This window comes from Amycolatopsis sp. cmx-4-83, from assembly GCF_046548815.1.
Lineage (GTDB): Bacteria > Actinomycetota > Actinomycetes > Mycobacteriales > Pseudonocardiaceae > Amycolatopsis > Amycolatopsis pretoriensis_A.
In genome coordinates, this window is record NZ_JAEBEF010000023.1 from 55,706 (window position 1) to 145,673 (window position 89,968).

Annotated in this window: 81 protein-coding genes and 3 pseudogenes (1 of these 84 only partly in view); 41 read left to right on the forward strand and 43 right to left on the reverse strand. The window is 72.1% G+C overall.

The window, feature by feature from the left end; all coding sequences use genetic code 11:
* The 7 genes in view from ACLJQM_RS46680 to ACLJQM_RS46710 are tightly spaced (each overlapping or abutting the next) and all read left to right on the forward strand, a layout consistent with a single transcriptional unit that may run on beyond the window.
* Positions 1-343: the end of a hypothetical protein gene (locus ACLJQM_RS46680; RefSeq protein WP_410636483.1), read on the forward strand. The gene continues 854 nt to the left of window position 1, outside the view; the window shows 343 of its 1,197 coding nt (coding positions 855-1,197); its start codon lies off the left edge, out of view; it ends in the stop codon at positions 341-343.
* The gene (locus ACLJQM_RS46685) at positions 340-2,364 is read left to right on the forward strand and encodes a hypothetical protein (protein ID WP_410636484.1); all 2,025 of its coding nucleotides are present in this window, start codon (positions 340-342) and stop codon (positions 2,362-2,364) included. Before ACLJQM_RS46680 ends, ACLJQM_RS46685 begins: the two co-directional genes overlap by 4 nt.
* Entirely contained in the window at positions 2,361-3,494 is a 1,134-nt protein-coding gene (locus ACLJQM_RS46690) for a hypothetical protein (RefSeq protein ID WP_410636485.1), read from the forward strand. Before ACLJQM_RS46685 ends, ACLJQM_RS46690 begins: the two co-directional genes overlap by 4 nt.
* Entirely contained in the window at positions 3,491-4,012 is a 522-nt protein-coding gene (locus tag ACLJQM_RS46695; RefSeq protein WP_410636486.1) for a hypothetical protein, read from the forward strand. The genes ACLJQM_RS46690 and ACLJQM_RS46695 overlap by 4 nt, the downstream gene beginning before the upstream one ends.
* Complete coding sequence (locus ACLJQM_RS46700; RefSeq protein ID WP_410636487.1) at positions 4,009-5,742, forward strand: hypothetical protein; 1,734 nt, start codon at positions 4,009-4,011, stop codon at positions 5,740-5,742. Before ACLJQM_RS46695 ends, ACLJQM_RS46700 begins: the two co-directional genes overlap by 4 nt.
* The gene (locus tag ACLJQM_RS46705; RefSeq protein WP_410636488.1) at positions 5,735-7,822 is read left to right on the forward strand and encodes an ATP-binding protein; all 2,088 of its coding nucleotides are present in this window, start codon (positions 5,735-5,737) and stop codon (positions 7,820-7,822) included. Before ACLJQM_RS46700 ends, ACLJQM_RS46705 begins: the two co-directional genes overlap by 8 nt.
* Positions 7,815-8,111, forward strand: a complete 297-nt coding sequence (locus tag ACLJQM_RS46710; RefSeq protein WP_410636489.1) for a hypothetical protein — start codon at positions 7,815-7,817, stop codon at positions 8,109-8,111. The genes ACLJQM_RS46705 and ACLJQM_RS46710 overlap by 8 nt, the downstream gene beginning before the upstream one ends.
* A gap of 1 nt (position 8,112) precedes the next feature.
* Here ACLJQM_RS46710 and ACLJQM_RS46715 read toward each other — a convergent pair whose 3' ends face one another.
* The 3 genes from ACLJQM_RS46715 to ACLJQM_RS46725 form a co-directional block, all read right to left on the reverse strand.
* Positions 8,113-8,760, reverse strand: coding sequence for a hypothetical protein (locus tag ACLJQM_RS46715; RefSeq protein WP_410636490.1), 648 nt, complete (start codon positions 8,758-8,760; stop codon positions 8,113-8,115).
* Complete coding sequence (locus tag ACLJQM_RS46720; RefSeq protein ID WP_410636491.1) at positions 8,757-13,289, reverse strand: hypothetical protein; 4,533 nt, start codon at positions 13,287-13,289, stop codon at positions 8,757-8,759. Before ACLJQM_RS46720 ends, ACLJQM_RS46715 begins: the two co-directional genes overlap by 4 nt.
* Before the next feature lie 772 nt (positions 13,290-14,061).
* A complete protein-coding gene (locus ACLJQM_RS46725) occupies positions 14,062-14,973 on the reverse strand; it encodes a LysR family transcriptional regulator (RefSeq protein ID WP_410636492.1) in 912 nt (303 codons plus the stop codon).
* 70 nt (positions 14,974-15,043) lie between these two features.
* On the opposite strand from ACLJQM_RS46725, the gene ACLJQM_RS46730 reads away from it, so the two are divergent.
* The gene (locus ACLJQM_RS46730) at positions 15,044-15,889 is read left to right on the forward strand and encodes an SDR family NAD(P)-dependent oxidoreductase (protein WP_410636493.1); all 846 of its coding nucleotides are present in this window, start codon (positions 15,044-15,046) and stop codon (positions 15,887-15,889) included.
* Between the two features lie 15 nt (positions 15,890-15,904).
* Here ACLJQM_RS46730 and ACLJQM_RS46735 read toward each other — a convergent pair whose 3' ends face one another.
* Positions 15,905-17,119, reverse strand: a complete 1,215-nt coding sequence (locus ACLJQM_RS46735; protein ID WP_410636494.1) for a GNAT family N-acetyltransferase — start codon at positions 17,117-17,119, stop codon at positions 15,905-15,907.
* A 40-nt stretch (positions 17,120-17,159) separates the two neighbouring features.
* Positions 17,160-18,074, reverse strand: coding sequence for a TerC family protein (locus ACLJQM_RS46740; protein WP_360781744.1), 915 nt, complete (start codon positions 18,072-18,074; stop codon positions 17,160-17,162).
* A 184-nt stretch (positions 18,075-18,258) separates the two neighbouring features.
* On the opposite strand from ACLJQM_RS46740, the gene ACLJQM_RS46745 reads away from it, so the two are divergent.
* Positions 18,259-18,546: a helix-turn-helix transcriptional regulator gene (locus ACLJQM_RS46745; RefSeq protein WP_360781746.1), complete on the forward strand. Its 288-nt coding sequence runs from the start codon at positions 18,259-18,261 to the stop codon at positions 18,544-18,546.
* A 3-nt stretch (positions 18,547-18,549) separates the two neighbouring features.
* On the opposite strand, the gene ACLJQM_RS46750 is transcribed toward ACLJQM_RS46745, so the two are convergent.
* Positions 18,550-19,536: a LacI family DNA-binding transcriptional regulator gene (locus ACLJQM_RS46750; RefSeq protein ID WP_410636495.1), complete on the reverse strand. Its 987-nt coding sequence runs from the start codon at positions 19,534-19,536 to the stop codon at positions 18,550-18,552.
* Positions 19,537-19,751: 215 nt separating this feature from the next.
* Between ACLJQM_RS46750 and ACLJQM_RS46755 the strand changes: the two genes are divergently transcribed.
* Complete coding sequence (locus ACLJQM_RS46755) at positions 19,752-19,898, forward strand: hypothetical protein (protein WP_360781749.1); 147 nt, start codon at positions 19,752-19,754, stop codon at positions 19,896-19,898.
* 9 nt (positions 19,899-19,907) lie between these two features.
* Here ACLJQM_RS46755 and nrfD read toward each other — a convergent pair whose 3' ends face one another.
* The 6 genes from nrfD to ACLJQM_RS46785 all read right to left on the reverse strand — a co-directional run bounded on the left by nrfD (position 19,908) and on the right by ACLJQM_RS46785 (position 29,079).
* Complete coding sequence (nrfD, locus tag ACLJQM_RS46760; RefSeq protein WP_360781751.1) at positions 19,908-20,867, reverse strand: NrfD/PsrC family molybdoenzyme membrane anchor subunit; 960 nt, start codon at positions 20,865-20,867, stop codon at positions 19,908-19,910.
* A complete protein-coding gene (locus ACLJQM_RS46765; RefSeq protein WP_410636496.1) occupies positions 20,864-21,778 on the reverse strand; it encodes a 4Fe-4S dicluster domain-containing protein in 915 nt (304 codons plus the stop codon). Before ACLJQM_RS46765 ends, nrfD begins: the two co-directional genes overlap by 4 nt.
* Entirely contained in the window at positions 21,775-25,050 is a 3,276-nt protein-coding gene (gene fdh / locus ACLJQM_RS46770) for a formate dehydrogenase (protein WP_410636497.1), read from the reverse strand. Before fdh ends, ACLJQM_RS46765 begins: the two co-directional genes overlap by 4 nt.
* A gap of 612 nt (positions 25,051-25,662) precedes the next feature.
* Entirely contained in the window at positions 25,663-27,165 is a 1,503-nt protein-coding gene (locus ACLJQM_RS46775; RefSeq protein ID WP_410636498.1) for an MFS transporter, read from the reverse strand.
* A 67-nt stretch (positions 27,166-27,232) separates the two neighbouring features.
* Positions 27,233-28,339 (reverse strand): acyl-CoA dehydrogenase family protein, encoded by a 1,107-nt coding sequence (locus ACLJQM_RS46780; protein WP_410636499.1) that lies wholly within the window; start codon positions 28,337-28,339, stop codon positions 27,233-27,235.
* Positions 28,340-28,407: 68 nt separating this feature from the next.
* Positions 28,408-29,079 carry a TetR/AcrR family transcriptional regulator gene (locus ACLJQM_RS46785; RefSeq protein ID WP_360781760.1) on the reverse strand — a complete coding sequence of 224 codons (672 nt, stop codon included), beginning with the start codon at positions 29,077-29,079 and terminating at the stop codon, positions 28,408-28,410.
* Positions 29,080-29,192: 113 nt separating this feature from the next.
* On the opposite strand from ACLJQM_RS46785, the gene ACLJQM_RS46790 reads away from it, so the two are divergent.
* The gene (locus ACLJQM_RS46790; protein ID WP_410636500.1) at positions 29,193-30,410 is read left to right on the forward strand and encodes an oxygenase MpaB family protein; all 1,218 of its coding nucleotides are present in this window, start codon (positions 29,193-29,195) and stop codon (positions 30,408-30,410) included.
* 3 nt (positions 30,411-30,413) lie between these two features.
* Here ACLJQM_RS46790 and ACLJQM_RS46795 read toward each other — a convergent pair whose 3' ends face one another.
* Together ACLJQM_RS46795 and ACLJQM_RS46800 are read right to left on the reverse strand one after the other, a co-directional pair.
* Positions 30,414-30,974: a class F sortase gene (locus ACLJQM_RS46795; RefSeq protein WP_360781763.1), complete on the reverse strand. Its 561-nt coding sequence runs from the start codon at positions 30,972-30,974 to the stop codon at positions 30,414-30,416.
* A gap of 4 nt (positions 30,975-30,978) precedes the next feature.
* A complete protein-coding gene (locus ACLJQM_RS46800) occupies positions 30,979-31,737 on the reverse strand; it encodes a choice-of-anchor P family protein (protein ID WP_360781765.1) in 759 nt (252 codons plus the stop codon).
* A gap of 384 nt (positions 31,738-32,121) precedes the next feature.
* On the opposite strand from ACLJQM_RS46800, the pseudogene ACLJQM_RS46805 reads away from it, so the two are divergent.
* Both ACLJQM_RS46805 and ACLJQM_RS46810 read left to right on the forward strand, forming a co-directional pair.
* A pseudogene (locus tag ACLJQM_RS46805) lies at positions 32,122-32,166 on the forward strand (hypothetical protein); the annotation flags it as partial.
* Between the two features lie 143 nt (positions 32,167-32,309).
* Positions 32,310-32,702: a LysR substrate-binding domain-containing protein gene (locus ACLJQM_RS46810; protein WP_410636501.1), complete on the forward strand. Its 393-nt coding sequence runs from the start codon at positions 32,310-32,312 to the stop codon at positions 32,700-32,702.
* Between the two features lie 154 nt (positions 32,703-32,856).
* Here ACLJQM_RS46810 and ACLJQM_RS46815 read toward each other — a convergent pair whose 3' ends face one another.
* The 3 genes from ACLJQM_RS46815 to ACLJQM_RS46825 are packed head-to-tail and all read right to left on the reverse strand — an operon-like array spanning position 32,857 to position 36,166.
* The gene (locus ACLJQM_RS46815) at positions 32,857-33,612 is read right to left on the reverse strand and encodes an SDR family NAD(P)-dependent oxidoreductase (protein ID WP_410636502.1); all 756 of its coding nucleotides are present in this window, start codon (positions 33,610-33,612) and stop codon (positions 32,857-32,859) included.
* A gap of 11 nt (positions 33,613-33,623) precedes the next feature.
* Positions 33,624-34,616, reverse strand: coding sequence for an LLM class flavin-dependent oxidoreductase (locus tag ACLJQM_RS46820; protein ID WP_247024433.1), 993 nt, complete (start codon positions 34,614-34,616; stop codon positions 33,624-33,626).
* Complete coding sequence (locus ACLJQM_RS46825; RefSeq protein ID WP_410636503.1) at positions 34,613-36,166, reverse strand: AMP-binding protein; 1,554 nt, start codon at positions 36,164-36,166, stop codon at positions 34,613-34,615. Before ACLJQM_RS46825 ends, ACLJQM_RS46820 begins: the two co-directional genes overlap by 4 nt.
* Before the next feature lie 116 nt (positions 36,167-36,282).
* Between ACLJQM_RS46825 and ACLJQM_RS46830 the strand changes: the two genes are divergently transcribed.
* The 3 genes from ACLJQM_RS46830 to ACLJQM_RS46840 all read left to right on the forward strand — a co-directional run bounded on the left by ACLJQM_RS46830 (position 36,283) and on the right by ACLJQM_RS46840 (position 39,691).
* Entirely contained in the window at positions 36,283-36,900 is a 618-nt protein-coding gene (locus ACLJQM_RS46830; RefSeq protein ID WP_410636504.1) for a TetR family transcriptional regulator, read from the forward strand.
* Positions 36,901-37,042: 142 nt separating this feature from the next.
* Positions 37,043-38,434: an RNA polymerase sigma factor gene (locus tag ACLJQM_RS46835; protein WP_410636505.1), complete on the forward strand. Its 1,392-nt coding sequence runs from the start codon at positions 37,043-37,045 to the stop codon at positions 38,432-38,434.
* 156 nt (positions 38,435-38,590) lie between these two features.
* Positions 38,591-39,691 (forward strand): ThiF family adenylyltransferase, encoded by a 1,101-nt coding sequence (locus ACLJQM_RS46840; RefSeq protein ID WP_410636506.1) that lies wholly within the window; start codon positions 38,591-38,593, stop codon positions 39,689-39,691.
* On the opposite strand, the gene ACLJQM_RS46845 is transcribed toward ACLJQM_RS46840, so the two are convergent.
* The gene (locus tag ACLJQM_RS46845; protein WP_410636507.1) at positions 39,621-41,714 is read right to left on the reverse strand and encodes an ATP-binding protein; all 2,094 of its coding nucleotides are present in this window, start codon (positions 41,712-41,714) and stop codon (positions 39,621-39,623) included. The two genes, ACLJQM_RS46840 and ACLJQM_RS46845, sit on opposite strands and share 71 nt — an antisense overlap.
* Positions 41,715-41,773: 59 nt before the next feature.
* Here ACLJQM_RS46845 and ACLJQM_RS46850 point away from each other — a divergent pair, with 59 nt between their 5' ends.
* Both ACLJQM_RS46850 and ACLJQM_RS46855 read left to right on the forward strand, forming a co-directional pair.
* Complete coding sequence (locus tag ACLJQM_RS46850) at positions 41,774-42,622, forward strand: LLM class F420-dependent oxidoreductase (protein ID WP_410636508.1); 849 nt, start codon at positions 41,774-41,776, stop codon at positions 42,620-42,622.
* A gap of 60 nt (positions 42,623-42,682) precedes the next feature.
* Positions 42,683-43,906, forward strand: coding sequence for a DUF222 domain-containing protein (locus ACLJQM_RS46855; RefSeq protein WP_410636509.1), 1,224 nt, complete (start codon positions 42,683-42,685; stop codon positions 43,904-43,906).
* Between the two features lie 46 nt (positions 43,907-43,952).
* On the opposite strand, the gene ACLJQM_RS46860 is transcribed toward ACLJQM_RS46855, so the two are convergent.
* Positions 43,953-44,915 carry a zinc-binding dehydrogenase gene (locus ACLJQM_RS46860; protein ID WP_410636510.1) on the reverse strand — a complete coding sequence of 321 codons (963 nt, stop codon included), beginning with the start codon at positions 44,913-44,915 and terminating at the stop codon, positions 43,953-43,955.
* Positions 44,916-44,970: 55 nt separating this feature from the next.
* Between ACLJQM_RS46860 and ACLJQM_RS46865 the strand changes: the two genes are divergently transcribed.
* Positions 44,971-45,732 carry an AraC family transcriptional regulator gene (locus tag ACLJQM_RS46865; protein WP_410636511.1) on the forward strand — a complete coding sequence of 254 codons (762 nt, stop codon included), beginning with the start codon at positions 44,971-44,973 and terminating at the stop codon, positions 45,730-45,732.
* Between the two features lie 12 nt (positions 45,733-45,744).
* Here the strand turns inward: ACLJQM_RS46865 and ACLJQM_RS46870 are convergent, their stop codons facing one another.
* A complete protein-coding gene (locus ACLJQM_RS46870; protein ID WP_247025176.1) occupies positions 45,745-46,668 on the reverse strand; it encodes a LysR family transcriptional regulator in 924 nt (307 codons plus the stop codon).
* 82 nt (positions 46,669-46,750) lie between these two features.
* On the opposite strand from ACLJQM_RS46870, the gene ACLJQM_RS46875 reads away from it, so the two are divergent.
* The 3 genes from ACLJQM_RS46875 to ACLJQM_RS46885 are packed head-to-tail and all read left to right on the forward strand — an operon-like array spanning position 46,751 to position 50,114.
* Positions 46,751-47,449 (forward strand): succinate dehydrogenase cytochrome b subunit, encoded by a 699-nt coding sequence (locus ACLJQM_RS46875; protein ID WP_410636512.1) that lies wholly within the window; start codon positions 46,751-46,753, stop codon positions 47,447-47,449.
* The gene (locus ACLJQM_RS46880; RefSeq protein ID WP_410636513.1) at positions 47,449-49,371 is read left to right on the forward strand and encodes a fumarate reductase/succinate dehydrogenase flavoprotein subunit; all 1,923 of its coding nucleotides are present in this window, start codon (positions 47,449-47,451) and stop codon (positions 49,369-49,371) included. Before ACLJQM_RS46875 ends, ACLJQM_RS46880 begins: the two co-directional genes overlap by 1 nt.
* The gene (locus ACLJQM_RS46885; RefSeq protein ID WP_360781788.1) at positions 49,368-50,114 is read left to right on the forward strand and encodes a succinate dehydrogenase/fumarate reductase iron-sulfur subunit; all 747 of its coding nucleotides are present in this window, start codon (positions 49,368-49,370) and stop codon (positions 50,112-50,114) included. Before ACLJQM_RS46880 ends, ACLJQM_RS46885 begins: the two co-directional genes overlap by 4 nt.
* Here the strand turns inward: ACLJQM_RS46885 and ACLJQM_RS46890 are convergent.
* Both ACLJQM_RS46890 and ACLJQM_RS46895 read right to left on the reverse strand, forming a co-directional pair.
* Positions 50,071-50,895, reverse strand: coding sequence for an SGNH/GDSL hydrolase family protein (locus ACLJQM_RS46890; RefSeq protein ID WP_360781789.1), 825 nt, complete (start codon positions 50,893-50,895; stop codon positions 50,071-50,073). The genes ACLJQM_RS46885 and ACLJQM_RS46890 overlap by 44 nt on opposite strands.
* Positions 50,892-52,226, reverse strand: coding sequence for an MFS transporter (locus ACLJQM_RS46895; protein WP_360781791.1), 1,335 nt, complete (start codon positions 52,224-52,226; stop codon positions 50,892-50,894). Before ACLJQM_RS46895 ends, ACLJQM_RS46890 begins: the two co-directional genes overlap by 4 nt.
* A gap of 153 nt (positions 52,227-52,379) precedes the next feature.
* Between ACLJQM_RS46895 and ACLJQM_RS46900 the strand changes: the two genes are divergently transcribed.
* Both ACLJQM_RS46900 and ACLJQM_RS46905 read left to right on the forward strand, forming a co-directional pair.
* A complete protein-coding gene (locus ACLJQM_RS46900) occupies positions 52,380-53,003 on the forward strand; it encodes a TetR family transcriptional regulator (RefSeq protein ID WP_247024421.1) in 624 nt (207 codons plus the stop codon).
* A gap of 438 nt (positions 53,004-53,441) precedes the next feature.
* Positions 53,442-53,987, forward strand: coding sequence for an endo-1,4-beta-xylanase (locus ACLJQM_RS46905; RefSeq protein WP_410636536.1), 546 nt, complete (start codon positions 53,442-53,444; stop codon positions 53,985-53,987).
* A 52-nt stretch (positions 53,988-54,039) separates the two neighbouring features.
* Here ACLJQM_RS46905 and ACLJQM_RS46910 read toward each other — a convergent pair whose 3' ends face one another.
* Entirely contained in the window at positions 54,040-54,786 is a 747-nt protein-coding gene (locus tag ACLJQM_RS46910) for a GH12 family glycosyl hydrolase domain-containing protein (RefSeq protein WP_360781795.1), read from the reverse strand.
* Positions 54,787-55,044: 258 nt separating this feature from the next.
* Here ACLJQM_RS46910 and ACLJQM_RS46915 point away from each other — a divergent pair, with 258 nt between their 5' ends.
* Complete coding sequence (locus ACLJQM_RS46915; RefSeq protein ID WP_410636514.1) at positions 55,045-57,888, forward strand: glycoside hydrolase family 9 protein; 2,844 nt, start codon at positions 55,045-55,047, stop codon at positions 57,886-57,888.
* Here the strand turns inward: ACLJQM_RS46915 and ACLJQM_RS46920 are convergent.
* From ACLJQM_RS46920 to ACLJQM_RS46930, 3 genes and pseudogenes are all read right to left on the reverse strand, one after another.
* Positions 57,828-58,214 carry a DUF1062 domain-containing protein gene (locus tag ACLJQM_RS46920; RefSeq protein ID WP_410636515.1) on the reverse strand — a complete coding sequence of 129 codons (387 nt, stop codon included), beginning with the start codon at positions 58,212-58,214 and terminating at the stop codon, positions 57,828-57,830. The genes ACLJQM_RS46915 and ACLJQM_RS46920 overlap by 61 nt on opposite strands.
* A gap of 22 nt (positions 58,215-58,236) precedes the next feature.
* Positions 58,237-58,506, reverse strand: a pseudogene (locus ACLJQM_RS46925) (DUF1062 domain-containing protein); the annotation flags it as partial.
* A 42-nt stretch (positions 58,507-58,548) separates the two neighbouring features.
* Positions 58,549-59,463 carry a LysR family transcriptional regulator gene (locus tag ACLJQM_RS46930; RefSeq protein ID WP_410636516.1) on the reverse strand — a complete coding sequence of 305 codons (915 nt, stop codon included), beginning with the start codon at positions 59,461-59,463 and terminating at the stop codon, positions 58,549-58,551.
* A 123-nt stretch (positions 59,464-59,586) separates the two neighbouring features.
* Here ACLJQM_RS46930 and ACLJQM_RS46935 point away from each other — a divergent pair, with 123 nt between their 5' ends.
* Together ACLJQM_RS46935 and ACLJQM_RS46940 are read left to right on the forward strand one after the other, a co-directional pair.
* Complete coding sequence (locus tag ACLJQM_RS46935) at positions 59,587-60,294, forward strand: SDR family NAD(P)-dependent oxidoreductase (RefSeq protein ID WP_410636517.1); 708 nt, start codon at positions 59,587-59,589, stop codon at positions 60,292-60,294.
* On the forward strand, positions 60,294-60,653 hold the full coding sequence (locus ACLJQM_RS46940) for an SgcJ/EcaC family oxidoreductase (protein ID WP_410636518.1): 360 nt from the start codon (positions 60,294-60,296) through the stop codon (positions 60,651-60,653). Before ACLJQM_RS46935 ends, ACLJQM_RS46940 begins: the two co-directional genes overlap by 1 nt.
* On the opposite strand, the gene ACLJQM_RS46945 is transcribed toward ACLJQM_RS46940, so the two are convergent.
* Genes ACLJQM_RS46945 through ACLJQM_RS46975 form a run of 7 tightly spaced genes read right to left on the reverse strand, consistent with a single transcriptional unit; the run spans position 60,622 to position 67,043 of the window.
* Positions 60,622-62,175, reverse strand: coding sequence for an FAD-dependent oxidoreductase (locus tag ACLJQM_RS46945; RefSeq protein ID WP_410636519.1), 1,554 nt, complete (start codon positions 62,173-62,175; stop codon positions 60,622-60,624). The two genes, ACLJQM_RS46940 and ACLJQM_RS46945, sit on opposite strands and share 32 nt — an antisense overlap.
* Positions 62,172-62,876 carry a methyltransferase domain-containing protein gene (locus tag ACLJQM_RS46950; protein ID WP_247024414.1) on the reverse strand — a complete coding sequence of 235 codons (705 nt, stop codon included), beginning with the start codon at positions 62,874-62,876 and terminating at the stop codon, positions 62,172-62,174. The genes ACLJQM_RS46945 and ACLJQM_RS46950 overlap by 4 nt, the downstream gene beginning before the upstream one ends.
* Entirely contained in the window at positions 62,873-63,190 is a 318-nt protein-coding gene (locus ACLJQM_RS46955) for a lycopene cyclase domain-containing protein (protein WP_396126821.1), read from the reverse strand. Before ACLJQM_RS46955 ends, ACLJQM_RS46950 begins: the two co-directional genes overlap by 4 nt.
* Positions 63,190-63,546, reverse strand: a complete 357-nt coding sequence (locus ACLJQM_RS46960; protein ID WP_360781806.1) for a lycopene cyclase domain-containing protein — start codon at positions 63,544-63,546, stop codon at positions 63,190-63,192. The genes ACLJQM_RS46955 and ACLJQM_RS46960 overlap by 1 nt, the downstream gene beginning before the upstream one ends.
* A gap of 1 nt (position 63,547) precedes the next feature.
* Positions 63,548-64,489, reverse strand: a complete 942-nt coding sequence (locus tag ACLJQM_RS46965) for a phytoene/squalene synthase family protein (protein ID WP_410636520.1) — start codon at positions 64,487-64,489, stop codon at positions 63,548-63,550.
* Entirely contained in the window at positions 64,486-65,958 is a 1,473-nt protein-coding gene (gene crtI, locus ACLJQM_RS46970; protein ID WP_410636521.1) for a phytoene desaturase family protein, read from the reverse strand. Before crtI ends, ACLJQM_RS46965 begins: the two co-directional genes overlap by 4 nt.
* Positions 65,955-67,043: a polyprenyl synthetase family protein gene (locus ACLJQM_RS46975; RefSeq protein WP_410636522.1), complete on the reverse strand. Its 1,089-nt coding sequence runs from the start codon at positions 67,041-67,043 to the stop codon at positions 65,955-65,957. Before ACLJQM_RS46975 ends, crtI begins: the two co-directional genes overlap by 4 nt.
* Positions 67,044-67,174: 131 nt before the next feature.
* Here ACLJQM_RS46975 and ACLJQM_RS46980 point away from each other — a divergent pair, with 131 nt between their 5' ends.
* Positions 67,175-68,149, forward strand: coding sequence for a DUF5914 domain-containing protein (locus ACLJQM_RS46980; RefSeq protein ID WP_410636523.1), 975 nt, complete (start codon positions 67,175-67,177; stop codon positions 68,147-68,149).
* Positions 68,150-68,209: 60 nt separating this feature from the next.
* On the opposite strand, the gene ACLJQM_RS46985 is transcribed toward ACLJQM_RS46980, so the two are convergent.
* Both ACLJQM_RS46985 and ACLJQM_RS46990 read right to left on the reverse strand, forming a co-directional pair.
* Positions 68,210-68,608, reverse strand: coding sequence for a hypothetical protein (locus ACLJQM_RS46985; protein WP_247024408.1), 399 nt, complete (start codon positions 68,606-68,608; stop codon positions 68,210-68,212).
* A complete protein-coding gene (locus ACLJQM_RS46990) occupies positions 68,605-69,153 on the reverse strand; it encodes a MarR family winged helix-turn-helix transcriptional regulator (RefSeq protein WP_410636524.1) in 549 nt (182 codons plus the stop codon). Before ACLJQM_RS46990 ends, ACLJQM_RS46985 begins: the two co-directional genes overlap by 4 nt.
* Before the next feature lie 152 nt (positions 69,154-69,305).
* On the opposite strand from ACLJQM_RS46990, the gene ACLJQM_RS46995 reads away from it, so the two are divergent.
* The 3 genes from ACLJQM_RS46995 (at position 69,306) to ACLJQM_RS47005 (ending at position 73,341) form a co-directional block, all read left to right on the forward strand.
* Positions 69,306-71,318, forward strand: a complete 2,013-nt coding sequence (locus ACLJQM_RS46995) for a phosphocholine-specific phospholipase C (protein ID WP_410636525.1) — start codon at positions 69,306-69,308, stop codon at positions 71,316-71,318.
* 301 nt (positions 71,319-71,619) lie between these two features.
* Positions 71,620-72,957, forward strand: coding sequence for an MFS transporter (locus ACLJQM_RS47000; protein WP_410636526.1), 1,338 nt, complete (start codon positions 71,620-71,622; stop codon positions 72,955-72,957).
* 87 nt (positions 72,958-73,044) lie between these two features.
* On the forward strand, positions 73,045-73,341 hold the full coding sequence (locus ACLJQM_RS47005; RefSeq protein WP_410636527.1) for a DUF1540 domain-containing protein: 297 nt from the start codon (positions 73,045-73,047) through the stop codon (positions 73,339-73,341).
* On the opposite strand, the gene ACLJQM_RS47010 is transcribed toward ACLJQM_RS47005, so the two are convergent.
* Together ACLJQM_RS47010 and ACLJQM_RS47015 are read right to left on the reverse strand one after the other, a co-directional pair.
* Positions 73,329-74,327, reverse strand: a complete 999-nt coding sequence (locus ACLJQM_RS47010; RefSeq protein WP_410636537.1) for a methyltransferase — start codon at positions 74,325-74,327, stop codon at positions 73,329-73,331. The genes ACLJQM_RS47005 and ACLJQM_RS47010 overlap by 13 nt on opposite strands.
* Before the next feature lie 51 nt (positions 74,328-74,378).
* Positions 74,379-74,621 (reverse strand): hypothetical protein, encoded by a 243-nt coding sequence (locus ACLJQM_RS47015; protein WP_360781821.1) that lies wholly within the window; start codon positions 74,619-74,621, stop codon positions 74,379-74,381.
* Positions 74,622-74,774: 153 nt separating this feature from the next.
* Between ACLJQM_RS47015 and ACLJQM_RS47020 the strand changes: the two genes are divergently transcribed.
* The 6 genes from ACLJQM_RS47020 to ACLJQM_RS47045 all read left to right on the forward strand — a co-directional run bounded on the left by ACLJQM_RS47020 (position 74,775) and on the right by ACLJQM_RS47045 (position 80,091).
* Entirely contained in the window at positions 74,775-75,344 is a 570-nt protein-coding gene (locus ACLJQM_RS47020; RefSeq protein WP_247024402.1) for a helix-turn-helix domain-containing protein, read from the forward strand.
* Positions 75,345-75,404: 60 nt separating this feature from the next.
* Complete coding sequence (locus ACLJQM_RS47025) at positions 75,405-76,571, forward strand: NAD(P)/FAD-dependent oxidoreductase (RefSeq protein WP_410636528.1); 1,167 nt, start codon at positions 75,405-75,407, stop codon at positions 76,569-76,571.
* Between the two features lie 2 nt (positions 76,572-76,573).
* A complete protein-coding gene (locus ACLJQM_RS47030) occupies positions 76,574-76,822 on the forward strand; it encodes a (2Fe-2S)-binding protein (protein ID WP_247025173.1) in 249 nt (82 codons plus the stop codon).
* Positions 76,819-78,105: an NAD(P)/FAD-dependent oxidoreductase gene (locus ACLJQM_RS47035; RefSeq protein WP_410636529.1), complete on the forward strand. Its 1,287-nt coding sequence runs from the start codon at positions 76,819-76,821 to the stop codon at positions 78,103-78,105. The genes ACLJQM_RS47030 and ACLJQM_RS47035 overlap by 4 nt, the downstream gene beginning before the upstream one ends.
* A gap of 73 nt (positions 78,106-78,178) precedes the next feature.
* On the forward strand, positions 78,179-79,090 hold the full coding sequence (locus tag ACLJQM_RS47040) for a dihydrodipicolinate synthase family protein (RefSeq protein WP_410636530.1): 912 nt from the start codon (positions 78,179-78,181) through the stop codon (positions 79,088-79,090).
* Positions 79,090-80,091, forward strand: coding sequence for a proline racemase family protein (locus ACLJQM_RS47045; RefSeq protein ID WP_410636531.1), 1,002 nt, complete (start codon positions 79,090-79,092; stop codon positions 80,089-80,091). The genes ACLJQM_RS47040 and ACLJQM_RS47045 overlap by 1 nt, the downstream gene beginning before the upstream one ends.
* Here ACLJQM_RS47045 and ACLJQM_RS47050 read toward each other — a convergent pair.
* A complete protein-coding gene (locus tag ACLJQM_RS47050; RefSeq protein ID WP_247024397.1) occupies positions 80,088-81,443 on the reverse strand; it encodes an FAD-dependent oxidoreductase in 1,356 nt (451 codons plus the stop codon). The genes ACLJQM_RS47045 and ACLJQM_RS47050 overlap by 4 nt on opposite strands.
* A 25-nt stretch (positions 81,444-81,468) precedes the next feature.
* Entirely contained in the window at positions 81,469-82,827 is a 1,359-nt protein-coding gene (locus tag ACLJQM_RS47055; protein ID WP_360781833.1) for a nucleotide disphospho-sugar-binding domain-containing protein, read from the reverse strand.
* Between the two features lie 209 nt (positions 82,828-83,036).
* On the opposite strand from ACLJQM_RS47055, the gene ACLJQM_RS47060 reads away from it, so the two are divergent.
* Both ACLJQM_RS47060 and ACLJQM_RS47065 read left to right on the forward strand, forming a co-directional pair.
* Positions 83,037-83,558: a pyridoxamine 5'-phosphate oxidase family protein gene (locus tag ACLJQM_RS47060; protein WP_360781835.1), complete on the forward strand. Its 522-nt coding sequence runs from the start codon at positions 83,037-83,039 to the stop codon at positions 83,556-83,558.
* Positions 83,555-84,334, forward strand: a complete 780-nt coding sequence (locus ACLJQM_RS47065; protein WP_360781837.1) for a class I SAM-dependent methyltransferase — start codon at positions 83,555-83,557, stop codon at positions 84,332-84,334. Before ACLJQM_RS47060 ends, ACLJQM_RS47065 begins: the two co-directional genes overlap by 4 nt.
* A gap of 49 nt (positions 84,335-84,383) precedes the next feature.
* Here ACLJQM_RS47065 and ACLJQM_RS47070 read toward each other — a convergent pair whose 3' ends face one another.
* Positions 84,384-85,547: an aminotransferase class I/II-fold pyridoxal phosphate-dependent enzyme gene (locus tag ACLJQM_RS47070; protein ID WP_410636532.1), complete on the reverse strand. Its 1,164-nt coding sequence runs from the start codon at positions 85,545-85,547 to the stop codon at positions 84,384-84,386.
* A gap of 237 nt (positions 85,548-85,784) precedes the next feature.
* On the opposite strand from ACLJQM_RS47070, the gene ACLJQM_RS47075 reads away from it, so the two are divergent.
* Both ACLJQM_RS47075 and ACLJQM_RS47080 read left to right on the forward strand, forming a co-directional pair.
* On the forward strand, positions 85,785-86,417 hold the full coding sequence (locus tag ACLJQM_RS47075) for a dTDP-4-dehydrorhamnose 3,5-epimerase family protein (protein WP_410636533.1): 633 nt from the start codon (positions 85,785-85,787) through the stop codon (positions 86,415-86,417).
* Between the two features lie 128 nt (positions 86,418-86,545).
* Entirely contained in the window at positions 86,546-88,138 is a 1,593-nt protein-coding gene (locus ACLJQM_RS47080; RefSeq protein ID WP_247024392.1) for an MFS transporter, read from the forward strand.
* Positions 88,139-88,185: 47 nt separating this feature from the next.
* On the opposite strand, the gene ACLJQM_RS47085 is transcribed toward ACLJQM_RS47080, so the two are convergent.
* The 3 genes and pseudogenes from ACLJQM_RS47085 to ACLJQM_RS47095 all read right to left on the reverse strand — a co-directional run.
* Positions 88,186-88,542, reverse strand: a complete 357-nt coding sequence (locus ACLJQM_RS47085; protein WP_360781842.1) for a darcynin family protein — start codon at positions 88,540-88,542, stop codon at positions 88,186-88,188.
* 11 nt (positions 88,543-88,553) lie between these two features.
* Positions 88,554-89,444 carry an SDR family oxidoreductase gene (locus ACLJQM_RS47090; protein ID WP_410636534.1) on the reverse strand — a complete coding sequence of 297 codons (891 nt, stop codon included), beginning with the start codon at positions 89,442-89,444 and terminating at the stop codon, positions 88,554-88,556.
* A gap of 105 nt (positions 89,445-89,549) precedes the next feature.
* A pseudogene (locus tag ACLJQM_RS47095) lies at positions 89,550-89,968 on the reverse strand (Crp/Fnr family transcriptional regulator); the annotation flags it as partial.

Here is an 89,968-nt window from a genome sequence, read left to right on the forward strand (position 1 = left end):
CCCGAAGGACGGCGAGTTCACCGACCACTTCCGCTACCGGCAGACGACCCGCGAGACCCTGCAGGACGGCGATCGCGTGCTGATCACCGTCCGCGCCGCGTTCATCCTCGACCACTGCTGCCGCCCGGTCGACGGCACCAACGTCGGCGGCCGGGTCCCCTTCACCGGCCACGCGGACACCGACGTCGAGATCGAGACCGGCCACGGCCACGACCCCAAGCCCGAGCCGGACCCGACCGGGTGCCTCGTCCCGCCGACGGGCATCGGGCCGTGGACGTCGGGCACCGGCGCCGGCGGCGACGTCTTCGAGAGCTGGTTCTTCATCACCGAGGAGCGTTCATGAGCACGTCTGGGTGCGGGTGCGGGTGCGGCGGGGCGCCGGCCTTCCCCGCCGCGTTCGTCCGGCCGCGGTTCTTCTCGGGGCAGCTGCTCACCGAGGACGACCTCACGCTGCTGACCGACTACGTGGCCGGGAAGGACCGGCTGCACAACCGGATGCTGTCGGGCCCCGGCGTCGTGTGCGGGCTCGAGGTCACCTGCGGTTCGTGCACGGGCGGGACGGTGCTCGTGCACCCCGGGCACGCGCTGGACTGCTGCGGCAACGACATCGTGCTGTCCTGCAAGGAGAAGGTCGACGTGCAGGCGCTCGTGCGCGAGCTGCGGGTGTCCTCGCCGGGCGTCGGCTGCGGCGACCCGTGCGACGACGACCAGCGCCACTTCGGGCTCTTCGTGCGGTACGAGGAGAGCATGACCGGCGCGGTCACGCCGTTCGCCACCGAGGAGCCGTGCCCGTCGCCGGGGTGCGTGCCGTCCCGCGTCGAGGAGGGCTTCCGGTTCGTCGTCAAGTGCGACACGACCGACGACCACCGGTACAACCCCGCCACCAAGCTGCTCGCGCAGATCGGGGACAAGGACGCCTGCGAGCACATCCGCCTGCTGAGCGCGCGGCTCGGGCGCTACCTGGACCCGATGGCGGTGGCCGGCGGCTCCTCGACCCGGCCGATCCGGTTCGACGACGCCGACCTGGTCCGGTACCGCGACAACCTCGCCCTGCTGCAGGCCGCCGGGGACACCCCGCAGCCACCGGAGGCGCGGCAGCAGACCGAGTACGTGCGGGCGCTGGCCGCTTCCGTCGCCCGGTACGACACCTACGACGAGGCGGGACAGCAGGAACTGCGGACCCAGCATGAGGAACTCGGCTCGATCGACACCGCCCGGGAGGTGCTCGGCGCGGCGTGCGCCCGGCTGGCCGAGACCGACCCGCGGGAGGTCTGGCCGGAGCTGGCGCACCGGCAGATCGCGCTGGCCCTCCTGGCGGAGGTGAAGAACCGGGTGGTCACCCTCGATCCGGACGCCCCCATCGAGCTGCGCCTGCTGGCGCAGGGCACGCCGCTGGACAACGTGCTGGAGGCCGAGTTCCGGGCCGATCTCGTGCGGATCCGGGAGTGGCTGCTCGGCCGGCTGGACCGGGTGGCCGGCGTCGCGGACTGCAAGCTGCACGACGAGGTGCGCACGGTCGCCATTCCGCAGCCGCTGCCCATCCCGGAGCCGGACCGGATGCAGCGGCTGACCGTCGCCGACCTGGGCCTGCTTACGGACGCGGCGGGGAAGCTGACGACGTACGTGCTCCGGTTCGTCACCGACGCGGCCTGCTCGACGCTGAACCCGCCGTGCGCCGACTGCGCCGACAACGACGTGCTGCTCGCGCACCTGGAGCTGGACGGCTGCGACGTCGTGCGCGTCTGCTCGGCGACCCGGGAGCAGGTGCTGCCGGGTGGTTCGGCCTACGGCGAGTGGCTGCCGAAGCTGTACCAGCTGCGTCACTTCGCCGAGCAGATCTGCTGTCAGCCGACGCCGGTGCACCGGCCGCCGTCCGTGCCGGCCACCGGGCCGATCCCGCGGCCGTACGTGCCGCGGCTGCTCGAAAAATGGCGGTCGCGGAGCCCGCTGGAGCGGATGTGGGAGCTCCTGGTGACCCCGGCTCCGGGGGAGACCGTGCCGAAGCCGGTGCGGGAGCAGGTGTACACCGTGCCGGCCGAGGTGACCGACAGCCTGCAGGAGATGAACGCGCTGCGGGGCCAGGTGAGCGACCTGGTCGCGACTGTGGAGGCGTTGCGCGGACAGCTGGACGCCGCGCGGGAGCAGGTCACGCAGGTGCGGGACGAGCTGCCGGACCGGCTGTCCGACCGGCTCTCGGAGCTGGAGAACGCCCCGGAACCGGAAACCGAGGCCGGTGCTGCCGATTCCGCTGATTCTGCCGAGGAGCAGGCCGAGAAGCCGAAGCCGCCGCCGCGGCGGGGCCGGTCCTCCTCGGCCCGCGGCGGCGGTTCCGCTCGCAAGCCGCGGTCGGGTGAGACGTCGTGACCGGTCCACTGCGCCCGGAGTTCCACGAGGGGCAGGTGCTCGCCGCCGCGGACCTCGCGGCGACCGTCGCCCACGCCCGTTCGGCGGCCGTCCGGCACGCGCGCCTTTCGCACGACTGGGGCATCGCCGACGGGCTCGGCCTGACGACCGAGAACCGGACCGATCCGGTGTCGGGCGACCGGTTCGTCGAGGTGAGCGTGCAAGCCGGGCTCGCGGTCGACGGGACCGGCCGGGAGATCGTGGTGCCGGCGCCGGTCGTGCTGTCGGAGGCGGACTTCGAGGCCGTCAACGGCGCCGACGGGAAGACGACCGACCCGTACCCGGTGTTCCTCACCGCCGCCGACCGGACCCAGCCGCCGACAGGCCCGGCCTCGTGCGCCGGCTCCGGCGGGCCGACCCGGGTCGAGGAGTCCTACCAGATCCTCTTCCGGCGGCTCGGCGACGAGCGGCTGGTGGCCGACCAGCAGCCGCCCGCGGTGGCCGCCGCCCCGGCGGCCCCGCCCGTGCAGTGGCTGGTCCTGCTGGGCTTCGTCCAGTGGAACGGCGCGCACTTCACCGCGGTGGTCCCGGCGGCGCGCGGGGTCGGGCCGCGGTACGTCGGGGTGCGCGCGGACACCGTGTCGGCCCGGTCGGGTTCGCTGGCGCTGCGCACCCTGCCCGAGGTCCAGGAGGGCAAGCCGGCGCTGGTGCTGTCCGCCGCGCCCGCGCCGACCCTGGTCTACGGGCTGTACAAGGGATCCGGCGACGTCGACCCGCTGCTGACGGTGGAGGCCAACGGGAACCTGACCATCGCGGGCAGCTTCTCCGGCCAGACCTCGGCGGGCAGCGTGCTGGCGACGTCCGGCTGCGCGACCGACGGCATGGTGCTGCCGCTGCCGTCCGGGGTCACGGCGGCGGAGATCGCCGACGGCCGGGTGTCCTTGCACGTCTACGTGACGCCGCGGATCCCGCCGTCGGAAGCGGGGCTGACCGTCCCGGTGGAGGCCACTGTGGACGGTGACCGGCGGGTCCGGTGCCGGCTGCGGTCCTACGACCCCGGCGTGGGTCCCGCGGTCACCGAAGCGTCGGGCTCGGTCGACTTCCTGGTCCTGGCAACGGTCGCGGCGACGAGCGGGGGTGGCCGAGGGTGAGCGTTTTCGCGGTGTACGAGTCGAGCACCGGCATCGTGGTCGGTGCGGTCAAGGCGATCGGCACGCCGGTGCCGGCGGCGGACGTCCTGGTCGGCGCCGCGCTGCCGGTGCGGCTCTCGCTCAAGGCCGGTGACCTGGTGACCCTGTCGCTGGGGGGCCGGGAACTGGCCGTGCACGAGGCCGACGACCAGCCGGCGGTGTTCCTCGATCCGCTGGCCTACGGCGTCACGCGGGTGTCCGGCCAGCCGGCGAAGCCCGCGCTGAAGGAACTGGCGGAACTGAAGGTCCCGGTCGAGTTCGACCCCACCGGGCTGCTCGTCAAGCTGCCGGGCGTCGCGGACGCGGACACCGCCGTGTTCGCGCTGGTCTCCGAGGGGCCCGACACGCTGCCGGTCGCCGGGGTCGTCAAGAAGGACGACGACCACGTGTCGCTGCCGCTGACGGTGAGCACGGGCGCGCACGCCGTGCTGGTGCTGGTGGCGGGCTGGGCGGGCCGCCTGGTGGAGGTCGCCAAGTGAGCGCACCCACCGGCGGCGAGGTCACCGTGCGCCGGTGCGTGGTGCGGGTGGTCCGGCGCGGTGGGTGGAGCTGGGGGCCCGACCCCCGCGGCCTCGTCCAGCGGGCCCTCGACGCCCTGCCGGAACTGCTGGCCGAGCGGTTCGACGACCTGCTCGACGGCGACGGCCCGGACGTGGAGATCACCGAGCCGGTGCGGCTGTCGGTCCGGCTGTCCGCGGCCGGGCGCGGCGGAAGCGGGCTGGTGCCCTCGGGCCTGGTCCTCGAAACCGTCGCGGCGGGTGGCGGGACGCCGTCCGAGTCGATCCCGCTGCCGGTGCCGGTGGTGCTCCCGGCCCGGTCGTCCCCATCGGACGGAGGTGGCGAGGTGCCGGAGTTCGGTCCGGGCACGCCGGAAAGCCCGCCGTCGCCGACGGTGGCGGCGTTGTTCGAGGAGCTCGCCGCGCGGGAAGAACTGGTCGCGCTGCTCGCGTTGCTGCCCGAGGAGACGGTGCGGCGGTACCTGTCCGCGCTGCTCGCCGAGTCCGCCGCCGAACGCGCTGGTCCTATGGCCGGCGAGCCCGGGGGTTCGTTCGTGGCCGAAGAACTGCCCGGACCGGCCGTCGTGCTGGCGGCGGAGCTGGCCCGGCGGCGGTCCCTCGCGTGGCCGCCCGCGACCCGTGCGGACTTCGCCGGGCTGCTGCTGGGTTCGCCGGGCGGGCCGGCCGGTGCGGAGACCGCGCCGATCGCCGCGACGGCGTCCGTGACCGAGTCTTCGAGGCCGGCGGGGGAGACGCGGGTCGGCTCGGTGCTGCCGTTCCTGCTGGCCGGCCCGCTGGCCAGGACCGGCTACCTGGACGCGATCGGCCCGGCACTGTCCGGAGTGGACCTGGCCGCCGCGACTCCGCTGTTCGCCGCGGCACTGGCGTACAAGGTCCTCGGCGCACCGCAGCGGGGCTGGCGGCGGACCCCCGCGGACGACCTCGCGGCGGCGACGTTCGCCGGCCTGGAGTCGGTCCCGGACCTGACCGCGTTCGCCGGGGAAGCCGGCCCGGCGCTGCCGGTGCTGGACGGCGTGCTGGCGCTCTCGCTGTGCCGCGGCCACGACCGGGCCGACCCGCTGCTGATCACGGGCGTCGACGACGGCCTGCTGCTGGTCGACGCGCAGGGCCTGTTCCCGATCGCGTGGACGTCCACAGTGGACGAACTGGTGCCGCACTGGGCGGCCTGCGGCCGGCCGCCGGTGCTGGTGCGCGACAGCCCGCTCCCGGCGTCGGGCCTGCGCGACCTGGCGGCGGCGGGCGTCCGGTTCATCACCGACGCGCGCCCGCTGCGCGACGACCCGCTGACCCGCCTGCGCTGGCCCACCCCGCTGTGGACGACCGGTGGCGTGGAACCCCGGCTGGCCACGAGTCTTTCCGCCGAGCGCCTGGACGAACTGGCCCGGACGCTGTTCGTCGAGCACCGGGCCGTGCCGCTGGCGGCGGACCGCGCGCTGGAGCACAGCGTCTCGCTGGCGGCGGCGCTGGCGCTGGGCATGATCGCCTGGCAGCTGTGGGAGGGCGACTCCCCGGTCCGGGCCCTGACGACGTTCGCCGACCTGGAAGCCACCGTCCGGTTCACCCGCGACGCGGTGCGCGTGAAGATCCCGCTGGGCCGCCGCCACACGGACCTGTGGCGGGGCGGCGCCCTCACCGACGTACCCGACGTGGTCTGGCTGGACGGCCGGACCCTGACCTTCTCCGGTGGCTGACGTGAGCGGGCCGGCGGCCGAGCACCTCCGGGTGCGCCTGGCGGAACTGCACCAGGCGCTGCGCGGCGCCGTCGCCCGGCAGGCCGAGGCCGCGGCGGTGCTGACGCGCCCGGACCTGACGCCGTTCTGCGTCACCGACGAGCAGGTGGACGCGCTGCTCGACCGCGTCGACGCCTTCGCCGAAGGGATGACCGAGCCCGCGTCGCCGGCCCGGCCGGACCCGGAGTCCGAGCAGCACCTCCGGCGGCTGGCCGCCGCGCGCGGGCTGACGCTCCCGCTGGACGCGCTCGCGACCCGCTACGGCCTGTCCCGGGACGAGCAGGACGCGCTGCTGCTGGTGGCCGCGCCGGAGCTGGACCCCGGCTACGAGCGCGTCTACGCCTACGTCGTGGACAACCTCAACCGGCGGGCGCCGTGCGTGGAGCTGCTGGTCGCGGTGATCGCCCAGACCCCGGCCGACCGCCTGGCCCTGCGCCGCGCGCTGGGGTCCGCGGGCCGGCTGCGCCGCTACGGCCTGGTGAAGGCGTACGGCGAGGCGCCGACCGAGCTCGCCCAGGAGCTGACCCTCGGCGGCGGCGTGTTCGAGTACCTGATGGGCTGGGGCGGCGACGTCGGCGTCCTCGGCCACGACCCCGGCGAAGTCACCCGCTCGCCGCGCCAGGTGGCGTCCCCGTACCTGGAGTCGGAGCGGCTCACCACGCTCGGCCGCGCGCTGGCCGGCGGCGACGTCGACGTGGTCGGCCTGTGGGGCTGCCCGGCCGACAGCCAGCTCGACGTCGCGCAGGCGCTGGCGGCCGCGGCCGGGCGTCCCCTGCGCCGCGTGACCGCGGACGCGGCGGCCGACCTGCGGACCGCCGCCGCGCTGGAGGCGATCCTGTGGCTCCCGACGGACGGCCGCGACCCCCAGGCAGACGAACCGTGGGTGAATTCGGGCGTGCCGCTGTGCCTGACCGGCGCGACCCCGTGGCGCCCGCCCCGGCTGCTGGCCGCCCGCACCTACGCGGAGGTGACGATCCCGCCGCCGGGCTTCCCGGAACGCCGGGCGATGTGGTCGTCGGCGTTCCCGGTGCTGGGCGACGACGTCCTGGCCGACCTGGCCGCCCGCTACCGGATGAGCGGCGGCGAACTCAGCGCGGTGGCCGCGGTCGCCGACACCGGCGCGCGCCTGTCGGGCAACGGCCACCGGCTCACCGACCACGTCGAGCCCGCGATCGCCACGGTGACTCGCGGGCGCACCAGCGGCGCGGTGCAGTCGATCATCCCGCGCCGGGGTCTGGCGGACCTGGTCCTGCCGGCCGCGCAGATGGCCCAGATCGGGGAGATCGCGTCGGCGTTCCGCGCGTGGCCCCGCATCGCGGAGACGTGGGGCTTCGCCCGCAAGACGACGACGGGCGGCGTCAAGGCGATGTTCACCGGCGAGCCGGGCACGGGCAAGACGATGTCGGCGGAGGTCGTCTCCGGCATCCTGGGCCTGGAGCTGCTGAAGGTGGACCTGGCGCAGGTGGTGTCGAAGTGGGTGGGGGAGACGGAGAAGAACATGGAGGTGGTGTTCCGCCAGGCGGAGGACAGCCACGCGGTCCTGCTCTTCGACGAGGCGGACGCGCTGTTCGGCAAGCGCGGCGAGGTCAAGCAGGGCACCGACCGCTACGCCAACCTGGAGGTCGGCTACCTGCTGCAGCGCCTGGAAGCGAGCGACGGCCTGATCATCCTGACGAGCAACCTGAAGGAGAACATCGACCCGGCCTTCACCCGCCGGTTCCACTTCGTGGTCCACTTCCCCCGCCCGGGCGTGGCGGAGCGCCGCCGCCTGTGGCACCTGGCGTTCCCCCCGGAGGCCCCGCTGGCCCCGGACGTCGACGTGGACGCGTTGTGCCGCCTGGACATGACGGGCGCGGGCATCACGTCGGCGGCCCGCACGGCAGCACTGGCCGCGGCCGACACGGGCAGCGACGCGATCGCCATGCGCCACGTGGTCCGCGGCGTGTCCCGCCAGTTCCAGCGCGAGGCCCGGTTGTTCCGCCCGGCGGAGCTGGGCCGGTATGCTGGACTCTTGACCGACAACGGGAGTGCGCATGCCTGAACTGATGCCCCCGCAGACAAAACCGGCGATCCCGGTGACAGCCCAGGAACTCCGGACGGCGGCCGCGTCCGACCGGGGAAAGCAGAAGGTCGTCCTGGTCCCGGCGGTGATCGGCAACGCTCAGGCAGCGAAGACGGCGATGGACGGGAGTTCGAAGACGGTGCCGTCGCATTTGGCGTCGACGTTGGCGGCGGGGCAGGACCGGGTGGGGAACGCGGCAATGGCCGGCGCGGCGATGAGGGTGGTGCCGATGGTGGTCCCGAAGAAGGAAGCCTTTTCCGGCTGCTGAGTCATGGCCCGATCCGGCCGACCTCGCGTTGCAGGCCCTCGATCCCTTCGACCAGCGACCGGATCCCGTCGACGGATTCCCGGTCGACCGCGCCGAACCCCCAGTTGCCCGGTGAGCGCCGGATCCGTTCCTCCGCCCGGAGGTACTCGAGGTGGTGCGTGTGAAGGAACCCGAGCAGGGATTCGCCGCAGCGTTCGATCTCTTCCTCAGAGGCGGCGGGTACCCGGCAGCGGAAAACCGCGGTTCCGCCCGCGCGCAGATCCGTGATCCGGTAGCCGATGACCGCGTTCTCCCGCGTTTCCCGCGGGGCGAGGAGCTGCACGAGCGGAGCCAGGTCGGGGTCTCGCGCGAATACGTCCCGTTCCGCTTCTCCCGTCAGTGCGCTCGGCGCCATCGGGGGACCGCCCTCGGCCGGTGACGTGCACAGCCGCCACGGCAGGCCGGTCAGATCCACCATCAGCCGCGGTTTCGTCAGCCGATCCGCGGCGAGGACGAAGAATTCGTCCGGGAAGCCGGTTCCGTAACACTCCGAAAGGACTTCCGCAGTGGTCAGGCCCTGACCGTACAACGCTTTCGCCAAGCGGGCCATCGACACGTAGTCCCCGCGCGATGCTTGCGCGCGCAGCTCCTCGACCGGGTGTTCCGTCATCGTGGACCGCCCTGGCTCGGCGGCGCGTCACGCATGATGTCGCCGAGCAGCGCGCTCAGCTGACGCCAGTGCTTCTTGAGGTCTTCGGCCGTCATGGTGGTGATCATCTCCCGTGTGACCAGCTTGGCCGCCTTGATGGTGTCGGCGTCCCGCCGGTTCCCGCCCGTCTCCGCCAGCAATGCTTCGACGTCCGCGTCGAGCTCGGCGAGACGGTTCACGATAGCCTGGCTGTGCGCGGTCAGGCCCGGGTTGTCGGCCATCATCCTGGCGACCGCTTCGGCGTGGGTGAAGACCCGCGTTTCCAGCCGTCGTCGTGCGGCGTCGTCGAGCGGGTGGGTCTGGGCGAACGCCTTTGCGAGCCGGCGGGCGATGAGCACCGTCTGCGACTGCATTATGGCGCCGTACACCGGGTGCCGGGGCATGGTCGGGTGGTCGGGGTGCCCCTCGGGAGACGCGAAGATGCGGACGTCCTCGGGAGTCATCGTCAGGCCGCGGGTCGGGACTTCGGGCAACGGGCTGGTGGTGAGGGCGGCGGCCGGCACGTGGAGCACCGAGACGCCGTGCCGTTCTCTCAGGACTTCCCCGATGTGCCGCCCCTCGCCCGCGCCGATGCCCCACAGCATGCCCTGGTTTTCCGCGGCCCGGAGCACAGCCAGGTGCCGCGTGTCCTGGAAGAGGAGCTTGATTTGCCGCGAGGTGTCCCGTTCCCACACCTTGATCAGCATGTTCGGCTCCGCGGGGTACAGCAGCTGCGGGTACACCTTGCCGATGGCGATCTTCATCGCGTGGTCGATCCGGTTCGCCAGCACGGTGAGTTGCGCCGTGCGCGAACCGGCCAGCGAACGCCAGTCGAAGCCCTCGAAGTGGTAGCCGCCGATGACGAGGATGGGGTCGTTCGCCGCATCCCGGAGCACCTGGTCGTACACGCGCAGGAAACCCATGCCTTCGTGCGTGACGACGTCGGTGTCCGGATCTTGCGAAACCGCGTACACCTGCTGGTTGACCTTGCCGAGGAGTTCCACGGCCCGCTGGGTGAAGCCGGACAGGAACCCCACCTCGTGGAAGACACCGTAAGGCAGTTTGTGGTCTTCCTGCCAGCGTGTTTCGTTGCGGGCGACGGCTTGTTCCTTCTCGTCCTTCGTCAGGCCCGCATACGCTTGGCGCACTTCGGACATCGGGGCCCGCCGCTTCTCCTTCACGTGCCGCCACGCCGGTGTCCACACGAAGCCGAACGCGGCGGCGAGGAGTTCCTTCGGCACCCTGATCTTCCGCACGGCCGCACCGACCTGGTTCCGCCCGTCCGCGGCCTTCGTCGGGTCGAGCCGCTCGAGGGTGTTGACCCCGATGATGACGGCGGTACGGGCCGCGGCCAGGTTGTCCCCGCCGGGACCCTGCCACGCATCGACCAGGTACCGAGCCGCGATGTTGGGCTGCACCTCGCCCGGGGTCGCCGACATGGTGACGACGAAGCCGGTCACCGGATCGCGGCCCCGCATCGGGATCAGGATCCGGTGAAGCGTGTCGATCACCGGCGGCACGCGGTCGATGTCGATGGGGCGCTCGGCTTCGCCGATCTTGTAGGGGAACTTCTTCGCGTACTCCTCCTCGGTGAACTTCTTCGGCTTGGTGCGTTTGCGGGGATTGATGGCCAGCTCGACGAAGTAGCTCTTCTCCGGCCCGTGCGCCAGCCGGATGCTGGTCAGACCGTGCCGTTTCTTGATCGGCGGCAGCCCTCGCCGCACACTCTCCACCGTCGCCGACTTCGCGTCGAGCAGCGCGGTGGCCTCCAGCAGCGCGGCGTCCAGCGCGCGTTGCAGGTCCTGGGGTGAACGCTTGTCGCGGCGAGGCTTCTTCTTCCTCTTGAACTTGTCCTTGATCCGCCTGGCGGCGCCCTTGACCTTGTCCCTGACCTTCTTACCGGCCCGCTTCAGCTTGTCCTTCAGCTTCTTGCCGGCGGCCTTCAGCTTGGCCTGCCCCTTCTTCGCCGCCGACTTCAGTTTGTCCGTGAGCTTCTTGGTCAGCGCCTTGACCTTCGCCCAGACCTTCTTCGCCAGGCCCACGATCTTGTCGATCACCCAGTCGATCGCCTTGTTCACCGGGCGGGCCAGTTTCTGGAAGATCTCCTTGATCTTCCCCGCGATCCCGCCGATCCCCAGCAACGCCGCCAGTGCGCCGATCAGCACCGGGATCGAGCGGGCCAGTGCCTTCTCCACCAAGCCCGAAACCCCGCCCGTGCCGCCCTTGGCGATCGCGATCACCGCGTCCAGGACCGTGTTGACGAACTCGATGATCCGGCGGCCGTTCGTCACGATGAACTTGATGATGTCAATGATCATCTTGCAGGCGCGGATGAACGCCGACGCCGGGTTGAACAGCGAGACGATCCACGTGATGCCCGCCATGACGATCGTCGGCAGCAGGTACGACACCAGGTTGTCGATCAGGTTCTTCTTCAGGTCGCCGACCTTGGCCTTGAGGTCGTCCCACAGGGCCCGCACCCCGCGTTTGCGGACCTCCATGACGATCGGGAGCGCGTGTTCGCCTGCCTCGATGGCGGACATGGCCTCCTTCGGGACCTTCTTCGCGATGCGGGCGCGGATGTTGGGCCACGTCAAGCCGATCAGGCTCGCGATCAGCAGCAGGATGCTCACGATGTCGAAGCTCTTCGGCAGCTCGATCCCGGCCGTCGCGGCCGTGCCCAGCAGCCACGACAGGACGCCCTGCTGCAGGTGCGTCTTCGCGTTGCCCATGAACTGCTTGAGGCCGCCGCCGACCGCGGAAACCAGGTTGCCGAGGAAGCCGATCGGGTCCTTGAGGATGGCCATCACCGCTTGCGCGGCCTTCGCGAGCGCCCCGAGCAGCATGTCCTTCAGCTCGAGGATCGTCTTGATGACGCCCTTGATGCCGTCGAGGGCCTTGTCGACCAGGCCCTTGTTCTTCTCCTTCTCCGCGGCGATCTCGTCGTCCACCGCCTTGACGGCGTCGGTGTACTTCGTGGCCAGGGTGTCGACCAGCTCCGTGCTCTTGTCGTCCACCGACTGAGTGAGCTCGTCGAACTTGTCGGCGAACCCGGCGGCCGCCTCCTTGCCGAGCGCCTGAAGGTCCTTCGGCAGCGCCTTGACCTCGGCCTGCAGCTCGTCGCGGCCCTTCGCGATGCGCTGCTTCGCCCGGGTCAGCTCGCGGCCGATCGTGTCCGCGACGGCGGAGATGACTTCGCGCATCTGCTTGACGTAGTTGTCGCGCGCCTCGACGAAGATCTGGTTCGCTTCGTCGGGCAGGCCGAACAGCTTGTCGTGGCCCCACTTGATCAGGCCCCACGTGCCGCCGTACCGCTTGGCCTTGTAGTCGTCCATCCTGCGGCGGTGCTCGGCGGTGAACGCGTCGCGAGCGTCCTTCTCGCCGCGGGTGAACTGGTCGTCGACGAGCTTGTCGAGACCGGTGAGGATGCCTTCCACCTCGGTCTTCATGGTGTCGAAGACCTTTTGCAGGCGGGCCGTGACCTCCGCCCGCTTGTCCTGGTCGCTGGTTTTGGTCGCGTTCTTCCCGCCGCCGACCTGCTTGCCGGTGCGCCGTCGGCGTTCGGCGATCGTGCCCATGGCGGCGGCGCCGAACCCCTTGGCCTGCGCGGTGGTCTGGCGCAGCTGCTTGGTCTCGTCCTTGCGGAGCTCCGGCGGGGTCGCCTCGGAGTGCTTTTCCGCGGTCTTCTTGTCCTGCAACGCCGGTGTGAAAGCCGGATCCGTCGTCAGCTGCTTGTCGGTGACGTGGTTGTCGGCCATCACCTGATCGACCTTGGCCGGGCCGGCGGAGAGGTCCGTGGCCGACGGCGGCAGCTTGTCGGGCGTCGCCTTCGCCGGGTCGGGGGTGGCGGGGGTGCCGGGCGGGCGATCGGCTGCCATCGGCACGACCTGCTTGGTCTCCGCCGCGGACGTGTCCGGGGGAGCGGCGGTGGTGTCGGCGATCTGCGCGGCCGAGTCCGACTTGCCCTCGCCGACCTTGCCCTGCACCTCCGCCTTGATCTCGGCGGGCTTGCCGGAGTCGGCGAATTCGTCGGCCTGCTCCAGGTTCTGCGGCGCTTTTTCGGCGATGGCCTTCTCGACGGCCTTGACGAACGCGTCCTTGTCGAAGTCCTTCGGCTTGGCCTCGTTCATCTTCTCGGCGTTGGCCGTCTTGCCCTGCGCGACCTCGTCGTCCTTGGGCGGCACCGAGGCGGCCTGCGCCGAGCCGGCTTCCTTGCTCGCCGGCGGGTGCGAGCGGGCGACCGTGTGCTTCTTGTGCGCGATGTCCTTCTTCAGCACCGCGAACTTCGGATCTGCACCCGGGCCGCGCGCGAGACTCGCGGCGACCGCACCGTTGCCGACCTTGTCCTGCGACTCCTTACGCGAGGGATCGGCCAGCTCTTTCTTGTCCCCGGCCCGCAAGGCGGCCAGCGCGGCGGCGTTCGACGGCGGCAGCGGAACGCTCTTGCGCCGCGGCGGCCGCTCTTTCACCGTGACCGGGGTGGGCGCGGCCGCCTGAGCGGTGGTGGTCACCGAAGGGACCTTCACGAGAGCCTTCGGCGGCGGTGGCATGGGACGGCTCTCCTCCCGCTCCGGGAGACCCCAGCCTGGCAGCAGGCCGTCACCGAGGCGTCGCGGGAACGTTTACGCCCTCGGCCTCCACGGCGGCGGCGAGCCGGGCCGCGGGTTCGGGCAGGTGCCGAGAAGTACGCGGCGCCGCTGGCCGCGGACGGGGGAGCATGCGGACCGCCGGTGCCGAGCGCGCGCTGAGCACGGTCGTGATCCGGCAGCCGGGCCGCGGGTTCCGGTAGTTCCCGCGGCAGGACGCGGCGCCGCTCTCCGGGTCCGCCGCGGATGGGGCACGCGAACGTCGGGCGGCATCACCGGCTCAAGCGCGCCCGGCACCGATCCCACGGCCGACGGGGTTCGTCTACGTCTCAGCCTCTACGGCGGCGGCGCGCAAGGCGGCTGCCAGCCGGGCCGTGGGTTCCGGTAGTTCCCGCGGCAGGACGTGGCGCCGCTCTCCGGGTCCGCCGCGGATCGGGAGCACGCGAACGCCGCCCGGCATCACCGGCTCAAGCGTGCCCGGCACCGATCCCACAGCCGACCAGGTTCGTCTACGCCTCGGTCTCCACGGCGGCCGCGCGCAGGGCGGCTGCCAGCCGGGTCGCGGGTTCCGGCATTTCCCGCGGCAGGACGCGGCGCCGCTCCCCGGGTCCGCCGCGGACTGGGAGCACCCGAACGCCGCCCGGCATCACCGGCTCAAGCGCGCCCGGCACCGATCCCGCAGCCGACGGGGGTTCGTCTACGTCTCAGCCTCCACGGCGGCCGCGCGCAAGGCGGCTGCCAGACGGGTCGCGGGTTCCGGCAGCTCCCTCGGCAGGTGTGCGAGCAGCACCCGGCGCCGCTCTCCGGGGCCGCCGCGGACCGGGAGCACCCGAACCCCGGGTGGCACTGCCGGTCCCAGCGCGCCCGGTACCGTCGTGATTCCGCAGCCGGCCGCCACCAGGTGCAGCTTGGCCAGCCAGTCGCGCGCGGTGTGGGCGATCTCCGGTCGCTCGTCCAGGCCCGGCCACACGCCCAGCACCCGGTCGTCGCCCGAACCCGCGATCCAGCGGCGGCCGCGCAGGTCGGCCACGTCGACGTAGCCGCGGCGGGCGAGCGGGTCGTCGGCGGGCACCGCGACGCGCAGGCTGCGCTCGGCGAGCGTGCGCACCGTCAGCGCCGGCGTTTCGGTGTCCGGTGGCCGGAACGGCGGTGCCGAGGCCAGCAGGGCGACGTCCAGCGTGCCGGCGCGCAGGGCGCGGACCAATGCCGGCGTGCCGCCCTCGCGGCTGAGCACCGTGATCGCCGGGTCGGTGCGCCGCAGGGCCGCGAGCGCGCGGGGGAGCAGGTCGGCGCCGGCGGTCGGAAACCAGCCGAGGCGGACCGTGCCCCGTTCGGCGGGCAGCCCGGCCAGCTCGCGCGCGGTCGCGTCGAGCTGGTCGACGACCCCGGTGGCGCGGCGCAGCACGATCTGCCCGGCCGCGGTGAGCCGCACGCCGTCGGGTCGGCGTTCCAGCAGCGGCGCCCCCGCCGCACGTTCCAGTGACGCGATCTGCCGCGACACCGCGGACTGCGTGTAGCCGAGCGCCACGGCCGCGGCCGTGAGCGTGCCCCGCTCGGCGACCTCGCGGAACACCCGCAGCGCGGTCAGGGAAGCGTCGGAGAAGGCCATGCCGTCTACGCATACCAGGTCTGCCGTACTTTCGCTTTTCGCATGCTCGCGGCCGTCCTAGCTTGGAGTCATGAACGCGAAAGCCGCCCTCGTCACCGGCGCCACCCAGGGCCTCGGGCTCGCCCTCGTCGAAGGGCTCGCCCAGCGGTTGTCCCCCGCGGACACCGTCTACCTCACCGGCCGCGACGCCGCGCGCGTCGGCCAAGCCGTCGAAGCCATGCCCGCCGGCGGTGCCGAAATCCGCGGCGAAGTCCTCGACGTCGCCGACCCCGAAGCGGCCGCGCGGCTCGCCCGGTGGCTGCGGGAGCGCCACGGCGGCGTCGACGTCGTGATCGGCAACGCCGTCATGCGCGTCGGCCCGGACGACGACCCGCGCGAGGTCGTCGGGGAATACGCCGAGGTCAACAACTTCGGCACCACCCGGCTGCTGCGGGCCTTCGCGCCGCTGCTGCGCGACGACGGCCGGTTCCTCGTCGTGGCCAGCTCGTTCGGCACGCTGAACCACCTCGCGCCCGCGCTGCACCCGCGGTTCACCGGACTGTCCTCTTTGGACGAATTGGACAAGCAGGTCGCCGCGTGGCGTGACGCGGTCGCCGACGGCAGCGCCCGCGGCGGCGACTGGCCGGGCTTCGTCAACATCCCGTCCAAGATCGGCCAGGTCGCGGCCGTGCGCACGCTGGCCGCGCACCGGCGGGCGGCCGACCTGGACCGCGGGATCCTGCTCGCCGCCGTCTGCCCCGGGATGATGAACACCCCGACCTCCGCCCTGTGGTGGGACGTGCGGGACGCGCCCAGCCCCGCGCAGGCCGCGGCCGGGCTCCTCGACCTCGTGTTCCGGCCCGTCGATCCCGCCCACTACGGCGAGCTGGTCCGCCACGGCGAGGTCCTGCCCTGGTCACCCGTCCCGGCGGGCTGACCAGGGCGGGTGCCGCTAGAACCAGTGCAGGCAGTGCGGCGCGCGCTCGGTGCGGAAGAGGGCGTCGGCGGCCCCGGCCGCCGCCGGGTGGTGGGCCTCGACGTGGCCGGCGCGGACCAGCGTGCCGGGGGCCGTGCCGCCGAGGTAGATCGAGCCCAGGTCGCTCACGTCCAGGGAGAGGTCGGGGTCGCGGCCGGTCGTCGCGCACTCGGCCCTGCCGTCGCGGACGGTCAGCAGGTAGCGGTTCCGCTCGGCGAGGAACGGGTCGGTGACGTCGAGGACCAGCTCGCCGTCGGCGGACCAGCCGCGGGCGGTCAGCGCGCGGGGGACGTCCAGCAGCCGGACCCAGAGCCAGTCCGTGTCGTCGCCGACCTGGCCCGCGCGGAAGTCGGTGAGCTGCCAGCGCAGCGGGTGCCCGGGCGGGACGTGCTTGAGCACGACGTCGGACACCAGGTCGTGCTCGAGCAGGAAGCGGGCGAGCGCGGTGAAGACGGCGTCGTCGGCGGTGATGATCTCGTCGACGGTCAAGGTGCGGGGCCCGCCGATCGCGTAGCTGGCGTAGCCGTCCGCGACCCCGCCGGCGTCGCGGTGGACGGCCACGTACCGCGGCGCCGGGGCGATCGGGGGTTTCCCCGCGCCCGAGCTCCACCAGCGCGGCGGCCGCGACAGCGCACCGGGCTGGGCGCGGCGGTAGGCGTCGTAGACCCCTTCCATCGTCTCGACGCAGTCCGCGCGCGCCAGCACCTCCACCGAGCCGGGCGCCGCCGCCGCGGTGCGGGCCCGGGGGAGGGCCAGCCCGGCCTGGTGGCGCGGCACGGTCAGCCGCTGGGTGTAGGTCGCCGGCCCGTAGCCGAACCGGCGGTAGATCACGGCTTCGGAAGCCAGCAGCACGGCGAGGAATTCCCCACGCTCCCGCAGCTCGGCGAGCTGGTGGCGCATCATCGCGCTGAGCACGCCCCGTCGCCGGTGCGTGGGCAGCACCCCGACGGCGGTCACCCCGGCCGCGGGGGCGAGGCCGCCGCCGGGCAGGGTGAGCTCGAAGGAGTACGCGCCGGCGGTGCCGACCGGCCGTCCCTCCGGGGTGACGGCCAGCAGGTTGCGGTCCATTTCGAGCGCCGACCACCAGACCCCGCCGGCCGCGCCGGGGGTTTCCGGGAAGTTCCCCAGCGCGGTGTGGAACGTGGTGACGAAGGCGTCGAGGTCCTGGCCGGTGGTCGAGCGGATCTTCATCGGGACAGTCCATCGCCGGGCCCGGGAGGGGGCAAGCGAATTACGCCGAAGAGCGGGTCCGCAGCAGGCTGGCGCCCACCGCCGTCGCGAGGATCGCGGCCACCACGCCCAGCGAAAGCGCCGTCGGGATCTTCCAGACGTCCAGCAGCAGCATCTTCACGCCCACCCAGACCAGCACCAGCGCCAGCCCGATCTTGAGGTACACGAACCGGTGCATGACGTCGGCCAGCAGGAAGTACATCGCCCGCAGGCCGAGCACCGCGAAGGCGTTCGACGTGAACACGAGGAACGGCTCCTGCGTCACCGCGAAGATCGCCGGGATCGAGTCGACCGCGAAGACGACGTCGACGACCTCGATCAGGACCAGGACGGCGAGCAGCGGCGTCGCCACCCAGCGGCCGCCTTCGCGCACCAGGAACCGGGCGCCGTGCCGCCGGTCCGTGGTGGGGACGATCCGGCGGAACGCGCGCAGCACGATGTTGCGTTCGTAGTCGACCTCCTGCTCGCGGTGCAGCGCCATCCGCACGCCGGTGACCACCAGGAAAGCGCCGAAGACGTACAGGATCCACGCGAAGCTCGCGATCAGCGCCGAGCCCGCCGCGATGAACACCGCGCGGAACACCAGCGCGCCGAGCACGCCGTAGAACAGGATGCGGTGCTGGTGCTCGCGCGGGACGGCGAAGTACCCGAAGATGATCGCGAACACGAAGACGTTGTCGACCGCCAGCGACTTTTCGATGACGTAGCCGGCGAAGTACTGGCCCGCGAACTCCGCGCCCCAGGCCCACCAGACGACGGCGCCGAACGCCAGCCCCAGCGTGACCCAGACACCGGACCAGGCGAGGGCTTCGCGGACGCCGACCACGTGCGCGCGGCGGTGGGCGGCCAGGTCGACGGCGAGCATCGCCAGGATGACGCCGAGCACGGCGAGCCAGGCCCAGAAGGGGACGGTCATGCACACTCCTCCGGTTCGGTGACGAACCAGAGGTCTCCCCGGTCACACGTGGTGTGACGCCGGCACCGGACTGCGCACGGGCAGCCGGACTGACGATGCCGGACCGGGCGGGTACTCCCCTCCGTGCCTCCAGAATGACGAACTGCACTTCGTCTGTCAAGTTCGGACGTCTACTGTGGCCGGTATGGCTTCGTGGACGTTCCTGAGCAACCACGCGCACGTGCTGCTGTGCGTGGCCGCGGATCCCGACCGGACGCTGCACGACATCGCCACCCGGGTGGGCATCACGGAACGCGGGGTGCAGCTCATCCTCCGCGACCTGATCGAGGAGGGCTACCTCGAGCGCGAGCGGGTCGGCCGGCGCAACCACTACAAGATCCACCCGGAAGGCCGGCTGCGTCACCCGCTGGAAGCCCACCACCGGGTGGCCGACCTGGTCGCGGCGCTCGGCCTCGACGAGCCGGCCCGCTGAACCTCACCCCCCGGGCGGGCCGGTGGTCTCACCGAGCACGAGCGGGGGAGTCACCGGCTCCGGCTCGGCCGTGGGCACGCCGTCCAGCCGGCACACGGCCAGTTCCACCGCGAGCACGCCGAGTTCGCGGGCCGGGACCACCACCGCCGTGGGCCGGATCCACCCGTGGTTCGCCGTCGTGGCCGAGCAGACCGCCACGACCGACACGTCTTCCGGCACCCGCAGCCCGCGCCGCCGGAGCTCGGCCAGCAGCGGCGGGAGCACGGCTTCGTCGTGGACGACCAGTGCGGTCGGGCCGCGGCGGGTGCGCAGCTCGTCCAGGCAGCGGGGGACCTCTTCGGGTGCGCACGGCCGAGAAAGCGCTTCCAGTCGACGGTGGGCGGCGGCCTCGAGGAAGCCCGTCAGGTAGCCGATCCGGCGCGGGGGAGCGGGGGTGAGGTGGGCGATCGAGCGGTGGCCGAGGCCCGCGAGGTGGGCGGCGCAGGCGCGGCCGGCCGGCGCGAAGTCCAGGGGGACGGCGGCCGGGCCGCGCTGCCGGCCGACCAGCACCGCCGGGCGGCCCGAGGCGAGCAGGACGGGCACGCGCGGGTCGTCGTCGCCCGCGTCCAGCACGAGCACCGCGTCGGCCAGCGCGGCCGACGTCACCCGGTGCAGGCCCGCCGTGCCCGTGTCGTCGGTGACCAGGAGCAGGTCGAAGCCGTGCGCGCGGGCGGCACCGGCGGCCGCGGCGAAGAACTCCATCGCGACGCCGAGGTGGCCCTCGCCCGGCAGCGGGACCGCGACCGCGAGCACGCCGGCCCGGGCCGGGACCGGGGCGGGGGAGCCGGTGCGGCGCCGGTAGCCGAGGGTCCGGATGGTCTCCTCGACCCGCCGCCGGGTCGCCGGGGAGATCGTCCGCTTGCCGGTGATCACGTACGACACCGTGCTCGCCGAGACCCCGGCCGCGTTCGCGACGTCGGTGATCGTCACCGCACCGCGGGGATTCGTCATCGTCGGTGACCTTCTCGGCTCGCATGAGTTAGCGCTAACATTGATGGGGGACGCCGACCATAATCGCGGGGTGGACCGCCGGTCAAGCGGCGTTCGCCGGAAGGTCCCAGGCATGCACGCTGCAACGTGGCGGCCATGCTCCACTGTGGACTGTTGACCTCAAGTTGCCGCCGAAGCGCACGCCCAGCTGCTGGTGCCGGTGCTCGCCGACCGTGATGACCACGGCGACCGCCCTGCTCGCCGACCACCACCCGGCCGCCGGCCACGGCCGCGTACTGGGGCTGGAAGGCGCCGCGATGGGCTTGATCGCCGCCGCCGGCTCGCGCGGACGTTGGGCTACGCCGGGATCCTCGCCGCCGTGATCGCGGGCGTCATGGCCGGGACGAGGCTGCTTCGGCGCGCCGGCGCTGGGGCACGACCACGTACTTGGGGTCCTTCGTGGACTCGACGCCCGCCTCGAACACCCCGAACCGCTGCAGCGCGCTCCCCGCGAACAGCGCCGCGCCGGCGGCCACCGACACCGCGCGGCTGCGGTGGCCGACGAGCGTGCCCAGCAGGCCCGCCGCGGTCAGCCGCTCGGACCACTTCCGCAGCCGGTGCGCCTTGCCCGTGGTGTACGCCTCCGCCGTCGGGCCGAGGCGCTGTTCCAGCACCTTCGACGCCACCAGCTCGGTCACCGCGCCCATCGCGGCCAGCGCCCGGGCCGGCCCCGCTTCCTCGACCGGGACCAGCACCATCGCGAAGCCGCCGGAGCTCGCGGCCGCCGAGCCGGTGAAGACGAACGGCAGCTGCGGGTGGGCTTCGTGCCAGGCCGGGACCGCCGTCTGGGACAGCAGCACCGCCGTGTAGGACGCGACGGCGGGGGCGATGACCGCCGACGCGAGCCCGGCCGGGCGGGCCACCGCGCTCGCGAGCTTGCCCGGCCACCGCCCGGCGGGCAGCACCTCGGCGGCCGCCGCGATCCCCATCCCGGGCCCGAACGCGCTGAGGATCCACGTGCCCACGCTCATCGGGGACGTCGGTTTCGCGACGCGCAGCATGTGGTGGAACCGCTCGGGCCGGCCGAGGTCGGCGACCAGCAGGTAGACGCTGGCCAGCAGCGCCGCCATCGACCCGGTGCGGCCCACCCGGCGCAGCCGCGGCCGCCCGGTCAGGTCGGCGCCGGCGGCCAGCAGCGACGTGCCCGCCGCGAGCCCGCCGGTGAACAGGTACGCCGGCACCTTCCACTCCCACACCGGCGGCTTGAGCACCGGCCGCCCGTAGTAGGACCGGAACTCGGCGTCGGGCACCATCAGCTCTTCGCGGGAGCGGCGGGACTTGCGGGGACTCATCGGCGGCGTCCTCCGAAGGCGGCGACGGCGGCGGCGAGCAGGGCCGAGGCCGCCACCCCGGCGTACTTCCACATCGCGGGCAGTTCCCGGGTCGGCACCACGGGGTCCGGCGGCAAGCCGTAGACCTCGGGTTCGTCCAGCAGCAGGAAGAACGCGCCGGCACCGCCGACCCCGTCGGCCGGGTCGTGCCCGTAGAGCCGGGCTTCGGTGACCCCGCGTTCGTGCAGCTGCTCGACGCGGTGGGCGGCCCGCTCGCGCAGCTCGTCGAGCTCGCCGAACTGGATGGAGTCGGTCGGGCACGCCTTGGCGCACGCCGGTTCGAGGCCGTCGTGCAGCCGGTCGTAGCAGAGCGTGCACTTCTGCGCGCGCCCGTCGTCGGGCCGCCGGTCGATCACGCCGTACGGGCAGCCGGAAACGCAGTAGCCGCAGCCGTTGCAGATGTCCTGCTGCACCACGACCGTGCCGAACTCGGTGCGGAACAGCGCGCCGGTCGGGCAGACGTCGAGGCAGCCGGCGTGGGTGCAGTGCTTGCACACGTCCGACGACATCAGCCAGCGGAAGTCGGTCCGGCCGTCGGCGCCGGTCTCCGCGCCCGGCAGGTCGAACGCCGGCATGCCGAGGTCCTCGGGGGCGTTCGACGGGGGAGCGCCGGGCGGACTCGGCTGCTCGACGAAAGCCACGTGCCGCCACGTGTTCGCGCCGAGCGCGCCGGTGTTGTCGAACGACATCCCGAGCAGGTCGAGCCCGTCTTCGGGGACGGCGTTCCACTCCTTGCACGCCACTTCGCAGGCCTTGCAGCCGATGCACACCGACGTGTCGGTGAAGAACCCGACGCGCGGCGGGTGCCCGGTGTGCCCGGCTTCCCCGGCGACGTCCGGCAGCGGGCCGGACAACCGGTCCTCGATGCTCATGTCGCGTCCTCCTCGTGGCCGGGTTCGACGTGCCGGGTCTCGTGCGCCGTCGACACCCGGGTACCCGTTTCCGGCGTGATCCCGGCGCGCTCCCGGTACTCGGCGAGGTACGCGGTGAGCGCGGCGCCGCGCGGCCGCTTGCCGGGCCGGACGTCGCAGGTGGCGACCTTGCTCTCCTGGATGAACACGTTCGGGTCCAGCACGACGCCGAACAGGTCGTTCACGACGTCGCCGGGCACCAGGCCGGAGCCGCCCCAGTGGTAGGGCATCCACACCTGGTGCACGACCCGGTCCTGCACCCGCAGCGGCCGCAGCCGGTCGGTCACGAACACGCGCGCCTCGACGGCCGCCCGCGAGGTGACGACGTGCGCCCAGCCCAGGTGCACCAGCCCGCGCAGCTCCGCCAGCTCGGGGGAGACCTCGACGAACAGGTCCGGCTGCAGCTCCGACAGGTACGGCAGGGTCCGGCTCATCCCGCCCGCGGTGTGGTGCTCGGTCAGCCGCGCGGCGGTGAAGACGAACGGGAACACCTCGCCGTGCGCCTCGGGCGGCGACGGGTTCGACGGGTTGTCGCCGCGGCCGTAGACCTTCCGCGCCGGGTTGCCCTGCTGGGCGTAGAAGGGGTTGCGGAACGGCGACTCGTGCGGCTCGTAGTGCGTCGGCAGCGGGCCGTCGGCCAGCCCGGACGGCGCGAACAGCCACGCCTTCCCGTCGGCCTGCATGATGAACGGGTCGTCGCCGCGCAGCGCGGCCGGGCCCACCGCGCCGGCCGGTGGGACGTGGCCGGGCGGCTTGGTCTTCTCGAAGTCGGGGACGTCGTGCCCGGTCCATTCGCCGGCCTCGGCGTCCCACCACACCAGCGCCTTGCGCTCGCTCCACGGCCGGCCCTGCGGGTCCGCCGACGCGCGGTTGTAGAGCACCCGCCGGTTCAGCGGCCAGACCCAGCCCCATTCGAGCGCGGTGTGGTCCTGCTCGAACCGGGACTTGCGGCGCGCGGCCTGGTTGACGCCGTCGGCGTAGACCCCGCAGTAGATCCAGCAGCCGCTGGAGGTGGTGCCGTCGGCCTTGAGCTCGAGGTAGCCGCCGAGTTCCTCGCCGGTGGTCAGGTCCTGGCCGTTGATCCGCCGCAGCACGTCCTCGGCCGACGGCTCGTCGCCGTGCACCGCGTAGTCCCAGGCGAGGTCGAGCAGCGGCCGGTCGCGCTCGTCGGCGGACCCGGCCAGCCGTTCCCGCAGCTTGCGGCCCAGGTGGTAGAAGAACCACAGTTCCGAACGCTGGTCACCGGCCGGTTCGACGGCTTTTTCGCGCCACTGCAGCATGCGCTGGGTCTGGGTGAAGGTCCCTTCCTTCTCGACGTGCGAGGCGGCGGGGAAGAAGAACACCTCGGTGCGGCACGTCTCCGGCGTGATCTCGCCGGTCTCGATCTCCGGCGCGTCCTTCCAGAAGGTGGCGCTCTCGATCATCGTCAGGTCGCGCACGACCAGCCAGTCGAGGTTGGCCATGCCGAGCCGCTGCAGCCGGCCGTGCGCGGACCCCACGGCCGGGTTCTGCCCGAGCAGGAAGTAGCCGGACACCTTGCCGTCGACCATGTCCATGACCGTGCGGTAGGTGCCGTGGTCGCCGTTGATCCGCGGCAGGTAGCCGTAGCAGAAGTCGTTGTCCGCGGTGGCTTTTTCGCCCCAGTACTCCTTGAGCAGCGACACGGTGTAGGCGTCGGCGTTGCGCCAGAAGCCCTTCTGCTTGTCCCCGGTGACGCTCTCGAGGTAGTCGTCGAGCGTGCGCTGTTCGGGCGTGGGCATCGGCAGGTAGCCGGGCAGCAGGTTGAACAGCGTCGGGATGTCGGTCGAGCCCTGGATGCTGGCGTGCCCGCGCAGCGCGAACACGCCGCCGCCGGGCCGCCCGATGTTGCCCAGCAGCAGCTGGATGATCGAGCCCGCGCGGATGTACTGCGCGCCGACGCTGTGCTGGGTCCAGCCGACGCTGTAGACGAGCGCGGCGGTGCGTTCGCGGCCGGAGTTGCTCGTCCAGGCGTCGCAGACCCGCCGGAAGAGCTCCTTCGGCGTCCCGCAGGTCGCTTCGACCATTTCCGGGGTGTAGCGGGCGAAGTGGCGCTTGAGGATCTGGAAGACGCACCGCGGGTGCTGCAACGTCGGATCGGCGGCGATCTCCTCGCTGCCGCCTTCGAGCACCGGCCCGCCCGAGCCGTGCTGGTCCGCGGGCGAGGTTTCCTTGCCGTGCCCGGTGTCCCGCGGCCGGACGTCCTCGTAGTGCCAGGTCGCCGGGTCGTAGGCGGCTTTGGCTTCGTCGTAGCCGCTGAAGAGGCCGTCGAGGTCCTCGGTGTCGCGGTAGTCCTCGTGCACCAGGAAGGAGGCGTTGGTGTAGGCGACGACGTACTCGCGGAAGTCCAGGTCGTTGCTCAGGATGTGGTTGATGACGCCGCCGAGGAAGGCGATGTCCGTCCCCGCCCGCAACGGCACGTGGGCGTCGGCGAGCGCGCTCGTCCGCGTGAAGCGCGGATCGATGTGCAGCACCTGCGCGCCGCGGGCCTTCGCCTCCATCACCCACTGGAACCCGACCGGGTGTGCCTCGGCCATGTTGGAGCCCATGATGACGACGCAGTCGGCGTTCTGCAGGTTCTGCTGGTAGTCCGTCGCGCCACCGCGACCGAAGGAAGTCCCCAGACCGGGAACGGTGGCGGAGTGTCAAATACGCGCCTGGTTTTCGATCTGGATCGCGCCCAGCGCGGTGAAGAGCTTCTTGATCAGGTAGTTCTCTTCGTTGTCCAGGGTGGCCCCGCCGAGACTGGCGATGCCCATGGTCCGCCGCAGCGGCGCCCCGTGGTCATCGGTGTCCTGCCAGCCCTTGCGCCGGGCGTCGAGCACCCGGTCGGCGACCATGTCGAGCGCGGTGTCGAGGTCGAGGTCGGTCCACTCGGTGGCGTAGGGCGCGCGGTACCGGACCTTCTGTTCCCGCTGCGGCCCGGTGACCAGCTGCTTGCTGGCCGACCCCTTCGGGCAGAGCCGCCCCCGCGAGATGGGGCTGTCGGGGTCGCCTTCGATCTGGACGACTTTTTCGTCCTTGACGAAGACCTGTTGCCCGCACCCGACGGCGCAGTACGGACAGACGGACTTGGCCACCCGATCGGCGTTCGCGGTGCGCGGGGCGAGCGCTTCGGACCGCGCGGACTCGGCGGCCTTGCCCCGGCCGAGCGGATCGGTGCCGGTGAGCTGGCGGTACACGGGCCAGGATTCGAGCCATCGCCGTGGTCCCATGTCACCTCCCTGGCCGTGCGCTGCGCGCGGTTTACCCGGCGCCTGCCGAGCGTAAACCGGCTCGGCCGGGTCGGCGACCGGACTGACGTCGCGAATGACTCATTCGGGACGTCGGTGGTCCCGAATGAGTCATTCGCGATGTTTGTTCGTGCCGGGAACGCCGCTTCCACGCGGATTGCGGGGGCGGGCTCGACGGCCGCGGAGCCCGTGTGGGTGGGCACTCGCTCAGGTCCGGATCGGCGAGGCCGCGACCGGCCGCCGCGTGAATTGCTCGCGACGGTTCGGCTGGCGTGGGCGACACGCTTCGCCGAGGCCGGATGTCGGGGGCGGCCGCCGCGTGAATTGCTCGCGATGGGCAATGCGCCTCGCTCAGGTCGAGAACCGCTACACACCGACTGCGGCCGGCCCTGCGCGGATTGCTCGCGTTGTAGACGCACCTCGCGCAGGTCGGGATCGGCGACGACACACGCATCAAGGGGTCGCGGACCGCGGCCGCGACGGTTTGGCTGGCGTGGGCAAGACGCCTTGCCGAGTTCAGGATCGGCGAGGGCCGGGGGCGTGCGACCGCAGCCGATCGCCGCGCGAACACCTCGCGCTCCCCACACACCTCACTCAAGTCGAGAACGGCGACGAGGCCCCCTCCGCCCGGGTCCGTCCCCGCCGTCCAGCCACGGCCAGCGGCTGTGCGACGTCCTCCAGCGACTTGCCCTCCGCATCCACCGCCAGGAACCGCGCGATCACCCCGCCGGCCACCATCACCGCGGCGCCCAGCAGGTACCCGATGAACAACCGGACCGGATGGTCGCCGGCACCGATGAGGGCGCCGTAAATAACCGGGCCCAGAGCGCCGAAGCACTGAGCGATCGCGAAGAACACCGCGATCGCCTTCGCACGGACCTCCAGGGGAAAGATCTCGCTCACCGTCAAATACCCCGCGCTCGCGCCGGCCGAGGCGAAGAAGAAGATCACGCACCACGCGATCGTCTGCGTGATCGCGTTCAACGCCCCCGCGTAGAACAGCACCGCCGTCACGGCCAGCAGTACGCCCGACACGACGTACGTCCCCGAGATCATCCGGCGCCGGCCGAGGGTGTCGAACAGGTGGCCGATCGTGAACGGGCCGACCAGGTTGCCCACCGCGAACGCGATCAGGTAGATCGGCGTGGCCGCCGAGGACACGCCGTAGAACTTGCCCAGCACCAGGGTGTAGGTGAAGAAGATCGCGTTGTACAGGAACGACTGGCTGATCATCAGCGACGCGCCCAGCACCGCCCGGGACGGGTACTCGCGGAACAGCACCCTGGCCAGCGCCACGTAGCCGATCTGCTCGGCCGGCGTCACCTCGATCGCCTTCTTCTCGTCGACCGGCGGCAGGTCCTTGCCCGCGTGCTCGACCTCGTGCTCGATCTGCGCGATCGACTCCTCCGCGGCCTCGGCCCGGCCGTGCATGATCTGCCAGCGCGGGCTTTCCGGCAGGTGGCGGCGCACCAGCAGGATCACCAGCCCGAGGACCGGGCCGATCAGGAAGCCGAGCCGCCAGCCGAGGGACAGGTCCACCTGGTTGAGCAGGATGTACGTGCCGACCGTCCCGAGCACGGCGCCGGCCCAGTACGTCCCGTTGACGGCGATGTCGACCCGGCCCCGGTAGCGGGCCGGGATCAGTTCGTCGATGGCGGAGTTGATCGCCGCGTACTCGCCGCCGATCCCCATGCCGGCGACGAACCGGGTGGCGTACAGGAAGACCACCCAGCCCGCGCCGTTGCCGAGGGTCAGCGCGGTCAGGCCGCTGCCGACCAGGTAGACGGCGAGGGTGAGCATGAACAGGTTCCGGCGGCCCAGCTTGTCGGAAAGACTGCCGAAGAACAGCGCCCCGACCACCTCGCCGGCCAGGTAGATCGTCGCCAGGAGCCCGACCGCCGTCGACGACATGTGCAGCGTCTCGGGACTCGTCAGCGTGTCGGCGACCGCGCTGGCCACCGTGATCTCGAGGCCGTCGAGGATCCACGCCACCCCGAGCGCGACGACCATCCGGGTGTGGAACCGCGACCAGGGCAGCCGGTCGATCCGCGCCGGGATCAACGTCCGCACCCCGGACGACGTCGGTGTTGCCGCCATGACGACCTCCTCGAGAGCCGGCCCCCGGCAGGTCTTCCCCGGGCCGGCCCCACCGAAACACGGTGTCTCAGAGGCCGTACGTCTTCCCGATGACGTCCCGCTGGATCTCGCTCGTCCCGCCGTACACCGTGGACACGACGGTGGACCGGACCAGGCGTTCCATCCCGTACTCCGTGGCGTAGCCGTAGCCGCCGAGCATCTGCATGCCGTCGAGGGCCATCGCCTTCGCGAACTCCGTCGCCTTGAGCTTCGCCATCGACGCCTCCCGCGGCAGCGGCTCCCCGCCCGAGGCGTCGATCTTGCGGGCGACGTCGTGGACCAGCAGGCGGGTGCACTCCAGTTCCGTCGCGTGGTCGGCGAGGCGGTGCCGCAACGCCTGGAACGACCCGACCGGCCGGCCGAACTGACGGCGTTCGCGCACGTACGAAACGGTGTCCTCGAACGCGCGGCGCGCGGTGCCGAGCATCAGCGCGGCCAGGATCATCCGCTCGAGGTTCAGCCCCGCCATCAGCTGCCGCCAGCCCTGGCCCACCTCGCCGACCACCGCGTCGCCGGGCAGCGCGCACCCGGTGAAGTACAGGTCGTTGACCTCGCGGCCGCCCATCGTGTCGATGCCGTGGATCGCCAGGCCGTCGACGCCGGCCGGGACCGAGAACATCGTCAGCCCGTCGTGCTTGCCGCCGTCGGCCGAGGTGCGCGCGACCAGCAGGATGTGCCGGGCCAGGTGGGCGTTGGAGCACCACGTCTTCTGGCCGTCGACGACCCAGCCGCCGTCCTGCCGGGCGGCCTTGCACGTCAGCGCGCCGACGTCGGAGCCCGCACCGGGTTCGGACATCGAGACGGCCAGCACCTCGCCCCGCAGGAAGTCGCCCAGCACCTCCCGCTTGCGCTCTTCGCTCGCGAACTTCGCGTACGACGCGGCCGTGATCACCGACGTGGCGAACCCGCCGATCGGCGCCTGCCGGTAGGCGATCGTTTCGAGGAACAGCACCAGGTCCAGCATCCCCTGGCCGGCACCGCCGTACTCCTGCGGGACGTTGATGCCGAGCCAGCCCAGCTCGGCCATCTTGCGGTAGAGCGCGTCGTCGTGCGCGGTGTCGCGGGCGCCCACCTCGCGCCGGCAGAAGTCGTCGACGGCGGAGACGAAGTCGCGCTGTTCGGTGGTCAAGTCCACGAAGGCTCCCGGCGGCCGGAGATACAAGATTACTTCTTACGTATCTTTATATCTCCGAGCGCCGGAACTCAAGCCTCGAGCATCGGCACGAGGTAGCGCCGGGCCAGCGCCGCGAGCTGCTCGTCGTCGTCGAGATCGACGACGCGGCTGGGGATGGCGAGGAAGGAGGCGGACACGCGGACCATCAGCTCGGCCACGACTTCGACGTCCAGCCCGGCCGCCACCGTGCCGGCGTGCTGCTCCCGCCGCAGCTGACCGGCGACGAACTCCCGCACGGTGGCCAGCGTCCGGCCGGCGTCGGTGATCATGGACGACGCCAGCAGGCCCGGTTCGGCCGCGATCAGCCCGCCGATCAGCGGGTTGCCGCGGATCGCGCGCAGCGAGCTCACGAAGCCGAGCACGACCCGGTCGGCGACGGTCTCGGCCTGCTTGATCTCGGTCAGGAAGCGGTCGAAGTAGCGGCGGTACTCGCGGCGCACGACGTGCTCGACGAGCGTGTCCTTCGTGGCGAACCGCCGGTAGACGGTGATGCGGGACAGCCCGGCGCGCTTGGCGACGTCCTCCATCGTGGAGCGCTGGACGCCCATCCGGCAGAACTGCTCGAAGGCGGCGTCGAGCACGCGGACGCGGACCTCGTCGGCGTCGTCGACCCGCTGGAGCGCGTCGACGTAGGCACGCTCCAGCAGCGATTCCGCGCCGGGTGCGGACGTGAACGGCGATACCGCGGGTTCCGAAGCCACCTCCCGATCCTGCCACTCCGGGGCTTGTGACCTCGGGAAGGCCGTGGTCTGATACAAGGAGGCAAGTCGCGTATCAGAGTATCATCGTCGATCTCGGCTCCGGAGGAGTAGCGATGGCCAAGGACGAAGTCAGCCGGCGGCTCGCGATGAAACGCGGGGGGACGCTGGGCATCCTGGGCGCGGTGACGGTGGCGTCGCCGTCGTTGTGGACGTGGCCGGCGGAGGCGTCGGTCGCCGGCACCGGGGCGGGCGCGGATCCCCGGTGGGTGTGGGACACCGAAGCCGACCCGCTGCTCGCCGCCGTCATCGACCGCGGTGACGTGCCACGCGTCAACGAACTGCTGCGGACCTGGCGGAAGAACGGCCAGCCGCTGCCCGACGGCCTCCCCGCGGACGTGCGGGACTTCGTCGAGCGGGCCCGGCGGCTGCCGGCCTGGGCCGACTCGGGCAAGCTCGCGAGTTCGTTCCGGTTCACCGAAAAGCGCGGGCTCTACCTCGGGCTGCTCTACGGCCTCGCGAGCGGGATGGTCAGCACGGTGATCCCGCACGAAGCCCGCGCGGTCTACCACTCCAAGGGCGGCGCGGCCATGAAGGACCGCATCTCCAAGACCGCCAAGCTCGGTTACGACGTCATGACCCGCAACGCTTTCGACGCCGACGGCGAGATGATCGTGACGTGCGTCAAGACGCGCCTGGTGCACGCCGCCGTGCGCCACCTCCTGCCGCAGTCCCCGCAGTGGCAGCAGGGATCCGACCAGACGATCCCGATCAGCCAGCGGGACATGATGGTCACCTGGCACAGCCTGCCGACCACCGTCATGAAGAAGCTGACGTCGTGGGAGGTACCGATCCCGCGGGCGGAGTCCGAGGGGTTCCTGCACTCCTGGCAGCTCACCGCGCACCTGCTCGGCATCGAGGACGAGTACATCCCGGCGTCCTGGGCCGAGGCCGACGCCCAGGCCGATCAGGTGCTGACGCCGGTGCTCGCGCCGACCGACGAGGGCATCGAGCTGGCCGGCATCCTGCTCGGCCTCGGCTCGTCGGTCGACGGCGGCATCCTCAGCACGCACGTCCTCGGCGCGATGACCCGGTTCATGCTCGGCGATCAGATCGCCGGCTGGCTGCGCATCCTGCGCGAGCCGGTCTGGGACCCGCTGCTGCGCACCGCGTGGGGCCCGTTCATCGCCGTCCGGGAAGGACTCCTGCCGTTCCCGCTGGCCCCGGCGGCCTACTGGACCTTCGACGAGTTCCTCCGCCAGGCGGCGCTGCTGTTCCTCTCGGAGGCCCGGCCGATCAGCATCGAGATCCCGACGGGCAACCGGCCGTCGTGACGCTCAGCGCACGAGCTTCGCGTACACGATGACGTTGTCGAGGTAGTTGCGGCTCGCCGCGTCGTAGCGGCCGCCGCAGGTGATGAGGCGCAGCTCCGGGTCGGTCGTGTCGCCGTAGACGGCTTCGGTCGGGAACTCCTTCTTGGCGATCTGCTCGACCTTCGTCACCGTGAAGGTCAGTCGTCCGCCGTCTTCCCGGTCGACGTGCACCTCTTCGCCCGGCTTGAGTTCGTGCAGCCGCCAGAAGATGCCCTTCCGGTGGCCGCCGTCGATGTGCCCGAGGATGACCGCCGGCCCGGCCTCGCCCGGCGTGGGGCCGTATTCGTACCAGCCGGCCTGCAGTGGCTGGTCGACCGGCGGCACCTCGACGGTCCGGTCCGGGTTGAGCCCGAGCGACACCAGCGACGACTTCGCGCCGATGGCCGGCACGTCGAGCGCGGTCGGCAGTGACCGCACGACCGTGGTGGCGGGGGCCGCGGCCGGGGGAGCGGCGGGGGTCGCCTGGGCCCCGCATCCCACCAGCAGCACGGAAAGGAGACCGATCAGCAGCGCGCGGCGGGGCATCGGCTCAGCCCTCCGCGGCGAGGCTGCCGTCGCCGGTCTGCGGGGCACCGGCGGGCACGACGACGACCTGCCCCGGCCGCGGCGGCGCCTGGGGCGCGTGCTCCTTCGACGGGCCGCAGGTGACCGACGCGAGCTTGATGTCGCCGCTGCCGAGCTTCTTCGCGTCGCCGTCGAGGAGCTTGACGTGCAGCGCGGTGACTTCGAGGCTGCCGTCGTAGCGCTGGAGCTGCTCGTTGACGATCACCTCGGCCACGCCGGGGATCCCGAGCCGCTGGTTCGGCCCGGTGGCGGCGGGCAGCGTGCCGAGCCGCCCGAGGTTGACCCCGGCGAGGTCGCTGCTGCCGGTGACGTGCCCGTCGGCGGACGCGCACCGCGCGCTGATCAGCCGGATCGACGGCACCCGCCCGGCCACCGGTGCGAGCAGCGGCAGGGTCGCCTCGGCGACGCTCGCCTTCGCGGCCACGGTCCCGGCGCCGTCCACGACGGAGCTGCTGATCGCCTTCGCCGTGACGAGGCCCTTGAGCGGAACGTCGGCGACGCTCGCCGAAGCCGGACCGGTGCTGCTCGACGCGGCGAGCTGCCCGGTCTCGACGGTGATCCCCTTGCTGTCGGTGAGCACGCCGGGCAGCACGGAAACCGTGGCGGAGGCCCCGAAAGCGGACCCGGCGACGGCGTCGTCGGCGTCGGAAACACCGGCGGAGGCGGCGAGGAGGGCAGCCGTCACCCCGGCCAGGCTCCCGGCTCGGAGCAGGGTGGTGCGCATGAAGAAATCCTTTCACCGCAACGGAAAACGTGGGGACGCGGCACCGGTCAGAGTTCGGTCCGCGGGGGAAGCCCGGCCACGCTATCAAAATCGCTACGCGGGGCAAGGATTTCGTCGAGTGGTGGCAGCCGCGCCAATGCGCGAAAAGTGATCACCGGCTGCGCGGCCACCTTGTCGTGGCGGATTTCTCCGGAGGTATTTCCCGGTTTGTGGACGGGCGGTAGCGCGCATTGCGACATTCGAGGCGATGCACGGCGGGATTCGACACGGATGAGTGATTACCTGGACGAGTGCTCGCGGGCACGGACAGTGATGTGACCACCACGATCCCGGCGCCGGGCGCGGAACGGGAGTTTCACGGCGGCGGCGCAGGACGTGCACGTGGTGCAGTCGGCGCTGAGCGCATCGATCCGGAAGCTCGAACGGGAACCCGGCGCCCCGCTGTTCGACCGCCCCACGCGCCGCGTCGCGCTGAGCGAAGCCGGGCGGGCGCTGCTCCCGCCGGCGCACCGCATCGTGGCGGACGTCGTCACGCTCGCGGCACCAGCTTCGCGAGCTGGCGCCAGGACCTGGTGCTGCTCTGCCACCCGGGGCACCGGCTCGCGGCCCGCGCCCGGGTCCGCCTGCCCGACCTGGCCGACGAGCCGTTCGCGGACTTCGGCGGCAGCGGCATCGAGGTGCTGGTGGCCCGCCGGTTCGCGGACGCGGGTGTCCGCCACCACCGCGTCTGCGAGGCGACCCACCCGCCCCTGCTCGTCGACCTGGTGGCGGCCGGGGTCGGCGTTTCGATCGTGCCGCGCCCGGCGAACCCCGCGGCCCGCGCATTGCCGGCCCACCTGCCGGGCGAGTCGTCAGCCGTCGCGGACGAGCACGAAGAGCAGCGCGAACCCGGCGAGGACGCGCGCCACCGCGACGGTGGTCAGGCCGGTCAGCGCGGTGACCGCGCCGAGGACGAGGACCGATGAAGCGAAGCGTCTCAGCAACCGGGTCAGGTCGGCGGCTTCGGGGTGCGGCCTGGTCCGAGTGCCGGCCTGGGAACGGCCGCCGGTCCAGCGCACAGCGTCGCCGGGACCCAGCCGGATCGACGGCCGGCGGGTCGTGGACCCGCCGGCCGGGGCGTCACACGAGCGACGCGGTCAGCCCGCCGTCGAGGACGTAGTGGCTGCCGGTGATCCAGGTCGCGCGGTCGGAGGCGAGGAACGCCGCCACCTCCGCGATGTCCTGCGGGGTGCCGAGCCGGCCCTGCTTCGCCGCGACGAGGTCGCGGAAGGGGACCTGGGTCGCGGCCTCGAAGTCGGGGACGAGCCGCTCGACCATCGCGGTGTCGGCGAAGCCCGGGCAGACCGCGTTGACCCGGATGCCCGCCGGGCGCATCTCCACCGCGGCCACGCGCGTGAGCTGGATGACCGCCGCCTTCGTCGCGCAGTAGGACCCGAGCAGCGGGCTGCCACCGATGCCGGCGATCGACGCGATGTTGACGATGTTCCCCTTCGACTCCACCAGGTGCGGGGTCGCCGCCTTCATCGCCACGAACGTGCCGCGCACGTTGACCGCGAAGATCTTGTCGAAGCTCTCCGTCGACTGCTGCAGCAGCGGCGACGACACCTCGATCCCGGCGTTGTTGACGAGGACGTCGAGGCCGCCGAGGAGGTCGACCGCCTGCTGGATGGCCGACTGGACCTGGCCCTCGTCCGTGACGTCGCAGTTCGCGACGCCGGCGGCGCCGATCTCCTCGGCCGCCTGCTTGGCCGCGTCCGCGTTCATGTCGCTGACCACGACCTTCGCGCCGCGTTCGGTGAACAGCGCCGCGATCGCCTTGCCGATGCCGGCGCCGGAGCCGGTCACGAAGACGCGCTTTCCCTCGAGTTCGGACATGCTGGTTCCCTTCACATCGCGTCGATCTGGGGCAGGATTTCTTCCTTCAGGCGCTTCATGTCGTCCAGCGTCTTCGCCACCGGCACGTCCTGGAAGGGCGGCCACAGGAACGGCATGGTGAGCCCGGCTTCCCGGTACCGCTTCAGCTGGTCGGTGATCTGCTTCGCCGAGCCGACGAGCAGGTTCGTGCCCTTGCCCATCGGCGACTGGTCCACGTCCTCGTCGGTGATGACGAACCAGATCATGCTGGAGATCTCGAGGTCGTCGACCGAGCGCGGGGTGTCGAGCTCCTGGAGCTCGCGCTGGATCTCGGAGCGCCACCGCGCGATGTCTTCGGGCGAGTCCTGGATGCCGATCCAGCCGGCCAGGTTGTACTTCGCGATGCGCGCGGCCGAGCGCTTCGCGTCCTTGAGCCCGCTGAAGAAGATCGGCGGGTGCGGCTTCTGGACCGGCTTGGCGCCGAACCCGCTGCGGTCGAAGTCGGCGAACTCGCCGTGGTATTCGAACAGGTCGTTGGTCCAGATGCCCTGCATGATCTCCAGGGTCTCGCGGACGTGCTTGTGCCGCTTGGGGAAGATGTGCGACGCGCTCGCGGCGGCGAACTCCTCGGGCATCCAGCCGGAGCCGACGGCGACGTTGAGCCGGCCGCCCGCGAGGTGGTCGATGGTGGCCAGCTCCGCGGCGAGGACGCCGGGCGAGCGGTAGGGCGTGTCGATGATGCTCATGCCGATCCGCACCTTCGACGTCTTCGCCGCCAGCCACGGGATGAGCGGCATGCCCTGGAGGAACTCGCCCCGCGAGCTCACCGGCAGGCCCTTGGGGAACCCCTCGATCATGCCGAAGGCGTACTGCATCTCTTCGCTGTCCGACGTTTCCGGGACGATGATCCGGTCGAGCGTCCAGACGGAGTCGAAGTCGAGGTCTTCGGCGAGTGCGGTGAGGTCTTCGAGCTCCCGGACGGTCACCTTGTCCCGGAAGTTCGGCAGGTAGAGCGCGAGTTTCATGGTCGGACAGCCTCCTTGCTGCGTTCGGTGAAGGTGGAGCGGATGTCGGCTTTCAGCACCTTGCCGACGGTGGAGCGCGGCAGCTCCGGCCAGATCTCGATCTGCTTCGGCGCCTTGACGCTGCCGATGCGGTCCTTGACGAAGGCGATCAGCTCGCCGGTGTCGAGCTCGGCGCCCGGCTGGAGCTGGACGACGGCGGTGACGCGCTCGCCCCACTTGTCGTCGGGCAGCCCGATCACGGCGCAGTCGCGGACGGCGGCGTGGGCCATCACGGCCTGCTCGACCTCGGCGGAGTAGACGTTGAAGCCGCCGGTGATGACCATGTCCTTGGCGCGGTCGACGATGTGGAGGAAGCCCTCGTCGTCGAGGAAGCCGATGTCGCCGGTGTGGTGCCAGCCGTGCGCGGACGCCTCCGCGGTCGCCTCGGGGTTGCGGTGGTAGCCGGCCATGACGAGCGAGCCGCGGACGCAGATCTCGCCGCGTTCCCCATGCGGGACGGTGCTTCCGTCGTCGTCGAGGATGGCGACGGTGACCAGCGGCGAGGGCCGGCCGGCCGAGGACAGGCGTCCCGTGTGGACGGTGCCGTCGGGACGCCGGTGCTCCGCGGGCGACATCGTCGAGATCATCATCGGCGCCTCGGACTGGCCGAAGAGCTGGGCCATCGGCCCGATGCGGTCGAGAGCTTCGGTCAGCCGGGCCGTCGACATCGGGGCCGCGCCGTACCAGAAGCACTGCAGGGACGACAGGTCCGCGCGGTCGAGCCCCTCGTGGCCGAGCACCATGTAGATCAGCGTCGGCGGCAGGAACGTGTGGGTGACGCGGTGGCGTTCGATCAGCTCCAGGAACCGGCCGACGTCGGGCTCGGCCATGATCACGACTTCGCCGCCGCGGGCGAGGATCGGGAAGCAGAGCACGCCGGCGGCGTGGGTCAGCGGGGCCAGGGCCAGGTAGACCGGGCGGCCGTCGAAGGGGTAGCTCATCAGCGTGATCGCCGACATCGCCTCGAGGTTGCGGCCGGTGAGCATGACGCCCTTCGGTCGCCCGGTCGTGCCGCCGGTGCCGACGAGGGCGACGACGTCCCCGGGTTGCGCGGCTTCGGCCGGCGGGTCGTCCCGGGCGGCGTCGAGCCAGTCCGCGAAGCCGGGCGCGAAGTCGTCACCGTCGCCGAGGCGGACGAACGTGGTCAGCTTCGGGAGTTCCGGGGCGATCCGGCGGACCAGGTCTTCGAAACCGGGCTGGAAGATCAGGGTCGCGCAGTCGAACAGGTCGAGGAGTTCGGCGTTCTCGCCGGCGGCGTTGCGGGGGTTGATCGGACACCAGACGGCACCCGCGCGGGCGATGCCGAAAACGCAGGAGAACGCGGTCGGGTCGTTGGCCGAGAGGATGCCGACCTTGTCCCCGGGCCGGACGCCGGAGCGTCGCAGAGCGCGGGCGACGGCGTTCGCGAACTCGACCACTCGGCCGTAGGACAGGGAGTTCCCGTCGAGGGTCAGACAGGGCGCGTCCGGGTCCAGGGAGGCGCCTTTTTCCAGGTAGAAGTACAGAGACATCGTCGTCCCTCCCGAGCCGCGTCGGTCGCTGGACACGACCATGGCCGCCGTTTGGACGAATGTCAAGATTTTCTTGGACGATTGGTCAGAGAAGTGCTCGATGGTATCTTCGGCCGGTGACCAGCCCACCCGCCGTGCGGCGCCGGACCAAGGTCGACAAGTTCGAGGACCGCCGCCGCGAACTCGCCGACGCGGCCCTGCTCGCCCTCGCCGACCTCGGCTACGCCCGCACCAGCCTGCGCACGATCGCGGAGCACACGAAGTTCTCCCACGGGCTGCTGCACTACTACTTCGACGACAAGGTCGAGCTGATCACGTACTGCGTGCGCCGCTACAAGGAGGCGTGCGTGCAGCGCTACGAAGGCGGAGTCGGCTCGGCCGACACGCCCTCCGAACTCGCCGCGGCGTGCGCCGACGGGCTGGCGGCGGCGCTCGAAGAAGCCCCGCTCATGCACCGCCTCTGGTACGACCTGCGCACGCAGTCGATGTTCGAAGAGGCATTCCGCGCCGACGTCGCGGAGATCGACGAGGGCCTGCAGGACATGATCTGGCGCAACGTCGCCGCGTACGCCGACCTGGCCGGCGCGGAGCCGAACTGTTCGCCGCCGCAGGCGTACGCGCTGTTCGACGGGTTGTTCCAGCAGGCGTTGCTGGGCCACCTGTCAGGACGGGACACGGCCCTCGACGACTTCCGGCGCGCGGTTCGCGAGCTGTTCCCCCGCTTGGCGGGGTAACGGCGGCGTAGATCTGGCCCCCGGGGGCGGCGTTGTCGCGATAAGTGAACAGGTCAACCTCTATCGAGTAGAGGCACGACCCCGTGCGGGTCTTGGTTCACTCAACCCGTCCGCCGGCCCCCCGTTCCGTCGTTTGTCTGACGTGGACGAAAACAACGAAGTCGAGAGAGTGCTTGCGGAGCAGGAGAAGGATCTGCTCGCCTGGTGCTCGAAGCGGCTGAAGAACCAGCACGACGCCGAGGATCTGGGCCAGGACACCTTGCTCAAGGCGTTCGAGAACTGGAGCGAGTCCGGCATCCCGCCCAACCCGCAGGCGTGGCTTCGCCTGGTCGCCCAGCGTCTGCTCATCGACGGCTCGCGAAAAGCCCAGCGGGGGATGGAGTTTTCCGCTGAGGACGTTGAACTCCGGGAGATTCCCCGTGACGAGTGGCTGTCGACGCGGCTCGCGATGGACGGCAGCCAGTTCCTGGAACGCGTGCGGGCCATGCTCGACCAGCGGAGCGCAAAGCACTTCGACCTGTACCTGGGCAAACTCGTGCACGACTGGAGCAACGACCAGATCGCCCGCAAGCTGGGGATCTCGGCCGAGGCGACGAGGGGCCGGCTCAAGCGAGCGGGCAAGGCCGTGGCGCAGCGGGTCGAAGCGTTGTGCCTGATCGACTACCCGGGTACCGGCGCGAACCACTGCTCCGCGCCCCAAGCCGAGTACCGGCGGCGGGGATCGCAGGAGTCGCCGCAGCTGTACGCCGCCGTCCGGACGCACATCGCCCGGTGTTCCCGGTGTAGCGAGCGGCGTACGAAGCTCGGCCCGCTGATGGGGCGGATCCTGACGATTCCGGTGCTGATGGCTCCGCCGAAGCCGGTCCGGGCCTGGCTCACCAAGGCGGTGTCCGCGAAGACCGCGGCCGCCGTTTGCGCGACGTCGGTGTCCTTGATGCTCTTCTTCGCGCTCAAGCCGGTACCGGAACTGCCGCCTCCCGCGGTGGCACAAGAACTGACGCACTCGTCCACCGAACCTCCGTCCACCGAGCCGACCCCGACCGGAACGATGTCCGCAGCGACGTCCGCGCCGCCGTCCGAGACGACTTCCGGTGCGCTGCCGAAGGAGACCTCGGCCAGCTCCGCGGGAGCCTCGGCCGGGCCGGCGCCGGTCACGACCCCGGCGCCGGCGACGACGGCGAATCGCGGTGATCGTGGTCCTTCGGTCCTGACCGCGAAGATCGACCGCCGTCAAGTGGTCGTCGAGCAGAACCACTCGGGCCGCGACGAGAAGACGTGGGCCGAGGTCGACGTGGTCGTCGATGCCGAGGCGGCGTCCGTGGAGATCGGCTTCAGCGGCAACGGCCGCTCCTTCGGCCAACCGTTGCAAGGAGATCCCAGCGGAATCGCGTTCACGGGCCGCCTGGGTCCGTTCTCGGACGAGAGCTTCCGCGGCGACTACACCCTGGTGATCCGCGTGGTCGCGCGGGACCGATCGGTGACCACGACGCGGTTCGGCCGCTTCGTCGTGACGAGTTGCCGGCGGTCCGCGTGATCGGCGTTCGCGCGCCGGAAGACACGCTCCGGTCTTCCGGGTGTCTCGCCGGCCGATGGCTCGTTTTCGGGGCAGGTGAAAGAAGGTGATCGAGCTGTCCGACGTCGAAGACGACCTGACGACCTTCTGCGGCGGCACGAGCGGGAGCACGGGGAGTTGACCGGGGACTTCCGCCCGGCGGTGAAGGCGGCGCACTGGCCCGTGCGGCTCGGGGACGACGTCGTCCGGATCGGCGGCCCGCTCGCGAAGGACATCCGGGACCCGGACGGGTGGGCCTGGGCGCTCGTCACCCGCCTCGACGGGACCCGGACCGTCCGGCGGATCATCGCGGAACTGGCGGCGGAGGGGTTCGGCGAAATCGTCGGCGACGTCGCGGCGGAGGTGCGCGCGGACCTGGCCGTCCTGATCGAGGCCGGATTCGTCGAGAACGCCGCGGCCCGCCCGCCGGCCGCCCTCACCGCTCGGGAGCTGGACCGCTACAGCCGCGGGCTGGCCCTGTGGCAGGCGATGGACCGCACCGCACGCGTGTCGCCCTGGGAGATCCAGGAGAAGCTGAAGTCGGCCCGGGTCGTGGTGGTCGGCGTGGGCGGGGTCGGCGGCGCGGCCGTGCTCGACCTGGCGCAGTCGGGCGTCGGGCGGCTGCACCTGGCCGACGCTGACCTGGTCGAGCTGTCGAACCTGAACCGGCAGCAGCTGTACGTCGAGCGGGACATAGGCCGCCCGAAGGTCGAGGCGGCCGTGGAACGGCTGCGGGCGCACAACACGGACATCGCGGTCACCGGCGAGCGTCTGAGGGTGACCGGGCCGGCTGTGCTGGCGGAGCTGGCCGCCGGGGCCGACGTCCTGGTCCTGGCCGCCGACCGGCCGGGGCGGATCCGCGCCTGGGCCGACGAAGCCTGCGGGCGCACCGGGACCGCGTGGGTGCACGGCGGCTACCGCGGTCCGCTGATCGGGACCGGGACCTACCGGCCCGGTGGCGCCTGCTACGCGTGCGCCTGCCTCGCCCAGCGCCGGCGCGAGGCCGCCTTGCCCGTCCGGACGCCGGCGCCGGGACGGCCATCGGCGCCGCAGGCGGCCGCCGCGTACTCGGCCGGGCTGGCCGGGCACCTCGTTGCCCGCGCGGTGCTGAGCCTCCTCACTGGCGTGCCCGAGCTGCCGGCGAACCACGAGCACGTGCTCAACCTGCTCACCCTCGAGAGCCGCGTGATCGCCGGTCCGGCGCTTCCGGGGTGCCCGGCTTGTGACTCTGCCCGATGACGCGCCGCAGCTCCTCGGCCCGGGGGTCGCCCAGCGCGGTCAGCACGGTCAACGCCTCCGTCCGGCAGACCGTGCAGTCCTCGCCGACGCTTTCGAGGCATTCGGCCAGGGTCAGCAGCGCGTCGGCCAGGTCGCGTCCGACGTCGTCCAGCTCCCGGTGGCGGGCGATCGCCCGCCGGCAGAGCCGGATGGCCGTCTCGTGGTCACCCGTGCCTTGCCGGGCCAGCGCGGCGGTGTGCAACGCATACGCTTCGCCCGGCTCGTCACGCGCTTGCCGGCGCAGCGCCAGTTCGCGGTCGGCGTGCACCAGTGCCTGCGCGAAGTCCCCCAACCGGGTGTGGATGCGGCTCAGCTGGGCGTGGACGACGGCTTCCGTCCGCTCGTCACCCGCGGCGAGCGGAAGCGCTGCCAGGTAGTACTTCCGTGCCTCGGCCGGCCGTCCCTGGGCGAGCCGCACCCAGCCCAGCCCGGCCAGCCCGTCGACCCGGCGGGCCGGCTCGGCCAGCGCACCCTCGAACTCGGCCTCGGCTTCGGCCAGCCGTCCGAGTGACCAGAGCGTCTCGCCGCGAAGGACGCGGAAGAGGCATTCGGCAGCGCGGTCACCGGTCGCCAGCGCCGCGGCCAGCCCCAGTGACAGCAGTTCGAGGCAGACCTCGGCCAGGCCGAAACCCTGCCAGGACAAGAACCGCACGCCGGCGGCCAACGCCAGTACCAGCTCGTGCCGTTCGTCCTTGGCCGCGAGACGCACCGCCGCCGTCACGGTGTCCTGCTCGGTGCGCAGCCAGGCGAGCGCGTCGGTGCGGCCGGTGAAGGCCGGGAGTTCGCCCGGGACGGCGAGTTCGGCGACACCGGCCAGGGCGGGGAAAGCCGCGCGGTCCGCGCGCCGCACCGCACCGGCGTACCAGGTGAGCAGGCGCGCCACGGACTCCTGCCGCTGCTCCGCCGTGTCGTCGTGGTCGGTCCGCCGGGCGGCGTAGGCGTGCAGCAGGTCGTGGATCCGGTACCGCCGTCGCCCGATCGGTTCGAGCAGACGCAGTTCGACGAGCCTCTCCAAGGCGTCGTAGGCCGCTTCCGGGGCCAGCGCGGTGAGGGCCGCGACCGCGGCGACGCCGAACTCCGGGCCGGGGTGCGCGCCCAGGCGCCGGAACACGCGGGCCGTCGTGGCCGGCAACCGCGCGTACGACCAGTCGAACACCACCTGCATCGCGCTCGTCAGGCCCGAACTCTCGGTGGTGAGGTCCGCGACGACCTCGGCGAGCGAGTTCCGGGGGCGAGTGAGGGCCCGGGCGGCCGCGATGCGCACGGCGAGGGGCAGCCCGCCGCACACCCGGACGAGCTCCGCGACCGCCTCGGGTTCGGCGTCCACGCGGTCGGGGCCGACCAGCCCCCGCGCCAGCAGCAGTGATTGTTCACCGGTGAACGGCGGGAGGTCGACCGGACGGGCCGCACGGGAGACGACCAGCTCGGTCAGCGCGTCACGGCTGGTCACGATCGTCACGCAGCCGGGCGAACCCGGGAGCAACGGCTGCACCTGAGCGCCGTCGAGCGCGTTGTCGAGCACGATGAGCGTGCGCCGCCCGGCCAGCACCGACCGGTACAACCCGGCCTGCGCATCCAGCCGCGCGGGTACCACCGAGCCGGGAACGCCGAGTGAGGAGAGGAACGACGTCAAGGCGACCGAGGGGTGGAGCGGCGCGGCCGGGCCGTACCCGCGCAAGTCGACGAACAGCGTCCCGTCCGGGAACTGGTCCTGGACCCGGTGCGACCACTGGACGGCCAGACTCGTCTTCCCGGCGCCGCCGGTGCCGTTCACGACCGCGATTGCCGGCGCGTGTCCGACGAGAAGCGCGTCCAGGGCGGCGACCTGCTCGGCCCGCCCCGTGAAGTCCGGGAGTCCCGGCGGCAGCTGGCGCGGCACGGGCCCCTGGTCCGCGGGCGTCGGCAGGATCACGGCGCCAGCTTGCACCACGGAACCGATCACGCTGCCGGTGATGGCGTTCGTCGTGTTCTGCTTCTCGGTCACGAAGCCAGTTTGCCGCCGGTCTTGCCTTGACGTCCGCGTCAAGGCCTACCTTCGCTGTCGTGAAGTTCGGGATCAGTTACAGCACCCCCTTTTTCGGCGTCGACCCGGAGCAGCTGCTCGGGTTCGCGCGGGACGTGGAGGAGTGCGGGTTCGAGTCGTTGTACCTGCCGGAACACGTCGCTCTCCACCCCGGGGCGAAGATCGGCGACGTGGCGCTGCCGCCGTCGCTTCCCTTCGCGGATCCGTTGGCGTGTTTGAGTTTCATCGCCGCCGGGACGTCGCGGATCCTGCTGGGGACCGGTGTTCTCCTGCTGCCGTACCACCACCCCGTGACGCTGGCGAAGCGGCTGGCGACGATCGACGTCCTCTCCGGCGGGCGCATGCGGCTGCTCACCGTGGGGGTGGGTGCGCTGGCCGGGGAGGCGAACGCGGTCGGCGTCGACTTCGCGACCCGGGGGCGGCGGGCGGATGAGGCCATCGACGTCCTGCGGGCGTTGTGGGCAGGGGACGAGTCCGGGGTGGGATTCGAGGGGGAGTTCTATTGCTTCGACGACGTCTGTGTGTACCCGAAACCGTTGGCGGAGCTGCCGATCCACGTCGGCGGGTCGAGTTCGGCCGCGGCTCGGCGGGCCGGGGTGCGGGGAGATGGGTTCTTTCCCGGTGGGAGGCTGACTGCGGAGGAGCGCCGCCGGCAGTTGTCGATTGCCCGGGCGGCGGCTGTCTCGGTGGGGCGGGATCCTGGGCTGCTGGAGTACACGCGGTGGGGGTCGCTCGATATGTCGGTCGAGGATGTCGAGGCGTTGGCTTCGGAGGGGGTTACTCGGGTTGTGGTCAGTCCGGGGACTGCTGAGGTCGGGCGTCGGCGGGATGAGATGGGTGCGTTCGCTTCTCGGTTCGGGTTGGGGTAACGATCGTCGCCACCTGATCGAGTGATGAACATGTGGTCGATGGTCGGGTAATCTTGTTGTGTGGACAGAGAAGTGGTGTGGCGGACGGATGCGGAGGCCTTGGCCGACCGTCTCCGTGGGCTGCTCACCGTGGTGCGGTCTGCCGAGGCGGAAATCGGGACTCTGCTGGTGGAAATCGAGTCGCGTGGTGTGATGGAACTGTTCGGCTACCGCTCCACTGCTCGTTTACTTGAACACCTCGCGGACATTCCCCACGCGGCTGCCCAGCGCACCGTCGCCCGAGCCCAGGCCCTCACCTCCACGCACACCCTCGACTCTCCGCCTGCTGTCGCCCCCGCCACCGGCGCTGCCGCTCTGACAGGCTCCCTGAGTAATCCGATGATCGACACCATTATCGAGGCTGTGTCTCGGATCCCCGTCGAGCACCGCGACTCCGTCGAACAGGACCTACTGGCCTTCGCCGCCGACGCAGGCCACAAACAAGTCGCCGCCCTGGGCACCCGGATCCTGGCCCACCTCGATCCTGACGGCGCCGAGCCCGAGGACACCGAACCCGTCGCCCCGGCCCGCGAACTCTCGTTACGCCGCAAAAGAACCGGGATCTGGGAGCTGTCGGGCCGGTTCGACGACGAGACAGGCACCCGCGCGAGCGCCTTGCTCGACGCGTTGGCCGAACGCCGCACAGCCGAGGATGGCGGAGACTTCCGTTCCCCGCAGGAACGCTACGGCGACGCCTTCTCCGACGCGATCGACCTCGCGTTGAACTCCCCAGAGTTGCCGACGCAGGCTGGTGAACGTGCCCACGTGATGGTCGCGGTGTCCCTGGCTGACCTGAGATCCGGTGTTGGCCATGCGACATTGGGCGACACCGGCCGGATCTCGGCCGTCGAGGCCCGCATCCACGCCTGCGACTGCAAGCTGATCCCCACCGTCCTCGGCGCCAGCAGCGAACCTCTGGACCTGGGCCGAGCCCGCCGCCTGATCTCACCCGGCCTCCGCCGAGCCCTGTTCCTGCGTGACCGAGGCTGCGCCTTCCCGGGCTGCCAGCGTCCACCGCGGCACTGTCAAGGTCACCACATCCGCCACTGGGCGGACGGCGGCCCGACCGATCTGGCGAACCTGGTCTTGTTGTGCGCGCATCACCACCGGCTGATGCACCGCTCCGGCTGGCAAGTCCGCCTCGCCTCCGACGGCCACCCCGAATTCCTGCCCCCACGTTTCCTGGACAAGCGTCGAAAACCCAGGCGCAACAACCTGCACCAGCCCCTGCCATTCGCAGCGTGATGGGATCGGCCCGCAGCCACCGGCTACGGGCCTGCACCCATGTCCACTAGGGCACCACGACGAACTTGCCGGCCCCTTCGTCAGCCTCCATGGCGCGATGTGCGGCAGCGATGTCGTCCAGAGCGAAAACACGGTCCAAATGCGACTCGCACCGACCGGCCTCAACGGCGTCGACGATCCTCTGCAGGACGGGCGCGTTCCCCTTCAAGGTGTCGCTGTGGAAGGCGGTGAGCTTCGTGCCGGACGGAATCATCGCGATCGGCTCGAGATCGGGGATCACCCAGCCGCTGAGCGAGCCCGCCACGCACACGGTGCCGCCACGGCGAACCAGGCTCAGCGAGTCCACGGCCGTGCTCGCGCCGACCAGGTCGAGGACGTGGTCGGGGCCCGAAGGCCAGATCGCGCGGATGCTCTCCGTCAGTGATGCACCGCCGTCGATCAAGGCGTGGTCGGTGGTCAGGGCCGTCAGCTTGCTCTCGTGCCGGGTCGTCGCCGCGGTTTCGATGCCGTACGCGGCCGCGAGTGAGGCGGCCGCCATGCCCACCGATGAGGTGCCGCCGCGGATCAGCAGGCGGTGGCCGGGCTCGAGGTCCAGGGTGTCCAATGCGCCTTGGGCGGTCATGAACGTCTCGGGGAGCGCGGCCAGCTCCGGCCACGGCAACGTCGTCTCGACGGGCATCAGCAAAGCGTTCGGCACCAACGCGTACTCGGCGTAGCCCCCGTCGAACTGGCGGCCCAGCTCGCCCATCACCGCGGCGACGGTGGTGCCCTCCGTGAGCGCCGGGTCGGTCGATTCGGCGAGGGTGCCCACGCATTCGATGCCCAGTACGCGCGGGAAGGTCACGGTGGGGGAGTGGCCCTGGCGGGTCCTCAGCTCGGCGCGGTTCAGGCCCGCGCCCCGGACGTGGACCAGGCTCCAGCCGGGCCGGACGGCGGGGATCGGTACTTCGCGGATCTCCAGCACCTCCGGGCCGCCCGGCCGGACGCAGACCGCTGCTCTCATCTTCATGCCCCTCACTCTCGATCCGGGCCGCGGTGGCGGACCACCGGTAGGATGCCGAGTCATGCCCATCGGCCGCCAAGCCTCGGAGTCGCGGATCTGGCCGTCCGGCGGGGCGCACCTCTGGGCTCCCGGGGCGACGAGCGAAGCGCACGCCCACCGCCGCGGGCACCTCGTGTACGCCGCTCGGGGGGTGCTGTCGGTGCACACCGGGCGCGGGACGTCGGTCGTGCCCGCCAACCGGGTCGCCTGGATTCCCGCCGGGTTCGGGCACCACCACCGGGCGCACGGCCACACCGACATGAAGATCGTCTTCCTGACGGCGAGCCTGGCCCGGCTCGTTCCCGCGCACCCGGCCGTGTTCGCCGCGTCCGGGCTCGCCCGGGAGGTCCTGTTCGCGCTGACCGGCACCCGCGAGTACGACCGCGTCGCGAGTGCCCGCCTCCGCCGGGTGCTCGTCAAGGAGCTCCGCGAAGCGCCGGAGCAGCCGCTGCAACTACCGGAACCCCGCGACGACCGGCTGCGGGCCATCACGCGGGTGCTGTACGAGAACCCCGCGGACACCACCCCGCTCGCCGAGCTCGGCCGCCGGGCCGGGGCGAGCGCCCGGACGCTGAGCCGGCTGTTCCGCGACGAACTCGGCATGACCTTCTACGAGTGGCGCACCCAGCTGCGCATCCACCACGCGCTCGTCCTGCTGGCCGAGGGCCACGACACGACCCGGGTGTCCCACGCCTGCGGCTGGTCCAACCCGAGCGGCTTCATCACCGCGTTCACCGCGATCATCGGAACCACCCCGGGCCGCCACCGCGAGGCCACGACCTGACCGCCGCACGCGCTACCGGCCTGGTCCGTCCACAAGCGACACCAACCCCACCGGCAACGTCGTCCGGTCCGCCACGAAGCCGACGATCGCGTCTCGCAGCGCCCGCACCGCGCGGGTCGGGTCCACCTCGCGGCGGACCGCCAGCTGGACCACCCGGGTCATCCCCGCCTCCGGAACGAAGCGGGTCATCGGGAAGCGGTCGCCCGCCACCGTGCTCGGGACCACCGCTGCGCCCATGCCCGCGCGGACCAGTTCCAGGACCGCGTCCATTTCGCCGCCCTCGATGGCGAACACCGGTTCGAAACCCGCCGCGCGGCAGGCGTTCACCGTCGCTTCGCGGACGTCGTAGCCGCGGCGGAACATCACCAGGGGGACGTCGGCCAGTGCGTGGATGGCGAGGCGGGGGCCCGCGATCGGGGCGTCCGGTGGGGAGATGACCACCAGTTCCTCGAGCAGCACCGGCGTCGCCGCCAGGTGCGGGTCCGCCGGGGCGCTCGCCAGCAGGGCCAGGTCCAGAGCGCCTTCGGACAGGCGCTGCCGCAGGTCGCCCGAGCCGCTTTCGTGCAGTTCCAGCTGGATGCCCGGGTAACGGCGGTGGAACGCCGCCAGCATCGCCGGGAGCAGGCCCGTGCACAGGCTCGGTGGGGCGCCCAGCCGGACGCGGCCGCGGTCGAGCTCGTCCAGTTCGCGGATGGCGCGCTGGGCGGTTTCGGTCTCGGCGAGGATGCGCCGGGCGATCGGCAGCAGCGTCTCGCCCGCTTCGGTGAGCGTGACGTTGCCGCGGATGCGGTGGAACAGCGGGGCGCCCAGGTCGTGTTCGAGCGCGCGGATCTGCTGCGACAGCGAGGGCTGGGCGACGCGCACCTGTTCGGCCGCGCGGGTGAAGTGCCGGTGTTCGGCGACGGCCACGAAGTAGGCGAGCTGCTGGAACTGCACTACGTCATGATAGCCGCTGACTATCGAGAGCAGAGTTATCATGTCTTTGACCTCTCGAACTCCCCGATCTAACGTCGAGCGGGTGGTGAACGACCTCGCAACCCGGCGGACCGTCCGGGACTTCTGGGCCTCGACGATCGGCAAGAAGATCGTCATGGCGGTGAGCGGCGCGCTGCTGCTCGCGTTCGTGTTCGCGCACATGGTCGGCAACCTCAAGACCTTCCTCGGCGCCGGCGACCTCAACCACTACGCCCACTGGCTGCGCACGATCGGCGAGCCGGTGCTGCGCTACGAGTGGTTCCTCTGGATCCAGCGCGGGGTGCTCCTCGCCGCGCTGCTCCTGCACGTCACCGCGGCGGTGCAGCTGGCCCGGCGCGACCTGCGCGCGCGGCCGGTGCGCTACGTCCACCGGCGGCCAGTCCGGGCCACCTTCGCGGTGCGCACCATGCGGTGGGGCGGCGCAACGCTCGCGCTGTTCATCGTCTGGCACATCCTCGACTTCACGGTCGGCACCGTGAACCGGGACTTCGTGCCCGGCGACCCGTACCACAACCTCGTCGCGGACTTCGGGGTCTGGTGGGTGAACCTGATCTACCTCGTCGCGCTCGCGATGCTGGGCCTGCACATCCACCACGGCTTCGCCAGCGCCGCGCGCACGCTGGGCGTCACCAGCGCGCGGCGGGAACGGGCGATCGAACTCCTCGGCAGCACGACGGCGGTCGTGGTCGCGGGCGGCTACGCCCTCGTCCCGGTCGCGATCATGACAGGACTGGTGCGCTGATGGCCGACTACCTGACCGGCGACCCGATCGCCGACACCAAGGCGCCCGCCGTCCCGCTGGAAAAGCGCTGGGACGAACGGAAGTTCGCGGCCAAGCTGGTGAACCCGGCGAACCGGCGCAAGCACCGCGTGATCGTGGTGGGCACCGGGCTGGCCGGCGGCTCGGCCGGTGCGACGCTCGCCGAACAGGGCTACCACGTCGTGCAGTTCTGCTTCCAGGACTCGCCGCGGCGGGCGCACTCGGTCGCCGCGCAGGGCGGCATCAACGCCGCGAAGAACTACCGCAACGACGGCGACTCCGTGTACCGGCTGTTCCACGACACGGTCAAGGGCGGCGACTTCCGCTCCCGGGAGTCCAATGTGTACCGGCTCGCGCAGGTGTCGGCGCAGATCATCGACCAGGCCGTGGCCCAGGGCGTGCCGTTCGCCCGCGAGTACGGCGGCCTGCTCGACACCCGCTCGTTCGGCGGGGTGCAGGTGCAGCGCACGTTCTACGCGCGCGGCCAGACCGGGCAGCAGCTGCTGATCGGCGCGTACCAGGCGCTGTCGCGGCAGATCGACGCCGGGAACGTCGAGCTGCACGCGCGGACCGAGATGCTCGACCTGGTCGTCGTCGACGGCCGGGCCCGCGGCATCGTCGCGCGCGACCTCGTCACCGGGAAGATCGAAACGCACCTCGCGGACGCCGTCGTCCTCGCGACCGGCGGCTACGGCAACGTCTTCTACCTGTCCACCAACGCGAAGGGCTCCAACGCCACCGCGATCTGGCGGGCGCACAAGCGCGGGGCGTACTTCGCCAACCCGTGCTTCACCCAGATCCACCCGACGTGCATCCCGCGCTCGGGTGAGCACCAGTCGAAGCTGACGCTGATGAGCGAGTCGCTGCGCAACGACGGCCGGATCTGGGTGCCGAAGGAAAAGGGCGACACCCGGCCGCCGGCGTCAATCCCCGAGGACGAGCGCGACTACTACCTCGAACGCCTCTACCCGAGCTTCGGCAACCTCGTACCGCGGGACATCGCTTCGCGGGCGGCGAAGAACGTCTGCGACGCCGGGTTCGGCGTCGGCCCCGGCGGTCTCGGCGTCTACCTCGACTTCGCCGACGCGATCACGCGCCTCGGGCGCCCGGCCATCGAAGCCCGCTACGGCAACCTCTTCGACATGTACCAGCGCATCACGGCGGAAGACCCGTACGCGGTACCGATGCGGATCTACCCGGCCATCCACTACACGATGGGCGGGCTCTGGGTGGACTACGACCTGCAGAGCACGATCCCCGGGCTGTTCGTGATCGGCGAAGCCAACTTCTCCGACCACGGCGCCAACCGGCTCGGCGCGTCGGCGCTCATGCAGGGCCTCGCCGACGGCTACTTCGTGCTGCCCGCCACGGTCAACGACTACCTCGGCTCGACCCGGCTCGACGACGTCCGCCCGGAAGCCGTCACGCCGGTCGAAACCGAAGTGCGTGAACGGATCGAACGGCTGCTGGCGATCAAGGGCACGCGGTCGGTCGACTCGTTCCACCGCGAGCTCGGCGTGCTGATGTGGGACCACTGCGGGATGTCCCGCACCCGGGAAGGCCTGCGCAAGGCCCTCGACCGCGTGCCGGAGCTGCGCGCCGAGTTCTGGCGCGACGTCCGCATCCCCGGCCGCGGCGCGGAACTCAACCAGGAGCTGGAAAAGGCGAACCGGGTCGCCGACTTCCTCGAACTGGCCGAACTGCTGCTCGTGGACGCGCTCGCCCGCGAAGAGTCGTGCGGCGGCCACTTCCGCGAAGAACACCAGACCCCGGACGGCGAAGCGGAGCGCGACGACGAGAAGTTCGCGTACGTCGCCGCGTGGGAGTACGGCGAGAAACCCGTGCTGCACCGCGAAGAACTCGTCTTCGACCACGTCCACCCGACCCAGCGGAGCTACACGTGAAACTCACCGTCCGCATCTGGCGGCAGGCCGGCCCGGCGACCGAGGGCAGGCTGGTTCCCTACCCGGTCGACGGGGTCAGCCCGGACATGTCCTTCCTCGAGCTGCTGGACGTGCTCAACCAGGAACTGATCGCCGCCGGCGAAGAACCGGTCGCCTTCGACCACGACTGCCGCGAGGGCATCTGCGGCTCCTGCGGCGTCGTCATCAACGGGCAGGCGCACGGACCCGAGCGCACGACGGCGTGCCAGCTGCACCTGCGCTCGTTCTCCGACGGCGAGGTCGTCGACGTCGAACCGTGGCGCGCCAAGGGGTTCCCGATCATCAAGGACCTGGTCGTGGACCGGTCGGCGCTCGACCGGATCGTCCAGGCGGGCGGCTACGTCAGCGCTCCCACCGGCAGCGCCCCGGACGCCCACGCGACCCCGGTGCCCAAGCCGGACGCGGACCTGGCCTTCGACAACGCGACCTGCATCGGCTGCGGCGCCTGCGTGGCGGCCTGCCCGAACGGCTCCGCCACCCTCTTCACCGCGGCCAAGGTGACGCACCTTTCGCTGCTGCCGCAGGGACAGCCGGAACGCGGCCAGCGGGTGCTGGACATGGTCGACGCGATGGACGCCGAGGGCTTCGGCGGCTGCACCAACACGGGGGAGTGCGTGGCGTCCTGCCCGAAGGGGATCCCGTTCGCGAGCATCTCGGCCCTCAACCGCGAGTTCCGGAAGGCGAGCCGGGCCGGGCGCCGATGATCCCCGCGGCGGCCGCCATGCCCGCCGCGTTCGGGTGGTACGGGTAGGCCGGCGAGGCCGGGACCGCGCCTTCCAGCCAGCGCCCGGCGGGTCCGGCGCACAGGCCGTGCCGGGCGCTCGGCCCCCGGATGTCCACATAGGACGCACCGTGCCGCCGGGACTGGTCGGCGAGCATGGTCATCAGGCGGTCGAACGTCGCCTGGATGAACCCGGCGTCGGCGGCGGTGAACGGGTCGGCCGGGTAGCAGCCGCCCGGGCGCCAGTACGTCAGGTAGCCCGTCACGACCACGCGCGCGGCCGGCGAGCGGCGGTGGATCTCCTCGAGCGCGGCCGCGATCTTCGGGGCGGTGGCGGCGATCCGCGCGGGGAACACCGTGGCGTACTGCTCCTCGCACGACGGCGAGACCGGCGCGTCCGGGCTCGCGCACGTCACGAACGCCGACCCGAGCGCGATGTCGTTGGCGCCGATCGCCAGCGTCACGAGGGCCGTGTCGCGCCGCAGCGCGGCGAACTGCGGCGCGACCACCCCCGCCTGCCGCCCGGTGAGGTCGGCGGTGGTCGCGCCGGAGCAGGTGACGTCGGTGAGCGCCGCGCCGAGCCGGGCCGCCAGGACGTGCGGCCAGTCGTGGTCGGAGCGCAGGCAGGCCGCGTCGATCTGCACCGGGATCCCCGGGCCGGCGGCCGAGGAGTCGCCGAGCGCCACGTACCGGAGCGGCCCGGCGGTCGCGGCCGGCGCCACCATCAGCCCGGCCAGGAGCGCCACGACCAGCGCGATCCTCATCGGACCGGCTGTTCCGCGCTCGGTACCGGCGCCAGGTCACGGGCCGCGTCGCGGCGGATCGCGGCCGCCAGCAGCGGGACCAGGGCGAGGGCGACCACGGCCGCCGCGGCGAAGACGTAGTACGGGGCGACGAGGCTGTCCGTGCTGCTCTCGATCAGGCCGTAGACGTACGGGCCGATGAACCCGCCGGTGATCCCGAGCGTGTTGATGAACGCCAGCCCGGCCGCGGCCACCAGCCCGGACAGGCGCGCCATCGCGACCGACCAGAACAGCGGGAGCGTGCCGAAGGCGAAGAAGTTCGAGATGAACAGCAGGCTCACGCTCCACACGGGATCGCGCGAGAGGAGGAAGCCCAGCAGCACCAGCAGCACCGCGCCCGCGCACACGCCGATGAGCGCGACTTCGTGGCCGTGGCGGCGCTTGAACCACGGGAAGAACAGCACGCCGGCCAGTGCCGAGATCCCGCCGCTGCCCGCCACCAGCCCGATCAGGAACGGGCTGTCCAGGCCGAGGGACTGGATGTAGGCCGGGAAGTTGAAGCCGATGCCGCCGCCGATCGACTGGTTGATCAGGTAGATGGCGCCGAGCAGCAGCACGGTCGGGCGGCCGAAGGCGAGGCGCAGGCTGCCGCGCAGCTTGGTCGGCGACGCCTTGGCGTGGCCCGCGGCGCGTTCGGTCAGCACGGCGGCTTCGTCCGCGGTGAGCCACTTCGCGTCGCTGGGGCGGCTGGGCAGCGCGATCCAGACGACGGCGCCGATGACCATCGTCACCAGGCCCTCCACCAGGAACATCCACTGCCAGCCGCGCAGCCCGGCGACGCCGTGCAGCTCCATCAGCGCGCCGCCGACGGGGGAGCCGATGACGACCGCGATGCAGGGCGCGGTGTAGATCAGCCCGACGATCGTCACCCGGTGCTTCTGCGAGAACCACTGCGTGACCATGAACATCATCGCCGGGAACAGGCCGGCCTCCGCGGCGCCGAGCAGCAGCCGCAGGACGTAGAAGGACACGTCGTTCGCCACGAACACCATCGCGGCCGACACCGCGCCCCACGAGACGGCGATGCGCGTGATCCACGCGCGGGCGCCGACGCGGTAGAGGACCAGGTTGCTCGGCACTTCGAGCAGCGCGTAGCTCACGAAGAACAGGCCGGCGCCGAGCCCGTACGCGGCCGCGCTGATGCCGACGTCCGCCGCGAGCGCCGTTTTGGCGAGCGCGACGTTCGTGCGGTCGACGTACGACATGAAGTAGGCGATGCCGAGCACCGGCAGCAGCCGGGTGACGGCCTTCTTGGTGGCGAGTTCGTGCAGGAGGTCTCGTGCGTTCGTCATCGGACGCCCTTCGGGTGCATTCTCTGATAGGTGCACAGTCGCGTCTGACCTGCAATACTACGGAGTATCACGGTAAGGACGAGTCGGGTCGCCGTCAAGGGCCGCCCGGCGGTCGTGAGACGATGAGCCGATCGCAGGCGAGGAGGAACGACAGTGAGCGCGAGCCCGGACCTCGAGCCCGGTGCGCGGCGGAGGATCCTCGACGCCGCGGCCGAGGCGTTCATGGCGCACGGGTTCGCCAACGCCACGATCGACGACATCGCACGCGAGGTGGGCGCCACCAAAGGCCTGGTGTACTACCACTTCCGCTCGAAGTTCGACATCTTCCTCGCGGTGTACGAGGAGGCCATGGGCCGCGTCCGCGACCGCGTCGGGCACCACGCCGAGGGGGACGGCACGGGCCGCGAGCGGCTCGTCGCCATGGCAGTGGCGCACGCGGTGAACCTGATGGAGGACCTGGCATACCACCACGTCGTGCACCAAGCGGTGCGCGGCCAGGTGGCGACCGCGCTCAAGCCCCGCCAGCGCGACACGCTCCAGGAGCTGAACGGGTTGCGGGGCGCGTACGAGCAGCTCTTCCGCGGCGTGGTCGCGGACGGCATCGCCGACGGCTCCTTGCGGGAGGTCGACGCCGCCCTCGCCACCCGCACCCTGCTCAGCAACCTCAACGCGATCGACACCTGGTACCACCGGATCCCCGGGCAGGATCCCGCGGAGCTCCGGGAGCTGGCCGGCCGGATCGTCGACCTGCTGATCGGCGGACTCGCCGGCTCCTGAGGCTCGGCGGCTGGTTGCCGATCGACGGACCTGGACCGCCTGGCTGCCGGGTGACTGTGGCTCGGTGGCTTGGTTGCCGATTGACGGAGCCGGTCCGCCTGGCTGCCGGGTGACTGTGGCCGGCGGCTTGGTTGCCGATTGACGGAGCCGGTCCGCCTGGCTACCGTTTGTCTGCGCGCCGGTCTGGGAGCGCTCTCAGGAGTACATGACGGTACTCCTGACGGAACGGGCCGGTCGATCGAGCGCGCCCGGAGCACCCGAACCCCGAAAGCGTCCGACCATGAGACTTCCCGCACTTCGCGCCGCGCTCGCGGCCGCCACGCTCGGTGCGTCCGCCGCGCAGAGCGGGCGCTACTTCGGCGCCGCCGCAAGCTCTCCGACGCCAGTTGCACGTCCATTCTGGACCGTGAGTTCTCCGTGGTGACGCCGGAGAACGAGATGAAGACGGCCGCCACCCAGCCCTCGCAAGGCCAGTTCAGCTTCGCCAACGCCGACCAGTACCGCGGCGAGATCCACGCGTGGGACGTGGTGCACGAAGCCTTCGCCGACGGCGGTTCCGGCGGCCGCCGCGACTCCAACCTGCAGCGGACCGGCGACGACGGGATCGAGGCCGCCTTCCGGACCGCCCGCGCCGCCGACGCGAGCGCGAAACTCTGCTCCAACGACTACAACACCGAGGACTGGCCGGCCGCCAAGACCCAGGGCGTCCACCGGATGGTGCAGGACTTCAAGTCCCGCGGCGTCCCGATCGACCGCGTCGGCTTCCAACCCCACTTCGGCAGCGGCGGCCAGCCGGACAGCTTCCAGGCGACGCTCACGAACTTCGCCGCACTCGGCGTCGACGTGCGGCTCACCGAGCTGGACATCGCTCAGGCGTGCTGGACGCCCTCAACGCGGCACGGCCACGTCGTGGCCGGGCGGTACACGGAGTTCGGCTTCCAGGCCACGGGGTCCGGAACGCCGATGGTGGCCGGCTGCGGCTGAGCCACCGGTGGGTCGGGTCTGCCGCCCGGGAGGGGTCGGCAGACCCGATCCGCTAGTTCACCGACGCGGAGAAGGAGTTCACGGCGAGGCCGACGCCGCCGCTCCACGGTTCGAAGCCGGCCTGGATGCTGGTCAGGTACCAGGAGCGGTCCACGCGCGTGCGGGCGTCGACGTCGTTGACGAAGTCCAGGACGTTGAACGACCAGCTCGAGATCGTGGACTGGGCCACGTAGGACACCACGTCGTTGCCGCCGTTGTTGCCCTGCCAGACGTCCCAGCCCCGGCCGCCGATGCTGGTGGTGCCGACCTTCCCGCCGACCGGCTGCACGTTGCCGGTGCGGTTGAACCAGATCATCAGCTCCATCTGGTTGACCCCGTTGGTCTTCGCGGTCGGGTCCATCCAGATGTCGTAGGAGGCGTCGAAGGTGCCGCCGGCGTAGGTGTAGGAGATCGACGAGGGCGCGCTGCCGATCCGGCTGAGCTGGCGGGGCAGGTTCGTGCCGGGGGAGCAGTTGCCGTAGTGGCACCCGGCGTAGACGGCCGGGTAGGACAGCGGCGCGCCGCCGCTGGTGGAACCCTGCTGGGTCTGGATCCGGAACCCGCTGCCGGTGACGTTGATGCACTGGGTCGCGCTGCTGCCCCAGCGGTTGTTCATGACGACGTACCGGCCGCCGATCGTCGTCGAGCCGTACTGGTCGCAGATCAGCGTGTCCGCGTGCGCGGCCGGGGCGCCGGCGAGCGGTGCCACCAGCCCGGCCGCGGTCAGCAGGACCGCGGAAAGGGCGTGCTTGAGCTTCATCGTGCCGCCTCCACTTCGTCGTGGCCTGCGCCCCCGGTGGACGGTGCTCTGGGAGCGCTCTCAGCATGAATCGAATCCGATGAAACCACAGCGGAACCGCGAGGCAAAGGGGGTGACCGTGATCAATTTTCGAACTGGGCCCGTCGCGGTCGGTCGCCGGGTGATTGCCAAGGGTGCGTCGCGGTGGCTAGAGTCCTCCCGCTGGGAGCGCTCCCAAACTCGACGACGAGGAGAGGGCGAATGCGGGCGAGGACGGTAATGACGGCGGTACTGGCCGCCGCGACGCTGGGGCTGACGGCGGGCGCCGTGCCCGCGTCGGCCGCGGACTACGAGCGGTTGCTCAACGGCACCTTCGAAAGCGGCACCGCCGACCCCTGGTGGGCCGGCTCGGGCACGACCGCCCGGGTCACCGGCGGGGAGTTCTGCACCGCCGTCACCGGCGGCACGGCCAACGGCTACGACGCGCTGTCCGGCCAGAACGGGGTGCCGTTCGAGGCCGGGCAGCAGTACACCCTGAACTTCGACGCGCACGCGACGACCACCCAGCAGATCTCCGCCGTCGCCGGGGAAGCCGTTTCGCCGTACCGGCAGATTTCGCGCGAAGACCTGACGGTCACGCCGGCGAAGCAGCACTTCACCGTCACCTTCACGTCCACTTTGGACTTCCCGGCGGCCGGCAACGGGCAGCTGGCGTTCTGGTTCGGCGGCCAGGCCGCGGACAACACCGTCTGCCTCGACAACATCTCACTCGTCGGCGGCGTCGTCCCACCCGGCGGCCTCCCGCCCACCAGCGGCATCCGGGTGAACCAGGAAAGCTACGTACCCGGCCTGCCCAAACGGGCCACCGTGATCAGCGACGCGACCACACCGCTGACGTGGACGCTGAAGAACTCCGCCGGGACCGCCGTGGCCACCGGGCAGACCCGGCCGCGCGGTGCGGACGCCGCGTCCGGGGAAAAGGTGCACGAGATCGACTTCTCCGCCTACGAAACCGAAGGCACCGGCTACACCCTGACCGTCGGCGCGGAGACCAGCTTCCCGTTCGCCATCGCCGCGAACGGGCTCAAGCAGCTGCGGTACGACTCGCTCTCGTTCTTCTACCACCAGCGCAGCGGGATCCCGATCGAGGCCCAGTACGTCGGCGCCGGCTACGCGCGCCCCGCGGGGCACGTCAACGTGGCGCCGAACCAGGGCGACGACCGCGTGCCCTGCCGCTCGGACCTGAACTGCGGCTACACCCTCGACGTCCGCGGCGGCTGGTACGACGCGGGCGACCACGGCAAGTACGTCGTCAACGGCGGGATCGCCGCGTGGGAGCTGCTCGACGAGTACGAGCGGGCGCTGCGCGTGGGTGACGCGAGCGCGCTGGGCGACGGCAAGCTCGCCATCCCGGAACGCGCCAACGGCGTGCCCGACATCCTGGACGAGGCCCGCTGGGAGGTCGACTTCCTGCTCGAGATGCAGGTGCCGGACGGCGCCCCGGACGCGGGCATGGTGCACCACAAGATCCACGACGCGCAGTGGACGTCCCTGCCGACGCGGCCCGACCAGGACAGCCAGCCGCGCCGGCTCTCCCCGCCGAGCACCGCGGCGACGCTGAACATGGCCGCGGTCGCCGCGCAGGCGTCCCGGCTGTGGCGGACCGTCGACCCGGCGTACTCGGCGAAACTGCTCGCCGCGGCCGAAAAAGCTTACGCGGCAGCCAAAGCGAACCCGAACAAGCTCGCCGACCCGAACGACGGGACCGGCGGTGGTACCTACAGCGACAACACCGTGACCGACGAGTTCTACTGGGCGGCCGCGGAACTGTTCGCCACCACGGGCAAGAGCGCCTACCGCGGAGACGTCACGGGCTCCGCGCTCTACCGCGGCGCGAGCTTCACCACGCACGGCTTCGACTGGGCCTCCACGGGCGCGCTCGGCGACATCACGCTGGCCCTGGTGCCCACCGACCTGCCCGCGGCGGACGTCTCGGCGATCAAGACGGCGATCACCACCACCGCGGACAGCCACCTGGCTCAGCTCTCCGGTATGGGCTACCCGGCGCCGTACCGCACCGCCGACGGCACCTACGAGTGGGGATCCAACGGCCTGGTCGCGAACAACGGCGTCGTGCTCGCGCTGGCGTACGACTTCACCAAGCAGGACAAGTACCGCGACGGCGCGTTCGCGGCGCTGGACTACCTGCTGGGCCGCAACCCCGCGAACTACTCCTACGTCTCCGGCCACGGCGACCAGCCGGTGCGCAACGTGCACCACCGGTTCTGGGCGCACGAACTGGACGCGTCGCTGCCGACCGCCCCGCCCGGCGCGTTGTCCGGGGGCCCGAACAGCGGTCTGCAGGACCCGACCGCGGCCCGCCTGCTCGCCGGCTGCCCGCCCCAGCGCTGCTTCGTCGACGACATCCAGGCGTACTCGGTGAACGAGGTCGCGATCAACTGGAACTCCGCGCTGGCGTGGCTGACCAACTGGACGGCGGAGAAGTCGCCGTCGGGCGCGGACACGACCGCGCCGAGCGCACCGGGCACGCCCGCCGCGTCGGCGGTTTCGGCCACCGGCGCGACGGTGACCTGGCCGGCGGCGGCCGACCCGGAAAGCGGCGTGGCGGGCTACGACGTCGTCGGCGTGACCGGCTCGTCCCGCAAGGTGCTCGCGACCGTCGCCGGGACGAGCGCGACGCTGACCGGGCTGACGCCGTCGACCGCGTACACGCTGGTCGTCGTGGCCCGCAACGGAGCCGGCGCGAACTCGGCGGATTCGCCGTCGGCGCGCTTCACGACGCTCGCGGCGGGCGGCTGCGCGGTCACCTACGCGGCCAACACCTGGAACGGCGGCTTCACGGCGACGGTCACCCTGACCAACACCGGCACCACGGCGTGGCCGTCGTGGACGCTGAAGTTTCCCTTCCCGGGCAACCAGAAGGTGACGCAGGGCTGGTCGGCGACGTGGTCGCAGTCGGGTGCGGACGTGAGTGCGACGTCGTTGCCGTGGAACGGTTCGGTGGCCCCGGGCCGGTCGGTGGCGATCGGGTTCAACGGGAGCTACAGCGGGAGCAACGCGAACCCGCGGGCGTTCACGGTGAACGGGGTCGCCTGCGGCTGAGCGACGGACGTCACGTGCCCCGGCCGGAACACCGGCCGGGGCCGTGCGTTGTAAGGGGTGTCGGTACGGCGGTGTCGGCGACCCCCGTACCGGCCTCGAACTCCCGCTTCCGCTCGCAGGTCGACCCCCCTCAGACCTCCGCTGAGCGGGAGCGGGACCACTTTCTCGACCAGTCTGCTGGCTTCGCCGCGGGAAAGCCCGCACCCGTCGGCGATCAGCCGCGCCGGCCGGACCGGGATCGATGCCGCGGAACGAACTTCGACGTCGAGCACGTCGCGGTCGGGGGTCCGTTCCGCCGGTGTCGAGGCACCACGCACCTTTCCCATCGAGGGTGACGCGGTTGCGCCGCCGGACGACGGGGGCGTACAGCAGTTCGGCCGCGAGGCCGGGATCGTTGTGGGGCAACTGGTCCGGCAATCCGGGCCGGACGGCGCCGACGTGCACCCGCTTCAGGACGGTGAGCTTCGTGGTGCGGCGCGCGAGGAGCCAGGCGTCGAGGAGCTTGTGGTTCGCGTTGACGCGGGGCCCGGAAGCGCTCGCGAGCGCAGGCGTGGCAACGGCGGCGGACGAGGGGCAGGCAGCGCATCCGGGGTCGGCCGGCTCGGTCCGCAGCGCCACAGCCGCGCTTGGCGGCGCGGCTCCACCGGGTTTTCGCGCCGCCTAACCCGCCACGGTGTGCGGGTCGTCCGCCGGCAGCCAGACGTTCCCGGTGTCCAGCCCCAGCGAGCCGACGTCCCGGGTGAGGGCCGCGATCGCGCCGCGGACCGCCGCGCTGCTCTCGTCGCGGCGGGACACCAGGGACCACGTCCAGAACGGGGCCGGGTCCACCACCGGACGGCGGGCGAGGTCCGGGGGGACCGGGGCCGTCTGGCCCTTGGGGGAGTTCAGCACCGGGCGGCCCAGCTTGCGGACGTGGTCGAAGAACGCCGGGCCGGTGATGCCGCCGTCGTGGGTGCGGACCACCTTCGCGCCCGTCGCGCCCGCGAACTCCTCGGCGAAGACGTTCCAGGACGCCCAGCTCGCCGTGTCCGCGTCGACCAGCACGACCGTGTCCGCGGCGGCGACCGGGGCGGTGCCGGTGCCGATGGCGTGCAGGCGGTCCGCGCCGATCAGCGCGCCTTCGAGGTCGTGCTCGGCCAGGTCGGCCGCGCGGGCCCAGCTGATGGCCAGGTCGATGCTGCCGTCGGCGACGCGGCGCAGCTGGGCGTGCGAAGGCAGCACCCACGTGTCGACGTGCAGCTGCGCCACCCCGGCCACGCGGTCGAGCAGGTCGGCGGGCCGCCAGTTGACGTAGCCCAGCCGCACCGGTTCGGTCGCGGCGAAGCCCGCCGCCGAGCGGCGCAGGTCGTCGGCCTGGTCCAGCAGCGCGCGGATCCGGGGCAGCAGCGCCTCGCCGCACGCGGTGAGCGACACCGAGCGCCGGTCGCGGTCGAAGAGGCGGACGCCCAGGTCGCGTTCCAGCGCCTTGATCTGCTGGGACAGCGAGGGACCCGCGATGTGCAGCCGCTCCGCGGCCCGGCCGAAGTTCAGTTCCGTGGCGACGGCCACGAAGTACCGAAGCTGGCGTAGCTCCATATCGGCAGCTTAGTGCGGTGCGAGCACGGGCCTCCCAGCTGAGAGCGAACCGGTCGTGGCGGACCACCCGGGCGCGGGCACACCATCGGCTCAGGACGAAAAACCCCAAGGAGGTCCACAGTCATGAGCACCCGGAAGGTCGCGGTCGTCACCGGCGCTTCACAGGGCATCGGCGCGGCGCTGGTCGAGTCGTACCGCAAGCTCGGGTACGCCGTGGTCGCGAACTCGCGGTCCATCACCCCGTCGGGGGACGCCGAAATCCTCGCCGTCCCCGGCGACATCGCCGACCCCGCTGTCGGCGCCCGCGTCATCGAACAGGCACTGGCCACGTTCGGCCGGGTCGACACCCTGGTCAACAACGCGGGCCTGTTCGTGGCGAAGCCGTTCACCGACTACACCGGCGCCGACTTCGACACGGTCACCGGCGTCAACCTGCGCGGCTTCTTCGACGTCACCCAGCACGCCATCGCCGCCATGCTCGAAACCGGCGGCGGGCACGTCGTCAACGTGACGACCAGCCTGACCGACCACGCGAACAGCTCGGTGCCCTCGGCTTTGGCGTCGCTGACGAAGGGCGGCCTCAACGCCGTCACGAAGGCGCTGGCGATCGAGTACGCGACGCGCGGGATCCGTGTGAACGCCGTTTCGCCCGGCGTCATCCGCACGCCGATGCACCCCGCCGAAACCCACGAGTTCCTCTCGGCGCTGCACCCGGTCGGGCGCATGGGCGACATCGCCGACATCGTCGACGCGGTCGCCTACCTCGAAGGCGCGCCGTTCGTCACCGGCGAGATCCTGCACGTCGACGGCGGCCAGAGCGCGGGCCACTGATGACCGCCGAAGCGGACGTCCTCACCGGCGTCCTGGACGAGTGGAAGGCGGCGGTCGACGCGCACGAGCCGGCTCGCGTGGCCGGGTCCTTCACCGAAGACGCCGTTTTCCAGGGCCTGCACCCCTACAGCGTCGGCCGGGCGGGCGTCGCCGAGTACTACGCCTCGCAGCCGCTGGGCCTCACGGCGGACTACCGGGTCCTGGAGACCCGGCGGCTCGCCGAGGACGTGGTGCTCGGCTACGTGAACGTCGACTTCGGCTTCACGGACCGGCCGGTGCTCCCGGTCACCCTCGGCGTGGTGCTCCGCCGCGTCGACGGGACCTGGCTCATCGCCCACTACCAGGTGTCCCGGCGCTGACCGGCCGGGCCGCGAGCCGGCCCAGCCCCGGCAGGCGGCCGCGGTTGGGCACCGTGCGCAGCGGGTGCCCGGCCAGGCCCCAGCCGCCGAGGAGCTCGTTCGCCGCCGCCCAGCCGGTCGTCGCCGCGCGTTCCATCAGGGCCACCGGCAGGTCGACGCGGATCGCGTCGCCCGCCAGGACCAGGCCCGGTTCCGGGGTGCGCACCGGCGGCCGGCGGGCGAACCCGCCGACCGGGAACAGCGGGCAGTCCTGCCGCACCAGCGTGATCTCCCCGAGGACGCGGGCCGCCGCGGTCTCCGGGTAGAGCCGGTGCAGCCGCTCGTCCAGGGCCCGGCTGACGTCGTCGCGGTCGGACGCGTAGGCGTGCAGCTCCACCACGGAGCCGCCGGTGCGCCGGGCCCAGCGGCGGGCCTCGCCTTCGTAGCGGTCCAGGACGCTGATGTTGTCCAGCGGCGGCAGCCCGCCGGTGCCGAGGAACGCCGGCCGGCCCGCGTCGACGGGCCGGTCGAGCCACAGCCGCCGGACGACGAACGGCGGCGCCGTGCGCAGGTCCTCGACCGCGGCCCGCCACGACGGCGTGCCGAGCCCGGGCGAGGCGGCGACGATCCGGCGCAGTCCCGGGACGTCGCAGGCGAGCACGACGGCGTCGAAGCGCTCCTCGCCGATGCGGAACCCGTCGCCGTCGCGCTCGATCGAGGCCACCTCGGTGCCGCACCGGAGGTCGGCGCGCCGGTCGGCGAGGTGGCCGGCGAGCGGGTCCCACAGCGCCTGGGGGAACGGCTCGGCCGGGACGTCGAAGAGCAGGCCTTCGGCGGAGCCGAGGAAGTACAGGTGGAACATCGTGGCGAGTTCGGCGGCCGACAGCTCGCCGGGGTCGGCGAAGAAGCTGCGCGAGAACACCTCGAACGCGAGGTGCCGCGCCGCGGCCGGGAAGTTGATCGCGGCCAGGAACGACGCCGCGTCGAGGTGGTCGAGCTGGTGGTAGACGCGGGGAACGCTGACCGTCGCCAGGGGCAGCGCCCGCCGGCCGTCCAGGCGCAGCAGGTCGCGGGTGCGGAACGTCGGGCTGCGCAGCGCGAAGGCGAGCGCGTTGACAGGCGGCGTCCGCGGCAGCCCGGCGAAGGTGTCGGTGCGCCCGTGCGGGTCGATCAGCGGGTAGTCGGGCACCGGGGTGAGCCGCTCGAGACCGGGGTCGGTGCGGGCCAGCAGCGCGCGCAGGTTGTAGTACTGGCGGAAGAACGCGTGGAAGCCGCGGCTCATCGTCACCGGCGTGCCGTCGGTGAGCCGGTCCGCCCAGCCGCCCACGCGCCCGCCCAAGTGGGCTTCGCGCTCGAACAGCGTGACTTCGACGCCGCGTTCGGCGAGCCCGGTCGCCGCGGTGAGCCCGGCGATCCCGCCGCCGACGACGGCGGTGCGCGGGCGGCGGCCCAGCTGTCCCGCGTCGGGGAGCCCGGCGGGCGCGGGGAGGGTCTCGGCCCGCCGATCGCGTCCGGTGACGCCGGTGGCGTGCCGCACGCTCATGCGGCGGTGCCCAGAACCGTGTGGACGATGCCGCGGTGCCAGCCCGGCATCGTGCCGGTCCGGACGTCGGTGAAGCCCGCGCGGGTCAGCCGCGCGCACAGGTCGCCGACGCCGTCGAAGGCCAGGACGCTGCGGCGCAGGTGCCGGTAGAGCGTGGCGTCGCCGGTGGCCAGCCGCCCGGCCGGGATGACGATCGCGCCGCACACCGCGTTCCACACCGCGCGCGAGCGGCGGGAGTCGCGCACCGAATACTCGTGCAGCGCGAGCACCCCGCCGGGGCGCAGCAACCCGTGCAGGACGCGCAAAGTGGCGTCGGGGTCGGCGACGTTGCGCAGCAGGTACGCGGCGAGGATCGCGTCGAACGGGCCGTCGGCCGCGGACAGCTCCTCGACGGGGAGGTGCCGGAAGTCCACTGTGGACGGCCAGGTCTTCGTCCCGGCGCGCGCGAGCATCGACGCCGAGGCGTCGATCGCGGTGATCCGCGCGTCCGGGGCCTGGGCGAGCAGCGCCGCCGTGGACGCGCCGGTGCCGCACCCGGCGTCGAGGACCCGCCGGGCGCCGCTGCCGTCGAGCAGCCGGCGCGCCGAGATCCGGAGGTCGCGGTGGTAGCCGGGGTTGATGCCGACGAGCCGGTCGTAGGCCGCGGCACCCGCGTCGAACGCCGCGGGCACCTCGGCCCGGGGCAGGCCGTTGCCTTTCATGCACTGTCCTTTCGCGACTTCCCGCGCTCCCACAGGAGCAGGACCGCGGTGACGAGGGCGTAGCCGAACAGGAAGTCCTCGACCGGGATGTCCCAGGGGAACCGCCAGCCGGTGATCCCGCCGGGGGAGTAGCGGACGATCGGCGCCGACAGCTTGGTCAGCCAGCCGTCGACCGGGATCTGGAAGGCCACGACGATCGCCATCGTGACCCAGTAGGCGGGCCGCCGGAACAGCCCGGTGCGCAGCACGAAGACCTCGGCCGCGACGACGGCGAGGACGGCGGCGACGGCGGGAACCGAGTAGCCCCAGGGCATCAGCTTCGCACCCGCCGGCGCCCGGCACGGGGCCGGGCCAGCCGGCGCAGGAACTGCCCGGTGCGGCCGACCGCTTCGTAGGTCAGCACCCCGCAGACCGGGACCACGACGAAGAACAGGACTTCCTCCAGCGGGATCCCGAACGGCGCGCGGACACCGGTGACGAACGCCGGGTCGAAGTCCCAGACCCCGGCCGCGATGGCCGCGGCGTCCCAGAGCAGGAACACCAGCGCCACCGGCAGCACCGCGCGCGCCAGGCGGCCCGGCCTGCGGTAGACGCGGGCGCCGGCCAGCTCCAGCGGCAGCGTCACCACGACGCACGCGCCGAGGACGAGCAGGTACTCCACCCGGCCCACCTCAGGCCACCGCCTGCCGCCGCCGGGCCCACTGCGCCCGCACGAGGGCGTCGCACGCGGCAAGCAGCCGCCGGTGCTTCGGCACGCGGGCGCGGCCGGCGAAGACGTTGTACCCGGCGGCTTCGATGCGGTCGAGGATGCCGCCGTAGAGGACGAACGCCGTCTCGACGCACGGGCGCGACGCCGGGTGCAGCATCGCGATGCCCGGCCGGGCCTCGGCGTAGGTCCGGCGGGTGCTCGCGATCTGCGCGGCGAGCGCGCGCCGGACCGCCGGGTCGATCCGCCGCGTGCGGGCGCACCAGCCGAGCCGGTCGCGGTCGACGCCGTCGGCGGCCAGCTCGTCGGCGGGCAGGTAGACCCGCCCGCGTTCGAGGTCTTCGGCGACGTCACGCAGGAAGTTGGTCAGCTGGAAGGCTTTCCCGAGCGCGGCGGCGCGCGGGGCGGCCTCCGCGCGGGGGACGACGGTCCCGAGCACGGGCAGCACCTGCAGCCCGATGACCTCGGCCGAGCCGTGCACGTACTCGTCGAGCGCGGCCCGGGTCGGGTAGCCGGTCACGGTGAGGTCCATCCGCATCGAGGCGAAGAACGCGCGGAAGTGCTCTTCGTCGATGGCGTAGCGGGACACGGTGTCGAGCACGGCCGCGCGCACCGGGTCTTCGCTGTGCCCGGTGGAAAGCTCCGCGAAGAAGCGGTCCTCGACGGCGTGCAGCGTGGCGGCGATCGACTCGGGCGTGGCGCCGGGTTCCGGTTCGTCGACGACGTCGTCGACCCAGCGCGCGAACCCGTAGAGCGCGTGGACCGCCGGGCGCTGCGCGGGCGCCAGCATCCGGGTGGCCAGGAAGTAGGTCCGGCCGTGGCGGGCGTTGAGCTCCCGGCACCGCTGGTAGGCCAGCCGCAGCCCGGCCCCGGTGATGCCGGCGGCGTCGAGTTCCCGGCGGGTCATCGCGCTCCTTCCCCGGTGATCCGGGCGGCGGCCAGCCGCCCGGAGAGCAGGACGGTCGGGACGCCGACGCCGGGCACGGTCCCGCCGCCGGCGAGGACCACGTTTTCCGTGCCCGGTGGCAGGTTCCGCGGCCGGAACGGTCCCGTTTGGACGAACGAGTGCGCGTAGCTGAACGGCGTGCCCGCGACCATCCCGCGCCGGGCCCAGTCGGCCGGGCTCAGGACGTGCCACGCCTCCGGTTCGAAGCCGGGCAGCAGGCCGCCGCGGACCCGGTCCAGGATCTCCTTGGCGTACGGCTCGGCTTCGGCGTCCCAGTCTTCGGGGCCGCGCCGCAGGTTCGGCACCGGCGCCAGGATGGAGAACAGCTCCCGGCCGGGCGGGGCGAGGCCGGGGTCGGTCGCGGTCGGACGGGTGATCAGCAGCGACGGGTCGCTCATCCGGCTGCCCTCGGTGATCAGCTCGCGGAAGGTCGACGCCCAGCCGTGGCCGAACGAAATCGTGTGGTGCCCCACCGGCCAGTAGCCGGGGCCGCCCGCGTGCAGCACCAGGGCCGACGGCGCCGGGCGCAACGGCACCGGGCGGCGCGGGGTGCGGCCCAGCAGCCGGTAGCTCTCGTGCGGTTCGGTGGTCAGCACCACGGCGTCGCAGGGCAGCCGCCCCTCGGCCGTGCGGACGGCGGTGACCCGGGCGCCCCGGCGTTCGAGGGCGGTCACCGGCGCGCCGAACCGGAACTCCACCCCGGCCGCCGCGGCGACCCGGGCCATGGCCCGCGGCACCGCGGCCATCCCGCCCTGGGGGAAGTAGACCCCGCCGACGGTGTCCATGTAGGAGATCACCGCGTACAGCGCGAGCGCCCGCATCGGCGACTCGCCGGCGTACAGGGCCTGGAAGGTGAAGACGCGCTTGAGGCGCTCGTCGCGCAGGAAGGTGCCGATCTTGCGGTCCAGGCGCCGGAACCCGCCGAGCGCGACGAGCCGGGCCAGATCGCGGGAGACCAGGCCGAGCGGCGAATCGATGTTGCTCCCGACGAACCGGTCGAACTCCGCGGCGTACAGCCGGGTCAGCCAGTCGCGGAGCCTGCGGTACCCGGCGGCCTCGGCCGGCCCGGCGAAGTCGCGGACCGCGTCGGTCATCGGCTCGGCGCCGGTGTGCACCGGCAGCACCGACCCGTCGGCGAACCGCGCGGTGTAGGCGGGATCGAGCCGGGTCAGGCGCAGTTCCGACGTCATTTCGGCGCCGGCCGCGGCGAACGTGTCCGCGAGGATCGACGGCATGGTCAGCACGGTCGGGCCGGTGTCGAGGTGGTAGCCGCCGAGCTCGAGCCGGCCCGTCCGGCCACCCGGTCCTGCGTCGCGCTCCACCACGACGACTTCGCGGCCGCGGCCGGCGAGGTGCAGCGCGGCGGACAGCCCGGCCAGGCCCGCGCCGACGACCACGACCCGGCCGGTCGGCCCGGTGACCGTCCTCATCGGACTCGTTCGGTGCAGCGGCGGGCGAGCACCGTCAGCGCCGCGGCGGCCGGCCCGGGCAGGTCCACCAGGTCGATCGCTTCGAGGGCGCGGCGGACGCGCTCGTCGATGAGCTTCTCCAGCTGGTCGCGCGCACCGGTCGCGGTGATCAGGTCCCGCCAGCGCGCGACGGCCGCGGCGTCGACGGCGTCCAGGGCGAGCAACCCGGTGAGCTCGGCGCGCTGCCGGGGGCTCGCCAGGTCGGCGGCGAGCACGACCACGCTGGAGGCCTTGCGTTCGCGCAGGTCGTCGCCCGCGGGTTTGCCGGTGACCGCCGGGTCGCCGAACACGCCCAGCAGGTCATCGCGGAACTGGAACGCTTCGCCGAGCAGCCCGCCGTAGGTGCCCAGCGCGGCGAGGACGTCGTCCGCGCAGCCGGCCAGCGCCGCGCCGAACTCGAGCGGGCGGCGGACGGTGTAGTCGCCGGACTTGCGGCGGATCACGTCGAGGACGTCGGCCCAGGACGGCAGCGCGCGGGCGTCGTTGACCAGGTCGCCGAGCTGCCCGACGGCCAGTTCGGACCGCATCCGGTCGTAGACCGCCCGCCCGCGGGCCAGCGCGCCCGCGTCGAGCCCGCTTTCGTGCAGCAGCTGCCCGGACCAGACGAGGAAGAGGTCGCCCATCAGCACCGCGGCCGACTCCCCGAACCGCTGCGCGGAGCCGGCGAGGCCCTGGCTTTCGTGCCAGCGCGCGAACCGGACGTGCATCGCCGGGTGCCCGCGCCGCCGCGCCGAGCCGTCCATGACGTCGTCCTGGATCAGCGCGAAGCAGTGCAGCAGCTCGAGGCTGGCGGCGGCGCGCAGGGCCGCGGCGCTCTCCGGGCCGCCGCAGCGCCAGCCCGTGTAGGCGAACATCGGGCGGAGGAACTTCCCGCCGGTGACGAACTCCGGCAGCGCGGTGACCGCCGGGGCTTCGGCGGCCCGTCCGGTGAAGTGCTCCCGCACCCGCTCGGTGACGAAGGCGTGGACGTCCGCCCCGCACCGCCGGCGCAACGCGTCCAGCCAGGCCGTCGTCCCGGTGGCGCCGGCCGCGGGGATCACCGCCATCCGGACTCCTTCCGAGGTTCGCTGCAAAGTCGATGCGTTCCGGCAGTTACCCCGAACAGGCTCGCACAAACATCACTGCGGCGCTCGCCGTCGCGTTGCGAGTGCGATGCGGATCGGCGACGATGGGCCTCGTGAACGTCCGGCGATGGCCCGTCCAGCTGTTCAAAGAACCCGCTTGGGCGAAACAGGAACCGACGTACCGCGAGTGCGCGCCCGCCCTGATCGAAGCGGCGGGGAAACGCGCGTCCGCCCGGCCGTCCGGCAACTGGTTCGTCATCGGCGCGAGCCGCGAGGTCCGCGCCGACCGGCCCTTCGGGAGCACCGTCGGCGGCCACGAGCTCGTCGCGTGGCGCGACGAGGACGGCGAAGTCCGGATCGGCCCGGGCGCGTGCCCGCACCTGGGCGCCCCGCTGGCCGACGCCCGGATCGACCGCGGCGGGCTCGTCTGCCGCTGGCACGGCCTCCGGCTCGACGGCACGCGCTGCGGCACCTGGTCACCGGTGCCCGCGCACGACGACGGCGTCCTCGTCTGGGCCCGCTTGGACGCACTCGGCGGCGAACCGCCGTCGGACCGCCCGGTGGTCCCGGAGCGCCCGGCGGGCGGGCCGAGCATCGACGCCGTGGCGACGCTGACCGGGACGTGCGAACCGGAAGACGTCGTGGCGAACCGGCTCGACCCCTGGCACGGCGCGTGGTTCCACCCCTATTCGTTCAGCCGGCTGCGGGTGCTCGAAACGCCGGACGGCACCGAGGGATCGGACCGGTTCCTCGTCGAGGTGACGTTCCGGCTGGCCGGGCGTGCGGGCGTGCCGGTGCACGCGGAGTTCCTCTGCCCGGAACCGCGGACGGTCGTGATGCGGATCGTCGAGGGCGAAGGCGTCGGCAGCGTGGTCGAAACGCACGCGACCCCGCTCGGGCCCGGTCTCGACGGCAAGCCCCGGACGGCGGTCATCGAAGCGACGATCGCTGCTTCCGAGCGGCCGGGGTTCGCGCTGGCGGCGAAGCTCGCCCCGGCGATCCGGCCGCTGATGCGCCACACGGCGGCGCGGCTGTGGCGCGACGACCTCGCCTACGCCGAACGCCGGTACGCCTTGCGCAGCGGGTGAAGTTTGCCGCCCGGTGCGCCGGGTACACCGAGTCCGGCGGTGCCCGTCCGTTGTTCGAGCTCAGCTCGTGGTCTCCGCGGATCCGGGCAGGCGGACGGGCACCGCTGCCATGACCGGGTGCCAGCGGGTGGCGTCGAAGATCAGCGTGATCGCTTCGATCTTTCCGTCCCGCAGCCGGAAGTGCTCGGCCGTGCGCTGGACGCCCACCGGGGTCGCGGTGTGCACGTCGTAGACGAGCGTGGCCTCCGAATCGCCGTAGAGTTCGCTGATCAGCTCGACCCCGGTCACGATCGCCACGAACGCGGCGAGCCCGTCGAGGTGGCCGCGGGCGTCGCCGGAGCTGATCAGCGGGCTCTCGAACGAAAAGGTGTCCGCGAGCCGGGCGGCCGCGGCGGTCACGTCCCCGGCGAAACGAGCCCGGTGGTAGGCCTGCACGGCCTCGCGGGTCGACTCGGTCATCGGTCCTCCAGGTAGCGGGCGAGGTGCTGCTGGTTTTCGACGAGGCGTAGGCACAGGTGCCGCAGCGTCGTCGTCTCCTCGGCGGTGAAGCCGCGGAACACGGCGGCCATCGCCGCCTGGGACGGGCGCCGGAAGTCCTCGAGCCACGTCCGGCCGTCCGGGGTGATCCGGACCAAGACTGAGCGCCGGTCGCGGGGATCGGGGACCCGCGCGGCGAGGCTCGCGCGCTCGAGGGTGTCGACGAGGCCGGTGACGTTGCGTGAGCTGACCCCGGCGGACGCCGCCAGGTCCTTGATGTTCGTGCCGGCTTCGCGGTCGGCGAGGCGGATGAGGATGTCGAGCGCACCGGGGCTGAGACCGCGGCTGCCGGTGCCGCGGGAACGCAGCTGGTCGAGGCTGCGCGCGGCCGAGCGGACGGCGGCGGCCGCCTCCAGCGCGGCGGTGTCGCCGTCGACGGCGAACCCGGCCAGCGCGGCGCGGACCTCGGGGGAGAACAGGTGGCCGGCGGGATCCCGGTCGAACGCTACGTCAGATACGTCGTTCATAGTGAAGCACTACATTAGTACGTACTTCCGCATCTGGGAAGGGAAGCTCGTTAACCAGGCTTTCAACCGGAGTTAGCCTCTGTCCCGGCACAGGTTCTCGATCAGCGACCCATACTGACCCGGCTCTTCACCACGACACCCCCGGAGTCCCCATGACGGACGTCAATCGTCGGCGCTTCCTGCAGCTGGCCGGCGGCACGGCTGCCCTTTCCGCACTTTCCACCAGCATCGCCCGCGCGGCGGAGATCCCGGCGTACCGGCACAGCGGCACGGTGCGGGACATCGAGCACATCGTGGTGCTGATGCAGGAAAACCGGTCGTTCGACCACTACTTCGGCACGCTGCGCGGCGTGCGCGGCTACGGCGACCCGCGGCCGGCGACCCTGGCGAACGGCAAGTCGGTCTGGGCACAGTCGGACGGCAAGCGCGACATCCTGCCCTTCCGCCCCGAAGCGGACAACCTCGGCCTGCAGTTCATCCAGGACCTCCCACACGGCTGGAACGACACGCACGCGGCGTGGAACGGCGGCAAGTACGACAAGTGGGTGCCCGCCAAGGGCTCGACCACGATGGCGTACCTGACGCGCGAGGACATCCCGTTCCACTACGCGCTGGCCGACGCGTTCACGATCTGCGACGCCTACCACTGCTCGTTCATGGGCTCGACCGACCCGAACCGCTACTACATGTGGACGGGGTACACGGGCAACGACGGCCAGGGCGGGGGCCCGGTCCTCGGCAACGACGAAAAGGGCTACTCCTGGACGACCTACCCCGAGCGGCTGGAGAAGGCCGGGGTGTCGTGGAAGATCTACCAGGACATCGGCGACGGCCTCGACGCGGCCGGCGGCTGGGGCTGGATCGACGACGCCTACCGCGGCAACTACGGCGACAACTCGCTGCTGTACTTCAATTCCTACCGCAACGCCAAGCCCGGCGACGCGCTGTACGAGAAGGCGCGAACCGGCACGAACGCGAAGGCGGGCGAGGGCTACTTCGACCGGCTGCGCGCGGACGTCAAGGCCGGGAAGCTGCCGCAGGTTTCGTGGATCACGGCGCCGGAGGCGTTCTGCGAGCACCCGAACTGGCCGGTGAACTACGGCGCCTGGTACATCGCGCAGGTGCTCGACGCCCTCACTTCGAACCCGGAGGTGTGGAGCAAGACGGCGCTGCTCATCACCTACGACGAGAACGACGGCTTCTTCGACCACGTCGTCCCGCCGTACGTCACCGCCGGTCAGTCCACTGTGGACACCTCCGGCGAGATCTTCGCGGGGTCGGCCTCGAACCCGGCCGGCCCGTACGGCCTCGGCCAGCGCGTCCCGATGCTCGTGGTCTCGCCGTGGAGCAAGGGCGGGTACGTCTGTTCGGAGACGTTCGACCACACGTCGATCATCCGCTTCATCGAGCAGCGCTTCGGCGTCCACGAGCCGAACATCTCGGCCTGGCGCCGCTCGGTGTGCGGCGACCTGACCTCGGCGTTCGACTTCTCCCGCACCGACGTCCGGGTCCCGGCCTTGCCGGACACGGCGGGCTACGAGCCCCCGGACCGCGACCGGCACCCGGACTACGTCCCGGCCGTGCCGGCGAACAACGTGCTGCCGAAGCAGGAACGCGGACTCCGGCGATCGCGGGCACTCCCGTACGACTTGTCGGCCGACGCCCGGCTGTCCGGCGGCGGCCTGGCGGTGACGTTCGCCAGCCACGGCCGCGCGGGAGCGGCGTTCTACGTCGTCACACCATCGGGGGAGCCGCGGACGTACACGGCGGGGGCGGGCCGCTCGCTGACGGCGACGCTGCCGGTGTCCGGTCCCTACGACTACACGGCGTACGGCCCGGGCGGTTTCGTCCGCCAGTTCCGCGGCGCGGCGGCGGGCCCGGAGGTTTCGGTCCGGTGCGGGGACGGTGACCTGACGCTGGTCCTGAGCAATCCCGGCTCGGTGCCGGTACGCCTGACGGTGAAGGACGCTTACGGCCACCACTCGGTGACCCGCCTGGTGCGGCCGGGGGCGAAGGTCGTCGAGTCGGTGGGGATCCGGCGGAGCAACAACTGGTACGACGTCTCGGTGACTTCGGACCGGGACCCGAAGTTCCTGCGCCGCCTGGCGGGCCACGTGGAGACGGGGCGGCCGAGCACGAGCGACCCCGCGATCCTGACGGACTGAGGTCGTGTCGTGAGGGGCACCCTCGTGGTCGTCGTGACCATGGGGGTGCCCCTCCTGGTTCGACGGCGGTTCGGCGGCGCGGGGCGTCCCGCAGTGCGATCCGGCGGCGGGACGCTGCTGAGCCGTGGCCCAGTAGTGCGAGGCCGTGCTGAGCGGGACCCGAGGGGCGGCAGTGCAGTCCCCGTGAACCCGGCCGACCACCCCATCGGCCGGGTTTTCGCATGTCAACGACCCCTTGCGGATCATATCGAAAATTATATACGATCCTGCCCCACGGTCAGCGGACATCAAGGGAGCCGTCATGCGACTGTTCGGCAGCATCGATCGTGAGCACCGGCGCGTGGTCCTCGCCGCCATGGCGGGGACCACCATCGAGTGGTACGACTTCTTCATCTACGCCATCTCGGCCGGGCTCGTCTTCGCCACCCAATACTTCTCCGCGCTCGGCAAGGACGCGCTCCTCCTGTCCTTCGCGACCGTCGGGATCAGCTTCTTCTTCCGCCCCATCGGGGCCGTCGTCGCCGGGCACCTCGGTGACCGCTTCGGGCGGCGGGCGCTGCTGATCGCCACCCTGCTGCTGATGGGGGTCTCGACCGTCCTCATCGGACTCGTTCCCGGCGCCGGCTCGGTCGGTGTCGCCGCGCCCGTTCTGCTCGTCGTGCTGCGGATCGTGCAGGGGCTCTCGGCCGGCGGGGAGTGGGGCGGTGCCGCGCTGCTCGCCGTCGAGCACGCTCCGGATGACCGGCGGGGGCTCTACGGTGCCTTCCCGCAGATCGGCGTCCCGATCGGGCTGCTGCTCGCCAACGGCGCCCTCGCGCTGGCCGCGGCCGTGACGACGCCCGCGCAGTTCCTCGCCTGGGGCTGGCGGATCCCGTTCCTGCTGAGCTTCGTGCTCATCGTCGTCGGGCTGCTGATCCGCGGCCGCGTGGCGGAAAGCCCCGTGTTCGAAGAAGTGCGCCGGACGCGCAGCCGGTCGAGCCTGCCGCTGGTTGCGCTGTTCCGGCACCACGGCGTGCTCGTCCTGCTCGGCGCCCTGCTGTTCGCCGCCAACAACGCCGTCGGGTACATGACGACCGGCGGGTACGTCCAGTCCTACGCGGTCAAGACGCTGCACCTGGACCGGTCCGCGGTGCTGGCCGCGGTCATGGTGTCCGCGGTCGCCTGGCTGGTCAGCACCCTGGTGGGCGGCCACCTCGCCGACCGCGTCGGGCGGATCAAGGTGTACCGCATCGGGTTCGCCGTCCAGCTCCTGTGGATGGTCCCGTTCTTCGCGCTGCTCGACACCGCGAACCTCGGCCTGCTCGTGCTCGCGCTGGTCCTGTTCTCCGTCGGCCTCGGCCTCACCTACGGCCCGCAAGCCGCGCTGTACGCCGAGATGTACCCGACGCGGGTGCGCTACAGCGGCGCCGCGATCTCCTACGCGATCGGCGCCGTCCTCGGGGGAGCGTTCGCGCCCACGATCGCCGAAGCCCTGCAGTCGAGCACCGGGACCGTCTACTCGGTGTGCGCGTACCTCGCGGGGATGACGGTGCTGGGACTGATCGCGACGTTCTTCGTCCGCGACCGGCGCGGTGTTCCTCTTCGGACGGACGACGACGCGATGGAAGCGCCCGCCGGGCGGGGTTCCCCGACCGGGTAGTGCCGGGCCGTGCGCATTGCGAGGCCCGGTTCCGGGTGGGAACGTCGGGGGACCGACTGTTTTCCCACCACGGAACCAGGAGTCCGCATGACCACCACCGAGATGCCCGCCGTGCACGAGTGCACCGTCAGCGGTTGTTCCTACAACCACGACGGCTGCCACGCGTTCGCCATCACCGTCGGCGGCGACAACGGGTCCGCCGACTGCGGCACCTTCGTCCCGCTGAACACCAAGGGCGGCCTCGACCGCGTCGTCGCGCAGGTCGGCGCCTGCTCCCGGGTGGACTGCCGGCACAACTCCGCCCTCGAGTGCACCGCGCCCAGCGTCCGCGTCGGCGCCGGCGCCGGCGGGCACACGGCGAACTGCCTGACCTACGAGCGGTAGCGGTCCCGGCCGGAGGGGGCGTCCCCTCCGGCCGGTGCGAACTCCAGCGCCGTCCGGCCGTCCGACACCGGGGTCGTACCACGCAGCGAGAGACCGCTTTCGGCGGCCAGCGCGGTGAGCCGGCCGACCGTCCGTTCGCGACCGCCGAAGCACATCAGCATGAACAGGTCGATCGCCGTGTCCGCGCCCTGGTCGCGCACCGGCTCGACGACCACCACGGTGGCGGCCGGCGCCGCGGCCCGGCGGCAGCTCTCGAGGATGCGGCGGGCGTGGGTGTCGTCCCAGTCGTGCAGGATGTCGGACAGCAGGTAGGCGTCCGCGCCGGCCGGGAGCGGGTCGAAGAAGCTACCCGGCACCGCACCGGCCCGGTCGCCGAGCCCGGCCGCCGCGAACCGCTCCGCCGCGGCCGCCGCCGAGGGAGCCAGGTCCAGCACGTCGCCGCGGACGCCGGGGTGGGCGCGCAGGATCGCTTCGAGCACCGTCCCGTCGCCACCTCCGACGTCGAGGATCCGGGGGAAGCGGCTCCAGTCGAAGCGCTCGGCGATCTGCGGTGCCTGCACCCGGAAGCGCCAGCGCATCTGGGCGTCGAACGAGCGCCGCAGGGCCGGCTGCGCGTCGATGTCCGCCCAGAACTCCCGTCCGTAGCGGTGGACGTAGGCGGGCTCGCCGGTGGTGATCGTCCCCAGCAGGTCCGCGAACGCGAGTTCGGCCCGCCCGCCCGCGGCGCCGATGTCGAGCAGCGGCTTGACGCCCTCCGGCGCGTCCTCCCGCAGCTGCGCGCCGAGTTCGGTGGGCCGGTAACGGCCGGCCGTCACCGCGAAGACGTCGATCGCCACGAGGTGGTCGAGCAGGCACTCCAGGGCCGGTTCGGAGGTGCCGGTTTCCGCGGCGAGCTGCGCCGCTGTCGCGCCCGCGTCGCCCGCGCGTTCGGCCAGGCTGAGCGTCGCGGCCACCCGGATGGCCATCGGGGTGGCCAGACCGGCCATCGCGAGGATGTTCACCGGCTCCAGGTTAGCCAGTCCGTCCGGCCGGGCGGGTCAGTCGGACCAGCCGACGAGGCCCGCCCAGCGGAAGTTCGAGTACCCGCAGCCGATCCAGGTGACGAGGTAGCCCTCGGCCATCTTCTGCTGCGCGAGCTGGGAACCGGCCGCTTCGCACTGCGCCTGGGTCGAGCCGGTGACGGTCTGCTGGTAGTACCTCGTCGCCGCCTGGGCCGGGGTGGCCAGGAGGGCGGCGGTGACGCCGATGACGGCCAAGCCCGTGGTCAGAGTCTTCACCATGCGGACATCGAAACACCGCGGGCGGCGGTTCGTGGTGGGCAATTTTGCCGGGCGTGGCATCATGACGTGCCCGATCGGCGAGCCGAACGGAAGGCTGGGCAAGTGGACGCTTTACCGAACGGCGGAACGCGGAGTGACCCGTCGATCCGGGACATGCTGGCGGTGAACCTGCGCGCGGCCCGGGTTTCGCGCGAGCTTTCGCTGTCCGAGCTGTCCCGGCGCTCGGGGATCGGCAAGGCGACGCTCTCGCAGCTCGAAGCCGGCACCGGCAACCCGACCATCGAGACGGTCTTCAGCCTGTCCCGCGCCCTCGAAGTGGCGATCTCCGACCTGCTCGACCACCGGCCGCGCGGCGGGCTGACCGTCGTGCGGGCGGCCGACGTCGAGGTGCTCAGCGGCGAAGGCGTCGACCTGCGGCCGCTGCGCCGGATCGAGGCCGACAGCAGCGTCTTCGAGGTGTACGACCAGGTCGTGCGGGGGGACGCGCCGCAGCGCTCGCAGGGGCACGTCGGCGTCGAGCACACCGTCGTGCAGACCGGCGGACTGCGGGTCGAGGTGGCCGGCCGGGTCGTCGACCTCGGGCCGGGCGACTACGTGGCGTTCGACGCGCGCGAGCCGCACAGCTACACCGCGCTGGCGGCCCCGGTGCACTCGGTGCTGCTGCTGCAGTACCGCGCGGACGAACGGCTCGACGGCCGCCCGCACCCCGTGCTGCGGGATTGACACCCCTCCGATCGCGGATCTACCCTCCGATCGTTCGCTTTACCGAACGCTGGAGGGTCGATGGACCGAACGCGGGTGGTGGTGATCGGCGCCGGGATCGTCGGTGCGGCGTGCGCCCGGGAACTCCGCCTGGCCGGCTTCGACGTCCTCGTCGTCGACCGCGGCCGGCCCGCGGGCGGGACCACCTCCCACGGTGAAGGCAACCTCCTCGTCTCCGACAAGGGACCGGGCGCGGAGCTGGTGCTCGCCCAGCTGTCGAACCGGCTGTGGCCGCGGCTGGTCGAAGAAATCGCCGCCGAAGACCCGCGTGCGGCGGCCGCGGCGGAGTTCGACGCCAAGGGCGGCATCGTCGTCGCCACCACCGAAGCCGGCGCCCGCGCGCTGACCGCGTTCGCCGAAACGCAGACCGCCGCCGGGGTGCGCACCGAGCGGCTCTCCGCGGCCGAGGTCGCGGCGGCGGAACCCGCGCTGACCCGCGAAGTGGCCGCGGCCGTCCGCTACCCGGAGGACGCGCAGGTGCAGCCGGCCGGCGCGGCGCTGGCCCTGCTGGGCTCGGCACTCGCCCACGGCGCCCGGCTGCGCGTCGACACCGAAGTGACCGGCGCCCGCGTCGAAGGCGGCCGGCTCACCGGGGTCCGCGTCCCCGGCGAAGTCCTCGACGCCGACGTCGTCGTGAACGCGGCGGGCCCGTGGGCCGGGGAGGTCTCGGCGCGGCTCGGCGCGCCCATCGCCGTCCGGCCGCGCCGCGGCGAGGTGCTGGTGACCACCCCGATGCCCGGCGTGGTGCGGCACAAGGTCTACGACGCCGACTACGTCGGGGCGGTCGGCACCGGCAGCGGCGACCTCCAGACGTCCGCGGTCGTCGAGTCGACGCGGGGCGGCACCGTGCTGATCGGCTCGTCCCGCCGCCGGGTCGGGTTCGACGACGCGATCCGGCCGGACGTCCTGGGCGCCGTCGCGGCCAAGGCCGTCCGGCTGTTCCCGGCGCTCGCCGACGCCGCGGTGATGCGGGCCTACGGCGGGTTCCGGCCCTATGTGGACGATCACCTCCCGGTGCTCGGCGAGGACCCTCGGCTGGGAAACCTCTGGCACACAACGGGACACGAGGGCGCGGGCATCGGCCTCAGCGCCGGCACCGCGCGGCTGCTGCGGGAGCTGCTGACCGGGGCGGAGCCGTCGATGCCGGTCGGGGAGTTCACCGTGGACCGGCCGGCGGTGGTCGCGTGAGCATCGAAATCACCGTCGACGGCGAACCCGTGCCGGGCGTCGAAGGCCAGACCGTCGCGGGCGTTCTGCTGGCGGCCGGGCGGAAGTCGTGGCGCACCACGCGTTCCGGCGCGCCGCGCGGGGTGTTCTGCGGGATCGGTGCCTGCTTCGACTGCCTGCTGACCGTGAACGGCGTCCCCGACGTCCGCGCCTGCCGCCGCCGCGCCGCCGACGGCGACGAGATCCGCACCCAGTCCCGGGCGGACGCGTGACGCGGGTGGTCGTCGTCGGCGCCGGGCCCGCCGGGCTCGCGGCCGCCGCACACGCGGTGCGCGCCGGGGCCGACGTCACGATCCTGGACCAGTCCGACGCGCCGGGCGGGCAGTACCACCGGCAGCCGCCGGGGGCACCGCACGGTTTCGAGGCGGTGCTGAGCCGGTGCACGTGGTGGCCGGAAAGCACGGTGTGGGCGGTCGACGGCAAGCGCGTCCACGTCCTGCGCGGCCCGGCGGACGGCACCGGACGGCAGCGCCACGTCCTCGAGCCCGACGCGCTGGTCCTCGCCACCGGAGCGCACGACCGCACGCTGCCCTTCCCCGGCTGGCAGCTGCCCGGCGTCTTCACCGCGGGCGCCGCGCAGGCACTGGCGAAGGGGGACCGGGTGGCCGTCGGCAAGCGGGTGCTGGTCGCCGGGGCCGGGCCGTTCCTGCTGCCGGTCGCCGAGTCCCTCCTGGCCGTCGGGGCGGGCGTTCTCGCTGTCCTGGAAGCGAACCCGGCCTCGACCGTCCGGAAAGGATGGTCGTGGCGGGACGCGCGCAAGGCGGGGGAGCTGGCCCGGTACGCGGCCGCGCTGGCCCGGCACCGGGTGCCTTACCACCTGGGCCGCACGGTCGTCGAAGCCCGCGGGGACGACCACGTCCGCGAAGCCGTGACCGCCCGCCTGCGCGCGGACTGGTCGGTCGTCCCCGGCACCGAACGGACCTACGAGGTCGACGCGGTCTGCGTCGGGCACGGGTTCGCGCCGCAGCCGGAACTGGCCGTCGCGGCCGGGTGCGCGCTCGACGGCGGGTTCGTCCGCGTCGGCGACGACCAGCGCACCAGCGTCGCGGGGGTGTTCGCCGCGGGCGAGCTCACCGGCATCGGCGGTGCGGTGGCCGCGGCGGCCGAAGGCGCGGTCGCCGGGTGCGCCGCCGCCGGGGGCGTGCCGGACCGCGCGCTGCTGCGCGAGCGGGACCGCACGCGGGCGTTCGCCGCCCGCCTGGCCGCCGCCCACCCGATCGGCGCGGCCTGGCCGGGCTGGCTGCGCGAGGACACCATCGTCTGCCGGTGTGAGGAAACGACCGCCGGCGAACTCACGCGCGCGGCCGGCGACCCGGCCGCACCCGGGCCGCACGCGCTCAAGCTCGGCACCCGCGCCGGCCTCGGCCCCTGCCAGGGCCGGATGTGCGGCGCCGCCGTCAGCGCGCTCTGCGGCACCGCCGAGCGCCACCACCGTCCGATCGCCCAGCCGATCCGCCTGGGCGAGCTCGCCGACGCGAAGGAGATCGAGGCATGAGTGAGCCTGCGAACGAATCATCCAACACTGCGCTTGGGGTTCTGGCCACGCCGAGCGTCAGCGAGGCGCGCGCATGAACACCCGTGACCTCGGGGGCGTGGTCGTCGCCGCCGCCCTGCCCTACCGGGAGGACGACCGCGCGCCCGCCGGGCTGGCCGTCGACTACGACGCCTACGCCGAGCACTGCCGGTGGCTGGTGGAAAACGGCTGCCGCGGGGTCGGCCCGAACGGGTCGCTCGGCGAGTACTCCTCGCTCACCGACGAGGAACGCCGCCGCGTCGCGCGCACCGCGATCGAGGCCGTCGGGGATGACGGGATCGTCGTCGCCGGGGTGCACGGTCCCGGCGCGCACCAGGCCCGGTACTGGGCCGAGGCGGCGGCCGAGGACGGCGCGCACGGCGTGCTGTGCCTGCCGCCGACGCTCTACCGCGCCAACCGCGGCGAGGTGCTCGCCCACTTCGAAGCCGTCGCTTCGGCGGGGCTGCCGGTGATGGTCTACAACAACCCCTTCGACACCAAGGTCGACCTCACGCCGGACCTGCTGGCCGAGATCGCGCAGATCGACAACGTGGTGGCGGTCAAGGAGTTCTCCGGCGACGTCCGGCGCGTGCTCGAGATCCGGGAACGCGCGCCCGGGCTGGCCGTCATCAGCGGTGCCGACGACGTCGTCCTGGAAAGCCTGCTGATGGGCGCCACCGGCTGGTTCGCCGGGTTCCCCAACGTCTTCCCGGCCGAGTCGGCGCGCCTGTTCGAACTCGCCACGGCGGGCAAGCTCGACGAGGCCAGGGCGCTGTACGAGCCGCTGGTGGCCGCGTTCCGCTGGGACTCGCGCACCGAGTTCGTGCAGGCGATCAAGCTCGGGATGGACATGGTGGGGCGGCGCGGCGGCCAGTGCCGCCCGCCGCGGGGGCCGCTCTCGGACGTCCACCGCGAGCAGGTCCGCGCGGACATGGGCCGCGCGCTGGCCGCGCTGGGGGTGGCGTGATGCGGTCCTCGCGCGCGATCACGGCGGTCGATTCGCACACCGAAGGCATGCCGACGCGGGTGGTGACCGGCGGCGTCGCCCCGATCCCGGGCGCCACGATGGCCGAGCGCCGCCGGTACTTCATGGCCGAGCTGGACCACATCCGGCAGTTCCTGGTGCACGAGCCGCGCGGGCACTCCGCGATGAGCGGCGCGATCCTGCAGCCGCCTTGCCGCGCCGACGCCGACTGGGGCGTGGTCTACATCGAGGTGTCCGGCTGCCTGCCGATGTGCGGCCACGGCACGATCGGCGTCGCGACGGTGCTGGTGGAGACCGGCATGGTCGAGGTGACCGAGCCGGTGACCGTGGTGCGCCTGGACACCCCGGCGGGGCTGGTGCACGCCGAGGTCACCGTCCGCGACGGGCGCGCCGAACGGGTCAAGCTGCGCAACGTCGCGTCGTTCCTCGCCGAGCGCGACGCCGTGGTTTCCGTGCCGGGCCTCGGTGACGTCCGCTACGACCTCGCGTACGGCGGGAACTTCTACGCCATCCTCGAACTGTCCCAAGTGGACATCGCGTTCGACCGGGCCGAAAAGGACCGGATCCTGGGCGCGGGCCTGGAGATCATGGCCGCGATCAACGAGCAGCGGCCCCCGAAGCACCCCGAGGACCCGCTGATCGGTGGCTGCAAGCACGTCCAGTTCCTCGCGCCGGGCTCGGACGCGCGGGCTTCGCGCAACGCGATGGCCATCCACCCGGGCTGGTTCGACCGCTCGCCGTGCGGCACCGGCACGTCCGCCCGGATGGCGCAGCTGCACGCCCGGGGCGAGCTCCCGCTGCACACGCCGTTCGAGAACAGCTCGTTCATCGGCACGACGTTCACCGGCGAACTGGTGGCGGAGACCGAGGTGGGCGGGGTGCCGGCGGTGATCCCGGAGTTCTCGGGCCGGGCGTGGATCACCGGCACCGCCACCTACCTGCTGGACCCGACGGATCCCTTCCCGGCAGGCTTCGTGCTCTAAGCGGCGAGCTGGTCGTCGTCCCGGGCGGCCCGGCGAGCGCCGCGCAGCACGCGCAACGCCAGCCGGGGCCGCATCAGGGCCTGCGGCGGGTCGATCAGCCCGGCCACGCGCATGAAGGCGTTCGTCACCTCGGCGTCGAGCGTGGCCGCGGACTGGACACGGGACACGTAGGCGTTGCCGATGTTCGTCTTCACCGTGCGGCGGCCGGTCACGCCCGGGAAGGCGAGGTCGCCGCCCGCGGCGATCTCCCACGGGGCGTCGACCACGCGGGCCGCGTCGGCGAAGAACTCCGCCGGCCGGGGTGCGTGGCCGCGGCCGAGGTGCCGGCGCAACGTCTGGGCCTGCAGCGTCGCCACCGTCATGCCCTGGCCGTACACCGGGTTGAACACGCAGAACGCGTCGCCGACGACGAGGAAGCCGTCCGGGACGCGGGACAGCTGCTCGTAGTGCCGCCGCGTGCTGGCCGGGAAGCGGAAGCACACCGGGTCGGTCAGCGGCTCCGCGTCCGCGATGGCGTCGTGGATGTCCGGCACGGGCAGGGATTTCGCGTACGCCAGGAACTCCCCGGGGTCGGTCGGCGGGTGGTCGCCCAGCAACCCGGTGAGCGACAGCAGGCACTCGCCGCCGCCGAGGGTGTGGAAGAACGCCCCGCGCGGGTGGCCGGGGGTGGCGATCACGTTGATCGACTGCTCTTCGGTGAACGGGTTGGTGCGCAGCCGGTAGCGGCGGCTCGTGTACGCCAGGTCGACCTTGACGCGCTCCTCGGGCACCTCCGGGTAGCCCAGGTCGCGCAGCCACTTGGGCGCCCGCGAGCCGCGACCGGTGGCGTCGACGACGAGAGCGGCGTCGAGGCGCCGCGGCTCGCTGCCTGCGACGCGCTCCTGCACGTGGACGCCGGTGACCCGGCTCCCGTCGGCCGTCGCGGCGAGGCCCGCGATGTCGTGGCCCTCGACGAACGTCACGTTGGGCAACGCGGCGACGCGGGCCCGCACGTGGTGCTCCAGCACCGGCCGCGCGGCGCCGATGATGAGCAGGCCGGTCGGGCCCGGCCGCAGCCGGTGCCCGTCGACGTACCAGCGCATCCGCGCCGAGACGTCGCCGACCGGGACACCGGCCCCGCGCAGCTCGTCGGTGAGCCCGGGGAACAGCTCCTCCACCGCCTGCTGCCCCCGGGCCAGCAGGCCGTGGGCGTGCCGGCCCTGCGGCACGCTCTGGCGCACCCCGGGCCCGGTGAACCGGTCGCGGTCCACCACCAGCACCTCGCCGTGGACGTCGGCGAGGACGCGGGCCGCGAGCAGCCCCGCGATGCTTCCGCCGAGGACCACGGCGCGCTCTGCGCTTCCGTTGCTCATCCCGGCACCTCCTTAAGGAGCGCGCCTAGGCGGCTCGATCGGTGACACGATTCGAGAAGCGCGACGGCTGTGCGAGCTTCTCCAGCTGGGCGACGACGTCGGTGGGGCTGGGCGCGGTCAGCAGGTCGCCGTAGAGGCGGTCGGCGCCGTGCCGGAAGGATTCGTCGGTGAGGACCCGGGTGACCTGGGCGCGGATCGCCTCGATCGAGGGACGGCTCAGGTCGATCACGTCGCCGGCGCCCGGGCCGGAGACGAACCCGACGGTGGTGGGCGCGACGACGTACCGGGTGGCCGCGATGCCGCCGTCGAGGGCGACCGCGGTGACGTCCTCCTCGAGGAAGTCCACGACGAGCTGCGGCACGCGCGAGGTCGCGGCGGCGATCGTGGTGCCGAACCCGCCGTGGTGGATCAGCGCCGAACAGGTCGGCATCAGCTGGTCGAGGGGGACGTAGTCGACCACCCGCACGTTGTCGGGGATGTGCGAGACCGCGCTCAGCTGCTTCTGGTTGAGCGTCGCGATGACCTCGACGTCCAGGCCGCCCAGCGCTTCGAGCAGCACCTCGACGTACTCCCAGCCGGTGGTCATGTAGTTGCGCATCGACAGCCCGAGCGACAGCGCGACGCGGGGCCGGTCCGGGAGCGGGTAGAGCCAGTCCGGGATGATCTCGGCGTTGGCGTGCGGGATCCAGCGCACCGGGACCATCGTCGTGTCGACCGGCCAGTTGATGGCCGCCGGCATCGGGTTCAGCGTCCACTGCCCGAGCATCGTCTCGCGGTCGACCGGGACGCCGTACTTCTCGGCCATCGGCCGCACGGTCTCGGCCAGCGGGTTCTCGATCGCGGGCGCGCCCGGCCGCCCGGTGATTTCTTCGAACGTGTCGAGGCACCAGCCGACGAAGTCCGGTCCGGTGTACCGGGCGTGCCGGGCCCCCACCGCCCGCGCGGCCACCCCGGCGCCGGCGAAGCACGGGTCCCAGATGACGAGGTCGGGCCGCCAGCCGCGGAAGAACTCGACGAGCCCGTCCATCGCGGGCAGGGAGGTCGCGTCGCCCTGGTAGGGGTTGAAGTCCCACATGGACGGCAGCAGGAACTGGCTGAAGATGTTCCACCGCTCCCGGGCCGCGTCGGGCAGGTCCAGCGCCTCGGTGATCAGCTCGACCTTGGCCCGTTCCTCGGTGTAGGCGTTGCCCGGCCCCATCGGCACGGGCATCGCGTCCTCGTCGCACACGGGGACGAACGGCAGGCCCGAGTTGGTGGCCATGGTGGCGAGCGCCGGGTGCGACACCACGTAGACCTCGTGCCCGGCGGCACGCAGCGCCCAGGCGAGCGGGACCATCGGATACAGGTGGACGGGGTTCGGCCACAAGGCGAACGCGACGCGCATGACGACTCCTTACATCCTATTTGTTCCCAATAGTCGCTACGCCCGATCCGGCGGTCTTCTTCCCGAGTGCGAGACCGTCCTGATCGGACGGTGCCGGGAGCACTGAGCACCCTCGGAGAAGCAATCCGCGGCCCGGTCCGTCATGATCACTGACGAAAGCTGGACAAATGCGACTCTTGCCTCGAACCGGGCTGTGAGGAGGAAGCCGGATGAACGCGAAAGCACCTGAAGGCAAGGTGATCAGCGGGTACGACGCACCCGCACCGAGCTGGGAGCTGGCGGAAAAGGGGCTGGTCCACGGCAACTCCACGTACTGGCTCTCGACCGTGCGCCCGGACGGCCGGCCGCACGTCATGCCGCTGTTCGGCGTCTGGGTCGACGGTTCGATGTACTTCACGTCCAACCCGGGCGCGCGCAAGGCGAAGAACCTCGCGGAGAACCCGCACTGCGTCATCACGGCCACCAGCGACGACCTGGACATCGTCATCGAGGGCAAGGCCGCCAAGGTGACCGACGAGGGCGAGCTCCAGCGGATCGCCGAGGCCTACATCGACAAGTACGGCTGGCCCGTCACCGTCGAGGACGGCGCGTTCACCGCGCCCTTCGGCGCGCCCACCGCGGGACCGCCGCCGTACGAGCTGTACGAAGTCACCGTCAGCACCGTGTTCGGCCTGGGCACCTCGGAGCCCTTCGGGTCCGCGCGCTGGCGTTTCGGGGAGGAGACGGCATGACCGACGAAACCGAGCGCAGCTGGGCCGACATCCACGGCGCCTGGGGCGACGCGCACGCCGAGCTGTACGACCTGGTGTTCACCAGCCGCGGCAAGAACTACGAGAACGAAGCCGACGACATCACCCGGATCATCCGGTCGCGGCGGCCCGCGGCGGAGAGCCTGCTGGACGTCGCCTGCGGGACGGGCGCCCACCTGGGCCGGTTCGGCAAGGCGTTCGACCACACCGAAGGCGTCGAGCTCGCCGAAGCCATGCGCTCGGTCGCGCGGCGCCGGCTGCCCGACGTCGCCGTGCACCCCGGCGACATGCGCACGTTCGACCTGGGCCGCACCTTCGACGCCGTCGTCTGCCTCGGCAACGCGATCGCGTGCGTCGAGACGCTGGCCGACATGCGGCTCGCCGTCGCCCAGCTGGTGAAGCACTTGGAACCCGGTGGCGTGCTCGTGGTCGAGCCCGGCTGGTTCCCCGAGCAGTTCCTCGACGGGTACGTCGGCGGGCACCTGGTGGAGGAGGAGCGGCGGATCGTCTCGCGCGTCACGCACTCCACCCGCCAGGGCGACAGCGCCCGCGTGGAGATCAAGTTCGTCGTCGCCCAGCCGGACGGCATCCGCGAGTGGACCGACATCTTCCTGATGCAGCTGTTCGCCCGCGAGGAGTACGTGAACGCGTTCGAAGACGCCGGCTGCGCGGTCGAGTTCGCCGACATCCCGTGGCGGCTCGGCGAGCGCCCGCACAACGCGCCGGGCCTGTTCATCGCCGTGCGCAAGGATTCCTGAACGCCGCGACGCGGGAAGGCCGGACCTCACCCGAGGTCCGGCCTTCCTGTCAGGCGGCCCGGGCCTGCCCCTCCGTGCACGTCTCCCGGATGATCTCGCAGATGCCCGCGATCTCCGCGGCGCCGACGGCCGTCCCGGTCGGCAGCGAAAGCACCCGGCCGCACAACGCTTCCGTGCGCGGCAGCGGCAGCGGCGTGTGCAGCGCCGGGTGGTCGCGGTACGGCGGGATCTGGTGGCAGCCGGGGTGGAAGTAGCGCCGGGCCAGCACGTTGTGCCGGGCCAGCGCGTCGAGCACGGTGTCGCGATCGGCCCTGCTGACTTCGCCGTCGACTTCGATGACGACGTACTGGTAGTTGGCGCGTTCCCCGGGCGCCGTCTCGTGCAGGCGCACGCCGTCGAGGCCGGCCAGTCCCGTCCGGTAGAGCCGGTGGTTGCGCCGGTTCGCGGAGATGATCGTCTCCATCGCTTCGAGGGAGGTCAGCCCCATCGCGGCGGACGCCTCGGTCATCCGCCCGTTGATGCCGCACACCACCTGGTCGCGCTCGTCGTTCATCCCCAGGTTGCGCATGGCGCGGGCGCGTTCGGCGAGCTCGTCGTCGTCGGTGACGATGGCCCCGCCTTCGAAGCTGTTCAGGTACTTGGTCGCGTGGAAGCTGAACACCTCGGCGACGCCGAACCCGCCGATCGGCGCGCCGCGGTAGGTGCAGCCGACCGCCTGGGCGGCGTCCAGGATGAGCGGGATGCCGTGCCGCTCCGCGAGTTCGGACAGCCGGTCGATGGCGCACGGCCTGCCGAACACGTGCACGCCGACGATCGCCCGCGTCCGAGGCCCGATCAGGCGGGCGACGTGGGCCGGGTCGGCGTTGGCGGTGTCGTCGACGTCGCAGAACACCGGCGTGGCCCCGATCCAGTGCAGCGCGTGGGCCGTCGCGGGCGAGGTGAACGAGGGGACGACGACCTCGTCGCCCGGCTCGACCCCGGCCGCCTTCGCCGCGATCTGGATGCCGACCGTCGCGTTGCCGACCGGGACGCAGTGCCGGGTCGAGGCGAGTTCGGCGACCCTCGCCTCGAATTCCCGTACCAGCGGGCCGTTGTTGGCCAGCCATTGCCGGTCCAGCGCGCCGCCGAGGCGGTCGAGGAACCGGCTCCGGTCGCCGATGTTCGGACGGCCGACGTGCAGCGGGGTGCTGAACCGCGGCGGTGACTCTGTCATCTGCACTCCTTCCCGGCCGGCCGCGTTCACCGGCAGGCCGGCCGTGTTCCGCGTAGTTGCGCACGGAAGGACTTCTTGGTCCCGTTGATGGCGATCTGACCGTTTTGTGCGCGATAATCCTGCCTCACGTCTTCGCGTTCATCGCCGGTCCGGAAGAGGGTGGGCACATTGGAAGAGGTCAGAGGCCGTATCGCGGCCGCCGTCGGCACGAGTGCACGACCGGTGCCGCCGAGCACCGTGGAAGTCAGGGAACTGGCCGTGCCCGGGGCGTTCGAGTTCAGCCCGCGGGTGTTCCCGGACGAGCGGGGCCTGTTCGTGTGCCCGTTCCAGGAAGAGGGATTCGTCAAAGCCGTCGGGCACCCGCTGAAGGTGGCGCAGCTGAATCACAGCCGGTCCCGGCGCGGCACGATCCGGGGTCTGCACTACGCCGACGTGCCGCCCGGCCAGGCGAAGTACGTCTACTGCTCGCGAGGGGCTCTGCTGGACGTGGTGGCCGACATCCGCGTGGGTTCCCCGACCTTCGGCGTGGTGGACGCGGTGCGCCTGGACCCGCACGAATTCCGCGCGGTCTACGTGCCGGAGGGCCTCGGCCACGCGATCATGGCCCTCGAGGACGACACGGTGCTGTCCTACCTGTGCACGACCGAGTACGACGCGGGCCGCGAGCACGGCCTCGACCCGCTGGACCCGGACCTGGGCCTGCCGTGGCCGGCCGGCGTCGAGCCGCTGCTGTCGGACAAGGACCGCGCGGCACCCCGGCTGGCCCGGGCGCGGGAAGAGGGGCTGCTGCCGCGGTACGAGGAATGCCTGACGCACTACCGGCGGCTGCGCGAAAATCCGGCGCACGCCTATTCGACATCGGCGCACTGAATTGCGAACATAGTGTCGAAACCGCGTCCGCGCCGCAAAGAAGCCCCAACTGCGCATTTTCGAGGATGCCCGCACCGGCGAACCGGTCGAGGGTTGACGGTATATGCCGGACGCATGAAGGGCTTCTCATGACAACGAACAGCTCGACCCACTCCGGTGAGCGGGCGGGCAGGCGGGAGTGGGTCGGCCTGGCCGTCCTCACCCTTCCGACCCTGCTGCTGGCGCTGGACATGAGCGTGTTGCTCCTGGCGATTCCGCACGTGACCGCGGATTTGCACCCCAGTAGTTCGCAAATGCTGTGGATCATCGACATCTACGGGTTCACCATCGCCGGTCTCCTGGTCACGAGCGGGAACCTCGGCGACCGCATCGGGCACCGGAAACTGCTGATGATCGGCGCGACGCTGTTCAGCGCGGCGTCGGCCGTGGCCGCGTTTTCGACCAGCGCGACGATGCTCATCATCGCCCGGGCCGCGCTCGGGATCGCCGGGTCCACTTTGGTCCCGACCGAGATGGCCCTGATCAGCAACATGTTCCGCGACGCGAAGCAGCGCGGCATGGCGCTCAGCATCTGGACGAGTTGCTTCATGGTCGGCTTGGCGATCGGCCCGCTGGTCGGCGGCGTGATGCTGTCGGCGTTCTGGTGGGGCTCGGTGTTCCTGCTCGGCCTGCCGGTGATGGTGCTGCTCCTCGTCGCCGCACCGATCCTGCTGCCGCGGTCCGAGCCCGCGACGACGGGCGGCAGGCTGGACCTGATCAGCGCCGGGTTGTCGCTGGCCGCGGTCCTGCCGGTGATCTACGGCTTGAAGGAACTGGCCCGCGGCGAGGCGGTGCTCGTGCCGACCATCGTCCTCGTGGTGGGGCTGCTTTTCGGCACGGCGTTCGTCCGGCGGCAGCGCCGGCTCGCCGACCCGCTGCTGGACATCCGCCTGCTCGGCCGGCCCGCCTTCAGCGGCGCGCTCGGCATCCTGCTGCTCGGCGGCTCCACGATCAGCGGCATCCTGTTGCTGTTCAACCAGTACCTGCAGCTCGTGCTCGGCTTGTCGCCGCTGAACTCCGGCCTCTGGCTGATCCCGTACACCGTCGCGATGATGGTCGGGTACATGGTGGCGCCGCCGCTCGCGCAGCGGTTCCGCCCGGCGTTCGTCATCGCGGTGGGGATGGCGATCTCCGCCGCCGGGTTCCTGCTGCTGACGCAGGTTCCGGTGACGAACGGGCTGCCGGTCACGGTGATCGGCACGGTCCTCGCCACCGGCGGGCTCTCCCCGATGGTGGTGCTGGGCATCAACCTGGTGATCGGCTCGGCCCCGCCGGAGAAGGCGGGCGCGGCCGGCGCGATCTCGCAGACCAGCAACGAACTCGGCATCGCGCTCGGGATCGCGCTGTTCGGCAGCATCGCCACCGCCGCCTACCGCGGGCAGATCGAGGTCCCGGCCGGGGTGCCGTCGGACGTCGCCACCGCCGCCAACGGTGGCATCGCCGAGGGCACGGCCGCCGCGCAGAGCCTGTCCGGCCAGGTCGGCACCACGCTGCTCACCTCGGTCCGGGAGGCGTTCACCAGCGGGTTCGCCGTGGCGGCGCTGGTCTGCGCGATTCTCATCGCGCTGCTGGCGACGCTCGCGCTGGTCCTGTTCCGCAACGTCCGCATGGACGGCGAGGAGGCCGCGCCGGCCGACGCCGACATCACGCCGCAGCCGGTGGAGGCCGAAGAGGCCGCCTAGACCGCGATCGCCGGGGGCACACCCCTGCCCCCGGCGATCCCGGCCGGCTAGAGGTCGACGGTGGCGAAGGTGTTCATGCCGTAGTTCTTCGCGTAGCCGTTCTCGACCCCGACCAGGATTTCGGTGATCTCGAAGTACCGGTCCCAGAACGGGGTTTCGCGCAGGGCCTCGATCACCAGCTGGTACGACTGGTGGTCGGCGGCCTCCCACACCCAGACGTCGGTGACGCGCGCGGAGTAGAACTCGGTGTCGAAGAACCGCGAGCGCACCCCCGCCGCTTTTTCCTTGACGACCGGCAGGATCTCGGTCTCGAACGCGTGCACCCGCTGCTCCACCGAGAGACCCAGCCACTCGGGCGTCGTCTTGACGAGCATGAACGCGGTGACTTCCGCTTCGAAGGTCATGACTTCCCCTTTCAGAGGTAGGCGCCGGCTTGGATGTCCTCGACCAGGCCCGGTCCGGACGGCGTCCAGCCGAGGAGCTCCCGCGTGCGGGTGCTCGACGCCGTCATGTCCAGCGCGAAGAACCGGCCGACGAAGCCGAAGTGCCCGGCGACGAGCTCCGGCGCCAGCGAGACCACCGGGACGTCGAGCGTGCGGCCGACCGCCTCCGCGATTTCGCGGGCTGTGACGGCTTCCTCCGCGACGGCGTGCAGCCGGGACCCGGCCGGGGCGCTTTCGATGCCGAGGCGGACGAGCTCGGCTGCGGCGGGCCGGGCGACCGCGGACCACGCCCTGGTGCCGTCGCCGGGGTAGGCCGACACGCCGTGCTTGCGCGCGGCCGCCGTGATCGCGGCCAGGAAGCCGTGGTCGCCGGGGCCGTGCACCGAAGGGGCGAAGCGGACGCTCAGCACCCGGACCCCCTTCTCGGCGTACTCGAGGGCGAGGTTCTCGGCGCCGCCGCGGTGCGAGTCCGGGCCGACCTCGGGGGAGACGTCGGCCTCCGTCGCGGGCCGGCCGCGGACCAGGCCCGAGAGCCCGGCCGCGAGGGCGAACGGCCGGTCGGAGCCCACGAGCGCTTCGGCGAGCGTCTCGACCGCGGCCCGCTCGGCCCGGTTGCTCTCCGCCGGGTTGCCCCAGTCGTGCTTGTTGGCGAGGTGGACGACGGCCTGGGCATCGAGGGCACCGTCGCGGAGCCCGTCGAGGTCGTCGAGGTCGCCACGCCGGACCCGCGCGCCCTTCTTGCCGAGGGCGAGCGCGGCGGCATCCGAGCGGGCGAGGCCGGTGACCTCGTGCCCGGCGCCGAGAAGCTCGTCGACGACCGCCGAGCCGATCCAGCCGGTCGCGCCGGTGACGAACACGTGCATTCTGCTGCTCCTTCTTCGGAATCTCTTGTCGAGATCGAAGTTAGGAGCCGCGGCGGTGTCCGTGCCACGCAACTTTGGCAAGCAGTGTTTGCGTCAGGTGCAAATTCAGCGCGCGACTTCGACGTCGTCCAGTACTCCCAGTGCGTCCGGCACCAGCACGGCCGCGGAATGATAGGCGGAGACGAGGTATGAGGTGACCGCGCGGTCGCTGGTTCCCATGAGCCGGACGTTGATGCCGGGCTGGTATTCGTCGGGGAGTTCTTGGGGGCGTAGCCCGATGACTCCGGCGTCGTCTTCGCCGGTGCGCATGGCGAGGATCGAGGTGGTTCCGGTGTCGGTGACGGGAATTTTGTCGCAGGGCAGGATCGGCACGCCCCGCCAGGCACAGACCCGTTTTCCGTCCACGACTGTGATGTCGGGATATACCCGGTGTGCGGTGCAGGCGCGTCCGAAGGCGGCGATGGCGCGGGGGTGGGCGAGGAAGAATTTCGTTTTCCGTCGCCGGCAGAGCAGGTCGTCCATGT

Coding starts and splice junctions, on each gene's coding strand:
- ACLJQM_RS46750 (WP_410636495.1), bottom strand. CDS start 19,536: ATGACGAATCCCCGCGGTGCGGTGACGATCACCGACGTCGCGAACGCG.
- ACLJQM_RS47025 (WP_410636528.1), top strand. CDS start 75,405: ATGGACCGAACGCGGGTGGTGGTGATCGGCGCCGGGATCGTCGGTGCG.
- ACLJQM_RS46715 (WP_410636490.1), bottom strand. CDS start 8,760: ATGACGGAACACCCGGTCGAGGAGCTGCGCGCGCAAGCATCGCGCGGG.
- ACLJQM_RS46740 (WP_360781744.1), bottom strand. CDS start 18,074: ATGACCGTCCCCTTCTGGGCCTGGCTCGCCGTGCTCGGCGTCATCCTG.
- ACLJQM_RS46955 (WP_396126821.1), bottom strand. CDS start 63,190: ATGCCCTGGGGCTACTCGGTTCCCGCCGTCGCCGCCGTCCTCGCCGTC.
- ACLJQM_RS46820 (WP_247024433.1), bottom strand. CDS start 34,616: ATGAAACTCGCGCTCTACCTGCCGAACTTCCGGGACAAGGTGACCGTC.
- ACLJQM_RS46940 (WP_410636518.1), top strand. CDS start 60,294: ATGACCGCCGAAGCGGACGTCCTCACCGGCGTCCTGGACGAGTGGAAG.
- ACLJQM_RS46860 (WP_410636510.1), bottom strand. CDS start 44,915: ATGAAGATGAGAGCAGCGGTCTGCGTCCGGCCGGGCGGCCCGGAGGTG.
- ACLJQM_RS47020 (WP_247024402.1), top strand. CDS start 74,775: ATGCTGGCGGTGAACCTGCGCGCGGCCCGGGTTTCGCGCGAGCTTTCG.
- ACLJQM_RS47040 (WP_410636530.1), top strand. CDS start 78,179: ATGAACACCCGTGACCTCGGGGGCGTGGTCGTCGCCGCCGCCCTGCCC.
- crtI (WP_410636521.1), bottom strand. CDS start 65,958: ATGAGGACGGTCACCGGGCCGACCGGCCGGGTCGTGGTCGTCGGCGCG.
- ACLJQM_RS47065 (WP_360781837.1), top strand. CDS start 83,555: ATGACCGACGAAACCGAGCGCAGCTGGGCCGACATCCACGGCGCCTGG.
- ACLJQM_RS46895 (WP_360781791.1), bottom strand. CDS start 52,226: ATGACGAACGCACGAGACCTCCTGCACGAACTCGCCACCAAGAAGGCC.
- ACLJQM_RS46975 (WP_410636522.1), bottom strand. CDS start 67,043: ATGGCGGTGATCCCCGCGGCCGGCGCCACCGGGACGACGGCCTGGCTG.
- ACLJQM_RS47050 (WP_247024397.1), bottom strand. CDS start 81,443: ATGAGCAACGGAAGCGCAGAGCGCGCCGTGGTCCTCGGCGGAAGCATC.
- ACLJQM_RS47080 (WP_247024392.1), top strand. CDS start 86,546: ATGACAACGAACAGCTCGACCCACTCCGGTGAGCGGGCGGGCAGGCGG.
- ACLJQM_RS46795 (WP_360781763.1), bottom strand. CDS start 30,974: ATGCCCCGCCGCGCGCTGCTGATCGGTCTCCTTTCCGTGCTGCTGGTG.
- ACLJQM_RS47060 (WP_360781835.1), top strand. CDS start 83,037: ATGAACGCGAAAGCACCTGAAGGCAAGGTGATCAGCGGGTACGACGCA.
- nrfD (WP_360781751.1), bottom strand. CDS start 20,867: ATGAGTCCCCGCAAGTCCCGCCGCTCCCGCGAAGAGCTGATGGTGCCC.
- ACLJQM_RS47055 (WP_360781833.1), bottom strand. CDS start 82,827: ATGCGCGTCGCGTTCGCCTTGTGGCCGAACCCCGTCCACCTGTATCCG.
- ACLJQM_RS46865 (WP_410636511.1), top strand. CDS start 44,971: ATGCCCATCGGCCGCCAAGCCTCGGAGTCGCGGATCTGGCCGTCCGGC.
- ACLJQM_RS46950 (WP_247024414.1), bottom strand. CDS start 62,876: ATGAAAGGCAACGGCCTGCCCCGGGCCGAGGTGCCCGCGGCGTTCGAC.
- ACLJQM_RS46945 (WP_410636519.1), bottom strand. CDS start 62,175: ATGAGCGTGCGGCACGCCACCGGCGTCACCGGACGCGATCGGCGGGCC.
- ACLJQM_RS47090 (WP_410636534.1), bottom strand. CDS start 89,444: ATGCACGTGTTCGTCACCGGCGCGACCGGCTGGATCGGCTCGGCGGTC.
- ACLJQM_RS46735 (WP_410636494.1), bottom strand. CDS start 17,119: ATGAAGATCCGCTCGACCACCGGCCAGGACCTCGACGCCTTCGTCACC.
- ACLJQM_RS46985 (WP_247024408.1), bottom strand. CDS start 68,608: ATGACCGAGTCGACCCGCGAGGCCGTGCAGGCCTACCACCGGGCTCGT.
- ACLJQM_RS47005 (WP_410636527.1), top strand. CDS start 73,045: ATGACCACCACCGAGATGCCCGCCGTGCACGAGTGCACCGTCAGCGGT.
- ACLJQM_RS46765 (WP_410636496.1), bottom strand. CDS start 21,778: ATGAGCATCGAGGACCGGTTGTCCGGCCCGCTGCCGGACGTCGCCGGG.
- ACLJQM_RS46755 (WP_360781749.1), top strand. CDS start 19,752: ATGACCACGGCGACCGCCCTGCTCGCCGACCACCACCCGGCCGCCGGC.
- ACLJQM_RS46880 (WP_410636513.1), top strand. CDS start 47,449: ATGGCCGACTACCTGACCGGCGACCCGATCGCCGACACCAAGGCGCCC.
- ACLJQM_RS46905 (WP_410636536.1), top strand. CDS start 53,442: ATGAAGACGGCCGCCACCCAGCCCTCGCAAGGCCAGTTCAGCTTCGCC.
- ACLJQM_RS46790 (WP_410636500.1), top strand. CDS start 29,193: ATGGCCAAGGACGAAGTCAGCCGGCGGCTCGCGATGAAACGCGGGGGG.
- ACLJQM_RS47045 (WP_410636531.1), top strand. CDS start 79,090: ATGCGGTCCTCGCGCGCGATCACGGCGGTCGATTCGCACACCGAAGGC.
- ACLJQM_RS46815 (WP_410636502.1), bottom strand. CDS start 33,612: ATGTCCGAACTCGAGGGAAAGCGCGTCTTCGTGACCGGCTCCGGCGCC.
- ACLJQM_RS46775 (WP_410636498.1), bottom strand. CDS start 27,165: ATGGCGGCAACACCGACGTCGTCCGGGGTGCGGACGTTGATCCCGGCG.
- ACLJQM_RS46825 (WP_410636503.1), bottom strand. CDS start 36,166: ATGTCTCTGTACTTCTACCTGGAAAAAGGCGCCTCCCTGGACCCGGAC.
- ACLJQM_RS46710 (WP_410636489.1), top strand. CDS start 7,815: ATGCCTGAACTGATGCCCCCGCAGACAAAACCGGCGATCCCGGTGACA.
- ACLJQM_RS46890 (WP_360781789.1), bottom strand. CDS start 50,895: ATGAGGATCGCGCTGGTCGTGGCGCTCCTGGCCGGGCTGATGGTGGCG.
- ACLJQM_RS47070 (WP_410636532.1), bottom strand. CDS start 85,547: ATGACAGAGTCACCGCCGCGGTTCAGCACCCCGCTGCACGTCGGCCGT.
- ACLJQM_RS46915 (WP_410636514.1), top strand. CDS start 55,045: ATGACGGCGGTACTGGCCGCCGCGACGCTGGGGCTGACGGCGGGCGCC.
- ACLJQM_RS47010 (WP_410636537.1), bottom strand. CDS start 74,327: ATGGCCGGTCTGGCCACCCCGATGGCCATCCGGGTGGCCGCGACGCTC.
- ACLJQM_RS46965 (WP_410636520.1), bottom strand. CDS start 64,489: ATGACCCGCCGGGAACTCGACGCCGCCGGCATCACCGGGGCCGGGCTG.
- ACLJQM_RS46930 (WP_410636516.1), bottom strand. CDS start 59,463: ATGGAGCTACGCCAGCTTCGGTACTTCGTGGCCGTCGCCACGGAACTG.
- ACLJQM_RS46935 (WP_410636517.1), top strand. CDS start 59,587: ATGAGCACCCGGAAGGTCGCGGTCGTCACCGGCGCTTCACAGGGCATC.
- ACLJQM_RS47015 (WP_360781821.1), bottom strand. CDS start 74,621: ATGGTGAAGACTCTGACCACGGGCTTGGCCGTCATCGGCGTCACCGCC.
- ACLJQM_RS46725 (WP_410636492.1), bottom strand. CDS start 14,973: ATGGCCTTCTCCGACGCTTCCCTGACCGCGCTGCGGGTGTTCCGCGAG.
- ACLJQM_RS46800 (WP_360781765.1), bottom strand. CDS start 31,737: ATGCGCACCACCCTGCTCCGAGCCGGGAGCCTGGCCGGGGTGACGGCT.
- ACLJQM_RS46910 (WP_360781795.1), bottom strand. CDS start 54,786: ATGAAGCTCAAGCACGCCCTTTCCGCGGTCCTGCTGACCGCGGCCGGG.
- ACLJQM_RS47085 (WP_360781842.1), bottom strand. CDS start 88,542: ATGACCTTCGAAGCGGAAGTCACCGCGTTCATGCTCGTCAAGACGACG.
- ACLJQM_RS46685 (WP_410636484.1), top strand. CDS start 340: ATGAGCACGTCTGGGTGCGGGTGCGGGTGCGGCGGGGCGCCGGCCTTC.
- ACLJQM_RS46745 (WP_360781746.1), top strand. CDS start 18,259: ATGGCTTCGTGGACGTTCCTGAGCAACCACGCGCACGTGCTGCTGTGC.
- ACLJQM_RS46995 (WP_410636525.1), top strand. CDS start 69,306: ATGACGGACGTCAATCGTCGGCGCTTCCTGCAGCTGGCCGGCGGCACG.
- ACLJQM_RS46730 (WP_410636493.1), top strand. CDS start 15,044: ATGAACGCGAAAGCCGCCCTCGTCACCGGCGCCACCCAGGGCCTCGGG.
- ACLJQM_RS46920 (WP_410636515.1), bottom strand. CDS start 58,214: ATGGGAAAGGTGCGTGGTGCCTCGACACCGGCGGAACGGACCCCCGAC.
- ACLJQM_RS46990 (WP_410636524.1), bottom strand. CDS start 69,153: ATGAACGACGTATCTGACGTAGCGTTCGACCGGGATCCCGCCGGCCAC.
- ACLJQM_RS47000 (WP_410636526.1), top strand. CDS start 71,620: ATGCGACTGTTCGGCAGCATCGATCGTGAGCACCGGCGCGTGGTCCTC.